This is a genomic window from Streptomyces sp. NPDC048277 (genome assembly GCF_040652235.1).
GTDB lineage: Bacteria > Actinomycetota > Actinomycetes > Streptomycetales > Streptomycetaceae > Streptomyces.
The window spans coordinates 1-112,836 of sequence record NZ_JBEZLQ010000014.1 but is presented as its reverse complement, the minus strand read 5'-3'; the positions used below and the strand labels follow the sequence as shown (position 1 = coordinate 112,836).

Here is a 112,836-nt window from a genome sequence, read left to right as displayed (position 1 = left end):
GGTCTTCTCGCTGCTGCGCCAGTTGTGCTTGTAGCCCTCGGGGGTCGTACCGCCCGGACCGGCGGTCTCGATACCGACCTGGAGTGCCCCGTCGCGCTTGTCGGTCGGCGGCTTGTACCCCATGAACAGGTGCCCGCGCGACTCGTCCGGGAGGATGGTCCCGCCGTCGTAGCCCTGGTTTCCCGCGCCGCCCAGGGCCGCCGCCAGGCCGTACATGTGGCTGTGCGGGTCCGCGAGGTTCTGGAGACTGGCCTTCCAGGTGCCCTTCTCCTCGAACGTGCCCGCCTTTCCGGGCTTGTTGTCGGTGATGTCCATGTGGTGGGTGGCGTACGGACGCCGGTACACCGGGGACTTGGGCTTGGAGTTGGGCTCGTAGAACTTCGGGTTCTCCGTGGTGATGTTCAGCCACCGGGGCAGCTCGTAGCCGTGCTGGCCGTCGGCGAGCTGCGGGATGCGGATGTTGACGCGGCCGCCGTAGGCCAGGGCGTGGGCGATGTCGTCCTTGAAGTCCTCGTGGAGGTTTTTCTCCGCGTTGAAGGTCTTCAGCCCCTTCTGCATGATCAGGAAGATCTTGGTCAGGATGTCGGTGCCGCGTTCGACGCGCCGCAGGTGCTCGTCGCGGTTCGGCACGTTCTCGGGGATGTCGGGAGGGAGCAGGGTGGCGACGAAGGTCTGGAAGATCTGCTCGTTCCGCTCCCCCGTGAGCCGGTTCCGCTCGTCCTGCGGGGTGTTCTTCTCGTCGTGCATGGCGTGGTGCCGGCCGAGCTCGTAGTCCGGCTTCGGCCGTGCACCGGTGGCCGTCGCCTTTCCCTTCCCCGTGCTCTCCTGCTGCCACCGCAGGGTGGCGACGAGCAGGCGTTTGCCCATCGGCTGCGCCAGCCAGCTGCTGAAGTCGCCGTCCTCGATGTACTTCTCGGCCTCGGCGTGGGTGCACAGGCCCACGGTCCGCAGCCAGCCGGGATCCTCGCTCTCGGCGTCCTTGATCGCCTGGAGTTCCTCGGCGCTGAGACTCGGACCGCTGCGTTGCCGTGTGGCGAGGGCTTTGCGTACGTCCTTGTTCCGGATCTCGGCGGTGCCGCCGACGAGGAGGCGGGCCAGCCGGTCCGTGGCGGGGAGTGCCGCGGTGACGGTGGCGGCGGTGACCGGCGGCGAGGCCGGCGGCGACGGCGAGGTCGCGGCCCCCGGCTCGCCCGCCCGCTGGACGGGGACGCCCTCGGCCACGGCGCGCTGTACCGACTCGGTCGGGCCCCCGGGCAGGGCGAGGTCGGGCGCGGCGCCCCGCGCGAGCTTCCGGCCGTTCGAGCCGGCGCTCCGCTCGAACGGGTCGTCGGGATGGGAGACCTTCTCGCCCCTGCCGTTGGCGGTGCCGGGCACGGGGCCGAGGAACTGCTGGCGGACGTGGTCCACCTCTTCGTACATCACCTCGTCGCTGACGCGGCTGTCGCCGAGGACGATGTGCGGGCCGGTGGTGTAGGCCTGGGCCTGGAGATCCTCGGCCGAGCGCTGGGCGACGGGGCCGCTGTGCACGCGGACATGGCCGAACTCCATGCCGTACGCCTGCTCCGCCCGCTGCAGGATGCGGGGCTCCAGCGGCACTCCGGGCGAGCCGACGGCGTCGGCGACCGAGGTCCGCCGCTGCACGCTCCGCTCCTCGGGCTCGCCCTCGTGCCGGGCCCGCTGGATCGCCCGGGTCACCGCGGTGTTCCCCGCGGCCCGCTGGAGGGCGAGCAGTGGCGGGACGGGGGCGTGGGGGCGGGACGGGGGGCGGCCGCTCGTGCGGTCGGCGGTGGCTGTCTCGCGGTTCTCTTCCTGAGCACGCATACGGAATTCCTGATCGGTCGACAAGAGCCCTCACCCTCGTACCAGTGGGCGGACCGGTGTCGGGAGGGCCATGGGGGCAGTGCTGCGGGCAGACCTGTGGCGGCGCCGGCCGGCACGGCCTACATCTGCATGAGCCGCTTCAAGGCGGAATCGAAGGTGACCCCGGGCCTGAGGCGGAAGCGCCCGCCGGCGCCACCGCTCTGCCGCCGGCCCTGTGTCATCGACTTGTACTGGGCCGGCATCCGCAGGACCACCTGCGGGGTCAGGTTCTCGGGCTTGCCCCGTGCCACGGCGCCGTTTCCCGCGCTGCGTTGCAGGGCGAGGATCCCGGAGGGGAGGCCGGCGTGGCCAAGGGGCTCGGCGGCCCGGTCCGCGTCGTTCCTCCGCGCGGTGGATCTGCCGTCCGGCCGGGCGCGGCGTCCGGGCGACGAATGCTCGGGCGGCAGCTCATGGGCACGCATGCATGAACCCCTCCGGTGGACGACGGAAGATTCCAGCCTCGTACGGAGGATCGGGCGCGCGGAATGGCCGCCCGGGCGGACTTCGGGTGCCCTAGTCGCCCGACGGATGCACGATCTGCCACTCCTGGTCGTCGCTGTTGGAGCAGTGGTACAGGGTCAGGTTGGTGTCGTTGCCGCCGGTGCTGAAGCCGGCCACGTCCAGGCAGAGGTTGTCGCTGGCGAAGTTGCGGATCCAGTAGGCGCCGCTGGGCTGCTTGTCGATCCACCAGAGCTGGTTGTCGGCCTTCGTGCCGTCGCACTTGTACTCGGTGATCGGTGAGGACAGGGCCGCCGAACCGTAGTTGGGCAGGTCCATGCAGAACTGGTCCTTGACGTTGCGGATCTGGAAGAGGGCCGCGCCGCCGGGGCCGTCCTTCTGGTACCGCACCTCGAGGTTCCACAGCTGGTTGTCGGCGGTGGTCTCGTTGCAGGTGAACTCCCGCACCGGGCCGTTGCTGGTTCCGTCGCCGTAGCCGGGGATGTCCGCGCACTTCTTCGTCGTCGTGTTGCGGAGCAGGATGTTCATGGCCGGTACGACCGGTTTGACGGTCTTCTTCTTCGACGCCTGGGGGGACGGCTGGTCGCCGCCTCCGCTCTGCTGGGTCTCCGACCCGCCGTTGTTGTCGTTCTCCGGCTGCTGCGCGGCCTGTGACGGCGAGGGCGCGGGCGCGGCGACCAGCGGTGCGCTGGCCGTCGGGCTGGGGGCGAGTGAGGCGACGCCTGCTTCCTGGACCTGTTCGGTCGCGGAGCTTTTGACCGGGGGTTTGTAGGAGATCCAGATGAGGGCGAAGGTGATGGCGAGGGCCATGAGGGTGCCGAAGAGGGTGGCGAGCCAGCGGGGCAGGAAGCCGCGTTGGATGTAGGTGCCGTTGACGGGTTCGGGGTTGACGCCGGAGCGTTGGACGGTGAGGGCGTAGGGGCGTTGTTCCTTGGGCCCGAACCAGATGATTTTGCGGGGTTTGAGGGTGGCGTCGATGAAGGCGGCGCGGCCGGGTTCGATCTGGACGTTGCTGGGGTGGATGTCGTAGGAGAGCTGGTCGCCGTTGTCGTTGCCGCTGACGGAGGCGGTGAGTTTGGTGTTGCCGAGGTTGTCGATCGCCAGTTTGGGGCGGCCCCGGAAACGGCCCTTGACCGTCGGCGGGACCAGCTCGGCCCTGACCTCCGTGAAGGGCGTGATGGTGAGGTTGCCCTCGGGGACCGTGACCGCCTCGGGGTGCTCCGTCGGCGTGATGCGCACGGCGTAGGGGTTGGGGCCCGCGGTCGCGTCCGGGGTGCGGGGCGGAGCGAACGTCAGCTCCACCGTTCCCGTCGTCCCCGGATAGAGACGCAGGCTCTGCGGCTCTACCGTCGTCCAGGGGGCGATGGGGCCCACCGGTTCGAAGCGGTACTCGTCGACGATGTCACCGGTGTTGCGCAGCCTCAGGCGTACGCGCGTCGAAGCGCCCGGGTCCACGGTCGCGGAGGCGGGCTCCAGCGAGGTCCAGAGGGTCATGGGGTCACCGTCAGCTTGAAGGCCTCCAGCCACAGCGTGTTGTCGAGGGTCCCGACGAAATCGAGTGCGTTGTTGTCACTGCGGGAACCCTGGCACCACTGGTCGCCCCAGTCGTGGTCACGGACCTTGGAGTAGTTGCAGCCATGGCCGCTGCCGACGTTGAAGGCGAAGCCCTCGATATAGGGGTCGGACGCCTTCGTGCTGCCGACGTAGATGTCCTTGCCGTCGGCGGTGATCGCCGTCCAGTCCGGGTTCCACTTGCCCTGGCCGTCGGTGGACTGGGAGTCGTAGGCGAACCAGTTGGCGGCGGAGCCCTGGACGCCGTACACCGCGAGGTTGACGGCCTTGATCGGGACGTTCTTGCCGACGGTGCCGGACATCGTGCCGTCGCAGACGGGCTTCTGCCAGCCGCTGCCCTGGACGTAGGAGCGGTAGCAGATGTGCCGGCCGCTCGGGTCGTCGGCGGCGAGGCGGTTCACCGCGGTCGCGGCCGTGTCCTGCTTGGGCTTGGCGGTCACGGTGGCCGTGGCGCCGCCGCCTCCGCCTCCGCCGCCTCCGCCGCCGTTGCCACTGTTCCCGGTGTCGGCGGCGGGCGCGCTGGAGGGCGTCTCGCTGGGAGCCGGCGGCGGGGTCGGGGTCACGGTCGGGCTGGGGGCGAGTGAGGCGACGCCTGCTTCCTGGACCTGTTCGGTCGCGGAGCTTTTGACGGGGGGTTTGTAGGAGATCCAGATGAGGGCGAAGGTGATGGCGAGGGCCATGAGGGTGCCGAAGAGGGTGGCGAGCCAGCGGGGCAGGAAGCCGCGTTGGATGTAGGTGCCGTTGACGGGTTCGGGGTTGACGCCGGAGCGTTGGACGGTGAGGGCGTAGGGGCGTTGTTCCTTGGGCCCGAACCAGATGATTTTGCGGGGTTTGAGGGTGGCGTCGATGAAGGCGGCGCGGCCTGGTTCGATCTGGACGTTGCTGGGGTGGATGTCGTACGAGAGCTGGTCGCCGTTGTCGTTGCCGCTGACGGAGGCGGTGAGTTTGGTGTTGCCGAGGTTGTCGATCGCCAGTTTGGGGCGGCCCCGGAAACGGCCCTTGACCGTCGGCGGGACGAGTTCCGCGCGCAGTTCGGTGAAGGGCGTGATGGTCAGGTTGCCCTCGGGGACCGTGACCGCCTCGGGGTGCTCCGTCGGCGTGATGCGCACGGCGTAGGGGTTCGGTCCGGCCGTGGCATCGGGAGTGCGGGGTGGGGCGAACGTCAGCTCCACCGTGCCTGTGGTGCCCGGGTAGAGGCGCAGCGTCTGGGGTTCGACCGTCGTCCAGGGGGCGATGGGGCCCACGGGTTCGAAGCGGTACTCGTCGACGACGTCGCCGGTGTTGCGCAGCCTCAGGCGTACGCGCGTCGAAGCGCCCGGATCGACGGTCGCGGAGGCGGGTTCCAGGGAAGTCCACAGGCTCACGCAACGACGCTAGTCGGGGCGCGGGGCCGGCGCAGTGGACCGTCGGGCAGCACCAAGTGCCCCAAGGAGCAACCCGGTTGACCGTCAGGCCGGTGCGGGCCCGGTCACGCGGACCGGGCCCGGCCGCTCAGTCGATGGTGAACCGGGGACGGTCGTCGTCCTGTCGCTCGGGGAGCGCCGCGCCGGTCCCCATCTCCACGAGCCCCTCGTAGAAGCCCCGGCCGGCGGCTCCGTCGTCGTCGGACTCCTCGGCGCTGGTGAAACCGGCGGTGCGTACGGCGTCGATGTCCTCGCCCTTGCGCGGCCGGCCCTTCTTGGTGTTCCGGCGCTTGATCCGGTCCTGGAGCTGGTTCGGGTTCTCCAGAACGGGGAGCCCGAGGCCCGGCGCGCTCTGCCCGGTGGCGGCGGTGTACGCGCCGCGCGCGAAGGTGGTGCAGTTGTACGTGGCCAGGTTGTAGTCGTGGTTCTGGTTGTCCTTGATGTACTGCTTCAGCCGCCCGTACTGCTCGGCGTCGAGATCCGCCGTGAACTTGCTGCTCGCGTACTCGGGCGAGTCCTGCGCCATGTTGACGTACCCCGGCACCGTCTTGAGCGGCGCGCTGCGGTCGAAGGCCCCCTCCTGCGGATAGAAGCCGAACGTACTGACCGTCTTCTCGGCCCCGCCCACCTGCTTGTAGACGGCGATCCAGGCATGCCCGAACTCGCGGCCCAGCAGGTAGCCGGGCTGATGGCTGCGGGCCGCCTTGCTGACCTGGATCTGCAGCTGGTACCTCGTTCCCGCGGGCGCGGCCTCCGGCGCGGCCGCCGCCGTAGCCGAGGCCTCCGCCGTGCCCGAGGCCTCCGCCGTCACGGGAGGCGCGTCCGCGCGCTGCACGGAGCCGGCACCGGCACCCGCCGCGGCGCCGCCCGCCGTCCCGTACATCCCCAGGTCGGGCAGTCCGCCCTGGGCCATCCGGCGGCCGTTCTCGGCCGAGCTGCGCTCGAACCGGTCACCCTTGTCGGACACGCTGACGCCGCTGCCGTCGGCCGATCCCGCCACCGGCCCCATGGCCTGCTGGTGGACATGGTCGATCTCGTGGAACATCGTCTCGTCGTCCAGGGAACTCCGGCTCACGACGATGTCCGAGCCGGTGGTGTAGGCGAGCGCGCCGTACTCCTTCGCCGACTGCTGCGCCACCGGGCCGGAGTGGACGCGCACATGGCCGAAGCCCATGCCGTACGCCTGCTCCGCCTTGTGCTGGATGCGCGGCGCCAGCGGTTCGCCCGGCGAGCCGATCGCGTCGAACACCGAGGACCTGCGCTGGACGGCGGGCACATCGGCGGCACGGCGCTGCACCGCCTGGTCCGCGTGGTCCGGCTGCTCCTGGTGTCCGCAGTCGGGCCCGTGCTGATGGCGGGCGGCCTGGATCGCCCGGGTCGTCGCGGCGTTCCCGGCGGTGCGTTGCAGGGCGGCCAGGGACGGCGGACGGCCGGCGGAGGGCGCCGCCGGGCGCACGGCGGCGCGGGCGGCACCCCGGTCGGCGGGCCCGCGGTCGTCCTGGTGTGCGTGCATGTGAGTGTGCCCCGTTCGGTAACCGGTCTCCCGTCCTACCCGGCCGTACCGGCGGCGGGGAAGGATCATCGGGGCAGTCCTGCGGGCAGCGGGAGGTGGCGCGTGCACACCGACTGCCCTTGCGGGCACCAAAGTTGCCCCCGAACAGGAACGGATGGACGTTTCGGGGACGAGCCTCGCGCGTGAGGGTGGGAGACGTTCCTGTCTCGTACCCCGAGGAGAGCAGAGCATGCCGTCCTACCTGTCGCCCGGCGTCTACGTCGAGGAGGTGGCCAGCGGCTCGCGCCCCATCGAGGGGGTGGGTACGTCGGTGGCGGCCTTCGTGGGCCTGGCCCCGACCGGTCCGCTGAACGAGCCGACTCTGGTGACCAACTGGACGCAGTACGTGGCGGCCTTCGGTGAGTTCACCGACGGGTACTACCTCGCGCACTCCGTCTACGGCTTCTTCAACAACGGTGGCACGGCGGCGTACGTCGTCCGTGTCGGCGGCTCGCACGAGGGCGCGGCTGCTGCCGGCGCTCCGGCGGCCGTGGGGAGCTCGGCCGCCCCGGCCGCGCTGCCGCCCGGCGAGGCCAAGCAGCTCGGCACCTTCACCGTCAGCGCGATGGCCTCCGGCGACCTGAGCGTCGAGGTCGCCGACCCGGAGGGCGAGGGCCCCGCCGAACGCTTCAAGCTGGTCGTCAAGGACGGCGGCAAGCCCGTCGAGACCTTCGACGTGACCGCGAAGAAGGGTGGCCGCAACTACGTCGTCACCCAGGTCAAGGAGCGCTCCAAGCTCATCACCGTGACCGAGGCCGCGCCCGCCGCGCAGCTGGCCCGTCCGGAGAACCAGACGGTGGCCCTCGTGGCCCCCGCCCCTGCCCCGGCGTCCGCGCCCCCCGTCGCGGACGCCGGCTCGCACCCCGGCCCCGCCCAGTACCTCGGCGACTCGGCCGACCGCACCGGCTTCGGCGGCCTGGAGGCCGTCGACGAGGTGTCCATGGTGGCCGTGCCCGACCTGATGGCCGCCTACCAGCGCGGCGCGATCGACCTGGAGGCCGTCAAGGCCGTCCAGCTCGGCCTGATCGCGCACTGCGAACTGATGGGCGACCGGGTCGCGGTCATCGACCCGCCGCCGGGCCTCAACGCCCGCCAGATCCGGGTCTGGCGCCAGGAGACGGCCGGCTACGACTCCAAGTACGCGGCCCTGTACTACCCCTGGATCAAGACCTTCGACCCGGCCTCCGGCACCTCCCGGCTGATCCCGCCGTCCGGCCACGTGGCCGGCGTCTGGGCCCGCAACGACGCCGAGCGCGGTGTCCACAAGGCCCCCGCGAACGAGGTCATCCGCGGCGCGGTCGACCTGGAGCTGCAGATCACGCGAGGCGAGCAGGACCTGCTCAACCCCATCGGCGTGAACTGCATCCGCGCCTTCCCCGGCCGCGGCATCCGCATCTGGGGCGCCCGCACCCTCTCCTCCGACCCGGCCTGGCGCTACCTGAACATCCGCCGGTACTTCAACTACCTGGAGGAGTCGATCCTGATCGGCACCCAGTGGGTGGTCTTCGAGCCCAACGACCACAACCTCTGGGCCCGCATCCGGCGCAACATCTCCGCGTTCCTGGTCAACGAGTGGCGCAGCGGCGCGCTGTTCGGGCAGCGGCCCGAGGAGGCGTACTACGTCAAGTGCGACGAGGAGACCAACCCGCCGGAGTCGGTCGACGTCGGCCGCGTGATCTGCGAGATCGGCATCGCGCCGGTCAAGCCCGCCGAGTTCGTGATCTTCCGGCTGGCGCAGTTCTCCAGCGGCAGCGGCGAACTCCAGGAGTAGCGGACCCCCGGGTCCCAACCCCCTTGTTTACCAGGCACTTTGAGAAGAACGGGCAGTAACAGAGATGAGTCTCCAGCCGGGTGACGCCCTCACATCGCATAATTTCGGTCTGCAGATCGACGGCGTGATGGTCGAGTACCTCGCCGAGGTCAGCGGCCTGTCGATGGAACAGGACGTCATCACCTACCAGCAGAACACGCCGGACGGGAAGAACCACGTCCGCAACCTGCCGGGCGTGAAGAAGAACGGCACCTGCACGGTCATACGCGGTATGACCCAGTCGTCCTCGTTCACCCAGTGGATCAACGAGTCGATCAACGGCCAGATGGCCACGGCCCGCAAGAACGCCACCATCATCATGATGGACTTCCAGAACACCCCGGTGAAGCGCTACAACCTGCGCAACGCCTGGTGCAGCAAGATCGACACCAGCACGGTCAAGGCGGGCGAGGCGTCGGCGCTGACCGAGTCGGTGACCATCACGTTCGAAGAACTGGTCATCGAGTAATGAGGCGTTCGGCCGGCAGAGCCGGGAGCGTGGGGGCGCCGACCGCAGCTGAGGTGGCGGCGCCCCCGGTCTCCCCGCAACCGGAGGCGCCCCGCGAGGTGCTGCGCACGGAGTTCCCGTTCCAGCTGCCCCGGGGGTACGTCGACGAGCAGGGCACGGTCCACCGGGACGGCGTGATGCGCCTGTCGACGGCCCGTGACGAACTGATCCCGCTCCGGGACGTCCGGGTGCAGGAGAACCCGGCGTTCCTGTCGGTGGTGCTGCTGGGCCGGGTCATCACCCGGCTCGGCACGCTCCCCCTCATGCACGACGGGATCGTGGAGAACATGTTCGCCTCCGACCTGGCGTTCCTGCAGGACTTCTACCGCCAGATCAACGCGGAGGGCCACACCCGGGCCGCGGTCAACTGCCCGCACTGCTCGGAACCCTTCGAGGTGGAACTCGGCGGGAGCCGCCTGGGGGAATCGTGACGTACGCGACCGACCGGCTGCACGAGGAGATCGCGTACGTCGCCTACCACTTCCACTGGGGCCTGGAGGACATCCTGGATCTGGAGCACGCGGACCGCCGCCGCTTCACGACCGAGATCGCCTCCCTGGTGACCCGGGCGTCGGAGGGCTGATCGGTGGGTTTGCGGGATCGGATACGAGGACGTCGGGCCGAGGCCTCCGCGGCGGCTCCGGCCGAGGTTTCCGCGGTGCCTCCGGCCGAGGTTGCCGCCGAGGCGCCGCGTCCCGTGGTGGCGGCGGCCTGGCCTGGGCTGCCGCCGATCCAGCGTGCGCTGGGGACGGGCGGACCGGTCGCGGACCCGGGGTTCGGCGGACGGCTGCCGACCTGGCAGAACCCGTCGTTCATGGGCATGCGCTCGCACGCGGTCCTGGACGGCGAGTCCAGCGCGGGTCTGGCCGGTCGCGGACTCGTAGGGATGACCGGGGCGGGGGCTGCGCCGGGGCTCGAACGCCCGGCGGGGTCACTGCCGTTGGCGGCGCCGACGGGGTCGACAGGGGCGACGGCGGGTGGCCGGGGCCCGACGGTTCCGGTGGTGCCGCTGCGGGCGGTCGGGAGCGGATCGGCGGGGTCGGCGGGTTCCGTCGGTCCTACGGGTTCGGCAGGGCCTACGAGTTCGGTGGCGCCGGCGGTGCAGCGGGTGCCGTTGGCGGGGCGGGGTGGTGCCGCGCGCGGCGGTGGTCCGCGCAGTGGTGCTTCGCGCGGTGGTGCCTTGCACGGTGGTGCCTCACGTGGTGGTACGGCCGCGGGGACGCCGGGGGTGGTGCGGAGCGGGGCCGGCCTGCCGTTGCCGCAGACCCCGTCGGCCACCGGGCCGGTGCCCTCCGCGGAGGGGGAGGGACGGCGGGCCGCGCCCGCTGTCCAGAGATCGGCCGCGTCGGCGAGTGCTGCTCCGGGGGCGACTTCGGGAGCGGGTGCAGGTGCGGCTTCGGGCGCGGGCGTGTCCTCCGCGCTCCCTTCGGTACCGGCGGCGGTGCCGGTGGCGGTGCCGGTGGCCTGGGCTCCGCAGCCGACGCCGACAGCTCCCGCTCCGGTCACCGGGCCGCGGGTCGCACCGGCACCTCCGGTCCGGCCTCGCCGCAGCGCGCTGACGCATGCGCCGGCGAGTACGTCGGCGACGGCCGTACAACGGCGGACGCTGCCGTCGGCGCCGAGTGCGCCGGCAGCCGAGGGTGCGGTGACGGCGTCGGGCGAGGGCGACCGAGCGGGGGGTGGGACGACGGGGGACCGGGGCGTACAGCGGGCCGTCGGGGGTGCCGAGCCGATGCCGGTGGGCGGGAGCCGACCGGGTCCGGGCGCTGATGCCCCTACGGCCTCCGGTACTGCTTCGCACGCGCCCCGGGACGCCGCCGCCGTACAGGGGCCGGCACCTGCCGTCGTCGTACAGCGCCGCTCCATGTCCGGTGCCGGACTGCCGACGGCCCGGCCGAGTGGGTCGGTTCCGGCTCCGGGGCCCTCCGCACCCGCATCCCCTACGACCACTGCCCGTACGGCGCCCACGTCTTCCACGCCTCCCACGACCCCCTCGGTATCCGCAATGCCCCCGGCTCCCACGGGGCCCGCTGCTCCCGAATCGGCCGCACCGCCCGCCGTGCCCCCGGCCACCGGCGGGCCTTCCGGCATGTCCGGCGGCGGGACGCAGGCCGCCCCTGTGCAGCGGCGCTCGGTGAGCGGTGACCCGGGCCCCGGCCGTGCGCCGGGTTCTCCGGCCGCACCCGGCAGCGCGGGGACGCCCCCGACGCAGTCGCCCTCCAGCGCCGAAGCGGTCCCCGTGCAGCGCAGCACGGCCACCGGCTCGCCCGCCGCCCCGCACACATCGGCGCCGAAAACCGGTCGTACGGCGGCGAGTCCGGCTCCGTCGCCCCTGACCGGCTCGGCCGCCGGCCTCGACTCCGCAGCCGCCGCACCTGCTTCGCCCAGCACCGGAACCACGCCCCCTGCCCAGCGCGCCCCGGTCGCGAGCGGTGGGCGTGAGGCGGCTGTGCAGCGACGGGTGACGGAGAGCGCGGCCGCCCCCGATGTCGTACCGGAAGCGCCCCTTCCGGCAGAGCAAGGCGCTGCACCGGCCGTACCGAAGCCGCCGAGTGTGCCCGACCAGGCCACCGCGACCGGCACTTCGAGGGCGGCTCTGCCCTCGCCTGCTCCCGTGCAGCGACGGGCGGCGAAGAGTGCGGCCGCTCCCGACGCCGTGCGGGAGACGCCCGGTCGGGCGCCGGAAGCCATGCCGGACGCGCTGCCGCTGCCACCGCGTGAGCCCAACCCCGCCGCATCGAGCGGCACTTCGACACCCACACCCGCACCGGCTTCCGCTCCCTCTGCCTCTCCCTCACCCTCTCCCGTCCGGCATACCGCGACCACGCCCGGCGCCCTTCGATCGGGCCTCGGTGCCCCCGTCGCGCGTCCGGCGGGGGGTGGCCACACGGCGCCCGTGCAGCGGCGGGGAGCCGGGTCGGATCAGACGCCGCCGCGTCCGGGTGAGCACGGGCAGCCTGCCCCGGCCGGCCCTTCCGCGACGGCCTCCCCTGCTCCCTCTCCCGCTCCCGTACAGCGTGCCGCCACGCCCCGCGCTACTCCCCGACTCGGTCTCGGCGCCCCTCTGGCGGGTCCGGCGGCGAGCGGAGTTCCCGGGACGCCCGCGGCGGGAAGCGGCCGCGAGGCGTCCGTACCGTCCGTAGCGTCCGTTCAGCGGCGGCAGGCGACGAGCGGTCCGGGAGAGCGGCCGACCGCCGTCCCCCACCCGGCGCCCGAGGCGTCCGGTCGCGGACCCGGGACGGCCATGACCGGCCTGCCGACCACGACGTCCGCCCCCGAGCCCGCCGCCCGACCCGTACCGGCCGGTCCCGAGTCCGCTGCCCGGCCCGCACCGGTCGGCCCCTCGGCCACGCCGCCGTCTCTTCCTCTTCCCCCGGCCCCTCCCTCTCCGCCCGGGCCGCCCGCTGCCACCGGCCCAGGCCACCAGGCCCCCGTGCAGCGCCGCGCCCAGTCGCCCCTCCCGGCGACCGCGACCGCCCCGTCGGCTGCTCTTCCCTCTTTTGTTCCCCCCTTCGTGCAGCGAGCCGCAACTCCCCACACTCCTCTGCCGGTTCAGCCGCGTACCGCGACCGCGGCCAAGGCCAAGGCCACGACCGCGACCCCCACCCCCCGCCCCGTCCCCCTCCGCCCCGCCACCGCCTCCACCCCCACCGCGGTCACCTCCCTCTCCTCCACCCCCGTCTCCTCCGCCACCCCCCTTCCCGTGGCCCCCCTCAACCCGCCCACGGTCCAGCGCAACGCCCTCACCACCTCGCTCCCCCTGGACCTCCCCACGGCCTCCTCCTTCTTCAAGAAGGCCCCGGTCACCGATACGACCACCGCCACCCGCCCCGAGGCCCCCCTCACCAAGGCCCACACGCCGCCGCCACCGACGCCATCGCCTCTCCCGCCCTCCGGCGACCCGCCGCCCCCCGCGTACACCGCCGCCGCCTCCACCGATGACGACGACCCGCCCGGGTACTCGGCGATCGAGGACGGCGGCTTCGATCCCGGCGCTCTCACCGAGTACCAGGTCGACGCGCTCGTCCACCGGATCATCGACCGCATCACCCGGCACGTCCGCACCGAACTCCGCCGCGACCGCGAACGCGTGGGCAAGCTCCGCGACTTCCGTTCCTGAACCCCGCCCGCCCACCACCCCCCTCCACAGAAAGGCCCCCGATGGCTCGCCAGGACCCGGGAACCACGATCTGGTTCAGCCTCTCCATCGACGGCGAGAGCCTCGGTTACTTCAACGGGTGCGAGGGGCTGTCGTCGCAGGTGGAGATCGAGCGCCGGCAGGAGGGCGGCAACAACGGCTTCGTGTGGCAACTGCCCACCCGCGTCACCTTCTCCACCATCCGGCTGACCCGTCCGCTCACCCCGGACACCTCCAAGGTCGCGAAGTGGATCTCCTCCGTGCAGACCGGTATCAAGCGGCCCACCGCCCAGATCACCGCCCTGCGCGCCGACGGCTCGGAGGTCGCCCGCTGGGGTCTCCTCGACGTCCTCCCCGTGAGCTGGCAGGGCCCCTCCCTGGACCCGGCCAGCCCCGCCGTGGCCAACGAGGTCCTGGAGATCACCCACCACGGATTCACGGACTGAGCGAGAGCCGAGACGGGACGAGAGACGAGACGAGAGAGCGGAACTAGACATGGCCAGCAGCAGCCGGGGCGCCGGCAAGAGCCTCGTGCGCGCCACCCTGGAGATCCACCAGCCCCCGCCGAGCGGCAGCCGTACCCCCGGCGCTCTCATCAAGTCCTTCCACTTCGACTTCAACCCGGCGCAGCTCTCCATCGGCCGCCGCGCCGACTGGAAGGCCTCCTACGCGCCCATCGAACGCGACGGCCCGCTCCCGGAGTTCCTCGGCGCGCACCCCCGGCAGATGGGTGTGGAGATCTTCCTGGACTCCTCCGACGACCCGGGCGACAACTCGGTGCTCAAGAAGGTCGAGTCGCTGCTGACCTGCTGCGAGGTCACCAGCCAGAGCATCGCGAACAAGCGGCCGTCGCCGCCCTGGGTGGTCTTCGAGTGGGGCTCGTTCTCGACGGCCCGGTTCACGGCGTACGTCGCCTCGGTCGACGCGTCCTACACGCTGTTCGGGACGAGCGGGATGCCCATCCGGGCCACCTGCCGTCTGCAACTCCAGGAGATCCCGACCAAGACCCCCGGGCAGAACCCCACCTCCGGCGCCCTCACCGCACAGCGCGTGCACCGGGTGGTCGCCGGGGACTCGCTGCAGGCGCTGGCCTGGCGGGAGTACGGCGACGCGTCCGCCTGGCGGGCGATCGCCGACGCGAACGGGATCGACGACCCGAACCGGCTGCCCACCGGGACGGAACTCGTGCTGCCTGCCGCCGAGGAGGTGCGGCACTGATGGTGAAGTACGCCTACTCGAACATCATCAAGGTGACCATCGACGGGACGGACCTGAAGTCCGACCCCGAGTGGGGGTCCGCGCTGGTGGACGCCCACATCGACCAGGGCGTCGGCGTGCCCGCCGCCTTCCAGCTGACCTTCCGCGACAAGGACCGCAAGCTCTTCGGCGACCTGGGCGTCAAGTTCGGCAGCGACGTGGTGCTCACCCCGATGACCGACGGCCAGGACACCGGGGGCCCGCTGCTGACCGGCGAGGTCACCGCGATGGAGGCCGAGTACGACGGCACCGGCAGCTACGCCGTGATCCGCGGCTACGACAAGGGCTTCCGGCTGATGCGCCAGCGCCGCGTGGTCGCCTACCGCAACCAGACCGCGGCCGACATCGCCCGCAAGCTGGCCGGGCAGGACGGGGTGCCGATCGGCCGGATCGACGCGACGAAGACCGTCTACGAGTTCATCAGCCAGAGCAACGTCACCGACTGGGACTTCCTGGCCAGGCTCGCCGACGAGAACGAGATGGTCATGTCCATCGACGCGAAGGGCAAGTTCCAGTTCGTGGAGCCGAAGGACGCCTCCGGGGCGCCCTCGCCCAGCACGGACGGCGACAAGAGCCCCTTCGTCCTGGAGGCCGGGCACGACATCCTGCGGCTGCGTTCCGCCGTCACCGCCGCCGACCAGGTCGCCAACGTCGAGTCCCGCGGCTGGGACGTGACGACGAAGAAGACGCTCACCGCGACCTCGAAGGCGAGCGACAACAAGGGGTACAGCATCGGCTCCTCCCCCAGCGACGCCTACGCCAAGTTTCCGACGGCCAAGCTGGTGGAGACCCGTACCCCCTACGACAAGCAGTCCGAGGTCAAGTTCGCGGCCGCCGCCCTCTCCGACGACGTGACGTCCGGGTTCGCGGAGGTCGAGGTCGTGGTCCGCGGCAATCCGCAGCTGCGGCCCGGCGTGCCGGTCGCGCTCAAGGACGTGGGCACGCCCTTCGCGGGCAAGTACACGGTCACCTCGGTACGGCACGTCTTCGGCGACTCCAAGCACTACGAGACCTGGGTGACGGTCAGCGGCCGCCAGTGGCGGTCCCTCTACGGCGTCGCCTCCGGGGGCGGCGGTACGGACGCCGGCTCCGACCGGCAGCTCAGCGTGGCCCCGGCCCTCGTCACCGATGTGAAGGACCCGCTCCAGCAGGGCCGGGTGAAGATCAAGTTCCCGTGGCTGGACGACAACTACGTCAGCGACTGGACCCGGACCGTGCAGTACGGCGGGGTCCGGGGCGGCGGGACGTTCCCGATGGACGTCGGCGACGAGGTGCTGGTCGCCTTCGACCGGGGCGCCCTGGACCACGCCTACGTCATCGGCGGCCTCTACAACGGCAAGGACAAACCGACCCGGGTCCGCGACGTACCGCTCCACAACGCGCGCGGTCGCGCCACCCGGCACACCTTCTCCGACCGGCACGGCAACCGCATGGACCTGCTCGACCAGCAGGCCCGCAAGGAAGGCGTCCGGCTGGCCAGCGGCGACGACAAACTGACCGTCTTCCTCGACCGGTCCAAGACCGAGATCACCGTGACCAGCAGGGGCGATGTCTCCATCAAGGGGAACAAGTCGGTGTCGATCGACGCCGGCACCGATCTGTCCCTGAATTCGAAGGGCCCGCTCAGCATCAAGAGCGTCGGACCGCTGACCATCCAGAGCCAGGAGTTCGTCGACATCTCGGCCACGGCCGGCGTGGTCTCCGTGCGGGCCCTGGACGTGCTGAACCTGATGGCGACCGGCATCGTCAACCTCAACGCCGAGGGCGCGGTGCAGATCGGGGCCATCGCCGACGTGAGCATCAAGGGCGCCACGGTGCCGATCCTGGGCGTCCTGACCAACAACGGCATGCCCGTGATGGTGATCCCGGCATGAGCGGGCGCCACGACTTCCCCGAGGGGCGGGTGCGGGACTGATGGCAGAGCAATTCGTCGGCTCCGGATGGTCGTTCCCGTTGCGCATCGGGCCCACCGGCGGTATCGCCCTGGTCAGCGGCGAGAAGGAGGTCGAGGAGGCCATCCGCCTCGTGCTGTCCACGGCCCCCGGTGAGCGGCCCATGCGCCCGGAGTTCGGCTGCGCCATCCACGACCTCGTCTTCGCGCCGGTCAACGAGCAGACCGCCGGCCGTATCCAGCACGAGGTGTACGCCAGCCTCGACCGCTGGGAGCCGCGGATCGAGGTCGAGGACGTCGAGGTCAGCACCGGCGCCGATCCGAGCGTGCTGATGATCGACGTCCGCTACTCGGTCCGCGGCACCAACAACCCGCGCAGCCTGGTCTTCCCGTTCTACGTCATCCCCTCCCACGACGAGCCGGACCTGCCCCCCGCCGCCCCGGACTCCTCGGAAAGCGACCGCTGATCCCCGATGGCCCTGCCCTCCCCGAACCTCGACGACCGACGCTTCCAGCAGTTCGTCGACGACGCCAAGCGTTACATCCAGCAGCGCGCCCCGGAGTGGACCGACCACAACGTCTCCGACCCCGGCATCACCCTGGTGGAGACGGTCGCGCACATGGCCGACCAGATCGTGTACCGCCTCAACCGGGTGCCGGAGAAGAACCACCTGGCCTTCCTGGACCTGGTCGGCATCACGCTCTTCCCGCCGTCGGCGGCCCGCACGGACGTGTCGTTCTGGCTGTCGGCGGCCCAGGAGGAACCGGTGCTCGTGCCGGTCGGCACGGAGGTGGCGACCCGCCGCACCGAGACGCAGGAGGCGGTGGTGTTCGCGACCGAGCGCGAACTGACCATCGTGCCGAGCGAGTTGCGGCACCTGCTGCGGCAGCAGCAGGGCGCGGCCGTCGTCGACCTCACCAACGAACTCGCCGAGGGAAAGGACCTGTTGTGCTTCACCGAGGCCCCGAACCCCGGTGACTGCATGCTGCTCGGCCTGTCCGCGGCCGTCCCGCACTGCGCGGTCGCCCTCGACCTGGACAGCCGGGTCGACGGCGTCGGCGTGGACCCGCGGCAGCCGCCGCTGGTGTGGGAGGCGTGGACGGAGGACGGCTGGCAGGAGTGCGAGGTCGACCGGGACGGCACCGGCGGTCTCAACCGCCCCGGCGAGGTCGTGCTGCACGTGCCCGGCGGCCATGTGCTGTCCCGCAACGGCGGCCTGGAGGCGAGCTGGCTGCGCTGCCGGGTCACCGAACCCCTCGCCGACCAGCCCTTCTACACCACGTCCCCCACGGTCCGGTTCGCCGAGGCCTGCACGATCGGCGGCACGACCGGCGTCGTCCACGCGGAGACCGTCGAGGACGAGGCGCTCGGCGAGTCCACCGGCCTGCCCGGCCAGCGTCTGCGGCTCACCCACACCCCGGTCGTCGGCGACACCCCGCCGCTCCTCCTCCAGACCGCCGAGCACGACGGCGAGGGCTGGCTGGACTGGCAGGTCGTCCCGCACTTCGCCGCGTCCGGCCCGGACGACCGCCACATCATCCTCGACGCGACCACCGGCGAGATCGCCTTCGGCCCCGCGGTCCGCGAACCGGACGGCTCGCTGCGCCAGTACGGCACGGCGGCCCCGAAGGGCGCGGTCATCCGGGCCCGCCGCTACCGCACGGGCGGCGGCCGGGACGGCAACGTGGCGCGCGGCGCCGTACAGATCCTGCGCTCCTCCATCCCGTACATCTCGGAGGTCGTCAACCGCGAGGCCGCGCGCGGGGGAGTGGACGGCGAGACGGTCGCCGAGGCCAAGGTCCGCGCCCCCATCACCCTGCGCGCCCAGGAGCGGGCGGTGACCCTGCGCGACTACGAGGAGCTGGCCCGCCGCGCGGCCCCGGAGACGGCCCGGATCACCTGCCTGGAGGGCGAGGAGAGCGAGCACGGGGCGTACGCGGTACGGGTGCTGGTGGTGCCGCAGGCGGTGGCCGACCCCGGCGGCCGGCTCCGCTTCGAGCAACTCGTGCCCGGGGACGCCCTGTTGGACCGCATCACCCGTTACCTGGACGAACGCCGCCTGATCGGCACGAGGCTGGCCGTGGGGCCGCCCTTCTACCAGGGCGTCACCGTGGTCGCCACGCTGCACGCCTTCCGCGGGGTGGACGTCGACCGGGTCCGCCGCCAGGCCCACGACGCCCTCTACCGCCACCTCGACCCGCTGACCGGCGGGGCGGACGGCAAGGGCTGGCCGTTCGGGCGCCCGGTGCAGTCCGGCGAGGTCTTCGCGGTGCTGCAGCGCGTGCCCGGCGTGGAACTCGTCGACGAGGTCGTCCTGCACCCCGCCGACCCCCTCACCGGCAAGCGCGGCGACCCGACGGACCGCATCGACCTGGACGCCCCCTCGCTCGTCTTCTCCTACGACCACCGGGTCCGGGTGATCGGCGAATGATCCGCAACCGCCCGGCAGGAGGCGTCCGTTGAGAGGCTCGATCGACGGCCTGGGCTCCTCCGTCCCCATCGGCCCGATGCTCCCGGCGGTCTTCGCCGACGACGACCTGGCACTGCGTTTCGTCGCGGGCCTGGACGACGTGATCGCCCCCATCCCGAACGTCCTCGACTGCCTGCCCACCTACTTCGACCCGGCCCTGGCCCCCCTGGACTTCGCGGAGTGGCTGGGCACCTGGGTCGGCGCGGAGACGGACGGCACGGAACCGGAACCCCTGCTCCGCGCCGCCGTGGCCGCGGCCGCGTACCTGCACCGCATCCGGGGCACGCGCAGGGGCCTCTCCGAGGCCGTCCGGCTGGCCTTCGGCGCGGCCCCGGAGATCACGGAGAGCGGCGGCGCGACCTGGAGCGCGCGTCCGCTGGGCGCCTTCCCCGGCACCCCGCGCCCCCACCTCCACGTCCACCTCACGCTCCCGTCGCCCACCCCCGCCGACGAGGTCCGCCTGGAACGCCTCGTGGCCGCCGCCCGCCCCGCTCACATGCCTTACACGGTCCAGGTGACCGCGTCCGCCGAAAGGAACCCCCAGCGATGACGACCAACCGGAACTGCACGGAGTGCGGCACGGTCGCAGAACCGGGCCAGTCCTTCTGCGACGCGTGCGGGGCGGTACTGAGCTGGACGGGCATCAGAGAACAGCCCGGCCAGGCCCCGACACCCCCCGAACCGGCGGCCCCCGCGAACTCCGGTGCCCCGTCCCCCGGCTGGGACGCCTTCGCCCCCAGAGACGCCGCCGGCACCGCCCTCCCCCACGCCCAACGCGCAAACCTCCTGGGAACGGCCACGACAGCGCCCCCCCAGCCCCACGGCGACTTGCCGGGAACGGCACCGACAACGCCCCGCCAGGGACGCGGGGACTTGCCGGGAACGGCACCGACAACGCCCCTTCAGGCCCACGGCGACTTGGCAGGAACGGCCACGACAGCGCCCCGTCAGGGGCGCGGGGAACTGCGCGACCAGCCCCCACAGCCCGGCACTGCGACGACGGCGGAAACCACCCCCATCCCCACGCCCACCCCACAGGGCGCCGCTCCGCAGGACGACGCCCACGACCGCGCCCGCCGCCTCCTCATCCCCGTAACGGAACCCACCCCCACCCCGGCGCCCCCCACCGTCGCCCCCGTCCTCCCCGGCCGCCCCACCCCCCAACGCCCCCAGACCGTTCAAGCCCCCGGCGAAGACCTCGGCGCCCACGGCGGCACCCCCTGCCCCTGGTGCGCCACCCCCAACCGCCCCGACCGCCACTTCTGCACCCGCTGCGCCATGCCCATGGCCGGCGACGGCAACACCGGCCCGTCGGCCCCCCGCCCCTGGTGGCGCCGCATCCTCGACTTCCGCAACAGGGAGACCCCCTGGGCAGGCGACCGCCCCCGCCTGCGCCGCGCCTTCGACCGCGTGCTCACCTGGATCGTCGCCGCCGTCGTCCTCACGCTCGTCACGGTCCTGGCGATCAACACGCCGAAGGCGATCAGCGCCACCCGCGACCACTTCGCCAAGCGCTCCCAGGTCTTCCCGGACCGCGTCAGCGCGTCCCGCTCCTACGCGGGCCACAAGCCGGACCTGGCCTTCGACAAGCTGAACAACACCTGGTGGGGCCCGGGCGTGGTCCAGGGCGGCGAGGGCAACTGGGTCGAGGCCCGCTTCGACGAACCGACCCGCCTCCTGAACGTGATCATCTCGTCCGGCGAGTCGACCCACAACGAGCAGCTCAAGGCGTCGGCCCTGCCGCACCGTCTGAAGGCGACCATCAAGACGTCCGACAACAAGACCGAGACCCGCGAACTGGTCCTCGACCAGACGCTCGGCACCCAGACCCGGGACTTCCGCGCGGCGAACGTCATCTCCGTCCGCTTCACGATCGAGTCGTCGTACCAGGCCTCGGCGAAGACCCAGGTGGCCATCGCCGAGATCGAGTTCTTCAGCCCGTCGAGCGCGGGCTCCTCCTGATCGAGCCGGGATCGAGCCCTGATCGGGTCCTGATGAGGAGCGGCCGGGCTAGCCCCTCATCAGGGCTCGGTAGACGGCCGCGGACCTGGGGTTGTCCCGGCAGGTCCACACCCCGTGCGGGCAGTAGTCGGTGAGGGTCTGGTACAGCGGGCGGTTGGCCGCGAACCACTCCAGCATGCCCCGCAGATACGCCGGATCGTCCCCGTTCTCGAACAGCCCCCACTCCGGGTACGAGACGGGTTTGCCGTGGGCCCGGGCGAAGTCGACCTGGGCCCGCAGCCCGTACTCCTCGGTGACCTGCTCCTCGAAGGACAGCCCGCGCGGGGAGTCGTAGGCGTCCATCCCGATGACGTCCACGAACCGGTCCCCGGGATAGCAGGCGGTCCACGGGATCGCGTCCCGCCCCCGGTTGGGCGCGAAGTCGAACCGGAACCGGGCGCCGGGCACCGACCGCATCGCCGTGACGATCCGCACCCAGTACTCCTTCCAGGAGACCGGGTCCGGCTCGCAGCGGTGGGTGTACGTCACCCCGTTCATCTCCCAGCCGAGGACGACGACGGTGTCCGGCGCGCCGACCGCCACCAGCCGCCGGGCCAGCGCCCGGAAGTGGCCGTCGTACGACCCGCCCGCCCCGAGCCGCAGCTGGCGCCGCACCTCGGCGTCGGACACATGGTCCTCCGTCCGTTCCAGCATCGGCACGTTGAGGACGAGGAGCCGGTCCGGCTCGGCCCGCCGCCACCGCGCCCACAACCGTACGAAGTCCGGGGCGCCCTCGATGTTCCGCCACACGTCCCCGGGCAGGTAGGTGTGCCCGACCCGGGGTTCGTCGTGCCCGAGCCAGGCGCCGAGGGCACTCACCCGCCGTACCCCTGCGCCGTCGTAGCCGACGTACGCCCCGAAGGGCCCGGGGGCGGCGGGCCGCGGGGTCTCAGGACGGGAGACCGGCAGCAGCAGGAGGACGGCCATCGTGATGAGGAGGACGAACCTCGGGCGAGCCATGGGGTGCAGTCTGGTCGTTCCGGGGCACTGTCGGGGGCTGTGCGGGGATCTTCGAACTTTGTGCGATCCCCGCCGGATCGCCGGGGATCGGTACCCCGTGCGCCCGCAGCCACGGCAGCGGCGGGATCGCGGAACCCATGGACGGGGTGGTGCGGACCTCGAAGTGGAGGTGGGGGCCGGTCGCGTTGCCGGTCGCACCGGCGGCGCCGACGCGCTGGCCCGCCGAGACGTCCTGCCCGGGGCGGACCTCGATGAGGGAGAGGTGGGCGTACTGGGTGTAGTACCCGTCCGGATGCTGTACGACGACCTGGTTGCCGAAGCCGTCCCCGCAGGTCGCGGTCACGACCCGGCCGGGTCCGACGGCGTACACGGGGGTGCCGGAGTCGACCGCGAAGTCCTGGCCGGTGTGCCGGTGTTTCCAGTGGGAGCCCTGGGCGGCGTAGCCGGCGGAGAGCCGGTAGCCGACGGTCGGCGCGGTCCAGCCGGAGGCACCGATCTCGACGCCGGCCTCGGTGCGGCTCGCGGTGCCGCTCGTGGTGCCGGACCCGGTGCCGGTCCCGGTGCCGGTCCCGGTCCCGGCGCCGGCCGGGGTGCCGCTCTCGGTTCCCGCCGCCGTTCCCCCCGCGGTTCCCCCTGTGGTGCCGGCCGCCGTTCCCCCCGCGGTGCCGGCCGTGGTGCCGGTCTCGGGCGGCGGCGGGGTGCTGGGCGTGCCGAAGGCACAGGACTCGGGGCTGGTGGCGGCCTTCGCGGGCGTGGTGAGGAACGCGCCGGTGAGCAGGAGGACGAGGGCGGCGGTGAAGAGTCGTAGATCATCCGTTCGCATCTTCGGATCCTCGGACGAACGGCCGCTCCCGGGGCGGTCCCACGCGCCCGGAGCCGCGACTTTCGCCCGTTCGGGTCCGCCGGGCACGGCGATCTGAACGGACGCCCACGACCCGCCCGTACCACCGGGCACGTCAGCGTTCGTCCGCAGATCGGAGTCCCCCGTGAACGCATCCGCAGCCATCGGCGTGACCGGCCTGGGCGTGATGGGCCGCAACCTGGCCCGGAACTTCGCCCGGCACGGTTACCCGGTCGCCGTCCACAACCGCACCCCCGCCCGCACCCGCGCGCTGGTCGAGGAGTACGGGGACGAGGGCAGCTTCGTCGGCGCCGAGACGGCCGCCGAGTTCGTCGCCGCCCTGGAACGCCCCCGCCGGATCATGATCATGGTGCAGGCGGGCGCCGCCACCGACGCCGTCATCGACGAGTTCGTGCCGCTCCTCGAACCCGGTGACATCGTCATCGACGGCGGCAACGCCCACTTCGCCGACACCCGCCGCCGCGAGGCCGCGCTGCGCGAGAAGGGCCTGCACTTCGTCGGCGTGGGCGTCTCCGGCGGCGAGGAGGGCGCGCTCAACGGGCCGTCCATCATGCCAGGCGGCTCCGCCGAGTCGTACGCCGTGCTCGGGCCGATGTTCGAGGACATCAGCGCGAAGGTGGGCGGCGAGCCGTGCGCCACGCACGTCGGCGCGGACGGCGCCGGGCACTTCGTGAAGATGGTCCACAACGGCATCGAGTACGCCGACATGCAGCTCATCGCCGAGGCGTACGACCTGCTGCGCCAGGTCGGCGGGTACGCGCCGGCCGAGATCGCGGACATCTTCCGGGAGTGGAACGGCGGCCGGCTCGGCTCCTACCTCATCGAGATCACCGCCGACGTCCTCGCCCACGTCGACGCCGCCACCGGCGCCCCCTTCGTCGACGTCGTCGCCGACGCGGCCGGGCAGAAGGGCACCGGGCGCTGGACCGTGCAGACCGCGCTGGACCTGGCCTCGCCGGTCACCGCGATCGCCCAGGCGACGTTCGCCCGTGCCGCCTCCGGCCGCGGCGCACTGCGTGCCGCGTACGCCGGGCTGCCCGGCGGCACCACACCGCCGCTCAGCGCGACCGAGGCCGACCGCTTCGCGTCCCGCGTCGAACACGCCCTCTACGCCTCGAAGGTCATCGCCTACGACCAGGGCTGGACGATGATCCAGGACGCGGCGGCCGAGTACGGCTGGAAGATCGACCTCGGCGCGGTGGCCCGGATCTGGCGGGGCGGCTGCATCATCCGCGCGTCCTTCCTCGACCGGATCCGCGCGGCCTACCGGGCCGACCCGGACCTCGTCAGCCTGCTGGCCCAGGAGGAGTTCGCGAAGGAGATCACCGACGCGCAGGTGCCGTGGCGCGAGACCGTCGCGTCGGCGGCCCGCCGGGGCATCCCGGTCCCGGCGTTCTCGGCGGCCCTGTCCCACTACGACACCCTCCGCGCCGACCGGCTCCCGGCGGCCCTCCTCCAGGGCCAGCGCGACTACTTCGGCGCGCACACCTACCGGCGGACGGACCGGGAGGGCACCTTCCACACCCACTGGGCGACAGAGGGCCGCCCGGAAACCGAGGGCTGAGCGGTTTTTGGGGGCGCGGGGAACTGCGCGACAAGCCACGACGGCGCCGCGGACGGCTGAGCACCGTTTGCCCCGCGGCGGTCCGTTGTGGCCGGTCGCGCAGTTCCTCCCCCAGCCTTCGGCCGGGGGTACCCCCAGCGCCCCTTACGGGGCTCTCACGGCCTCCGCCGGAGGCACCCGCAGCGCCCTTCTCGTCGGCAGCTCAACAGTCACGTACGCCGTCACCACCACCGTCGCCGCGGCAGCGGGCAGCAGCCACCCCGGCCCCGCCGGCCACGGCCGGTCCAGGAAACCCTGGCCCAGCAGCACCAGCGGCAGCGCGGACAGCGCGGCCCCCGACACCAGCGCGGCGACCGCGATCACCCCGGCCTCCCGCCGCATCATCGCGAGGATCTGCCGCGGTGTCGTGCCGACCAGGCGCAACGCGGCGATCTCCGTGCGGCGCTGGGCCGTCGCCGCGACCAGCCGGTTGGCGATGCTGAGCAGCAGATAGCCGAGCAGGACGACGATGACGGCGAGGTTCACCCAGACCTCCGGCGGTGTGTCCGCGCCCGTGTCGGGGGCCGTGTCCGAGAGGGCGAGGCCGGGACGCGCGGCGGCCAGGGCCGTGAGCCCGCGCTCGGCCGTGGCCGTGCCGTCGGTGCGGACGAGGACGCTCTGGTCGAGGCCGGACGTGGTGTGCCCGGCGGCCAGGTCGCGGGAGAGGACGACCGGGCCGAAGCCGAGCCCGCGGTCGTAGACGGCCACCACCGTCGCCTCGACGGGCGCGCCGTCGCCGAGGAACAGCTTGATGCGGGCGCCCAGTCGGGCATCACGCGGCCCCGCCACCTCGCTGCTGACGGCGACCGTGGCGCCGGTCAGGCCGGACACGCTGCCCTGTGTCACCCCGAGGTCGAGGACGTCCTTCGCGGCCGGGGTGAGGATCAGCGCGGAGGCGGACTCGGTCTCGGTGTCGTCGAACATGCGGTACGGCCAGACCACCGTGGTCGTACCGACCGGTGCCGCCGCCCGTACCCCCGGCAGCCGCCGTACCGCGGACAGCGTGTCCGTCGGCAGCCCGCCCAGCGCGGGCGCGCTCAGCCGGTACCCGGCCGTCGTCCCGGTCCGCGTGTCGTCCGCGGTCGCGGCCAGCACCGTGGTCTGCGCGAGCGTGTACGTCAGCACGAACACGACGGCCATGGCGAGCGGGCTGATCACTCCGGTGACGCGCTGGGCGTACGCCCGTACGTTGGACAGCGCCAGCCAGGTCGGCGCGGACACCCCGGGGCGCAGCCGTCGTACGGCCGCCTCGCCCGCCGCACGGACCAGCGCGGGGCCCGCCAGCGCCAGGCCGATCGCGGCGACGATGCCCGCGATGGAGGTGGCGGAGGCGCCGATCAGGGTGCGTTGCAGCAGCGGGGGGACGGACAGGACGAGGGAGACGGCCATCAGGAGCAGGCCCGCGACCGTACGGGGCCTGGACGGGGTGCGGGGTTCGCTGCGGGACTCGGCGACCGCTTCGGTGGCCGGCATCCTAGAGGTGCGCCAGGCCGCGCAGCGGGCCGCGAACCGGACGGTCGCGACGAGGAGCAGGATCGCGGCCAGGGCGGGCAACGGGCTGAAGGTGAGCGGGAGTTGGGGCGGCAGCACGTCCCGGTGGACGAGGAGCGCGCGGAAGCGGTCGGCGAGGAGGTAGCCGAGGGCGATGCCGGGCACCAGGGCCGCGGCCGTCACCGCCGTCGACTGGGCGGCCGCCAGCCGGCGGATCTGCCGCGGTGTCGCCCCGACCGCGCGCATCAGCGCCAGGTCCCGGCGCTGGCCCGCGATCGCCACGCCCAGCGCGCCCGCCGTGACGAACCCGGTGATCAGCAGGACGATCCCGGCGAGCGAACCGGAGAGCAGCACGAGGAGCGAGCGCGCCGAGCCGACGCCCGGGGCCACGGCCACGCCCCGCCCGGCTCCGGTGAGCACCTTCAGCCCGGTGCCGGCGACCGCCTCCCGGACCTCGGAGGCGACCCGCTCCTCGGCTCCGGGGGCGGTGCGCAGGCCTATGAGGTCGACGGTGCGGACGTTCTCGTGGAGTTGTGCCGCCGTCCGGTCCGAGAAGTAGATCCCCGCGCCGGTGGCGTGCACCAGGGCGGTCACCCGGTAGGCCGTGGCCGTACCGCCGTTCGCGGTGACGTGGACCCGGTCGCCGACCGCCAGGCCGGTCGAGGCGTCCACCGCCAGCTCGGTCGCGTCCGACGGGGCCCGGCCCTCGATGCGCGGGTCGGCGAGCAGCTTCGTCGAGGACCAGCCGTGGCCGGCCGCCGCCGGGTCCTGGTCGGCGACCGGGACGAGGCGGCCCTGCGGGTCCGTCAGCGCGGCCGGGAAGCCCAGGTCGCCGACCGCCGCCGTGACGCCGGGCAGCCTCGCCAGGCGGGCGGTGAGGCCGGCCGGGACGGTGGCCCGCTCGGGCAGGGCGATCGGCAGGTCGCCGGGCGGGTGGTACTCCTGGTCGGCGGCGACCACGACGGCCGCGCCGCCGAGCCGGCCGGGCGGCAGCTGGGAGCGCAGGCCGGACTCCGCCAGCACACCCGTGGCGGTGATCAGGGCCGCGCCGCCGAGGACCGCGCAGGCCACGGCGAGCAGCGAGGCGATCCGGTGGGCGGCCATCCGAAGGGCGAAGTGCAGCATGATGTTCAGTGCTCTCCCAACGCGGCCAGACGGGCCGCCAGTTGGGAGGCCATGGGGTGGTCCATGGCCTCGACCACCCGGCCGTCGGCCATCACCAGCGCGGTGTGGGCGCGGGCCGCGGCGGCCGGGTCGTGGGTGACCATGACGACGGTCTGGCCCAGGTCGTCGACGAGGGCCCGGAGCAGGTCGAGGACCTGGTGGGCGCTGCGCAGGTCGAGCGCGCCGGTCGGTTCGTCGGCGAAGACGACCGTGGGGCGGGTGGCCAACGCCCTGACCAGCGCGGCCCGTTGCTGCTGGCCGCCGGAGAGTTCGGCGGGGCGGTGGTGGAGGCGGTCGGCCAGTCCCACCCGTTCGACCAGGGTGCCGATCCAGTCCCGGTCGGGGCGGCGGCCGGCCAGCCGCAGCGGCAGCGTGATGTTGTCCTCGACGGAGAGGGAGGGGATCAGGTTGTAGGCCTGGAAGACGAAACCGACGCGCTCCCTGCGGAGTTCGGTGCGCGCGGTCTCGTTCAGCCCGGCGATCTCCCGGCCGTCGATGCGGACGCTGCCCGAGGTCGGCGAGTCCAGTCCGGCCGCGCAGTGCATCAGCGTGCTCTTGCCGGAGCCGGAGGGGCCCATCACGGCGAGGAAGGTGCCGTGTTCCACGGTCAGCGACACGTCGTCCAGGGCCCGTACCCCGCCCGCGTACGTCTTGCCGACCCCCGCGAGCGCGATCGCCGGCGCCCGCCGGCCGGTGTCGACGCCGGTGCCGACGGCGGTCGCGTTCACCGGCGGCCTCGCAGCCGGCGCACGACCAGGGTGCCCGCGCTGAGCAGGGTCACCACTCCGCAGGCCACGTTCGCCCACGGGGTGACACCGCCGTACGACGTCGCCATGTTGGCGGCCGCGCTGAGCACCAGCAGGGACCAGAGCAGGGTGCGGGTGAGGTCCGCGCCGCCGCCCGGTTCCACCGCGGGCGGCGGCGGGCTGGAGAGTCGGTAGGGGTCGGTGCCGGCCACGGCTGCCTCCTGATGCGTCCTGCTACGGCTGTCACGGTTTCCTGGATCAGGAGACCGACGCTACGGACCGTGACCCCCCTCGGCCGATCCCGCGCACCGCCCGGTTCCGGGTACAGCTGGCTATACCTTCCGGGGCTGGAGGCGCCGTACAACTGCGGTACGCCCTAAGGTCGTTGCCGACGGAGGAAGGAGCGGCGATGGCGGTCACGGATGTGCGGGCCGAGGGTGTCAGGGCCCTTGCCGAACGGACGCTGCGGGCGGCGGGCGCCGCGCTGGCCGAGCTCGTCGGCGGGCTCGGTACGGCCGCCCCGGCGTTCGGCCTGCTGCTCCTGCTCGCGGTGACGGCGCTGACCGCACCGCTCGGCGTGGGCCTGCTCCTGGCCCCGTTCACCCTGCGCGCGCTGCACGCCCTGGCCGGCCGGGAGCGGGCACGGCTCGGGCGGCGCGGCCCCGAGGTGGTCCCCCCGGAGCCGCCGCCCACCCGGCTGCGGCTCGCCCTCGTCGACCCCACCACCCGGCGCGAACTGCGCTGGCTGCTGCGGCACGCCGCCCTCGGCCTGCCGCTGGGGCTGCTCGGCGTCTGTCTGACGCTGTCCGCCGTACGGGACACGCTCTTTCCGCTGTACTGGCGGTTCTTGCCCGAGGCCGCGACCGCCACCTCCTTCGGCTACGGCGTCGCGCACTCCTGGGCCGACGCCTTCGCCGTCTGCGCGTTCGGCATCGGGTCGATCGCCGTCATCCTGGGGCTGACCCCCGGCATGGCCCGGCTCCAGGCGGAACCCGGACGGCGGCTGCTGGCCGCCGGACCCGGCCAGGACCTCTCCCTCCGGGTCGCCGAACTGACCGCCACCCGCGCCGCCGCCCTGGACGCCCACGCCACCGAACTGCGACGCATCGAGCGGGCGTTGCACGACGGCACCCAGAACCGGCTGGTCTCGGTCACCGTGCTGCTCGGCGCCGCCCGCCGCCAGGTCGCCCGCGACCCGTCCCGCGCCGACGAGATCCTGGAGCGCGCCCAGTCCGCCGCCGAACAGGCGCTGGCGGAACTGCGCACGGTCTCGCGCAGCATCCTGCCGCCGGTGCTGGACGACCGCGGTCTCGCGGGCGCGCTGTCCGGCCTCGCGGCCGACTGCCCGGTGCCGTGCCGGATCGACGTGGACGCGCCCGAACGCTGTGCCGCCTCCGTCGAGGCGACCGCCTACTTCGTCGTCGCCGAGGCGCTGACCAACGTCGCCAAGCACAGCGGCGCCGGACAGGTCACGGTCACCGTCCGGGCCCGCGGCGGCCGGCTGCGCCTGACCGTCACCGACGACGGGCGGGGCGGTGCTGGGGGCACCTCCCAGGCTTTCGGCACTGGGGGAGCGGACGGGGGTTCCGGGCTGACCGGTATCCGCCGCCGGGTCGCGGCGCACGACGGCACTCTCCGCCTGACCAGTCCGGCAGGCGGTCCGACAACCCTGGAAGTGGAACTGCCCTGTGGAACATGAGCCGGCGTTGCGCATCGTGATGGCCGAGGACGACCCGCTGCTCCGCGAGGGCCTGGCCCTCCTGCTGCGCGCCGAGGGCCTCGACGTGGCCGCCACCGCCGGAACGGCCGACGACGCCCTGGACGCCATCGACGCGCACCGCCCGGACATCGCCATCCTCGACGTCCGGATGCCGCCCACCCACACCGACGAAGGCATCCGCGCGGCCGTCGAGGCCCGGCGCCGCCACCCCGGCCTCGCCGTCCTCGTCCTGTCCGCCTATGTCGAGCAGAGCTTCGCCACCCAGCTGCTCACCGGCGGGGTCGGCGGTCTCGGCTATCTGCTCAAGGAACGGGTGGGCCGGGTCGAGGAGTTCCTCGACGCCCTGCACCGGGTGGCGGCCGGGGGCACCGCGATCGACCCCGAGGTCGTCGCCCAGCTCTTCACCCGCTCCCGCCAGGACACCCGACTGGAACGGCTGAGCCCGCGCGAACGCGACGTCCTCGCCCTGATGGCCGAGGGACTCGGCAACTCGGCGATCGCGGAACGCCTCGTCGTCACCGACGGCGCCGTGCACAAGCACATCCGCAGCATCTTCGCCAAGCTCGACCTGTCCCCGGCCGACCGGGTGGACCGCCGGGTGGCGGCGGTCCTGCACTACCTGGAGGACGCGCGCGTACGCGCCCGTTAGGCCCTAGACCCGGACCCCGAACATGAACGGGCCGCCGATGGTGCTCATCGACTCGTAACGGACGACCGTGCCGGTGCGCGGGGCGTGCAGGATCTGCCCGTTGCCCGCGTACAGGCCCACGTGGTGCAGGTCGTTGAAGAAGAAGACCAGGTCGCCGACCTGGAGGTCCGAGGTCGAGTAGATCTTGGTGCCGATCGTCGCCTGGGACTCGGAGGTGCGCGGGATGGAGACACCGGCCTGCGCGTAGGCCCAGGAGGTCAGGCCCGAGCAGTCGAAGGTGGACGGGCCGGTGTCGCCGAAGACGTACGGGCTGCCGAGCCTGGTCTTGGCGGCGGCGAACGCGGCGGCGGCCCTGCCGGTGGCGGAGGTGGCGTTGCCGAGGTCCACGCGGGCGCTGGAGGAGCGGCTGGCGCGGTCCTGCTCGGCGGCGAGGGCGGCCTTCTCGGCGGCGGTGAGGCTGTTGAGCAGCTTCTGCGCCTGGGCGAGCTTGCCCTGGACCTCGGTCTTGTTTTTGGCCAGTTCGGTACGGGTCGCGGCCAGGTCCTTGAGCTTGCCGGTCGCCTCCGCCCGCTCCTGCGCCAGTTCGCGCTGCTTGGCCTGGATCTTCTGCAGCGCCTCGACCTGCTGGCTGCTCAACTGGTCCAGCGTGGCCGCCTTGTCCAGGTAGCTGTCCGGGTCGGAGGAGAGGAACAGCTGCAGGGACGGGTCGAGGCCCCCGCTGCGGTACTGGGCGGTGGCCATGCTGCCTATGCCGTCGCGCAGTTCGTTCAGCTCGTCCTGTCCGCGGGCGACCGAGTCCTGGAGCGCGGAGATCTGCTTCTGGAGCTTCTCCTGCTTCTCCTTGGCCCCGTTGAGCTTCTCGGTGGCCTGCTCGGCCTCCTCGTAGAGCTTGTCGACCTGGGACTTGACCTCGTCCTTCTTCGGCTTGGCGGCGGGCGCGGCGTTCGCCGCCTGGGAGGAGAGGACGACTGCGGCAGCGGCAGCGGTGGTGAGCACGGTGACGCGAGCGCGGCTCGGCTGCTTGGGACGACGGTGGGACGCCACGGAGGCGGCCTCCTTCCGAACGAAAGAGTCGAGCAATGGGTCAACTGGAGCAACTAGAGGTACGAGTAACAGACATTAATGACTCTCTGATGATCAGTTCAAATCTCCGCATGGAAAAAATCCGGCCACCTGTTGTCGGTCAGGTAACTATAAAGAACCTTGACAGTTAAATGGTCTAGTCCAACTATGGGCGTCCATGAGACGCACTCGTGCCCTGCACGCCCTGACAGCAACCGCCCTGTCCGCCGCGCTCGTCGGATTTGCGACCGGCGCCGCACACGCCTCGGCCGCGCACCGCGCGAGGCCCCTGCCCGCGCACGTCTCCGCCCCCTACGTCGAGGCCTGGACCGGCCAGAGCCCCGCCGCGCTCGCCGCCGAGTCCGGCAACAAGTACCTCACCCTGGCCTTCCTCCAGACGCCCACGGCGGGCTCCTGCACCGCCGACTGGAACGGCGACACCACCCAGCCCGTCTCCCCCGCGGCCTTCGGCGCCGACATCGCCGCCCTGCAGGCCCGCGGCGGCGACGCCATCCCCTCCTTCGGCGGCTACAGCGCCGACACCACCGGCACCGAACTCGCCGACAGCTGCACCGACGTGGACGCCATCGCCGGCGTGTACGAGAAGCTCGTCACGACGTACGGCATCTCCCGCATCGACCTCGACGTCGAGGCGGACTCCCTCGCCAACACGGCCGGCATCGACCGCCGCAACAAGGCGATCGCCAAGGCCGAGCGCTGGGCCGAACGCACCGGCCGGCCGCTCCAGTTCTCCTACACCCTGCCGACGACGACCAAGGGCCTGGAGGCCGACGGCCTCGCCGTCCTCCAGAACGCCGTCGCCGACCACGCGCGCGTGGACGTCGTCAACCTCATGACCTTCGACTACTACGACGGCGCCACCCACGACATGGCCACCGACACGAAGACCGCGGCGACCGGCCTGTACGGCCAACTCCACGCCCTCTACCCGCACAAGAGCCCGAAGCGGCTCTGGGGCATGGTCGGCGTCACCGAGATGCCCGGCATCGACGACTACGGCCCCGCGGAGACCTTCACCACCCAGAACGCCACCGCCGTCGAGCGCTGGGCCACCGCCCAGGGCATCGACACCCTCTCCTTCTGGGCCCTCCAGCGCGACAACGGCACCTGCGTCGGCACCGGCGGCTCCGACTCCTGCTCCGGAATCGCCCAGGACACCTGGTACTTCAGCCACACCTTCGCCCGCTTCACCGGCCCCCGCCGGTAGCGTCCCGCGCCGACGTTTCGGCCCGGGCGTCCACAGGGTGTGGACGCCCGGGCCGGGTCGTGTGCGGGGCTACGGATTGACGACGGTTCCGCCGAAGGTGACGTTCAGCTTGCCGCTCGACGCGAAGGACCAGCCGAGGGAACCGGAGTAGGAGGAGCACCGGGAGCCGTTGGTGCCCGTCCAGAACTGGTTGGAGCTGTCGGCGTCCCCGACGGTCTTGTCGTTGGAGCCGTCGACGGCGAACCGGCACGAGGTGTCGGTCCTGAACACCGAAGTCCCCTTGTCGAAGGAGAAGTTGCGCTCGGTGTTGTCGATGCTCACGTTGTTCGAGATGGTCATCGTGCCCGGGTTGCTGTTGTAGGTGAACCCGTGGTGCCCGTTGTCGTAGGCGATGTCGTGCTGGACGACGTGGTTGACGGCGATGTCGTCGCCGCCGAGCTTGTAGCCGTTGCGGTCGCCGTTCGCGTTCTGGGTGCCGTCGGTCAGGGTGCCGTTGCCGTAGGAGAGCGAGTACTCGATGGTGACCGGACCGATGGCACCGGTGTCCGTCTTCGTGTAGAGGTCCCAGCCGTCGTCGATGTTGTTGTGCGAGACGTCGTACCGGAAGACGTTCCCGGTGCCGGTGGTCAGCTTGGACGCGAAACCGTCGGCGTTCTCGCCGCCGCTGTCCTCGTTGTCGTGCGACTCGGAGCTGACGATCAGGTTGTTCGACGGCCACGCGCTGCTCGACGTGCTGGAGGAGATCCGCCCGAGCTGCAGCCCGGTGTCCCGGTTGTACGCGGTCACGACGCGCTCGACGACGTTGTTGCTGCCGCCGACGTAGATGCCGTTGTCGCCCGCGTGCTCGACCGTGAGGCCGTACAGATGCCAGTAGTTGGCGAAGAGCTGGATGCCCCGGTTCGACGAACTCTCGCTCTGCGCCGAGAAGTCGAGCACCGGTGTCTCGCCCGGGTAGGCGGACAGCGTGGTGAGTGCGCCGGAGGAGCCGTTGGAGCCGGCCGGGACGGTCACCGTGGACGAGTAGGCGTACGTCCCGCCGCGCAGGTAGATCGTGCCGCCGGCGGCGATCCGGCTGATCGCCGAGGTGAGGGTGGTCGGCGCCGACTGGGTGCCGGCCGCGCTGTCGGTGCCGCTCGGCGACACGTACAGCACGGTGGACGCGGCCTGCGCGGGGGCGCCGGAGAATGCGACGAGCGTGCCGGCGAGCAGGCCGACGGATGCGATGACTGGTCTCACGTGCATCGTTCGTCTCCGTTCGGGTTCAGAGGTATGACCGCGCGGGAGTGCAGTGAGCAGGTGCCAGAAAGCGCTTTCTCTGCGAAGCTAGGGAGGGTGTCGTGGTCGCGTCAAGGGTCATGTATGTAAAGGCTGTTCGCAGATGTGATCCGATGGTGGCGGGATTGCGCCATGTGGACTATTTCGATGGCGATCGGAATAGGGGTCGCCGGACCCCGGTTGCCGTTGTCATGGATGAGACCACTGATGTCATGGATGAGATCACTGACAAGATCGACCTCGGTGCCGTCGGTGTGTGGCGCCACGACAGGACCGAGCCCGGGCTGGCGGTCGCGCTGGAGAGCCTCGGCTACGGCACTCTCTGGCTGGGCAACGTGACCGACCCGGAGCTGACCGAGGCCGAGCGGCTGCTCGACGCGACCGAGAGGCTCGTCCTCGCCACCGGCATCGTGAACATCTGGTCCAACCCCGCGGAGGAGATCGTCCGCTCGTACCGGCGCATCGCCGAACGCCACCCGGACCGCTTCCTGCTGGGCATCGGCGCCGGTCACCGCGAGATCACCCAGGAGTTCGTACGGCCGTACCGGGCGCTCAACGACTACCTGGACGTCCTCGACGCCGGCGGCGTACCGGTGGCCCGCCGGGCCCTGGCCGCGCTCGGTCCCCGTGTCCTGCGCCTGGCCGCCGACCGCTCGGCGGCCGCACACCGTTCCTAATCAGTGAGCAGGAGTGAGCCTTGGACCCATTCCTGGTCACTGCGGACATCCCGAACGGTTTTGGATGTCCTGGTCGCCCGCGTACTCGCCGCGTCCGGCGGCACGGATCGGGTCCGTGGTCCGGGGATGCGGGGGCGGGGTTCCTCACACCCAGGGGCACGCCGGTCGGCCTGGACGGTCCGATGCCCGTGCACATCGCTCTGGTGTGCACGGGGCGGTGTCGTCCGTCGCCGGATCGGGTGCCCTTGGGCGCGTCGTCCGATCGCGATGCTCGCCGCATCGTGCCGGGTGGTTTTGCGGGTGCGCCTGGCCGTCGGTTTTTGCCAGTGCTGGGCTCCCCACTTGCTGGTGTAGGCCGGGTCCACGGCGATGATCGTGATACCGGTGGCGTCGGCCATGGAGGTCAGCCGGGCGCGGAGCTTGCCGGTCGGCATGCCGGAGATGAGCTGGCGGAATCGTCGCTTGTGCCCGTGCTTCTCTCTGGTTTTCTCGGCCTGGAAGTCGAGGTCTTCGACCGCGACGGCCTTGACGCCGCATGTCTTGGCCCAGTTCAGAAGCTGCGTGAGGGCGTGCCGTACCTGGGCGTCGCGGTGCTGGGCGTTGCCGGACAGGTCGTAGGAGAACCGGCGCGGCCGGCCGATCGGGTTGCCGTGAGTGTCGAGGCGCCAGGCGGCGAGGTGGTCGGCGTTGGTGTCCACGCCGACCACACCGTCGGCGAGGGCGGCTTCGAGTGGGATGGTCTTGGTGGGAGGGATCTGCCAGGAGGCGTCCACGTACCAGCGTCCGCGCCCCGTGTCGTGGTGGAGGCGGTAGGCCACGGCCCGGTTGGCCTCCACACGGTCGGCCCACTCCTGCCCCCGGTGAGGGAACCGCACCTTCGCAGCGAGTATGTACCGGCCGTGCCTGGCGTTCGCCAGGTCGGCGAGCGGGGCCGGGAGCTTGATCGACACTTCGCCCTCGGGCGTGATGCGGATCGTCTCGTTGCCGAACCTTTTCCCCGACTCGCCGTCCGCCTGGAGGAACCAGCGCCCTGCTTCCCACCGCTCACGCCACTCGGCCTCGGTGAGCTGCGCCTTGTCGAGGTTGTGACGGGTGCCCAGCAGACGTTTACCGCCACGCACGACATGCACCCGGCTCTCTTCCTTGTCGGCCCGAACCTGATCGAGTCGGTCCTCCAGCACATGCAGGCGGCGTGTTTTGTGGAACCACTCGTGCGCGGAGCGGTAGCCGCCCGGAGCCCGTTTGGAGCCCTTCTGCCCGACTGGCAGCGACAGCCGGTGCCGGATCGTCGTGATACCGGCTTCGAGGGACTTGGCGTGCACGGCCTGGCCGCGCCGGGCGAGCGCCCACTGGTCATGCGTGGCCTTCGTGATCGACCCGGCCCACCTGGACGACGACTCGGCCGTCAGGTCCCGCTTACGGGCCGCCCATGACTCTAAGGAGTGCTCCAGGCCGTCAGCGCAACGCGCTTTGAGGTCCTTCGAGGCGAGCGAGCCCAGGTGCGCACCGACCAGGCGCAGAACCTTCTCATCCTCGGGCGTGAGGTCCTTGAGCCGGGCACGTACCGCCACACCGGACGGGCCGAGAGCGACGAAGGGCGCGGCGATCGGGCGGAGGTCAGCCATGTTCAGCGGCTTCCAGCGCCTTGCGGGCGCGGTTCTTCGCCGACCTGCGCCCGTACAGGCGGGCGCAGAACGAGGTCAGCACCTCCACCATGTCCCGCACCAGGTCGTCTTCGCCCTCGCCGTCGTCCAGCACCAGCAGTCGACGGCCCGTCGCGGACAGGGCGGCCTCGACAAGCTCGACGTTCATCCGGCCGAGCCGGTCCTTGTGCTCCACCACCACGGTGGTCACGTTCGGGTCGGCCAGCAGACGCCGGGCCTTGGAACGGCAGCCGTTCATCCCGGAAGCGATCTCCGCTTCAACACGAACGATTCGGTGACCGGCCTTCGCTGCCCATGCCGACAGCCGTGCGACCTGGCGTTCCAGATCGGTCTTCTGATCGTGCGAGGACACGCGGGCATACAGGCCCAGACCGCCGACGGCCTCGGGCGTGGTGTTCGCGTCAATGTTCACCAGGATCGTGCGTGCCCCGACCCGCCGAGCCGGTACCGGCAACGTCCCCTCATGGAACCAGCGATACGCGGTCTGCGGATGCACGCCCTGCGTCTTCGCCCATTCCGTCAGATTCACACTCTGACAACGAGACTCACTCATCCATGGTTACGCTCACCTAACCGACTTCGACGACCAGCAGATGGAGACCCCTACCTCGTCACCCCGGAACACACCCGCAGGGCGCGCGAGATCCTCGGTACGGGAACCATCCTGGCCCCGGAACAGAAGGTGGTCCTGGAGACGGACCGCTCCCGGGCCCGCGCGACGGGCGACGCCACGCTGGGCCGCTATCTGGGCCTGAGCAACTACGTCGGCAACCTCCGGCGGCTGGGCTTCGACGACGCCGACTTCGCGGACGGCGGCAGCGACCGGCTCTTCGACGCGCTGATCCTGCACGGCGGGACGCCGAAGGTGGCCGAGGGACTGAGGGCTCATCTGGAGGCGGGCGCCGACCATGTGGCGCTGCAGCTGCTGGACGGCCCCGGGGACACCCCGGACCCGCTCCCGGGGTACCGGGCGCTGGCGGAGGAGCTGGGGATCGGGGGCTAGGGGGGTCTGGGACGGGGGACGGAGGCCGGGGCCTGGGGCGGGGCCAGGGGGCCCGTGGTGCCGGGTTGTCGGGTGGCTCTGGATGCCGGGGGTCCCCGGGGTGTTGGGTTGCCCGGGGTATCGGGGCGTCGGGTTGCTCATGGTGCCGTGGTGCTGGGCTGTCGGGTGGCCCGGGGGCCGGGGATCCCCGGGGTGCCCGGTGTTGCCGTGGTGCTGGGCTGTCGCGTTGCCGGGTTGCCGAGGTGCCTCGATTGGTGGGTTGCCGGGGTGTCGGGCTGCCTGGATTGGTGGGTTGCCGGGGTGTCGGGCTGCCTGGATTGGTGGGTTGCCGGGGTGTCGGGCTGCCCGGATCGGCGGGTTGCCGGGGTGTCGGGCTGCCCGGATCGGCGGGTTGCCGGGTTGCCGGGCTGTCGGTGCGGTGGTTCGTGGGGCCGGGTCAGAGGGCGGCGGGCAGGCCGTTGAGGAGGTCGTCGAGTGGTGCGGGCACGTGGTCCGGTTCCAGTGCCTCGACCAGGACCCGGCCGTAATGGATCTTCCGTCCCGACGTCGTGCCGAAGAAGCGGCGGAGCTGCTGCTGCGCGGTGCGGCCCTGCTGGGCGGGCTGGTTCAGGAAGGTGAGCAGGGGGCGTCCGTCGCCCTCGGCCCGGACCACCTCCGCGACCCGGGCCGGGCCGAGCGCGCGGATGAGCTCGTCCTCCAGGTCGGCGGCGCAGACGAAGAACCCGTGCTGTGCCGCACCGGCCCGCTCCAGACCGCGGGCGTAGTAGGGCCGCTCCCGCTCGTCGCACAGTCCCGTGAGCCGCAGCCCCAGTCCGGGCGGCCCGAGCAGCCGGGCGAACCGCCCGACGTTCATCGCCCCGCCCATCGACAGGACGCACACCCCGTCGCCCGCCAGATCCCGCCCCCGCCGCGCCGCGAGCGCATCGACGGCGGCGACATCACTGGGCCCCTCGACGAGCACGGCCACCCGCACCCCGAGCCGCTGGGCCAGCTCACGCGCGGTATCCCCGGGCCCGCCGCCCGCCCACCCGGTGACCGCGTCCCGGAACGCCCCCATGTCCGCCATGGGACGAGTCTCCGCCGCTCTCCGGCGCCGATGCCAGGGAATATCCGGTGTCTCCGGCCGACGACGTCAGTCCGCGTGCCGTACGAAGACCGGCTTGAGGTGCTTCTCCGGGAGGGCCTCCGGCAACTGTTCCCAGTCCAGGACGTGGGAGACGACCCGCGCCGGGTCGACCTTGCCGGAGCGGGCCAGGGCGAGGGCGTCGGGGATGTGGTCGCGGACGTTGTCGCGGGCGATGCGCAACGTCACGCCGGTGAGGTACATGTCGAGGAGGGGGAGTTCGCCGGGGCGGAAGTGGTTGCCGGCCGACTCGCAGATGCCTTCCGGGGCGAGGGACCTGACGGCGAGGGCCAGTTGGTCGACCCGGCCCGTCGCCTCGACCGCGATGTCGAAGCCGTGGTGGACGGGCGACTCCAGGGTCTCCGCCGTGGCGGCGCCGAAACCCCGGGCGATCTCGCGGTGTTCGGGGTCGGGGTCGACGTAGAGGACGGTGGCGGCGCCCAGCGCGCGGGCGATGTCGACGACGTAGAGGCCGATGCTGCCGCGGGCCACCACCAGGACCCGGGCTCCCGGCCGGCTCCTCAGATGTGGGGCCACCAAGCGCCAGGACAGCGACCAGTTGTCGCTCGCCGAGGCCATCGCCACCGGGTCGAGGTCGGCGGGCAGCGGTACGAGCATGGCGTCCGCGTACGGCACCCGGACCAGGTCGGAGAAGAGGCCGCCCCAGGTGCCGCCGATCGGGGCGCCGTACATCGCCATGTGCGGTACGGCCGTGCAGTGGGCGGTGAGGCCGGAGCGGCAGTGGTCGCAGGTACCGCAGTTGACGGACCAGGGGACGACGACCAGGTCGCCCGGGGAGACGGTGGCGACGGAGTCGCCGGTCTCGACGACCCGCGCGACGCACTCGTGGCCGAGGGCGAACGGCGGGTCGATGAAGCCGTGGCCCGCGAGGATCGCGGTGTCCACGTCGCACGACGTCGCCGCGACCGGGGCGACGATCGCCTCCCCGTCACCGCGCAGCTTCGGGTCCGGTGCCTCGCGCCATTCCACGGTGTCGCGGGCGACGTAGGTCAGTTCACGCATCGGCCCGGTCGCCCTTTGCCAGCGCCACGAGGTCGGCGTACCGGACGACCGAGCCCCCCGCGCCCCAGGTGCCGTCCGGCTGCTCGTGGACCAGTACCCACACCCGCAGCGCGTCGGCCGCGGTGAGCCCGGCCGCTTCGAGGACGGTCCGGGTGGCGTCCTCGACCAGTCCGGCCCTGCGGCGCTCGGAGAGCGCGCCCTCGGGGACCGTGACGTCCACGAGGAAACGGGGCGCGTCGTCCTCGGCGGTGGTCTGGGCGCCCTCGGGCAGTTCGACGAGGTGGCTCCAGGCCTGGGCGCGGAAGAACGGCGTGTCGGGAGCGCCCTCCCAGCGCAGGAGTACGGCGGCCAGGTCGCGTTGGACGGTGCTGCGGCCCGCCTCGGTCAGGGAGCCGGTGGGGGCGGTGAGCCGGATCAGGGGCATGGGTGCCTCCTTGGGTGGACGGGGTTATGACAGTCGTTATAAGCGGAGGTCACGCTAGACTATGACGATCGTTATAACCAGAGGGGCGGAAGAGGGATGGAAGGGGACGGGGCCTTGGCCGAGTCCAGCGGCACGCCGTCGCGCGAGCGCGTCGTGGCCGGTGCGGCCGATCTGATCAGCCGGCGCGGCCTGAACGCCATGAGCATCCGTGAGCTGGCGAAACACGCCAGGGCGCCGCTCGGTTCGACGTACCACTACTTCCCCGACGGCAAGCAGCAGTTGGCGACGGAGGCGGTGCGGTACGCCGGCACGTCCGTGGAACGGCTGCTGCGCAAGGAGTTGGACGCCGGGCCGGTCGCCGGGCTGCGGGCCTTTCTGGGGCTGTGGCGGGGGATCGTCGTGGCGAGCGGCTTCCGGGCCGGCTGTCCCGTCCTCGCCGTCTCGGTCGAGGAGCCGCCGCCGGGCGACGAACTCCCTCCGTCGCTCCTCGCCGCGGCCGAGGCGTTCGAGAGCTGGGAGCGCCTGCTCGCCGAGTCCCTGCGGAGCCATGGGGCCGCCGGCCGGGCCCCCGAACTGGCGACCCTCGTCGTCGCCTCGGCCGAGGGCGCGATCGCGATGTGCCGCGCCCGCCGGGATACGGAGCCGCTGGACCGGGTGGCCCGGCAACTCGAAACACTGATCGGCGCCGCGCTGACGGGCCCGGCGTGATGGGCCCGGCGTGACGGGTCCAAGGTGACGGGTCCGGCCTGGCGGGTCCGGTCCGCGGAGGCGTGTCGCGGGGCGTGTCGCGGAGGCGTGCCGCCGGGCATGGATAGACTCCGCCCGCACCACACGGACCCGGCGGCCGTACCGCTATCATCCGGATGTGGAACGTTCCCAAAATGAATCGCCGGACTTGTCGCCGGACCTGTCACCGGATCTTCCGCCGGCCCTACGGCCGCCGGCCCTGTCGTCGACCATCGTCGTATGGGACCTCGGCGGTGTCCTGGCCCCCTCCGGCCGTGCCCTGACCGCGCTGGCCGACGCGCTCGACGTGTCGGATTCCGTGCTCGCGGAGCCGTACTGGGCCCATCGGGACGCGTACGACCTCGGCGGTTCGGCCGCCGACTACTGGGGGCGGATCGGTGCGGCGCTGGGGCGTCGGTTGGACGGGGAGTGGGTCGAGCGGCTGGACCGGATCGACTCGGACGGATGGGCGGCGATCGCGGACGAGTCGGCCGCGCTGCTCGGCCGGCTCGCCGCGCGCGGAACGCCCCTGGGGGTCCTCTCCAACGCCCCCGCCTCACTGGCGGCGGCCGTCCGGCGGGCCGAGTGGAGCAGGCGTTTCGAGACGCTCGTCTTCTCCTCCGACCTCGGAGTGATGAAGCCCGACCCGCAGGTCTACCGGGGTGCCGGGGAACGGCTCGGGCGGGCGCCGTCGGACGTGGTGTTCTTCGACGACCGCGCGGAGAACGTCGAGGCCGCCCGGGCCCACGGCTGGCGCGCCCATGTGTGGACCGGCGCGGCGGCGGCCACCGCGGTGCTCGCCGCGGAGGGTGTGCTGATCGATGGCTGACCGGCCGAGAAACCCGACGATCATAGACGTGGCCCGGCAGGCCGGGGTGTCCAAGTCCGTCGTCTCCCGTGTCGTCTCCGGGCGCGGGAGCGTCGGGGAGGAGACCCGGCAGCGGGTCATCAGGGCGGCCCAGGAACTCGGTTACGTCGTCAACGCGTCCGCACGGGCGATGGTGGCGCACCGGACGTACACCGTGGGCGCGTTCGTGCGGGACGCGGCCACTCCCTTCTACGGCCACCTCCTCACGGCCATGCAGGAACGCGCCGCCTTCCACGGCTACCGGGTGGTCACCGCCACCGGGTCCGGCCGGTTCGAGGTGAGCGACGAGTACCGCGCCCTGGAGACCCTCGCGATGCTGCGCGTCGAGGCGCTGCTCGTGTGCAGCGGGCTGCTGCCCAGCGAGCGGATCGTCCCCTTCGCGGCGCGGCTGCCGACCGTGGTGGCGGGGCGTCCGGAGACCCATCCGAGCATCACCAGCGTCTACTGCGACGAGGACGAGGGCGGCACGGCGCTGGCCGACCACGTCCTGGAGCTGGGGCACCGCGAGGTCGCGGTCGTGACGGTGCCGACGAGCAAGTCCGTGACGCTGGGGCCGCGTACGGCGGCCATGGTCCGGCGGCTGCGGGAGGGCGGGGCACGCGTGCTGGAGGTCGGGGAGCGGCCCCGGGAGTCGGCCGGCGCGATGGCGGCCGAGGTGCTGCGGCGGCCCGGGATCACCGCGGTGATGGCCCCGAGCGACCGGCACGCGGTCGCCCTCATGGAGCAGTTCCGGCTGCGCGGCGTGGATGTGCCGGGGGACCTCTCCGTGACCGGTTACGACGGTATCGGCGAGCTGGCGACGTCCCTGATCGGCCTGACGACCTGGCGCCAGCCGATCGACCTGATCGGCAGCCGGGCCGTGGACGCGCTGGTGCAACTCCTGGACGGCGAACAGCCACCGGACCACCACGAGTCGCTCCCGGGTTCCCTGGTGACGGGCCGCACGACGGCACGGCCGACGCCCGCGTGACCGTCTGATCCGGCCACCATCTGACGGTCGGACCATCTGACCGGATTTTGCCGACTGTTCACCCAACCGGTGCTGTCCTCGTCCGGCCCTGAATGGGAACGTTCCACACATGCTTGGGAACGTTCCACTTCGCGCCGGCCGCCGACTCCGCGGCCGGCTGGCAGGGCCGCTCATGGTCCTGCCGTGCGTCGTACTGCTGCTCGTCTTCGCGTACTGGCCGGTCGTCCGGGGCGTCGTCCTGAGCCTGTACGACAGCGACCTCCTCGGCGACCCGACCGTCTTCGTCGGCGCCGCCCACTACGTCGACCTCGTCACCGACCCCGACCTGCGGCGGGCCCTGCTCGCCACCGGCGCCATCGCCGGGCTCAGCGTCCTGCTCTCGGTCGGCGGCGCGCTTGCCGCCGTGCTCCCGCTGCGCCGGGCGGCGGCCAGGCCGCGGGCCGTGGTGTCGGTGCTCCTCTCGCTGCCCTTCGCCTACTCCGCGGCGGCCTCCGCGGCCGTGTTCGCGGGCCTGTTCGCCCCGGCCGTCGGCACGCTCAACGAGGTGCTGGCCCACCTCGGGATCACCGGCCCGGAGTGGCTGCGCTCGCCGGGCTGGGCCGTCCTCGCGATCTCGATCGCCACCGCCTGGTACGAGTTCGGTTTCGCCTTCCTCGTCCTGCTGGCCGCGCTGACCCAGCTCGACCAGTCGGTCATCGAGGCGGCGGCGCTGGACGGTGCGGCGGGGCTGCGGCTGGCCCGGTCGGTGATCGTCCCGATGCTCCGCCCGAGTCTGGTCTTCCTCCTCGTCACCCAGACCATCAGCGGACTGCAGGTGTTCACCCAGGTCCAGGTGCTGACCCGGGGCGGACCGGCCGGGGCGACGTCGACCCTGGTGTACGAGCTGTACCGGCGCGCCTTCGGCGAGGCGCTGCCCCAGGTCGGCTCGGCCGCCACGCTCGCGGTGGTGCTGTTGCTGCTCGTCCTCGCCGTCACCGCCGTCCAGTTCCGGGTGCTGAGGAGTTGGGCCGCGTGAAACTCTCCTCCGTACTGCGGTGGTCGTGGCTCGCCGCGGTGGTGGTGATCGTCGCCTTCCCGGTGTACGTCACCGTCGTCACGGCGCTGCTGCCGCCGTCGGACGTCGCGGCGGGCCGCCTCATACCGGTGCCGGGCCGGCTGACCCTGGACAACCTCCGTACGGCACTGGACTCGGCCCCGCTCGCCCGCCAGTACGGCGTGAGCGTGGCCGTCACGGTGCTCCAGTCGGCCGCGCAACTGGTCACGGCCGCGTTGGCCGCGTACGCGCTGGTGTTTCCCCGGTGGCGGGGGCGGGGGCTGGCCTTCGGCCTGGTCCTGGCGACGCTCGCGTTCCCCGGGGAGAGTCTGGTCATCCCCAACTTCGAGACGGCGACGGCACTGGGGCTGCGGGACACGCTGCTCGGGATCGTCGTGCCGTATCTCGCCGCCGGATACGCCGTGTTCCTGCTCCGGCAGGCGTTCCTCGCGCTGCCGAGGGAGGTGTGGGAGGCGGCCCGGCTGGACGGGTGCGGGGAGGTGCGGGCGCTGGTGCACGTCGTACTGCCCATGGCCCGGCCGCAGTTGATCACCGCGGCGATGTGGTGCGCGCTGTCCGCGTGGAACGGGTACTTCTGGCCGCTGCTCATCACGGACTCGCCGACCCGGCGGACCGTGCAGGTGGGGCTGGCCCAACTGGTCGTCGACCAGGCGACGTCGCCGGCGGTGATCTACGCGGGGACGTTGCTCGTGCTGCTGCCGACGCTGGTGCTGGTGCTGTTCGGACAGCGGTTCCTGGTGCGGGGGCTGGCGGCGAGGGTCACGACCTGAGCGCCGTCGGAACGGCCTGCGCGTGACCGGCCGCACATCGAAACATCGATAGATCGAAACACAGTCCCGACACAGTCCCGCGCCCCTGCCGGGGCGCTGTGAACACCTTTCGTATCAAGACAAGGAAGTTCGTCATGCCCGTACGTCCCAGACGACCGCACATCGCAGCCGCCTGTCTCACCACCGCCCTCGCGCTCGCCCTCACCGCCTGCGGAAGCTCCGACGGCGGCGGTACGGCCTCCGGCGCCGCCCCCGGACCCTCCGCCCTCGCCGCCGCCAAGGGAGCCGTGACCGTCACTCTCTGGCACGGGCTCGGCGGTCCGGCGGGTGAGGCCTTCCAGAAGGAGATCGACGCCTTCAACAAGGCCAACAGCGGGAAGATCGTCGTCAAGGCGTCCTTCCAGGGCAGCTACGCCGACGCCGTCGCCAAGTACACCTCCGCCGTCCGCAACGGCGGCACCCCGTCGGTCATGGTCACCAACGACATCACCACCGGCTATCTGCGCGACGCCGGGCAGACCGTCTCCGCCCAGGCCATGGCCGCCGCCAATCCGAAGGACCTCGACCTCGACAAGCTCCGCCCGGCCGCCCGCAGTTACTACACGGCCGACGGCAAGCTGCTCGCCGTACCGCTGAACACGTCGATGCCGCTGCTGTACGTCAACGACAAGCTGCTGGCGAAGGCCGGCGTGGACCGGTCGACGCTCGGCACGCTGGGCGAGGTCGCCGCGGCCGCCCGCAGGATCCACTCCGCGGTCCCCTCCGTCAAGGGCATCGACCAGCCCTTCGACGACTGGTGGTTCGAGCAGCTCACGGCCGCGGCCGGGGAGCCGTACTGCACGCCGGACAACGGCCGGAAGGGCGACGGCGCCACGGCCGCGTCGCTGACCGGTGCGGCCCAGCGGACCGCGATCGGGACCATGGCCAAGCTGTACACCGACGGTGTCGCCCTCGACACCGGGACCGACGGGAACGCGGCGCTGTCCGCCTTCGCCGCCGGCAAGACCGCGATGATGTTCAACTCCAGCGGTGCCATCGGCGGTCTGGCCGAAGCGGGGATGAAGGGCTACACCGCGCTGCCGTACCCGCTCTCCGCGTCCTCCGCGGGGGCCGCGATCGGCGGGGCCGCGATGTGGGTGGACCAGGCCGGGCACAGCGCGGCCGAGCAGGTGGCGAGCTGGAAGCTGATCAGCTATCTGGCCTCCGCGCCGGCCCAGGAACGGTTCGCCGAGGCCTCCGGATACGCGCCGATCAACACGGACGTCGACGACTCGGCGACCTGGAAGGCGTTCCTCGCGAAGAACAAGCCGTACGCCGTGCTCGCGAAGCAGTTCGCCGACACCCCGGCGACGACGGCCACCTCCGGCTGCCTCAGCGGGGCCATGCCGGGTGTGCGGGACGTGGTCGTGCCCCAGATGCAGCAGGCGTTCAGCGGGAAGGTGCCGCTGGACAGCGCGCTGAAGGCCGCCGAGAAGGCGGCGACGAAGAAGATCCAGGACTACCGGAAGCAGGCAGGACAGTGACTGAGACGCGCCACGAGCCCGGACTGACCGACATCGACATCGAGGTCAGGGCCGCAGCCCGCTTCGACCGGGCCGCCGGTGACCCGTACCGCTACGGCGTCTACCTCCGCCCCGACCCCGCGACCTGCGCCGCGGTCACCGCCGTGACGGGGCAGTTGCGGGCGCAGTACGGGTTCGTGTCGGCGGGCGCCTTCCCGCCGCACGCGACCCTGGTGGGCAGCCGGCACATCCCGGTCCCGGAGGCGGAGATCACCGCCGCGGTGACCCGGGCCCTGGACGGCGCCACCGCCTTCACCGTCCACAACGCGGGGGTACGGCGGCAGGGCGTCGGCCTGGTCTACGACGTCGCCCACCTCGCGGACGGCACCACCCCGAACACGGCGTTCACGGAACTGGCCGCACGGGTCGACGAGGCCGTCGTCCCCCTCCAGGCCCCGGCCCCGAACCCGGCGGACCACAGCTTCGACGCGAGCGCCTTCCGGCCGCACCTGTCCCTGCTGTCCCACGACATGTATGTACGACCGGACCTGCTGGAGGAGGCCGACGAGTACGTCCGGGGACTGCCGGTGCCCTTCCCGGACAGCTTCCCGGGCGACACCGTCACCCTCTACCGCACCGCCAGCGAGGACTGGACGGGCCGCTGGTGGACGACCCTGACCTGGGAACACGTCCACACCTGGCGCCTGCCGCGCTGACGACGCGGTAGCCGACGGCGCCGGGGCCGACCGCGCCGTGGCCGACGGCCGCCCGGGTCGGCAAGCCGCCCGGGCCGGCGGACCGGGTCGGGAACGTCCCGGCGGCGGTCGCGTAGACCCGGGCGCCGGTGCGGGCGCCCTCGCCGCCCGACGCGAGAAAGGTCTCCGCGGCCGCGAGGTCCGCGATACGCGGGGAACGCTTCGTGGTCCGCGGCGAGTCCAGGCGGGTGCGGGTGCGGGTGCGGGTGCGGGTGCGGGTGCGGGTGCGGGTGCGGGTGGCGGCCACCGCTGCCGCCGAGGATCACACCGCGCCTGTGCGGCCGGGTGCAGCCCTCGACCGGCATCCCGGTCCCCGGTCCGCCCGGACCCGTCGGCGCTGTCGAGGGCGTCGCCGCGGACTTCTCAACCGCCTCCCGGGCCCGCCGGGTTACGCGCGGCTCAGCCCCGTGACCAGGATGCCGACCAGTCGGCGGGCGTCGTAGCGGGGGTCGTTCTCCGCGCCGATGCAGAGGTTGCCGACGCCCCGCATCAGCTCGTAGGCCGTGAGGCCGTCGCGGATCTCGCCGGACTCCGTCGCCGCGTCGACGAGGCGGGTGCACACGGGGACGAGCCGGTCGAGGAAATAGGTGTGCAGGGTGTCGAAGCCGGCCTGGTCGGAGTGCAGGGCCCCGGCGAGGCCGTGCTTGGTGGTCAGGAAGTCCACGAAGAGGCCGATCCACTGACGCAGGGCGTCGTACGGGGTCGGGGCGGTGGCCAGCAGGTCGGGGCCTGCCTCGGCGCAGGCCTCCACCTGGTGCCGGTAGACGGCGATGATCAGATCGGCGCGGGTCGGGAAGTGCCGGTAGATCGTCGCCGTGCCGACGCCCGCCCGGGCCGCGATGTCGCGCACCGGGGCCTCCACGCCGGACGCGACGAACGCCGCCGCGGCCGCCTCCAGCAGGGTCACCTCGTTGCGCCGCGCGTCCGCCCGCCGGGGCCGGGCCGCCGGCTCCGTGTCCTTCGGCCGGGGCGTTGCCGCCTGCTCTTCGTCCTTCATCGTCCGTCCCTCATCCCGCGCCCTTTGCCGCCCCTCGGTGTCCTTCGGTGTCCTTCGTGCCCTTTGCCGTGTGCTTCCTCGGGCGTCACCCTATCGGGGCGTTGCGAAACGGGACAGTGTTCCGTATCGTCGAAGACATGAAACGGGACTGCGTCCCGGTTGTCTGTATGTGTACGTGAGGAGACTCGGTCATGCAGTACCGCACCTTGGGCCGTACCGGTGTGCAGGTCAGCACGCTCGCGCTCGGCGCGATGAACTTCGGCGCGATCGGCCGCACCACCCAGGCGGAGGCGACCGAGATGGTCGACGTCGCCCTCGACGCCGGGATCAATCTGATCGACACCGCCGACATGTACGGCGAGGGCGAGTCGGAGGAGATGGTCGGCAAGGCCATCGCCGGCCGTCGGGACGACCTCGTGCTGGCCACGAAGGCCGGTATGCCGATGGGCGAGGAGCGCAATCACCGGGGCGGTTCACGGCGATGGCTGGTCACCGAGCTGGAGAACAGCCTGCGGCGGCTCGGCGTCGACCATGTCGACCTCTACCAGATACACCGCTGGGACCCGGCCACGAGTGACGAGGAGACGCTGTCCGCGCTGACCGATCTGCAGCGCGCCGGAAAGATCCGCTACTTCGGCTCCTCGACCTTCCCGGCGTACCGGATCGTGCAGGGCCAGTGGGCCGCCCGCGAGCACCACACGAGCCGCTACGTCACCGAACAGCCCAGCTACTCCCTCCTCCAGCGCGGGATCGAGGCCCATGTGCTGCCGGTGACTGAGGAGTACGGGATGGGCGTGCTGGTGTGGAGCCCGCTGGCCTCGGGCTGGCTGTCGGGTGCCGTGCGCAGGGGCCGGGACATCACCACCAGCCGCGCCGCATTTCTTCCCGACCGCTTCGACCTCACCCTGCCCGCCAACCAGGCCCGGCTCGACGCCGTGGAGCGACTCGCCGCCGTCGCCGAGGAGGCCGGGCTGACCCTGATCCAGCTCGCGCTCGGCTTCGTCACCGCGCACCCCGCCGTCACCAGCGCCCTCATCGGCCCCCGCACCCCGGACCACCTGCGCTCCCAGCTCGCCGCCGCCGACATCGTGCTCTCCGCCGACGTCCTCGACGCGATCGACACGATCGTCGCCCCCGGCACCGACCTGGCCGCCCACGAGAAGTACGACACCCCGCCCGCCCTGCTCGATCCGGCCCTGCGCCGCCGCTGACCGACAGCAGAGAGGCCATCCCATGGCACCCACGTCCACATCACCACTCCGCTTCGGGATCATGACCGCCCCCATGCAGGTCTCGTACGACGACGTCCTGCGGGTCTGGGAGGAGGCGGACGCGATCCCCGAGATCGAGCACGCGTGGCTGTTCGACCACCTCATGCCGATCGGCGGCGACCCCGACGGGCCCGTCCACGAAGGCTGGACGCTGCTGTCCGCCCTGGCCGCCCGGACCCGACGCCTGCGCCTGGGCCTCCTGGTGACCAGCAACCGCTTCCGGCCGCCCGCGATACTGGCCAAGATCGCGACGACCGTCGACATCGTCTCCGGCGGCCGGCTCGACTTCGGCATCGGCGTCGGCTCACGCCCGCACCCGCCCGAGGCGCACCGCGAGTACCCGGCCCACGGCCTGCCCTTCACCGCACCCGCGCAGGCGGTGGAGAGCCTCGCCGAGTCCTGTGTGCTGATCCGCCGGCTGTGGACGGCCACCGAACCCTTCGACTTCCACGGCGCCCATCACCACCTGACCGGCGCGTTCGCCAACCCCAAACCCGTCCAGCGCCCCCACCCCCCGATCCTGATCGGCGGCCGTTCCTCGGCGACCCTGCGGGTGGTCGCCGAACACGCCGACCTCTGGAACATCCCGGGCGGCGACATGGAGGACTGCATCAGCCGCAGCGCCCTCCTCGACCGCTACTGCGCGGAGATCGGCCGCGACCCCGCCGAGATCACCCGCTCCATCCACCTCCCCGTCTCCTACGACCACCCGGAGACGACCCGGACCGCGATCACCAGGGCACTCGACGCGGGCTTCCGGCACATCGTCCTGGGCCTGCCGTCGCCGTATCCGGAGAAGGCCGCGCGGTGGGTGGCCGACGAGGTCATAGCCAAGGCGGCTTACACAGGTGCGAGTGCCGTCCCCTCCGGAAGATGAGGCGAACAGGGTCCTGGGCATCCGGGACGGGTGCGCCCCGGATGCCTGGGACGGGGCGCTAAAGGGTCAGCCGACGCGCAGGGTCAGGGCGGCGGTGTGGAGCGTGCCGCCGGTCTGGAACTGGAGGAACAGACGCCAGTTGCCCGAGGTGGACAGTTCGGCGTGGAAGGACAGGTCGGGTCCGCCGTGGTCTCCGTCGACCTTGGTGGTGGGGTGCAGATGGGCGAAGGCGGAGTCGCCCTCGTGGAAGGCGGTGAGGTGGGCGTAGGTGTCCAGATAGGGCTGCAGGTCGGTGACGGGCTTGCCGTCCTTGGTGATGCGGACGGTCAGCGGGTGCGCCATGCCGGCCATGGGCTTGCCCTTCACCGTGACGGTGTATCCGTCGGCCGCGGTGCTGTTCGCCGCGGCGGGCAGCGTCGTCCGGGTGGCCTTGCCGGGGACGGTGACAGTCCGGCTGAGCACGAAGTCCTTGCCCTTGCCGGTCCCGCTGTCCGGGGTGAACGACGTGAACATGCGCCAGGAGCCGGCCGTCAGGGCGGACAGATCGGCGGTCCAGGTGCCGTCGGAGGCCATGGTGGGGTGGAGGTGCTGGAAGCCGGTGAGGTCGGAGCGGACGGCGTAGAAGTGCATCCGCTTGGTCTGGTCGAGCGCGAAGCCGGTCACCGGCTTGCCGCCGGGGCCGTCGACGGTGAAGCGGTAGGCGATGGGCCGGCCCGCCTTCAGGGTGCTGTCGGGGCTGGTGAGGCGGTAGCCGTCCACGGCGTCGGCCAGGCCGTTGCCGCCGGCCTCCGTGCCGTTCATGCCGGGCATGCCGGCCATCGCGTCGCCCGTCGGGGAGGCCGACGACGACATCGAGCCGTGGTGCATGCCGGGCATGGCGGAGCCGCCGGAGTCCTTCGAGGAGCCGCAGGCGGCGAGGGTCAGGGAGAGGACGGCCGCGGTGCCGGCCGCCATGAGGGCGCGGCTGCGGACGGTGGGACGGACAGGGAGGAACATGCTGATGAGGTCTTTCCGGGTGGCGCACCACACCGGTGGCGCGCGGATGAGCAGGACACGGTGACCGGCGCACAGCCCGAACGGGCGTGTTCCGGCGCGGTTCCTGTCACGTCCGCGCGACGCACACCTGGAGGAGAAGGGTCCGCCCGCCCGGTGGGCCGCGGCGCCCGGTCCCGCCGGGGTTCCAGGCGCGCCACAGGGCCCAGGCCGTCAGAGCGGCGAAGACGACCAGGGCGATGAGCGGGGCGGCGGGCAGCGGGATCTTGGTCTGGGCGGGGGTGGCGAGGCAGAGGCTGCCGTGGCCGGCCATGCCGTCCATGGCCTGGATCTCCACCGTGCCCGCACGCATCTGCGGTGCCTCGGCCGTCGCGGTCATCGAGGAGCCGTGCTCCGCGTGGCGCACGGCGGGGGCGGAGCCCACCTCGCCGTGGCAGCCGCCGGCGACCGTGGCCGGTGAGCCGTGCATGAGGAACAGGCCGAGCAGTACCGCGCACGCCGCGAGCAGCCGGGCGATGCCCGGTCCCCGCATGCGCTCGACGCCCGCCATGACCTGTCCTCCGTTCGGCTGCCCGGGATCGTGATCCGTCAGGCTATGACCATACCGGGTAGGGGTACCGGGCGCCCGGGGAACCCGGGAGTGATCGCGGCGCCGCCCGGGTGTGCGGGGAGACGGTCGTCGGCTAGTGGGCGCCCACGGCGGTCAGCAGGTGGTGGAGGTCGTGGGTGGCCTCGGCGGTGGCGAGGGTCGCGGCGGCCAGGACGGCGGCGGTGAGGGTCGTGAGGGCGGGGTGGCGGCGCAGCGGCGGGGCGAGCAGGGCGGCGACCCGGCGCGGTACGGGGCCGGCCTTGGCCAGCGGGCCGCGGCGGCTGCGGCGGCCGAGGATGCCGAGCGCCGCGCCCGCCCGTGCCACGGCCGGGGTGCCGTGGGCGGCGAGGGCGACCTTGCCGACGGTGCGGGCGACGCGGCGGCGGTCGCCGGTCGAGGTGGCCGCGTTCTCGTCGGCCCAGCGTTCGATGGTGTAGGTGACGCCCTTCGCGAGGGGGCGCAGGAGCGGGTTGGCGGCGGCGCCGAGCTGGGCCAGGGCGACGAACGCGTAGTGGTGGGCGGTCAGATGGGCGCGTTCGTGGGCGAGCAGGATGCCGTGCTCGGTCTCGTCGAGGGTGTGCAGCATGCCGGTGGAGACGACGATCAGGCCGGGCAGGCCGGGCAGCGCGTAGGCGTCGGGGGCGTCGTCCTCGGTGACGACCAGGCCGTCGCGCGTGGGCATGCAGGCCGCGTCGACCGCCGCGGCGGCCAGGGTGCGGGCGCGGCGCCACAGCATCCGGGCGGCCGCGAGCACCGCGCCGCCGAGCAGCAGTCCCGAGAGGAGGGAGACGGACAGCTCGGTCGGGTCGACGCGCTGGGCGGAGGTCGCCGACCAGTGGCCGAGGGCGGCGAGCTGCGGGACGCCGATCAGGCCGGTGGCGGCCAGCAGGCCGAGGGAGATCGTGGTGGCCGTGCCCAGCACCAGGGACGAGGCGGTGAGCAGCCAGGTCGCCAGGCGGGGTTCGCAGCGCTCGGACACCGGCCGGGCGCCGAGCGGGGCCAGCACCGAGAGCAGGAACGGCACATAGACGGCGATACGCATCCGGGTGGTCCTCGCTCTCGCTCTACTGCTGGGGGCCGAGCAGCTGGCGCAGCAGTTCGGCGTCCGTGTCGGAGAGCTCGTCGGCGAAGCGGGCGAGCACGGCCTCGCGGTCGGACCGGTCCTCGAGGACGGTGCGCATCCGGCGGGCGGCGAAACCGGCGTCGTCGGTGACGGGGGCGTAGGCGTAGGCGCGGCCCCGCGGGGTGCGGTTGAGCAGCCCCTTGGTGTGCATCCGGGTGAGGATCGTCACCACGCTGTTGTACGTCAGCCCGTCGGCGAGGCGTTCCGTCACATCGCCCGGGGTCAGCGCCCGGTCGGCGTGCTGGAGAATGCCGAGGATCTCGGCCTCGCGGACGCCGTTCGCCCGTTTCGGGCCACGCCCCTGTCCGTCGTCTGCCATGGGGTTTGTCGTATCTCCCTACCAACGTCTACAGTCGCGTAGACCTTTTACGTGCGTGTAAAAGGTACCCCGTTCCCCGAGTCTGCCATTGGACCGCCCATGAGTGCTATCAGCGTCGGCCAGGCCGCCGTCCTCGGAGTCGTCGAGGGGGTGACCGAGTTCCTGCCGGTGTCCTCCACCGGGCATCTGAAGATCACCGAGGGGCTGATGAGCATCCCGGTGGACGACCCGTCCGTGGTCGGCTTCACCGCGGTCATCCAGGTCGGTGCCATCGCCGCCGTGCTCGTCTACTTCTTCAAGGACATCAAGCGGATCGTCTCCGCCTGGGGCCGCGGCCTGCGCCACCGCGAGGAGCGGCAGCACCACGACTACAAGTTCGCCTGGTGGGTCATCTACGCCACCATCCCGATCGTCGTGGTCGGCCTCGCCGCCAAGAAGCTGGTCGAGGGGCCGCTGGGGTCGTTGTGGGTGGTGGCCGGTTCCCTGATAGCCGGCTCCGGTGTCATGTGGGTCGCCGACCAGATGGGCCGGCACAAGCGCGGCGAGGACGACACCACCTTCAAGGACGCGATGCTGGTGGGCAGTTCGCAGATCCTGGCGCTGCTCTTCCCGGGCTTCTCCCGCTCCGGGGCCACCATGTCCACCGCGCTGATCCTCGACCTGGACCGGGTGGCGGCCACCCGTCTCTCCTTCTTCCTCGGCATCCCGGCCCTGACCGGCGCCGGTCTGTACGAGCTGAAGGATGCGGTGGGTGCCGGGGTCGGCGCGGTACCGCTGGCCGTGGGCACGGCCGTCTCCTTCGTGGTCGCCTACGCCTCCATCGCCTGGCTCCTGAAGTTCGTCGCCAAGCACTCCTTCAACGCCTTCGTGATCTACCGGATCGTCATCGGCGTGGGGCTGCTCGGGCTGCTGGCCTCGGGCACGCTGAACGCATAGCCGTACCCCCGACCCGGAGGACGCCCGTGACCACGCCCCCGTCGGCGCCGGCCCGGCAGATGTGGCCGCTGTACGCGGCGGGCTTCACCACTGCCTTCGGCGCACACGGCATCGCCGCCAACCTCGGCGGCCATGGCGCGGGCGCGGTCACGTCACTGCTGGTGCTGGGCGGGCTGCTCGCCCTGTACGACGGCGCCGAGGTGATCCTCAAGCCGGTGTTCGGCAGCCTCGCGGACCGGATCGGCGCCCGCCCGGTGCTGCTCGGCGGTCTTGTCGCCTTCGCCGCCGCCTCCGCGCTGTATGCCGTCGCCGACCGCCCCGGCTGGCTGTGGGCCGCCCGTCTGGGCCAGGGCGCGGCCGCCTCGGCCTTCTCCCCGTCCGCCTCCGCCCTTGTCGCCAGGATCAACCCGGCGGCCAGGCGCGGCCGCGCCTTCGGCAGTTACGGCTTCTACAAGTCCGTCGGCTACACGCTCGGCCCGCTGCTCGGCGGGGTCCTGGTGTGGGGCGGCGGACTGCGGCTGCTGTTCGCGGTCCTCGCGGTGCTCGGCGTCGCGGTAGCGGTGTGGGGCGCGGCCGCCGTGCCCGTCGTACCGCCGCTGCCCAGGGCCCGGCAGACGGTCCTCGACCTGGCCCGGCGCCTGGCCGATCCGGTGTTCCTGGCGCCGACGGCCGCGCTGGCCGCCGCCACCGCGGCGCTGTCGGTCGGGGTCGGCTTCCTGCCGGTGTCCGGCCGTACGGCGGGACTGGGCACGGTCGCCACCGGGGCCGCGGTGTCGTTGCTCGCCGCGAGCGCCGCGCTGGTCCAGCCGCGTGCCGGACGCGCCCTGGACGAGGGGCGCCTGACGGCGCGCACCGGTCTCACCGCCGGACTGCTGCTCACCGCGGCCGGGCTGGCCTGCGCCATGCTGCCGGGCCTGGCCGGCATCCTCACCGCCGCCGTCCTGACCGGCGCCGGCACCGGTCTGATCACCCCGCTGGGGTTCGCCGCCCTGGCCTCCGCGACCCCGCCGGAACGCCTCGGCCAGACCATGGGCGCCGCCGAGCTCGGCCGTGAACTCGGCGACGCGGGCGGCCCGTTGCTGGTCGCGGGCATCGCGACCGCCACCACCCTCACCCATGGCTACGCGGCCCTCGCCGTAATCGTCGCGGCAGGTCCGCTCCTCGGCCTGCTGCGCCGCCGCACGGCACGGGCGTAGACACGGCTCAGGAGAACAGCAGCTTCCAGGTCAGCGGGCCGGGGGTGCCGTCGGCGTCGCCGCGCAGCTCCTTGCGGGACTTCTGGAAGTCGCGCACGTTCAGCCGGTCGGCGTCGCCCCAGGTCTTGCTCGGGCCGACCTTGTAGTGGTCGCCGAAGCCGCGCTTGACCAGCTGCTTGCCGAGCTGGAGGACGTAGGCGTTGGAGGCCCCGGCCACGAAGTACTTGCGGCCCGGGAAGGCGGGGACCTTCGGCTTGGTGGTGGTCGTCGGCTTGGTGGTGGTCTTCGTCTCCGTGCCGTCGTCGTCCACGTCCAGGTCGGCCTTGGCGTACTTCAGGATCCTGGCGAAGTCGATCGCGCCGGGGTCGCCGTGGACGTTCTCGGGCACGTGCATGTGCCCGCAGATCCCCTTGAACTTCGTCCACTGCGCGGCCGTCATCCGCTGGCCGCCGCCGGTGCCGTACGAGGTGGGGTAGGCGGGCCAGGACGCCGGGCCGGACAGCGGTACGCCGTGCTCCTCGTGCATCCAGGCCAGGAACCGGGCGACGCCCTGCAGGGCCCAGTCCGGGGCGTCCGGCCAGTAGACGTGGTCGTGGCCGGCGGCCTTCCACTTGGCGTGGGTCGCCGGGTCGCAGGTGCCGCCCAGCTCGACCTGACACACGTTCATCGTGTTGGTCTCGACGCCGCCCTTGAGGTTGACCAGCGCCCGGGAGGAGGTCTCTATGTCGAAGTGCTGGTACCACTTCAGCTTCTTGGCGGCGAGGTCGGGCATCGCCGTCAGGTTGGGCGCGGTGGCGCCGCCGTCGTAGCCGGGGAGCGTGTAGCCCTCCGTGGTGTGCAGGACGACGACGTTGACCTCCATCGGGTCGCCGCCGAAGTCGTCCTGGTACCAGTTGGCGCGGCTGGCGCCGGGGTAGCGCTGGGGTCCCGTCTTGGTGCTCATCCCAACTCCTGAGGTGAGTGTCATGGAAAGGGGGGTGGCTTGTCATGGAGCGGTCAGGGCCGGCGGGCCCGCCGCGTGGCGATGCCGGTCCAGGCGGGCCGGATCGCTGTCGGTACGGCTCGCGAGCGCCCGGGCGAGCGCGGCGTGCCGAAGCTGTCGGGCGGACGGGGTCTGGGTGCTCAGCACCACGTCGCGCGGGAGTTCGGGCAGCCGGTAGCGGCCGGTGCCGGGCGCGCCGGGGTCGGCGTCCCAGACCAGGATCCGGGCGGTCACGGCGGCGTCGATCAGACGCAGCAGCTCGTCGGGGGCGAGGCCCTGGACGTCGGCGAGCAGACCGAGGTCCAGCGGGTCTCCGTCGGCGGCGGCGTAGGCGAGCATCGTGCGGGCCGGTTCGGGCAGTTCGAGCAGCCGGGCGTGGACGATGTTGCGTACGGCGGCGGGCACCTCGGCCTCCGGCCCGAGACGCCGGTCCGGCGGCAGCCGGAGCAGCTCGGCCAGGGCGAACGGGTGTCCCTCGGCCCGCCGGTGCAGGGCCTGGACGGCTCCGGGCGGGGCCTGCTCGCCGCTCACCGCGAGCAGTTCGGCCACGTCACCGACGGTCAGCGGCCGCAGGGGCAGCCAGGACGCGCCGCGCAGGGCGAGTTCGGCGAGCAGCAGGCTGGAGACGGGGGCGTCGGGGTTGCGCATGGTGCACACGAAGAGGACCGGGGCCTCCCGGAGCACCTGGGCGAGCCGGCGCATCAGTTTGTGGAAGCTCTGCGACGCCCGGTCGAGGTCGTCGGCGATCACCAGCGTGGGGCCCAGGGTGAGTTGCCGTACGACCGCCGCCAGGGGGCCCTTCTGCGCGTCCTGGTCCTCGGCGGAGTCCTTGCCGTCCTGCCGCAGCGCGTCCAGGAGCTGCTTGGCGGCGCAGGTCTCGCTGACGCCCCGGTTGCCGCTGAGGGCCTGGCCGGCCAGGGTGCGGGCGACGGTGAACCCGGCCGCGGCGGCCTTGGCGGAGACCTCCTCCACCAGCCGGGTCTTCCCGGACCCCTGCTCCCCGTTGACCACGGCCCACTGGGGGCGGTCGGCGGTCGAGGCCGACAGCAGCGCGGCCAGTTGCGCCATCTCCTCGCCGCGGCCCACGAAGGGAGCGGTCGCGGAGGAGGGGCGGGGGTGCACACAGGCGGTGCTGAGGCCGCGCGCCGGGGTCAGGGAGGGGGCGCCCGCGGTGCCGAGGACCACGACGTCGTGCCGCAGGATCGCGGTGTGCAGGTCCCGGAGCTGGGGGCTGGGGTCCAGACCGAGTTCGGTGGCGAGCATGTCGCGGAACCGCTCGTACTGCTTCAGCGCCTCGACGGGCCGCCCGGCCGTGTACAGCGCGCGCATCAGCAGCGCCCAGGAGGTCTCCCGCAGCGGGGCCTTGAGCACGAGGTTCTGGGCGACGTCGATCGCCTGTTCCGTCTCGCCCTGCTGGACGAGGACCGTGGCCCGCAGCTCCCTGGCGTCGTGCAGCGCGCCGTCGAGCCGGGTGCGCTCGCGGATCGCGAAGGCGTGCTCACCGGCCTCGGCCAGCGCCTCACCGCGCCACAGCGCGAGCGCCGCGTCGATCTCCCGCCGGGCGAGGACCAGTTGGCGGGTCTTCAGGGCCTCGCGCGCCCTGCTCACGCCCTGCTCGAACAGGGCGGTGTCCCGTGCCTCGCGGGGCGCTTTCAGCGCGTACCCGGCGGGGCCGCTCACCAGCATGGTGGACCTGCCCTGCCGTACCGGGTCGAGGACCGCGCGCAGCCGGCTGATGTGGGCGCGCACGGAGGAGGCGGCGCCGGTCGGCCGGTCCGTGGGCCACAGGTCGCGCAGCAGCGTCTCCTGCGAGACGGGCCGGCCGTCCTCGACGAGCAGCCGGACGAGCAGCAAGCGGCGCTGCCGGGGCCCCAGTTCGAGGGCGACGTTCTCGCTCAGCACCTCGACGGGGCCGAGCACGCCGAACCGCATCTCCTGTCCGGGCCGGGGGTTCATCGGGTGGGCCCTCCTGGGCGGTGCTGGTGACGAGGGGCCACGCCCGACACGGTGTCGGGGCATGTGCGGTCAAGCGGGGGCATGCAGGGTATGCGATGCCTTCATGTGACGGTTCGGCAAAGCAGTCAACCAATGGTTCGTTGTCCGGACGTTGCTGGGGTGTTGTTCCGGCCGATGTTCGTGGTGGTGTTCGTGGTGTTCGTGGTGTTTGTTCGTGGTGCGGGCCCCGACAACAAGAGGACAATGCGCGGGCAACAAGCGTGAGTAGGCTCCAACTGCCATGATCCAGAAGGAAATCAAAGGTACTCATGCGTAAATTGACGTCGGCCGTCGTCGGCGCCGTGCTGGCATTCGCCGGTATCACGACGGTGACCAGCACCCCCGCCCAGGCGGCAACGGGTCAGGAGTACGTGGCTCTGGGCGATTCCTACGCCTCGGGCGTCGGCGCCGACTACTACGACAGCGCCAGCGGCGACTGCAAGCGCAGCACGCTCAACTACCCGGCCCTGTGGGCCGCGGCGCATTCCGACTACACGCTGAAGGACGTCTCCTGCAGCGGCGCGACCATCGCGGACGTGCGCGACAAGCAGCTGTCCGCGCTGAGCACCGACACCGATCTCGTCACGCTCACCGTGGGCGGCAACGACGCCCAGTTCTCCACCGTGGTCCAGGACTGCCTCACCCAGAGCGACAGCTACTGCCAGACGGCCACGCTGTGGATGTCGTACTACGCCAGGAACCAGCTGGTCACGCAGCTGGCCGAGCTGTACAAGGACATCAAGACCAAGGCGCCCGACGCCCAGGTCGTCGTCCTCGGCTATCCGCAGACGCTCTCCATGACCGGGACCTGCCCGGTGATCGACCTCGACTCCGCCAAGCGCACCGCGATGAACGGGCTGGCCGACGCGCTGGCCGAGGGCGCCGCGGCCGCCGCGGCGAAGGAGCCGGTCGAGTTCGTCGACATGCGCGACACGTTCAAGGGGCACGGGGCGTGCGGCTCCGACCCGTGGATCAACAACCTGAACGCCGGCACCGCGGTCTTCCACCCCACCCTGATGGGCTACCTGGCGGGCTACGACGCGCGGCTCAACGAGGTCACGGGCTGAGACCCGGGCAGGATCGGCGCGCCGCCCACCGCGAGGGCCGCGCCGCCCACCGCGTAGGCACCGGATGTCCGGAGTGCCTGCGCGGTGGCATGACCCGGGACGCCCTCAGGCCCGGTTGAGCCGGGCGGCGATCGGGGCCCGCGTGCCGATGGTATTGCGGGTATCCGGAAACCGGGTCCGTGTTATCCACGGCAATTCCGTTCTCTCGACGATCCGGGTGTCTCTCTTTCTGTTCTGCGTCCGATGTGTCGCCCGCCGCCGGCGGCGTACTCGGACCGATCTGAGTATCCGCACTCTGTCCGGCCCCGACCCGGGCCGGAACCCTGGGCCCATGGGACTTCGGAGACCCGTTCTGCGGGTGATCGGGCCGGCGCTGGTGTCGGCCGGGGTGTCGGTGGTGGCCTGGGCCGCCTGGCTGGGGTGGGACCAGGGGTACGACGTGCGGGCCGACGGATCGGTCAGCGGGCCGTACGAGGCCTGGCAGGTCGTCGGGCTGGTGGTGACCGTGCTGGCCGCGGTGTGCTGCACGGTGGCCCGGGGGTACAGCGCGGCCGCCGTGGCCGGTACGACCGTGGGGCTGGCCGTCGCCGCCTGCGCCGACTGGGCGGACGACGCCAGCGGACTGTTCATGGTCGGGGTGGCCCTGGTGACGGTGGCGGGCTTCGTCGGGTCCGCGGTCGTCACCGCCGTCGTCGACACCCTGCGCCCGGACCGGCCGCTCGTCCGCTGAGTCGGGCGGGCAGTGGCTGGACCGGCCGCTGGTCCATGGAGTCAGGCGGGCAGCGGCTGTTCCGCCCAGATCGTCTTGCCCGTCGGCGTCTGGCGGCTGCCCCAGCGTTCCGAGATCTGGGCCACCAGGAGCAGGCCCCGGCCGCCCTCGTCGTAGACACGGGCCCGGCGCAGGTGCGGAGCCGTGCTGCTGCCGTCGGAGACCTCGCAGATCAGGGCCGTGTCGCGGATCAGGCGGAGGGCTATCGGGCCGTCGCCGTAGCGGACCGCGTTCGTGACCAGTTCGCTGACGATCAGTTCCGTGGCGAAGGCCGAGTCCGTCAGGCCCCAGGCCTCCAGCTGTTCGCCCGCCATCTTGCGGGCCCCGGCGACGGCGGCCGGGTGCTGGGGGAGCTGCCAGGTGCGGACCTTCGTGGTGTCGAGGGCGGAGGTGCGGGCGAGCAGGAGGACGATGTCGTCCGCCGGCCGGCCGGTCAGGACCGTGCGCAGCACCTGGTCGCACATCTCCTCCAGCGGGGCGGGCGGGCCCGCGAGGGCGTGCCGGAGCAGGCCGAGGCCCACCTCGATGTCGTGGTCGGCGGCCTCCACCAGGCCGTCGGTGTAGAGGGCGAGCAGGCTGCCCTCCGGGAGTTCCACCTCGGCGGCCTCGAAGGGCAGGCCGCCCAGGCCCAGGGGCGGGCCGGCCGGGAGATCGAGGAAGCGGACGGTGCCGTCGGGGGTGACCAGGGCCGGGGGCGGGTGGCCGGCGCGGGCGACGGTGCAGCGACGGGTCACCGGGTCGTACACCGCGTAGAGGCAGGTCGCGCCGATCTCGCCGGACGGCGACTGCGGGCCGCCGCGTACCTCCGGACCCTCCTCGCGGTCGAGCCTGATGACCAGGTCGTCCAGCTGGGTGAGCAGCTCGTCGGGGGCCAGGTCGACGTCCGCCAGCGTCCGGACCGCCGTACGCAGCCGGCCCATCGTGGCCGAGGCGCGGATGCCGTGACCGACCACGTCCCCGACGACCAGGGCGACCCGGGCGCCGGACAGCGGGATCACGTCGAACCAGTCGCCGCCGACGTCCCCGCCGGAACCGGTCGGGAGATAGCGGTAGGCCACCTCGGTCGCCGCGAGGCCGGGCGGCCGGCCGGGCAGGAGACTGCGCTGGAGGGCCAGGGCGGTGCGGCGCTCATGGGTGTAGCGGCGGGCGTTGTCCACGCTCACCGCGGCCCTGGCGACGATCTCCTCGGCGAGCCGCTGGTCGTCCTCGCTGAAGGACTCGGGTGTGCGGTGCCGGAGGAAGTGCGCCAGGCCGAGGGTGACCCCGCGGGCCCGCAGCGGCACCATCAGCACCGAGTGGATCATGTGCCGGGCGACGGTCTCGGCGCGGGCCTGGGTGGAGGTGATCCACTCGTGCATGCCGGGGTCGCCCGGGGTGTGCCGGCCGGCCCGGCCGGCCACCAGGGCGTGCTGGGGCGGTGTGCCGACCGGGTAGACGACCGGGTCGCCGGGGGCGGCCGCCGCCTCCGGGCAGCCCGCCAGGACCGACCGTTGCGCCGTACGGCGTACGGTGACCGGCTGGTCCGGCGGGATCGGCCGCGGCTCGTCGCCCAGCGCGACGGACTCCAGGAGGTCGACGGTGACGTAGTCCGCGAACCCGCCGACGGCCACCTCGGCCAGCTCCTCGGCGGTCCTGACCACGTCCAGGGTGCTGCCGATGCGCATGCTGGCGTCGTTGAGGACGGCCAGGTGGCGGCGGGCCCAGTACTGCTCCGTGGTGTCGAAGACGACCGCGGACAGGCCCTGCACCGTGCCGGTCTCGTCCTTCAGCGGGGAGAAGTACATCGACCAGGAGTGCTCCCGGGTCTCGCCGGGCGCCTTGCCGTGCTGCTCGTGGAAGATCCTCTCCCCGGTGCGCAGGACCTGCCGCTGGAGGCGGTCGTACTCGTCGAAGGGCGGGCCGGCCTCGATCTCCGGAAGGGTCAGCCCGCGCATCTCCTCCACGGGCAGGCCCATGATCCGGGTCATGACCTCGTTGGCGGCCACGAACCGGCCCTCGCGGTCGTAGATCGCCACCGGCATGGGCAGCTGCGCGAGGGTGAGGTCCCACAGGGTCGCCGCGCCGGGCTGGTCGCGCCCGGACAGCAGCGCCCGCGCGGCCCCGGTCACCAGCCAGAGCGACCTGTTCCCGGCGTCGGCCAGCGGGATTCCCTGGAGCTGTACGACGACCCGGTCGCCGTTGCGGTGCCGCAGCGCCACCTCGCTGGACCAGCGGTGCCCGCCGGCGAGATGGCGCCGCGCGGAGGCGGGCAGGTCGGTGGCGAGCAGGGTCCGGGCAGGACGGCCGACGACCTCGGCGGGCTCGTACCCGAGCAGCTGCCGGGCACCGGCGCTCCACACGAGGATCGCCCCGGCGGTGTCGACGACGACCGCCAGGTCCTCCGGTACGCGTCCCTGCATGGTGCCTCCGGGTGTCCGGGTACCCGCACCCGCTTCCCAGGATCGCGCCGTGTCCCGTCCCGCTCAACCGGCGGCCGGGGAACAGCACACGAGGCGCACCGCGGAGCGCACCGTTCAGGACTTCGTCGAGGGGGTCTGCTTCATGCCGTCCACGACGGTGCGTTCGAGGACCGCGTTGGTGAACAGGACGGTGCCGGGCTTGATCAGACCGCCGTCCTCGCTGTCCTTGCCGACCTGGACCGTGCGCACGCCGAGGAACACATGGCTCTTCTTGTCGAAGATCCACTCGTCGCGCTCCCCGCTGGTCTCGTCGAGCCGGGCCACCGCGACACCGTGCCGGCCCACCGCGTCGGTCGCGTCGTCGACCACGACGACACCGGGGATCTTCGCCGCGGCCTTGAACAGCGCCGGGTACAACCCCGCCGGCGGGTAGCTCTCGACGAGCAGGTCGCCGATGGTGGTGAACGCCTCCTGGTCGGGGGAGTTCCCCTGGCCCTTCGTCTCCGTGTAGATCTTGGCCAGCAGCTTGCCGGGGTCGGTGGTGAGCTTGGTGAGGTAGTCGTACGACGGGCCGTTCAGGGACGGCTTCCGGGTGTTGCCCTTCTCGTCGGGGAGGGACAGGGTCTCGCCCGCGGGGTTGTCGTCGGAGGCCGGGTCGATCAGCCAGCCCTTGGTGCCGTCCGGGGACATCCAGATCTGCCGGGTGTGCAGCGGGTGACCGGCCAGGGAGGTCCCGGAGTCGGTGTTGCTGACGTAGGAGTCGGCCGACTCGGACTTGATGTAGATGTACTGGCCGGGCTCGACGTCCGGGCGGGAGGACGAGGACTTCGCGGCCGCCAGGGAGATCTGGTCGAGCAGCTGGGGCACGCCCCTGCTGCTCGCCGCGCCGACGGCGGTGGTGAGGGCCGGGCCGCTGTCCCGCACGCCGTCGCCGCCGCCGGACAGGGCCACTCCGGCGACGACCGCGGTCGCCAGCGCGGCCGCGGTCAGGGGCAGCGTGATCGCCGGACGGGGAAAGCGGCGGCGGCGCTCCCTTCCGGGGGCGGGGGCCTTCGTCGTCTGCTCCGTCTGCTCCGCCTGCTGCATGTCGTGGATCTGGGCCATCAGTCGCTCCTTGTGGAACTGGTGGCGGCCCGGCGGCAGGTCCCGCGCCGTGGCGGACAGCAGCCCGGCGCGGCCGTCCCCCTCGGCCGGGTGGTTCCGGGAGGTGTTCACGGTCATCGATGTCCTTCCTGTGCGGGCCGGATCACGTGGGTGTGATCACCTCTTGTCTGTCGGGCGGGGCGGTCGCCTTCCCGATATCCGCGAACTTTTCCGGACGGCGGGCCGGCGGGCGGTGCGCCGGCAGGGGGCGCGCCGGTCATCAGGGCGTCGGTGAGGTCGCGCAGCTTTCTGCGGGCGCGGGAGAGCCGGGAGGCCACCGTGCCGACGGGGATGCCGAGGGCCTGCGCCGCGGCCTCGTAGTCCAGGCCCTCGCCGAGGCAGAGCGTGACGACCTCGCGCTCCGGTCCGCGCAGCCTCGCGAGGGCGGTGAGGGCCGTGGCGAGGCGGTGCCGGCCGTCGATGCGGTCGGCCACCTCGTCCGCGTGGTCGGGCACCGCGAGTTCGGCCGCCGCGGCGGCGTTGGCGGCGGCGCGGTAACGGCGGTTGCTCCGGTACTGGTTGCGGGCGGTGTTCGTGGCGATGCCCAGCAGCCACGGCCGCAGCGAACCGCCCTCGGGGTCGACCCGTTCGCGCAGCCGCCATGCCTCCAGGAAGGTGGCCGCCATCACGTCCTCGGCGACCGACCAGTCGGCGGTGAGCCGGAAGGCATGGTTGTAGACGGCGCTGGCATAGCTGTCGAACAGTTCGGCGAACGCGCTCGGCTCCCCGGCCCGTACCCGGGTACGCATATGTGTGCTCACGTCAATGAGCTGTCCGGCACACCACACCGACTTCCAGTGACCCACACCACACCCAACTCCCCTGCCCCTCGCCCACCGAGCATCCCGCCCCCGAGTCTGCGCCACGCCTCACCGGGCGCCCCTGAAGCTCGTCCCCCGAGCCCGCCGCCCCGAGCCCGTCCCTTCGGCTCGTCTCTCTGGGCTGCTGTGTTGAGCCTGCCGCCTTGGCGCGGGGTCGTGAGTCCGCCGTGCTGAGGCCGTACCTCTGGCCCGTCCCCCTGGGCTGCCGCCCCGAGCCCGCTGTCCTGAGTCCGCCGTGCTGAGTCCGTGCCTCCGGCTTGTCTCCCTGGCCGCCGCGTTGAGCTTGCCGCCTTGGCCCGCGGTCCTGAGTCCGCTGTCCTGAACCCGTCCCTGCCCGCGCCCTGGGCCCGCCCTCCTGGGCGGCTGCCCTGAGTACGCCGTCCTGAGCCCGTACCTCTGCCCGTCCCCGTAACCGCGCCCGCTGCCGCGCCCCCCGCCTCCCTAGGCCCGCCCTCGTGAAGCCGCCGTTCGTTGGGTCAGGGCGTCTGAGGTCACCGCGATCAGGAGTACTCCGCCTGTGATCATGAACTGGACCGCGGGCTGGACGCCCAGCAGGGCCATGCCCGAGGCGATCGACTGGATGATCAGTACTCCCAGCAGGGCCGACCAGGTCGAGCCGCGGCCGCCGAAGAGGCTCGTGCCGCCGATGACGGCCGCGGCGATCGCGTTGATCAGCAGCATGCCGGAGCCCGGCACCTGGGTCGCCGAGGTGAGCCGGGAGGCGACGAACAGGCCGCCGACCGCGGCCAGCGCACCCGACACCAGGAACACCGAGATCCGCATCCACGCCACCGGCACCCCGGCCCGCAGCGCGGACTCCGCGCCGCCGCCCAGGGAGAGGACCTGACGGCCGTAGGTGGTGCGGCGCAGCAGCAGGTCGGAGGTGACGAGGACCGCGAGGAAGATCAGGAGCGCGAGGGGGAGGCCCTCGAAGCGGCCCAGGGCATAGGCGGCGGTGAACGCGACGACGGCGAGCAGAGCCGTACGGACCCAGATCTCGGCCGACGGGCGGTGCGGCAGCCCGGTGGCGGCGCGGCGGGCGCGGTTGTGGAAGGAGACGGCGAGGTACCCGGCCGTACCGAGCGCCGCCACGCCGTAACCGGCGACGGGCGCGCCGAAGTGGCGGCTGGTCAGCGCGGCGACCAGGCCGTCCCCGCTGAAGCTGATGGAGGTCTCCGGGCCCAGCAGGTAGAGCATCAGCCCGTTCCAGGCCAGCAGCCCCGCGAGGGTGATGACGAACCCCGGCACCCCGGTCCTGGTGAACACGAACCCCTGGAAGGCCCCCGCGGCGGCGCCCCCCGCCACCGCGGCGATCACGGCGAGCCACTCCGGCAGTCCGTGGTTCACGTTCAGCGTCGCGAACAGGGCGCCCGACAGACCGGCCAGCGAGCCCACCGACAGATCGAGCTCCCCGATCAGCAGCACGAAGACGACCCCGACGGCGACCGTCCCGGTGCCGACGATGTCCACGCTGAGCACGGACAGGTTGCGCGGCGAGAGGAAGTTGGCGTTCAGGCTCTGGAAGACCGCCCAGATCACCGCGAGGGCGAGCAGGACCGGGGCGGGGCCGAGGCCGCCCTCGCGCAGCCTGCGGCGGGCTGTGCCGCCGTACTCCCTGAGCCGTTCGAGGTACCGCCCCCTCACGGCCATGTCTCCTCCGAGCCGGCCGGGGGATGGCGCCGGGCGTGGTCGGCCGCGCCGGTGATGGAGGCGATGATCTCCTCCTGGGAGGTGGTGCCGACCTTGAACACCCCGTTGTTGCGGCCGAGGCGCAGCACGGCCACCCGGTCGGCGACGGCCTTGATGTCGCCCATGTTGTGGCTGATCAGGAGCACCCCGGTGCCCCGGTCGCGGATCTCCTCGATCAGGTCGAGGAGCTGGTTGGTCTGTTCGAGGCCCAGCGAGGCGGTGGGTTCGTCGAGCAGCAGCAGCCGGGGCGCGCTGAGGAAGGAGCGGGTGATCGCGACGACCTGCCGCTGGCCGCCGGTGAGCGTGGCGAGCGGTGCCCGTACGTCGGGGATGTGGATGGGCAGGGTGCGCAGCAGCTCACGGGCGCGGCGCTCCATCTCGACCTCGTCCAGGATGCCGAACCGGTGGATCTCCTGGCCGAGGAAGAGATTGCCGACGACGTCGAGGTTCCCGCACATCGACAGGTCCTGGTAGACGGTCGCGATGCCGAGGGCCCGGGCGTCGTGGGGGCGTTTGATCTGGACGGGGCGGCCCTCCCACTCGATGACGCCCTCGTCGGGGGTGACGACGCCCGAGATCACCTTGACCAGCGTGGACTTGCCGGCGGCGTTCGCGCCGACCAGGGCGACCACCTCCCCGGCCCGGATCTCCAGGTCGACGTCCACCAGCGCCTGGACGGCGGCGAAACGCCTGGAGACACCGTGCAGCGCCAGCAGGGGCTGAACCACGGGGCCACCTCCTTCCCCCGCCGGTGAGGCGTCAGGTGAGTCCGGCCTTGGCGCAGGCGGACCGGAGCTTGGGGGTGCATATCTGGTCGATGGTGTATATACCGTCCTTTACCAGAGTGTCCTTGATCGTGCCGACCGTCACCGGGTACGACGGCAGCAGAACCGAGGGAATCTTCCTGGTCGTCACGCTGTCGACGGTGGCGGTGGCGACGGACCCGACCGGCTCGCCGCGCCCCAGGGCCACGGCCATCCGCACCGCCGCGCCGGCCTCGGCCGCGTAGGACTTGTAGACGGTCATGTACTGCTCGCCCCCGACGATCCGCCGCACGGCCGCGAGGTCCGCGTCCTGGCCGGTCACCGGGGGCACCGGCCGGACCGCGCTGGCGTAGAACGCGGAGATCACGGCACCGGCGAGGCTGTCGTTGGCGGCCAGGACCCCGTCGATACGGTCCGGGCCCAGGGCCGCGATGGCGCCGGTCATGTCGGTGTAGGCGTTCTCCGGCCGCCAGTCGGCGGTGTCGTACGACTTGCCGATCCGCACCCTGCCGTTCAGCACGGAGAGCGCGCCGCGCTTGAACCAGCCGGCGTTCGGGTCGGACACGGCGCCGTTCATCATGACGATCTGGCCGCCGTGCGCCTTCGCTCCCATGGCCGTCAGCAGGGCCTCGCCCTGGAGCCTGCCGACCGTCGCGCCGTCGAAGGTGACGTACCCGGAGACCGGGCCCTGCGCGAGCCGGTCGTAGGCGACGACCGGAATGCCGGCCCGGTGGGCGGCCTCGACGGACGAGCGCAGCGCCTTGGGGTCGATGGCGGCGACGATCAGGACGTCCACACCCCGGGTGATCAGGGCGTCGAGCTGCTGCTGCTGGACGTTCGCCTCGGGGGTGGCGGCGACGATCGGTGCCGGGCAGTGCGGGCACAGCTGCCGCAGCTTCTGCTCGATGAGCGGCCGGTCGAACTGCCCGAACCGCGAGGCCCCGCCGCCGGGCAGCAGCACGCCGACGCTGAGGCGGTCGCTGCCGCCCCCACCGCCCCCGCCGCAGGCCGCGCTCAACGCCAGCCCGGCACCGACCGCGGCCGCGACGGCCGCGCGGGACAGGGACCTGCACGTCGGAAGGCCGACACCGAGACCCATCTTCGGTTCCTTGTGGCGTTTTGCTGTTTCCTGCCCTTTGTGAGCAGTCCGGTCTCAGCGTAGCCACCGAGCCGTCACCCGGTCTCCTCGCGCAGCGCCCGGTCGATCGCGGCCAGCGCGCCGGTCAGCCGCGCGTAGTCGTCTCCCGCCAGCGGCCTGACGAAGTACTCCTCCACCACCCGGGCGTGGACGGCCGCCGCGCCCAGGAACGCGGTACGCCCCTCGGCGGTCGGCTCCACCAGGGCCAGCCGCCGGTCCCCGGGCGACGGGACGCGGCGGACCAGCCCGGCCTCCTCCATACGGTCGACCAGCCGGGTGGTGCCGCTGCTGGTGAGCGTGAGGCCGTCGGCCAGCTGGCGCTGGGAGACCTCCTCGCCGGACCGGCGGCAGAGCAGTATCAGCACCTCCAGCATGGTGTGGCTGATCCCGCACTCCCGGCGCAGGGCGCTGTCGATCCGCCGCTCCAGCCGGGTGGCGGACGAGATCAGCAGCCCGAAGTCCCGGACGAGCGGGCTGCCGGCGGCGCGGGCGGCGCGGACGGCTTCGTCGTCGTTCATCCATCCGACTTTACTGCTACGTCACTTACTGCCGTCGCACTTGCTGCTGCATCACTTACTGCTGGCTCAATCACTGACTCGTCAATTGCTGACCAGTCAAAGAAGTCGTACGGTGGGAGCACCGTGAGCACCGGGAGCGGCGAGAGGAAGATCAGTGGATCTGCAGCACTGGCTCGGCCGAGCCACCGACGCGATACAGGAGTGGGCCGACACCTTCGGCCCCTACCGGCCGCACCCGTCCCTCCAGGTGGCCGACGACCGCTTCGCACCGGTCTTCGAGGAGTTCACGGACCGGCTGAAGGACAACTACCCCTTCTTCCACCCGCACTACGCGGGCCAGATGCTCAAGCCCCCGCACCCCGCCGCGGTGGTCGGCCACCTCACCGCGATGCTGGTCAACCCCAACAACCACGCCCTGGACGGCGGCCCCGCCACGGCCGCGATGGAACGCGAGGCGGTCGCCCGGCTCGCCGCGATGTTCGGCTACGACCAGCACCTCGGCCACCTCACCACCAGCGGCACGATCGCCAACCTGGAAGCCCTCTTCGTCGCCCGCGAGCTGCACCCCGGCCGGGGCGTCGCGCACAGCGCCGACGCCCACTACACCCACGGCCGGATGTGCCACGTCCTGAACATGACCAGCCATCCCGTCCGCACCGACGCCGAGGGCCGGATGGACCTGGACGCGCTGACGGAGGTGCTGGAGGGCGGTGACGTGGGCACCGTCGTGGTCACCACCGGCACCACCGGCCTGGGCGCCGTCGACCCCGTCCACGAGATCCTGCCGCTCGCCGAGCGGTACGGCGTCCGTGTCCACGTCGACGCGGCCTACGGCGGCTTCTTCACGCTCCTCGCCGGTGCCGACGGCCCCGAGGGACTGCCGCCCGAGCCCTGGCGGGCCCTCGCGCGGGCCGACTCGATCGTCGTCGACCCGCACAAGCACGGACTCCAGCCGTACGGCTGCGGAGCCGTCCTCTTCCGCGACCCCGAGGTGGGCCGCTTCTACCTGCACGACTCGCCGTACACCTACTTCACCTCCACCGAGCTCCACCTCGGCGAGATCAGCCTGGAGTGCTCCCGCGCCGGCGCAGCCGCGGCGGCCCTGTGGCTCACCTTCCGGCTCCTCCCGCCCACCCCCGACGGCCTCGGCAGGGTGCTGGCGGCCGGGCGGCGGGCGGCGCTGCGCTGGGCGGACCTGATCGAGGCGTCCGCGTACCTGGAGCTCTACCAGCGCCCCCAGCTCGACATCGTCACCTACTTCCCGGCCACCGAGCCCGCGGCCCTCTCCGCGATCGACGCGGCCTCCGCACGCGTCCTGGCGGACGGCATGACCGCACCCGACCCGGTCTTCCTCAGCACCCTCAAGGCCGGCCGCGAGGCCTTCGCCGCCCGTCACCCCAAGATCACGGCGGACGCGGACGGCGCCCGGATCCTGCGCAGCGTCCTCATGAAGCCGGAGTCGGAGGACCATGTCGAGCACCTGCACGGCAGGGTGGAGCAACTGGTCAGGAGGACGCCCGGCCCGTGACCGTGCGCTCGGCCGGTCACACCGCGGGCACTCCTCGCCCCCTCACCAGGCCTACGCTGGCGCCGGACGAACGGACACCGACGCACACCGAGGCATACCGAGGGGCACCATGGCGCGCATCACCGACCGGACCGTGCTGATCGTCGGCGCCTCGTCAGGCATCGGCGCCGAGGTGGCCCGTCAACTCGCCCTCGGCGCCAACAGGTTCGTCATCACCGCCCGGCGTGCCGCCGAACTCGCCGCCGTGGCCGAGGAGATACGGGCCGCGGGCAGCGCCTGCCTGGACCTGCCCGCGGACGCCCTGGACGCGCGGGCCGCCGCCGACGTGGTGGCCGCCTGCGTCGCGGAGTACGGCTCCGTCGACGTCGCACTCCTCAACGCCGGTCAGGGGCCGGACATGTCGATGGACCGGGTGGGCGTCGAGGACGTCTCGCGGATCATGGCACTGAACTACGACGTGGTGGTCAACTACCTGATCCCGCTGATCCAGCAGCTGCGCGGGCAGTCCGGCGGCGGCCTGATCGCCCACACCAACTCGCTCGCGGGGCTGATGGGCATCCCCCGGCAGGGGCCGTACTCGGCGGCGAAGGCGGCCGCGCGCACGCTCGTCGACACCGCGCGCGTCGAACTGGCCCCGCACGGCGTCCGGTTCACCTCGATCCACCCGGGCTTCGTCGCCACCGAGCGGGTCGGCGGGGACGGCCTGCCCAAGCCCTTCCAGGTCAGCCAGGAGCGGGCGGCCCGGTACGTGGTACGCGCACTGGAGAGGGAACCGGCGCAGGCGTACTTCCCGTGGCCCGCGGCGGCGCTGGTGCGCACACTGCGGGCCCTGCCGGCGCCGGTCTCCGCCGCCGTACTGCGCAGACTTGCCGCCGTCGGCTGACCCGCGGTCAGTCCGCCACGTGCTCGGCGAACCCGAGTTCGCGCAGGGCGGTGCGCAGCCGGGCCGCCGCGTCGTCGAGTGCGGCCTCGTCCTTCTCGACCTCGGCCCTGGAGAAGTCGAAGTCGGCCATGCCCCAGGCGGGGGCAACATGGATGTGCATATGGGGCACCTCGAAACCGGCGATCACGAGCCCGGCCCGGGGCGCGTCCCAGGCGTGCTGCACCCCGCGGCCGATCGCCTGTGCCACGGTGACGCAGCGGGCCAGCACGTCGCCGTCCGCGTCGGTCCACCGGTCCACCTCCCGCCGGGGCACCACCAGCGTGTGGCCGGGGGTCAGCGGGGCGATGCTGAGGAACGCGGCGACCTCGGGGTCCTGCCAGACGAACCGGGCGGGCAGTTCTCCGGCGAGGATCCGGGAAAAGAGCGTGGGCATGAGAGCGAGTATCCCCTTCGGCGCGTGCTGCCGTCCTAGGGGGCGGCGGACATCGCGGCGGTTCGCGGCGCGGGCACCCCGAGGGACGGTGCGACGGGAGCGTGGGAATCCGGTGCGCAAGAGAAGTGCGCCGAAGCAAAGGGGCGCACGGGAAAAGGCGGGTGCCGGCGGGGTTCGGTGAACTCGTCCCCCGCGTGGTGGGGATGCTCTACCGTGAAGCCCCTCAAAGCGGTGTGAGCCCGGCGGTTGCGGATCGAGGGGGAGCCACGGGTGCAGGCAGGTGACGACCGGCCGCCGTATTCCGGCGACGACGAATCGGATCCGGGTGGCGACGAACCGGAGCCGGGTGTCGAGGAATCCGACCCGGACGTCGCATACGGCGATCACGTCGACTTTCGGCGGAGTGTCTTTCAGGGGCAGGTCATCGGGAAGATGATCGTGAACCACGGTCGTCGCCCCGACCGGCCCGCCCCGTGCACGCTGCCGATGGCCCAGGGCGGTTTCACCGGGCGGGCGGACGAGCTGGCCGAACTGGCGGCACGGCTGGGGCCGCCCGTCGGCCCGGCCCCGGACGCGCCGGGCGTCTGCGTCGTCACCGGACTCGGCGGCATGGGCAAGACCGCGCTCGCCCTGAAGGCCGCGCACCGGGCCCGTAACGAGGGCTGGTTCACCGGAGGAGCCCTCTTCCTCGACCTCGCGGGCTACGACGACAACCCCGTCACCCCCACCCAGGCGGTGACGTCGTTGCTACACGCCCTCGCCACCGGCGACCTCGACCTCCGCTCCGACCTGATCGGCCACTACGGGGAGGACCGCCACCAACTCGACGCCTACCGCAGTCACCTCGCGGCGCTCGCCGACGCCGGCCGGCGGGTCCTGCTGGTGCTCGACAACGTCTCGGACTCGGCCCAGGTCTCACCGCTGCTGCCCGCCAGCGGTCTGCACTGCGTGCTCATCACCTCGCGTGAATGCCACGAGTCGCTGACGGCCCGCGAGTTACCCCTGGGGCCCCTCAGCCCCGACGACTCCGTACGGCTGATCGCCCCGGCGATACGGCGGCGCCCCGTCGGCGCGGACGAGTGGACGCCGGAGGAGGCCGCGTCCGTGCGCGAGCTGACGCTGCTGTGCGACCGTATGCCGCTCGCCCTGCGCATCGCCACCTCGCTCCTGCACCGGCGCCATGTCCGCAACCCGCTCGCCTCGCTGGTCGAGGAGCTGAGAGCGGCCGTCGACCGCACCCGCGTCCTGACCAGCAGGGGTGTCGACGAGTACGGCCGGCCCCTCGCACTGGCCCCGGTGTTCGACATGTGCTTCCGCCGGCTGCCCCCGGACCGGTCCCGGGCGCTGTGCCGGCTGGCCCAGGTGCCCTTCCAGGACTTCAGCACCGAGACGGCGGTGGTGGCCACCGGACGGGCCCGGCCGTTCGCGCTGGATCTCCTCGACGACCTCGTGGGCGCCCATCTGGTCACCGGCGAGGGACGCGGCGACGAACTCCCCGAGCGCTGGCGCATCCATGACCTGGTCCGCGGCTACGCGGGCGCGCTGGCCGCCGACGACCCCGCACTGGTGGAGGAGGGCCGCCGGGCACGCCGGGAGATACGGCACCACTACCTGACGAAGGCCGAGGCGGCCGACCGTCATCTGCGCACGCCCTCCGACGGCCCGCTGCCCGAGCTGTTCAAGGGGCGGGCGGAGGCGTTCTCCTGGTTCCACGCCGAACGCGTCAACCTCGTCGCCGTCACCCAGTGGCCCGACGAACACGAGGACGAACACGAGGACGAACATCAGGACGACGACAGGCACGAGGACGGGCGCGACGACGGGCACGGGGACGGGCTTGACGACGGGCACGCCCCGGACTGCACCGTGGCGCTCGCCCTCCACCTGGCCCAATTCCTGCACCAGCGGCGGTACTTCGAGGACTGGGTCACCGTCGGCCGCGCCGCCAGGGAACGGGCGCGCCGGTCGCCGGACCGGCACGCGGAGGCGACCGTCTGCAACCACCTCGGCAACGCGCTGCTGCGTGCCGACCGGTCCGAGGAGGCCATCGAACCCCTCCTCCACGCGGCGGACCTCTTCCGTGAGCTCGACGACCCGGCCGGCGAGGGCATCGCGTGGAACAACCTCGGTCTGGCCCAGCGCAGGTCCGGTCTCCTCCACGAGTCCGCCGCCACCCACGAGCGGGCCCGCGACCGCTTCCGCGACATCGGTGACCGCTCCCACGAGGGCCGGGCCTCGCACAACCTCGGCCTGGTGCTGGACACCCTGGGCCGGTACGGCGAGGCGGCGGCCGTGTTCCAGCAGGCCTGCGCCCTCCACCGCGAGACCCACAACCACTTCCTGTACAGCGACTCCCTCAACAGCCTCGGCTGCGTCCTGCACACGATGGGCCGCACCGATCTGGCCGTCGCCGCCCTGCAGGAGTCGATCAGCGTCCGCCAGGACTCCGACAACTGGTACGCCACCAGCATGGCCTGGAACAACCTCGCCCGGTTCCTGGACAGCGCCGGCCGCATCGCCGAGGCCGCCCACGCCCGGACCCGCGCCGCCGAGGCCGCCACCCGCGCCGGCACCACCGACACGACGTACGGCCACCACCACTGAGAGCCCTGAGAGCCCTGAGGGCCCTGCTCACCCGCGGTTCTCCGCCGTCCGCAGCAGGAGTACGGCGACATCGTCGGTGTGGCCGCCGGCCGGCCAGGCGTGCTGGACGAGACTGTCGATGAGGCGTTCCAGGTCGTGCGCGTCGGCCCGCGCGAGGTGGGCGGCGAGGTCGGCGGTGGCGTGCTCGACGTCGGTGCCGGGGCGTTCGACGAGGCCGTCGGTGTAGAAGGTGAGGACGGCGCCCGCCGGGACGGTGCCGCGGGTGACGGGGTAGCGGGCGCGGGCGTCGACGCCCAGGGGCGGTCCGGGGTGGAGGTCGAGGGCGTGGGCCCGGCCGGGCGCCGTGCGCAGCAGGGGCGGGACGTGGCCGGCGCCGGCCAGGGTCAGTTCGTGGCGGGCCAGGTCGAGGTGGGCGTAGAGGCAGGTCACGAGGAGGTCGGAGGACAGGTCGGCGAGCAGCCGGTTGGTGCGGGCGACGACCTGGTCCGGGGCGGCGCCGCCGGCGGCGTGCGCGTGGATGGCGGTGCGGACCTGCCCCATGAGAGCGGCCGCGGCCATGCTGTGTCCCTCCACGTCGCCGATGACGGCCGCCGCGTTGGTGTCGTCCAGGCGCAGCAGGTCGTAGAAGTCGCCGCCGACGTCGATGCCGTGCCCGGCGGGCAGATAGCGGGCGGCGACGTCGAGGCCGGGCAGGGTGGGGAGGGTGCGGGGCAGGAGCGCCTGCTGGAGCTGGTGGACGAGGTGGTGCTGGGTGTCGTAGAGCCGGGCGCGGTCGAGGGCCTGGGCCAGCAGACCGGCCAGCGGGGTGAGGACGGCGCGGTCGTCGGCGGTGAAGGCGTGGGGGTGGTCGTAGGAGAGGATGCAGCAGCCCACCGGGCGGCCCGAGACGACCAGGGGCAGGAAGGCCCACGCCTGCTTCCCGCTGATCCGGGGTGCCCGCGGGTAGCTGCGGGCCAGCTCGGCCGGGCTGCCGAAGAAGGCGGGGATGCCGCTGGCGAGGACCAGGCCGGCGGGGGTGAGATCGGTGTCGAGGGGGAGCGCGTCGAGGCGCTCGACGACGTCGTCGGGGTAGCCGTGATGGCCGGCGATCCGCAGACGGCCCGCCTCGGCGATGCTGAGCACGAGCCCCTGGGCGCCGAACGCGGGCAGGATCTGGTCCGCGACCAGCGCGACGAGATCCTGTGTCGTCACCGTCTCCGTGAGCGCGGCCGCGAGGTGGATCAGCTGGTAGAGGCGGCCGGGCTTGGCCGGGGCCGGTTCCGCGCGCACGGGCGCTGCCGCCGCCGTCTCCTCCCCCGCGGTGATGCGGACGGTGATGCCGCCGGCGTCCGGGTGGAGGTGGAAGGTCAGCCACCGGTCCGGCGGCCGCTTCGCGCTGAAGGACACCGGCGTCCGGCTGACGACCGCCATGCGGTACCGCTCCTCGTACCTGAGGTCGTCCAGCCACGGCAGGGACCGCCAGGGCCGCGTGCCCAGCAGCCGGTCCGCGTCCCGGCCGAGCAGCCGTGCGGCCGTGGTGGACACGAACGTGATGCGGCCCTCCAGGTCGAGGGCCAGGGCGCCGTCCGGGACCCGGTCGAGGTAGTCGAGGGCGGCCAGCGCGGTCTGGGCGGGATGGCGCGGGGACTCCACCGACACGATGTGCGGCTGCTCGGGGAGGGCGGGCGGCACCGGTGAGTCGTCCAGGATCCGGGCCAGCCGGCGGGCGCCGGCGGTGATGTGGTGACGTTCGCGGGCCGTGGCCCGCGGCGGGTGGTCGGCCGGCCACATCAGTACGACCCCGCCCCAGCGGCGGCGCACCCCGCGCACCGGTACCGCGGCGAGCGCGAAGGGGTACGGCAGGACGGCCGCCGCCCGCGGATAGCGGCGCGCCATCTCGTCCTGGCAGCCGACCCACACCAGGCGGTCCTCACGGATCGCGTCGGCCACCGGGACGGGGGCGGTCAGCGCCAGCCGCTGCCACGGCACGGTGAAGTCGACGGGCAGTCCGCACACCGCGACCAGGCGCAGCAGCGCGGCCGGCTCCTCGACGAGATACACCCCGCCGATCGCCGCCCCCGTCCGGCGCACCATGTCGGCCAGCGCCGCGCCGAGGGCGTCGTCGACCGCGAGGCCACCCCTGGTGGACCGGGCACGGAGCCGCATGACATCGCCCTCCGGTCGGTTGCCGTGGGAGGCGCACCTCCTCCATGACCGCGCCGCCCGTCGTCCCCGCGGCCCGGCGCGCCGCCCCTTCCTGACACTATGCGCGTACCCCGCGCGGCGACGACGGCACGGACGGCCCGACGAGGGCGGCGGGCGTGCGGTGGGTGGTGGGTACCGTCCGTGGCGGCGAGTGCGGCGAGTGCGGCGAGTGCGGCGAGTGCGGCGAGTGCGCGGCGACGGCGACGGCGATGACGGTGTCGGTGGCGGCGATCATGCGACCGCGGCGGCGATTGCGTGACCGCGCGACGACGGCGATCACGTGACGACAGCGACGTCCGCGACGACCACCCAACCCCGGCGGCGGCTCCGGCTCCCCGACGACGGCCCCGGCAACCACGCCGCCTCTCTCCCCCTCCGCAGACGGCATCGCCTGCGACCCGTGCAAGAGCCCGGCCGTCGTCGCGCGGGCTAGGATCCGGGCCATGGTGCTGACCACGAGCGGGGTGGACCGGTTCGAGGCGTCCAGGCCCCGCCTGGAGGCCATCGCCTACCGGCTCCTCGGTTCCGCGAGCGAGGCCGAGGACGTCGTACAGGAGACGTATCTGCGCTGGCAGGCCGCCGACGTGGACCGTATCGAGGTCCCCGAGGCCTGGCTGACGAAGGTGCTCACCAACCTGTGCCTCAACCAGCTCACCTCGGCCCGCGCCCGCCGCGAGACCTACGTCGGCCAGTGGCTCCCCGAGCCGCTGCTCGCCGGCGACCCGATGCTCGGCCCCGCCGACACCGCCGAACGGCGCGAGTCGGTGTCGTACGCCGTCCTGACCCTGCTGGAGCGCCTCACGCCCGGCGAGCGCGCGGTGTACGTGCTGCGCGAGGCCTTCGACTACCCGCACCGGGAGATCGCCGGGATCCTCGACCTCACCGAGGCCGCCAGCCAGCAGATCTTCCACCGGGCCAAGAAGCACGTCGCCGAGGGCAAGGCCCGTAGCGAGGTCGACGAGGCCGCGGCCCGGCGGATCGTCGAGGAGTTCCTCGCGGCCGCCACCAGCGGCCGGACCGAGCCGCTCGTCCGGCTGCTCACCCAGGACGCCGTCGCGATCGGCGACGGCGGCGGGAAGGTCCCGGCCCGGGCCAAGGCGTTCGAGGGCGCCCTCGCGGTCGCGACGTTCATGCGGGGCCTGTTCAAACCGGGCCCGGCCCAGCGCGCCCTGGCCGGCGGCACGGTCGAGCTCTATTCGACGTCCGCCAACGGCGGCCCCGCCGTGGTGGCGGTCGTCGACGGCCGGGTCTTCGGCGTCATGTGCCTGGAGATCACCGCCGAGGGCATCGCCGCGTTCCGCAACCAGGTCAACCCCGACAAGCTCGAACGCGCGACCCGGCAGTGGGCGGCGGCGCCCGACCACGGCGACCCCCTGCTCCGCCTCTTCTGACTCTGTCCGTCCATCTCTGTTCGTCCATGTGAGCCGCTTCACATCACGTTCCTGTCAGGAAACGGCGGGCCGCCCGGTTCAAGGGGCGACCCGCTGAAGAGCTGGAAGAGCTGGATGACAGGAGCACGGACATGCAGCACCGCATCGTCGTCCTCGGAGCCGGATACGCCGGAGCCGTCGCCGCCGGCCGCCTCGCCCGGCGGCTGCACCGCGAGGACGTCGCCCTCACCCTCGTCAACGCCGAACCCGACTTCGTCGAGCGCGTCCGGATGCATCAGCTCGCGGTCGGCCAGGAGCTCAGGCCCAGGCCGTTCGCCGAGATGTTCGAGGGCACCGGAGTCGCCCTGAAGCTCGCGACGGTCACCGCCGTGGACGTGGCCGGGAAGACGGTCACCGCCGTCGACGCCGACGGCACCACGGAGGCGATCGAGTACGACACCCTCGTGTACGCCCTCGGCAGCGACTGGAACGACCAGGGCGTCCCCGGCGCCGCCGAGCACGCCCACCAGATCGCGAGCCGCCCCGGAGCGCTCCGGCTGCGTGAGCGCCTCGCCGGTCTGGCGGCCGGACAGCCCGTGGTCGTGGTCGGGGGCGGCCTCACCGGCCTGGAGGCCGCGACCGAGATCGCCGAGGCCCGCCCGGACCTCCGGGTCGCCCTCGCGGCCCGCGGCGGTCTCGGCGACTGGCTCTCGCCGAAGGGCCGCCGGCATCTGCGGAAGGTGGTCGACGGGCTCGGCATCACCGTTCACGAGCACGCCGCCGTCACCGCCGTGACCGCCGACCACGTCACCACCGCGGAGGGCGCCTCGATCCCCGCCGCGGTCACCCTGTGGACCACGGGCTTCGCAGTCCACCCCATCCCCCTCGCCACGGCCCTGGAGATCACCGACGCCGGCCGGATCGTGGTCGACCGGACCATGCGCTCGGTCTCGCACCCCGACGTGTACGCCATCGGCGACGCGGCCCTGGCGACGGGCCCCGGCGACAAGCCGCTCCGTATGTCCTGCGCCTCGGGCGTGCCCATGGCATGGCAGGCCGCCGACGCCATCGCGGCCCGTCTCACCGGCGGGAAGATCCCGAACACCCCGCTCCGCTACTTCAACCAGTGCATCTCGCTGGGCCGCAGGGAAGGCCTGATCCAGTACGTCACGGCCGACGACCGCGCCGTACGGGCGACGCTGACCGGCCGGATCGCCGCCGTCTACAAGGAACTGGTCTGCAAGGGCGCGGCCTGGGGCGTCGCCAACCCACTGCTCGCCATCCCGACCCGCCCCCGCCGCGTCACACCCCAGCCGACCCAGACCCCCGCGACAGCAAACACCCCGGCCTGACCGGGACCGGACCACGACCGCCCCAGCCAGGTATCCGACCCGCGCTGTACCCCCAGCCGGGGTGACGCTTCCCGCCGACCCTGCGCTGGGGGAGTAAGCCGGTCGCTCCCCGGGCCCCGCCGTGCCGTTCGTGTCTCCCCCCGTGAACGGCGCGGCGCGCGGCCCCGGAGGGGCGGCCGGCGCTTCCGTCGCGTCGGTGCGACGGACGAGGTCAGCGGCGCCGAACCGCCCTGGTCGCACCCGGCAGCGTGATGGATCGGCGGCCCCGTGCGCTCCTTCTGACATGAACGAGTACCTCCGTCTGCGCGCGGTGCCGGCCCCGGCGCTGCGCAACAGCCCGAGCTGGCTGGAACGGCTTTTCGAGAGCGGCTCGGAGACCACCGTCCGGCACCGCCGTTACCTCGACCAGGAGCGCATCTACGCCGCAGCCTCCCCGCACGGCCCGGGAAACCACCCGGAGAACCAGGTGGTGCTCGGCGGCCGCCCCGTGTTCCGCGCCGACCGCCACAAGCCGCCCCTGCTGGTGCTGACCGCAGCCCAGGCCCGCCAGGTGGCCGGGTTCCTGACGGCGGCCGACTTCGACGCGCTGTGGGACCTCACCCGCGACACCCTGATGCCCCGCTACGGCGGCACGCCCGCGGAACCCGAGACGTGGGGCGCGTTCGCCGCGGCCCACCAGGAGCTGAGAACGTTCTACGCGCAGACGGCCGAGTCCGGCGACGCCGTGGTGAAGTGCCTGCCGGAGATGTGAGCGGCCCCGCACCCCGCTACCTGCGAAGACGCCAAGCGCCGCCACGAAGTCGAACGCACGTCAACCGGCTGAAGCCCTTCCGGACCGTCGCAACCCGCTGGGCATCGAACGGGCGTACGTCTTCCACGGCACCGTCACCACTGCCGCCGTCTGCCGCTGAACACCAATCCGCCGAGAGCGTCCCGGCGAACTGCCAAATGGAAGGCTGTCGTTGCAGGTCAGGACCACCGTCGTCCCAGAGTTTCGGCACATCCCAGAGTCGCGTTGCCTCCGGGATTCGGCTCCACAGAGCATTGCCGCCGGTCGGCAAGTTGCGTGGCCACCAGTGCCACCCAAGCCAAGGAGCTCAGGAACATGAAGATGCGTCGAAGCGCCGCGTCGTTGGCCGTCGCCGCGGCAGCAGTGGCCGGCATCGTCCTCACACCGGGCGTCGCCAACGCCTCCAGCGGTGGTGGTTGCGTGAGGCAAGGGTCGATCGAAGCCTGTGTCAGCGCCAGCGGCAAGTACGTGGAACCGGACTTCTACGTCCTCGCCTCCATCGCCGGGTGCTCGTACCTCGGGATACGGGTAGATGACGACACGGCCGGTACGTCGACGAGCCAGTACTTCTCGGGATGCACCACCGGTCACCACGGCCCCTACCCCCTAGTGGGCACCAACGGGCACCAGTACAGCGTCCTCGCCTTCGCCCAGGGCACCGGCGGCACCGACTTCGCCGTGAGCAAGGAGCTGACGTTCTCGGACTGACCGCACTCCGATGGGACGAAGCGCCGCCAGGCGGCTCGGCACGTGAAGCGACACGGCCGCCCCTTGCGGGTCGAGGGGCGGCCCTGGCAGACGCGGAGCTCGGCGTGACGGAGCGACGACGACGCCCCGCCGGCTGACGGGGCGCTCAGGGAAGCCGCTACATCGTGATGTTCCGAAGACCGGCGATGACCGGGCCGATGCGTACGAGGCCGGCCGCTTTGTCGGCCGGTCCCTCCTGTCGGCCTCGCGCGAGTGGACCATCGTGCCGGCCCGATCGTGGTGTGCAACCACGTCGGGAAGCGGGCAGTCGGCGAGTCGGCTCGATGACGTCTGGCTCAGCCCGAATATCCCGCACACCCACGTGCTCTGCCGGCACCGGTGAAGTCGCCCACGAGGTGCGATGCCATGCGCGACAGAAGAACAGGTATGTCGAGTGGCTGCGCGTGGACCCGGGCACGGACCACTCAGCACCGTTGCCCCTCCCGGAACACGGCTCCCAGTGTCGCTCCACCACGGAGAAGGGAGCAGTAGCTGTCTCCCGGCCCTATGCGCCCTTGGGTTCAGCCTGTTGTACGACCTCGAAAGACCAGAGGGTGGAACCTGACGCGGCGGGCTTCGGCTTCTCACCGCGGTCCTCATCACCGCCCTGGTGCGCCGCCTTCATAGGCCCCTCCATCCACGCCTGGAAGGACTCCTCGTCCCGCCACCGCGTGTACACGAGGTACTGCTCGGTCCCCTCGACCGGCCGCAGCAGCTCGAACCACTCGAACCCGTCCGAGTTCTCCACGGCGTGGGCCCGGGAGGCGAACCGCTTCTCCAGGACCTCCCGCTGCTCGGCGGGCACGGTCAGCACGTTGATCTTCACTACGCTCATGCGTCCATCCTGCCGCAGGGGGGATCAGGAGGGCGTGAACGACCAGGACTTGTCCGGTCGGTCTCTACGGTTGCGGAGCCGTCTCTGGAGCACAGCTCAGCCGGAAAGTAGCGTGTATCTGTGGCGGGGAAGACATACAGCGCGGCCGATATCCAGGTCATCGAGTTCGATCAGCATGTGCGTGCAAGACCGAGCATGTACTTCGGGGTCGGCCGGGGCAGCCCGGAGTTGGCCACCCAGGTGCTGTGCACCGTGCTGGGACACGCCCTTCATCCGGCGACCCGTGTCGCAGCAGCACACACCCCGCAGGTCGAAGCGGAAGTTCACGGTGGTCTGACATTCTCGGTTGCAGATGATCAGGCCGACGCCTTGGACGAGCAGGGCAGGCCGCACCTCGGTTACTACGACTCGCTGCTTGGCCCCAACCGGTGGGCCATTGCCGCAGCGGCAGCTCTGAGTTCGCGCACCGTGATCGAGGTATGGCGTGACGGACACGGCTTCCGGCAAGAGCTTGTCGGGTTGCGGCCGGTCGAGGAACCCCAGGAGATCGAGTCGTCGGCCAGTGCGGGAACGCGGGTGGCTTTCGAACTGGACCAGACCTATACGTGCGCCGGGACGGCACTCGCCACCGACCTTGGTTCACTGGACCTGCACGGTCCGCACTGCCGTGATCCCCGCGGACCGGGCCGCGTTGTCGTCCGCGACCTGCGCGACCTGCGCGACCTGCGCGACCTGCGCGACCCGGGCAATCCGGCCGAGGTCTGCTACCGATGAGAATTTCGCCTGTCAGGTGCGAGGCCGAATGGCCCCTGTGCGGAGATCTGCTGACACCTCTCGTCAAACGGGGCCCCGGCTGGACCCCTGATCTGGACCATGTGCGCGCAGTGTCCGGCATCCGACAGTCAAGGAAGCGTGCGGACGACTCCGCGTCGGTCCCCGAAGCGCAGCGGACCAAGTGCGAGGCGCCGATCACGGCCAAAGGCTGGGACAACGCGGGCCACTTCGCCGACGTCGGTAAATCCGGCTGGGACCCCAAGGCCGTCCGCCCGGAGTTCGAGGAGTGGTCGTGTTCTCGCTGTCCCGCCTCACTCGACAGGGCGCCCTTGAGGCCGTGCTGATCAATGAGGAGTTGGCCGAACACGGCGTGCCGCTCGTGAGCATCGAGGCGACAAGCTCGCCGCGGCAAAGGCGCGTAAGGCCAAGGGAGAGAGCGTCACAGCCGTTGCCAAGGCGCTCCACGTGTCCCGCGCGACGCTGTACCGGGCGCTTGCCGAGGCGGAGTGACCCGGTCACCCGGCCCGATTGAGAGACGGCTCAGCAGCCTTGGACCTGGTGCTCCACGCGGTGACGGATGTACTCGTCTGGATGCGATCGGGCGATCATCACTGCGGCCTCCACGAGGTCATGCAGCTCAGGCGGGTACACCGACTTCCGCAGCGGCAGTCCGGGGAGAATGCAGCGCCGAACGTCGAGGTGTTCGTTACTCACGAACTCTCGGAGCGCAGCCTCGTACCACTCACCCACCATGACAGACCTGTCGTTGGCCTCTGGCCGGCTTTCGATGCCTGAGGCCTCTGCCCTGACTTCGGAGAGTCGAAGCGGCAGCGCCGACCAGTACCAAGCCCGCGCAGCGCCTGCCCGCTCCTGATTGGTTCCCGTCCTCAGATAGTCCAGCAGCGTGGAGCGGACGCGTCGGTATCCGAAGGCATTCAGGGCCGGCTCAACGAACTGGCGGTTGAAGCTTGGGTCCGGGTCGTAGACCGCCGCCTTCGTGAGCACGCCGAAGGACGCCTCGGACAGCACCAACTTCTCGCGGCATGCCTCGCGCAAAGCGCCGCGCACCTGGTGTTGCCACTGCTGCTCACCACCAGCATCCGACTCGGGGGCGACATCGAGCCTTAGAGCCCGGACCAGGTCCGCCAGGCACTGCTGGAACAGTTCCCTCCCGCCCTCCGTGCGACCTGGCAGTGCCATGAACCCTTGCACGGCGCTCCCCGGGCCTCTCGCAGCCGTCTCGTCTCCGTCAGCAGTCAATTGCCCCTCCGCTGTCCCAGGCCCACACGGAATGCTTCCCCAGCCCGTGCTCGGATGGCGGGCGGGGCAGCTGAGCCAGTCTGCCGCTAGTGGGCCATCAGGGCGCGCCGAGTCCCGGTAAGAGACAGCCGCCTCGCAGAATTTATCGAACTCACGTACAACCCTTACCTCTTGACGCGGGTCTCCAGATCGCCGGACATCATCGACTCCGGACGTCCGCCGGGTGCGGACGGCCCCCGCATGCCGCAGGAGACAACCCGCATGCACACGTTCCCGCGACTCGCCCTCGCGACGGCCACCGCGGCCGCGCTGACGGGCGGTCTGCTCACGTTCTCGGCCGCCTCCGCGTCGGCCGCGGACTCCCTCAAGGTCGCGCACGCCGACTTCAACGGCGACGGCATCGGCGACATCGCCACCTCGGCCGCCACCGCCTACGTGAGCGGCCACAAGGGCGCCGGCCAGGTCGTCGCCCTCTACGGCTCCGCCTCCGGCGTCACCTCCGCCAAGCGCACCACCCTCAGCCAGAACAGCGCCGGCGTCCCCGGCACCGCCGAGGCCGGCGACGAGTTCGGCGAGGATCTGGCGTACGCCGACTTCAACGCCGACGGTTACGACGACCTCGCCGTCGGCTCGCCGGGCGAGAAGGTCGGGACCGACACCAACGGCGGTACGGTCACCCTCCTGTGGGGCTCCAAGAACGGTCTCACCGGCAAGGGCGTCGACATCAAGGACCCCTCGCCGAGCGGCCACGACTACTGGGGCCTGAACCTCGCCGCCGGTGACTTCGACGGCGACGGCAAGGCCGACCTGGCCGTCGGCAGCTCCGCCGCCACCCTGTGGGTGTTCAAGGGCGGCTTCTCCAGCACCGGCACCCCCGGCGGCCGTTACACCGTCAAGCCGCCGATCCAGCCGGGCAGCGACTCCTACCCGTACGGCCCGATGAACCTCACCGCCGGTGACGTCAACGGCGACGGCCGTACCGACCTGGTCGTCGACGGGTACGAGACGCAGACCAGCGACCACTGGAACACCAACTACTGGCTGCCCGGCACCGCCAAGGGCCTGACCGCCACCGGCGCCAAGGCGCTCAAGAGCGGCATCATCACCGGCATCGGCGACATCAACGGCGACGGCTTCGGCGACATCGTCAGCGGCGCCTCCTGGGACCACAGCAGCGGCTCCACCGTGTTCCCGGACTCCGCCACCGGCGGCCGCGTGGCCATCACCTACGGCAGCGTCTCCGGCCCGGCCAAGGCCACGATGTTCAACCAGAACTCCTCGAACGTCCCCGGCACCTCGGAGAAGGGCGACGGCTTCGGCTGGGAGATCGACCTCGGTGACGTCAACGGCGACGGCTACGCCGACCTGGCCGTCTCCACGCCCAGCGAGGACATCGGCGCCAACGCCAACACCGGCCAGGTCACCGTCCTCTACGGCGCGAAGACCGGGATCAACCTCGCCTCCGGCGCCCAGTCCTTCGCCCAGAGCACGGCCGGTGTCCCCGGCGACGACGAGAAGAACGACCTCTTCGGCGCCGACGTCAAGCTCGACGACGTCAACGGCGACGGCAAGGCCGACCTGGTCGTCGGCTCGTACGAGAACGGCGGAGACGGCGCGGTGACCTACCTGCCGTCCAACGGCTCGAAGATCACCACGACCGGCTCGCGGGCCATCGCCGCGAGCACGGTGGGCGTGTCGACGACCGGCGTCCCGCAGTTCGGCGCCGTCTTCGGCGACTGACCCGCAGCTCGGAAGAGCCTCTCCGCCCGGCGCACGGGCGGGCCCGTCGACCGTACGACCACGGGCCCGCCCGCCTGCTCCGCCTCCGCACACCTCCGGCACCCAAGCCGTCGATCTCAGGAGCTCCCGACCCGTGAAGGTCCCCGTGAAGGTCTCCGTGAACGTCCCCGTGAACGTCCTCGTGAACGGACATCACCGCCGCCGCCTCGCCCTCGCGACCGTCACCGCCGTGGCGCTGACCGGCGGTCTGCTGACCCTCTCGGCCCCCGTCGCGTCCGCCGCCACGGCCCGCGCCTACAAGGCCGACTTCAACCACGACGGCTACGGCGACGTCGCCTTCGCCGCCCCCTACGCCAAGGTCGGCGGCAAGAACATGGCCGGGTACGTCGCCGTGGTCTACGGCAGCGCCTCCGGACTCAACCCCGCCAAGCGCACGATCGTCAGCCAGAACACCGCCGGTGTCCCCGGCACCGCCGAGACCGAGGACTTCTTCGGCGACGCGCTCGCCGTGGCCGACTTCAACAAGGACGGCTACACCGACCTCGCCGTCGGCGCGCCCGGCGAGGACACCGGCACGGACACCGATGGCGGTTCGGTCACCATCCTGTGGGGTTCGGCGAGCGGCCTGAAGAACGGTACGACGGTCAAGGACCCCTCCGCGGCCAAGCACGAGGCCTGGGGCTCGGTACTGGCCGCCGGCGACTTCAACGGCGACGGCAAGGCGGACCTGGCGTCCGGCACGGCCGGGTCGTACGCCTACATCGTCAAGGGCGGCTTCACCAGGTCCGGCACCACCGGCGGCACCCAGAAGGTCCCCACGCCGGACAAGGCGGAGTTCGGCATCGACGCGCTCGCCGCGGGCGACACCAACGGCGACAAGAAGGCCGACCTCGTCCTCACCTACCGCACCGCGCTCGCCTCGGACCCGTCGGGCAGCTGGTCCAAGGGCGTCGCCTACCTCGGTGCGTCCACGGGCGTGGTCACGACCAAGCCGCGCCCGCTGAACGGCGGCACCTCCCTCGCCCTGGGCGACATCGACGGCGACGGCTACGACGAGATCGCCATCGGCAACGTCTTCTCGAAGGACGACGACCACACCGGCACCCTCGGCGGCCAGGTCACCGTCATCCGCGGCAGCAAGGGCGGCCCGGTCAACGGCGACGTCCCCATGGCCGAACTCACCCAGTCCGCGACGGGCGTCCCCGGCACCGACAAGGCCGACGACGGCTTCGGCGGCGCCGTCTCCATCGGGGACACCAACGGCGACGGCTACGGCGACCTTGCCATCGGCGTCGTCTTCAAGGACATCGGCGCGGCCGAGGACACCGGTCTCGTCGTGCTCATGAACGGCTCGGCCGACGGCGTCTCCCGTACCGGGGCCCGCACGATCTCCCAGAACACCACCGGTGTCCCCGGCACCAACGAGTCCATGGACTACTTCGGCTCCGACCTCGTGCTCTCGGACGTCAACAAGGACGGCAAGGCGGACCTGACCGTCGCGGCCGGCTTCGAGGACGAGGGTGTCGGCGCGGTCACCGCCCTGCGCGGCAGCGCCTCCGGCATCACCGCCACGGGTGCCAAGTCGTTCGGCCCGGGCACCTTCGGGCTGTCCCGCACGTACGGCGCGTTCGGCACGGGCCTCACCGGCTGACGCACCCGCACCAACAGGACGCATTCCTTGACGCCGCGTCACCTCACCGACGTCGCGTCACCTCACCACCTCACGGGGGAAAACCATGCCCAAGCGCACCACCCTGCTCCTCGCCACGGCCCTCACCACCGGCCTGCTCACCGCCCTCCCCGTCACCACCGCCTCCGCCGCGCCCTCGGGCCTGTCCGGCGACTTCAACGGCGACGGCTACCGCGACCTCGCGATCGCCGCGCCCATCGCCAAGGTCTCCGGCAAGTCCGGCGCCGGCTACGTGGCGGTCGTCTACGGCACCAAGAACGGCCTGGACACCACCAAGCGCCAGATCATCAGCCAGGCCACCACCGGCGTCCCCGGCAACCCGGCCTCCGGCGACTACTTCGGCGACCGGCTCACCTCCGGCGACCTGGACGGCGACGGCTACACCGACCTGGTCGTGGGCGTGCACAGCGAGCGGATCGGCTCCACCGACTCCTACGGCAACGTCACCGTGCTCTGGGGCGGCGCGAGCGGCCTCAAGGGCGCCAGCAACCTCACCTCGCCGCTGCCGAGGTACCGCAACGAACTCGGCTGGGCACTGGCGGCCGGCGACTTCGACGGCGACGGCCACACCGACCTGGCCGTCGGCAACAACTCGACGCCCTCCCTGAACATCTTCCGCGGCCCCTTCACCCGCAAGGGCAAGGCGGCGGCCCTGGTCGGCATCGACACGGTCGACCAGACCACGATCTACTCCGACAAGCTGATCGCGGGCGACGTCAACGCTGACGGGAAGACCGACCTGCTGGTCATGGGCCAGGAGGAGACCGCCTCCGGCGACTACCGCACCCGCAGCGTCCTCTACACCGGGACCAGCGCCACCGGCGGCACGCTCAAGGTCGGCAAGAAGCTCGCGGGCGGCTACGACGCGGTCATCGCCGACGTCAACAAGGACGGCTACGGCGACATCGTCACCGGCAACTTCATGGAGAAGTCGGCCGACGAGCCCAACGGCGGCCTCGGCGGCGCGGTCACCGTGACGTACGGCGCGGCCGGCGGCCTCAGCAGCCGTACGCCGGTCCGGATCACCCAGGACACGGCGGGCGTGCCGGACAAGGGCGAGAAGAACGACGGCTTCGGCTGGAGCCTGTCCGCCGGGGACGTGAACGGCGACGGGTACGCGGACATCGCCGTCGGCGCCTACGCCGAGTCGCTCGGCGCGAAGAAGCAGGCGGGCACGGTCACCGTGCTGCGCGGCTCGGCGTCCGGCCTGACCGGCGGCGGCGCCAAGCTCTTCTCCCAGGACACCACGGGCGTGCCCGGCACCGCCCAGTCCCGGGACTTCTTCGGCTCCTCGGTCCGCCTCACCGACGCCAACCGCGACGGCCGCGCCGAACTGGTCGCGGGCGCCTACGGCGAGGGCAACGGCGCCGGCGCCGTCTGGCTCTTCAAGTCCACCACCGCCGGCGTCACGGCAGGCGGCTCCAAGACCTTCACCGGCACCACCCTGGGCGGCCCCTCGGGCACCGCCTACTTCGGCGACGTACTGGAGGGCTGACCATGCGCGTCCGCACGGCGGCGGCCCTCGCCGCACTCCTCACCGCGGGCCTCGTCCCGCTCGCCGCCCCCGCCTCGGCCGCCCCCGCCCGCTACGCGGACGACTTCAACGGCGACGGCTACCGCGACCTCGCCACCGCCGCCCCGGGCGCCCCGGTCGGCGGCAGGGCGAGGGCCGGCGCGGTGCTCGTCACCTACGGCTCCAGGTCCGGGATCAAGGCGTCGAACCGTACGGTCGTCACCCAGAACTCGGCGGGCGTCCCCGGCACCGCGGAGAAGGACGACGCCTTCGGCTCGGCGCTCGCCTCCGGCGACCTGAACCGGGACGGGTACGCCGACCTGGTCGTCGGCTCCGAGGGTGAGGACGGCGGGGCCGGGTCGGTGACGATCCTCTGGGGGAGCAGGAAGGGCCTGTCCGGGGGTCGTATCGTCGCCGACCCGGCCCGTACCTCCCACCACCGCTTCGGCCTGTCCCTGGCGGTCGGCGACTTCACCGCGGACGGCCGGGCCGACCTGGCCGTCGGCAGCACCGGCGCCGACGTGCAGATCTTCCGGGGCGGCTTCACCAGGACCGCCGGGGCCGCGTCCCGGACCTGGGTGGTGCCCGCGCTGGAGACCGGCGAGATCTACGGCTCCCGGTCCCTGGCCGCCGGCGACGTCAACGGTGACGGCGTCGACGACCTGGTGGTCAGCGGCACGATCCGCTCGGGGAGCGGCGACTGGATCGACGGCAACCTGGTGTACCTGGGCGCCGGGTCCCGCCCGAAGCTCCAGCGGACCCTGGAGAGCGGCGGCTACGAGCGGGCGGTCCTCGGCGACCTCAACGGGGACGGCTACGACGACGTCGTCACCTCCTGCTCCCCGGTCGGCGGCTCCACGGTCGGCCCCGGCGTCGTCAAGGCCTACCTGGGCGGCGCGCACGGCGTGAGCCCCACGCCGCAGGCGGCGATCACCCAGGACAGCCCGGGCGTCCCCGGCACCACCCGCGCCTCCGGGAACAGCTCGTTCGGCGACTCCCTGTCCGTGGGTGACGTCAACGGCGACGGGTACGCCGACGTCGCGGTCGGCGCCGAGTACGAGGGGGTCGGCGCGGCCTGGCAGACCGGCACCGTCACGCTGCTGCGCGGCTCCGCGGCCGGTCTGACGGGCGCGGGTTCGACCCGCTGGACCCAGAACACCCCCGGGGTACCGGACGCGAACGAGGACAACGACTTCTGGGGCAGCGCCGTCCACCTGGCCGACCTCAACGGCGACCGCAAGGCCGATCTGGCGGTCGGCGCCCGGTACGAGAACGGCGGGCGGGGCGCCGTGACGGCCCTGCGCGGCTCCTCCTCGGGCCTGACGACGACGGGCGCGGTGAGCTTCACTGCGGCGCAGGCGGGCCTGCCGGGCACCTGGTCGCAGCTGGGCTTCCTGTTCGCGCAGTGAGCTGCACCACCGCTGTACCGGCCGCATCCACCGGCCCTGAGACGACCCCTAGGGGATGTCACAGGTCTGCGGCAATGGCGGGCTCGGGTGCCCGAGCCCGCCACACGGATCCCCGGGACCAGGTACGTTCGATGACGTGGCTGGATTCAGGAACGGACGCGGCGGCCGGGACGACCGTGCCCCGCAAGCGCGACCGCAACAACCCGCGTACGGGCAGCAGGCACCGCCGCAGAGCTTCGGCGGCCAGCCGGCGGGACCGTCGTACGGGTACCCGTCGGCCCCGCAGCCGTACCCGCAGAACGGCGGCGGGTCCGGATGGCCGCAGGCACGCGGAGGACACCAGGGCCGGAGACAGCCCGGCGGCGACGGCCCGGAGTACTTCGGCGACGACAACGGCTACGGCGGCGGATACGGCTCCGGCTCCGGCAGCCCCGACCCGTACGCGGCGAACCAGCCGGGCCACACCCAGGCCTTCTCGGTCGACGAGGCCGGCGTCTACACGCAGGGTGCGACCTATCACGCCGGTTCGGCGGCGCCGTCCGGCCCGATCGGGCCGCGCCTGCACTGGAAGGACCTGCTGAAGGGGATCGTCCTCGCCCCGAACCAGACCTTCCTCCAGATGCGGGACTACACGATGTGGGGCCCCGCCCTCATCGTCACCTTCCTCTACGGCCTGCTCGCGGTCTTCGGCTTCGACGGCGCTCGCGCGGACGCGATCAACGCCACCCTCACCAACGCGGTCCCGATCGTCCTGGTGACCGCGATCGCGATGGTCCTCGCCGCCTTCGTCCTGGGCGTGGTGACCCACACCCTGGCCCGCCAGCTGGGCGGCGACGGAGCGTGGCAGCCGACGGTGGGCCTCTCCATGCTGATCATGTCGATCACGGACGCCCCCCGTCTCCTCGTCGCCATGTTCTTCGGCGGCGACGCCGGCTTCGTCCAGCTCCTCGGCTGGGCCACCTGGGTCGCGGCGGGCGCCCTCCTCACCCTCATGGTCGCCAAGTCCCACGACCTGCCGTGGCCGAAGGCCCTGGGCGCCTCGGCGATCCAGCTGATCGCCCTGCTGTCGATCGTGAAGCTGGGGACGTTCTAGAAGCCGAAGCCCCGAAAGACGTGAGAAAGGCCCCCGGCACGCAGCCGGGGGCCTTTTCGCCGCTGTACGAGCCACAACGCACCGCTACTACGGGCCGCTACGGCCACTCAGGCGTCGAGCACCTGCCCGGCCCGCTTCACGACCGGAGGCAGCACGGACCACGGGAAGTTGATCCAGTCGTCGGTCCGCTTCCACACGTACTCGCACTTCACGAGGGACTGGGACTTCTCGTAGATCACGGCGGAGCGGACCTCGGCGACGGTGTCGAGGCAGAAGTCGCGGACGAGCTTCAGCGTTTTGCCGGTGTCGGCGACGTCGTCCGTGATGAGGACCTTCTTGTCGCTGAAGTCGATGGCGTTGGGGACGGGCGCGAGCATGACGGGCATGTCGAGGGTCGTTCCCACGCCCGTGTAGAACTCGACGTTGACCAGATGAAGGTTCTTGCAGTCGAGGGCGTAGGCGAGCCCGCCGGCGACGAAGACCCCGCCGCGGGCGATGCTCAGCACTATGTCGGGCTCGAACCCGTCGTCGGCGATGGTCTGCGCGAGCTCGCGCACGGCCACGCCGAACTGCTCGTAGGTCAGGTTCTCCCGGACGTCACCGCCGCCGCTCATGCCCTGCCCCTCACACCTGCGTCCGATGGAAATTGAGGTAGGAGCGGGAGGCGGTGGGACCGCGCTGCCCCTGGTAACGGGAGCCGTAGCGCTCGCTGCCGTAGGAGTGCTCGGCGGGGGAGGAGAGCCGGAACATGCACAGCTGCCCGATCTTCATGCCCGGCCACAGCTTGATGGGAAGGGTCGCGAGATTGGACAGCTCCAGCGTCACGTGCCCGCTGAACCCGGGGTCGATGAACCCGGCGGTGGAGTGCGTGACCAGCCCGAGCCGCCCGAGCGAGGACTTCCCCTCCAGCCGTGAGGCGAGATCGTCGGGGAGTGAGATGACCTCGTACGTCGAGGCGAGCACGAACTCGCCGGGGTGGAGGATGAAGGGCTCGTCGCCTTCGGGCTCCACGAGCCGGGTCAGGTCCGGCTGCTCGACGGAGGGGTCGATGTGCGGGTACCGGTGGTTCTCGAACACCCGGAAGAACCGGTCCAGCCGTACGTCGATGCTCGACGGCTGCACCATGGTTTCGTCGTAGGGATCGATCCGTACCCGCCCGGCATCGATCTCGGCCCGGATGTCCTTGTCTGAGAGAAGCACGTCCCGAGGATACGCAAGGCGCGCGGACCCGCGAAAACCACCACGAGTCCACGCGCCTCTGTTACTGCCGCTACTGCTTCTCGAGTGCGACCGGCACGACGCTGCGCAGCCGGGCACACTTCGGACACCGGACGAGCCGGCCGGGGCCGAGCCGCTCGGCCTGCTGCATCGGGAACGAAGCGGTGCTGAACACGTGCCCTTCGGCACAGCGGACGACGGTGCGTTCCATCAAGTCCCTTGAGTCCCTTCCCCAGGAGCCGCGTCGGGCTTACTGCCGTGACGACGGAAAGCCACATTACGGGATCAAAGGGACGGCTCTCCAGGCGGCACTCCGGCCCACCCGGCCCCTCTCCCACATCCCCACCGTACGCCCCAACTCCGGCCGCCCGCAGCCGGATCCCACCCCCCGCCGCCCCCGGAAACACACACGAACCCCAGGCCCTGAGCGCCGGAGGTTCGCGATGGGGTACAGTGAGCGAGCGTTCGGACACCGACTTCGATCGGCGTCTTACGCGGGTGTAGTTTAATGGTAGAACATCAGCTTCCCAAGCTGAGAGCGCGAGTTCGATTCTCGTCACCCGCTCCAGATTGAAACCCCAGGTCAACCGCCTGGGGTTTGCTTGTTGTCTAGTCCACTTCGGGGGCTGCGTGCCCTAAGTCGACGTTGAACGACCGTATCTAGGGTGCTCGGGTGTCACTCTGGATGCCCCGCGATGGCGCAGGGTTCGCGATGCTCCTGGACGTCACGCTCACCGCCGTGGCGTTCGCGAAGCACTGGCACCGCACCCGTCGGCACGCCCAGCAGGAGGCAGCGGCAGAACAGGCCCTTCTTTATCTCCGGAGCGCGTATGCGCTGGTCGCCGAGCCGGTCCTGACGGGCCTCGCACGGCGCTCGCCCGGGCTGCAGACCAAGCGTCGCTTCGCACACCACCTCCGGGAGGCGATACCGGAATACGCCGAGCGCATCCTCGACGACCCCGCCTGGGACGCACTCGCCACCGTGCTCGCCGAGGCGGAGGCTGCGGGGCACAACGCGGCCACGGTCATCGACCAGGCGCTCGGCGAGCGCGCCCTCGATGACGCACACAGCCCTGCACGCGCACTGACGTGGCGCGTCCGCCGACTCGGCGAGCGCCACGCGCCCGGTCCACGAGCTGAAGCAGCCAAGGCGCGCACCGGCACGCAACGCCTCGCTCGCCCCGCCCTTCCCGTCCGACCTTCGCCGCAGCCGGCACGGCGGCGCTGATCAAGCGGGAGCGGACAGCTTCGGAGCGAGCAGATCCAGCGACTCCTCCCAGCGGAAGCGGTCCGCCCCGCCCCCGGCCTTCGGACGGTGCGGCTCGTACGAACCGATCAGCACGCCCATCTCACGCAGTCCGTCCAGGCTGCGGCCGTACGCGGGGTGGGCGGCCTGAGCCGAGTTCACGTACGGCAGGACGGCTGCGGGGATACCCATGCCGTACGCCTCACACAGGATGCCCAGGGCGAGGGTGTCGGAGATGCCGTTGGCCCATTTGTTGATCGTGTTGAAGGTCGCCGGCGCGACAGCGATGGCGTCCGCCGGCGGGAGGGGGCGGGCCTCGCCGGGTGTGCGCCAGGCCGAGCGGATGGGGTAGCCGGTCTGGGTCTGGATCGCCTCGGTGTCGAGGAGGCCGAGTCCCTGGGGGGTGGCGACGACGCCGACGTCCCAGTGCCGTTCCTGAGCTGCGGTGATCAGTTTGCCGACGTCTCCGGCGACGCCGCACGCGCACACGACGACGTAGAGGAAGGGCTTCTTCTCCGGGGCGGTCGACTCACTCACGCGGGGACTCCCAGTTGGCGGCTGAAGTGATGCAGTTCGGGAAGAGTACGGCGGTGGTCGCGGGCGGCCATGTCGGCGACGAGGTCACGGACGGCGGGTCGGCGTACGTCCTGAGCCGCGCAGGTTTCCGCGATGCGCAGGGCCTGGTAGCCGTCGGCGAGGCGGCTCTGTTGGCTGTAGGCGCGGGCGGTCTCCACCCACAGGGCGGCTCGGCGTTCGGGGACAGGGATGTGCCGGCGCATGAGGGGGCGGGCTGCCTGGAGCGCAAGGCCGGAGTCGCCGAAGGCCACCAGGGCGCTGAGCTCGTGGAGAGCGACGTTGGTCGGGCTGAAATTGGCCCAGGCGTCGGGCCGGTCGAGGGAGACGAACCGGGCCACCTCTTTCGCTTCGGCGAGGAACTCCTCGGTGGCCGCGCGGTCGCCTCCGCCGCTGGCCGCGGTCACGCCGCGCAGCAGCAACAGCCCCACAGCCGCGAGGTATTTGGGGGAGCGTTGGTCGTAGGAACCGGTGACCTGGTCGGCCGTGTGGCGGACGAGGGTGACGGCCTGTGCGGCGTGCTTCTCGCGCGCCAGGACGTGGGCCTGCACGCGGACGCTGGAAGCGAGGACCACCGGGTCGCCGGAGCGTTCGGCCTCGGCCATCGCGCGGCCTACCGCGAGCCAGGCGTTGCCCTGGTCGTGCTGCTTGAGCAGCAGGCTTGTCGAGGTCTGGTACGCCGTGGCCAGCAGTGCGGACAGCGTGTCGCGGTCTCCCGCACTGCCGGAAGCCAGCCGTAGATCGGTGATCAGACCAGGGAGCGTGCGCTCCAGTTCCGTGTAGTCGCAGGTGTAGAAGAGCCTGCGGGCCCCGCCGACCCGCTCCCGCAGCACCGCCGTGTCCAAAGCGGACCCGGTGCTCACGGGAGACAGGCCCGGCAGAAGTGCCTTTACGAGATCGTCGTGGGCGGCGGCGGAGGCGGCCTGGGTCGCGAGCGCGGCGATGCTCGCGGCGAGGAAGGTACGGCGGTGCATGTCGTCAGCTTCGGGATCGGTGGCAGAGGCAACAGGATGCGCAGGGGTGAGGCCCAACTGCGCTGGCGGGATCCTGAGTTCCTGTGCGACGGCGCGCAGGACCCGGATGTCCTCCGTGCCGCGTCCGGCCTCCAGGCGGCTCACCTTGGACTGGTGGTAGCCGAGCGCGGCGGCGACGTCGTTCTGCGAGCGCCGCTGTAACACCCGTGCCTGACGGATCGCTTCGCCGATCCGTCTCGCTTCGTTGTGTGCTTCGGCCATCTGCCACGGCCCCTTCCGCCGTCGCCGATCCTGCCTGCTCAACCGAGCGTAGATCAGTCGTACTTCGCTGTTATGCAGCTCCTGCATAACCGATGCGGCGTCGGCACCAGGGCTAACCACCCACCGCCACGGGCTGGTTGCGTGAAGTGGCCGCACCAACCTCGGGAGGCCGCTCATGGCAGCGCACCAGCTCACTCTGTCTGTACCCGCCACTCCAGCCGCGGTCACGACAGCCCGGCACCGGGCCGTGGACGCGATACAGGGCTGGGAGCCGGAGCTGAGCGACGAGGTGGTGCACACAGCCGAGTTGGTGATCAGCGAGCTGGTCACGAACGCCGTCCGTTACGCCGGCACCAGCCGCGTTTCCGTCGAGGTCGGGCTCGTCGAGGCCGTACTCCGTATCGAGGTGCGCGACGCCAGCCCTGTGCTGCCCGAGCCCGGTCTGCCTGACGGGCACAGCGAGAACGGCCGCGGCCTGTTTCTCGTCGCCGCGCTCGCCGACCGGTACGCCGCCGAACCGACACCCACGGGCAAACGGTGCTGGGCCGAGATCGCCTTGGCCGTCCGCCCGGCCACGGAGACACACCTCTCCCTTCCCCTGCAAAGGAGTCAATCGTGACAACCACCGCTACCCGGTCCGCCGAGGTGGTCGCCGTACGACCCGGCGCCCCGCTCACCGGCACCGTCACGGTGGACGGCTCGAAGAACGCCGCCCTGCCCCTGCTGGCCGCCGCCGGCGCTCTCGGCCGCCCGGTGCGGCTGGGCAACATCCCGGCGAATACGGACGTGCAGATCATGCTGGAGCTGTTGCAGCAGTCGGGCTGGCACGTCGCCCAGCCCGTCGGCGAGCCGACGACCGCATTGCTCCTGCCGACCGAGATCCGGCACACGCATCCCGAACTGGCCCGGGCCGCCCACATCCGCGCCTCCTACTACCTGGTCCCCGCCCTGCTCGCCCGGCACGGCACGGCTCGACTGCCTTGGCCGGGACGCTGCCGGATCGGCGCCCGTGGGATGGACCTGCACTTCAAGGTGTACGAGGCGTTCGGCGACCGGAGTGCGCAGGACGACTCCGGTTATCGCATCGAGGCAGCCTCACCCCGCACCGGCCCTGTGTCCTTGGTACTGCCGTTCCGTTCCCGTGGGGCGACGATGGCCGCCGTGCTGCGCGCCGTGACCACCGGCCGCCCGTTACGGCTGGGCGAGCCCAACCTCTCGCCGGAAGTCCTCTCCGTCCTCGACGCCCTTCGCTCCGCCGGCTGGGAGGCCCGGGCCACCGAGCACCTCCTCACCTTCTTGCCTCCCGCCGCGGCCCAGGAGGAGACCGCCGTCTGGCAGGTTCCCGGCGACAAGGTCGAGGCAGGCACGCTGGCCTGCGCGATCGCCGCGACCGGGGGTGCGGCTCGCATCGACGGCGTACACGGCGCGGACGTGGCCCCGCTCGTAACTGCCCTTCGCCACCTGGGGATCCCCACCGACGCGGAGGCCAACGCCCTCGTCGTCCACGCTCCGGACGCGCGGCTGGCGATCCGTCCGCTGCGAGCCATCGCCACCCTCAGCCCCGGCGGACTGGCCGCCGACTTCGAACCGCTCCTGATGTCACTCGCCCTCAGCCGACCCGGTACCCACCTGTTCTCCGACGCCATCAACCCCGGTCGGCACGGGAATTTGGTGCCCCAACTGGCTCGCCTGGGGGCTCAGATCGACGAGATCTCCCCCACCGAGTGCCGCCTGACCGGCCCCCAGCGACTCATCGGGGCGGGAGTGGAGGCCACCGACATCCGCACCGGCTCCGCCCTCATGGTCGCCGGCCTCACCGCCCGAGGCGTCACCACCGTCGGCGGCCTGGACCAGCTCCGCCGCGGCCACGCCGATCTGCCCGCCAAGCTCCGGGCACTGGGTGCCGACATCTGCGAGGTCACCCCATGACAGCGACCCGCAGCCTGCGACAGATCATTGCCACCACCGACGTCCACTCCGCCCTCGACAACGCCGCCCCCTTCCTCAACCACCTCCAGGCCCTCCGCCCGACCCCACTCGTCGTGGACTGCGGCGACTTCTTCGAAGGCAGCGGCTACTACCGCCTCGCCCACGGCACCATCGAGCGCGAGATCCTGCTCAGGCTGTACGACGTGCTGGCCCCCGGCAACCACGGCTGGCCGCACCACTTCGAACCCGAACTCCACCGGCTCACCGTCTGCGCCAACACCGTCCACGCCGACACAGGTGACGCGCTCTTCCGCCGCCTGAGGATCATCGACGTCGGCGACCGACGCGTCGGCATCACCGCCGTGATCGGACAGCAGGCTTTCCACTCCATCCCCGCCGCCCAGCGGGCCGGCCATCGCGTCACCGATCCCGTCCAGGCGCTGCGCGAGGTCATGCTCGTCCATCATCACGAAGTGGACGGCTGGATCCTCCTCAGCCACTCCGGCTTCGACGAGGACCTCGAACTGGCGGCCGTCTGCCCCTTCCTCGACGTGATCTTCTCCGGCACACTGCCACAGCGAGCAGTACGGGCCGGACCGAGTCGGCGACACCCTCATCGTCAAGGGCCGAGAACTCGCCGACGGGTACGCGATCGCCACGCCCATCGGGCAGGGCTGGGGCGCCGGCACCACCCGTTTCCCGGACCAGGACCCGGCCGCTCTTCCCGTCGCACTGTCGGATGTGACGACACGGATCCGATACATCGGGGCTGAGCTGTCCGGTGTGCTCGGACCCGTTGCCAAGGCGTATCGCCACGCGGTACCGGATCGACAGAGCCTGACCGCCGACCTCGCCGCACGCCTCCGAAAAGGTCTCGGTGCCGACGCGGTCATCCTCAACGAGACAGCGCTGCGCCCCGTTCCGCTGAGCGACGCCCTCACCCTGGGCGACCTGCTCGCCATCGGGCCGTTCGACAACCAGCTTGTCCACGCGCACATCCCGGAGAACTTCCGGCAGGACCTCCGCGACCTCCTGGCCCACCTCACCGAGCAGGCCGGCCCTGTCGTCACAGCACCGGATCCTCTGCCAGCCGGCATCACCACCGTCCTGACCACCGACTACCTCGCCAGCAACTACTTCGCCGGCCGCACCCACGCCGCGGGACTGCTCCTCAGCCAGGCCCTCAAGCACGTCCTCACCGCGTCTGCCCAAGGAGGCACGCGATGATCCTCACCGGCCCCGAGATCACAGCCGCCGCCCAGGACGGCCGTCTGCGGATCTATGGCCAAAAGGCACTGAGTTTAGCTCTCCTGTAGGGAAGAGCGATCTGGAGCCGTCCAAATGTCACCCCAGCGTGGCGCGGGTTAGTGCCTGACCAACCTCGTCGGTTAATGCCGCATCTTCCTGACGAGCGGCGTCCGTCAGGGTCCGGTAGACCTCGGCGAGTTCGGCGATGCCATGTTCGTCACCCAGGTCGAGGAGCAGTTGACCGATATGGAAGCGGATTTCGAGCAGCAGGCGGTCGTCAGGTGACCGGGACCGCAACTCTTCCGCGAGGGCCGAGAGCGCCTTGAGGGCCTCCTCCAGGTAACCGAGGTGCCTCTGGCACCGTGCGAGACCGAAGCGGCACCGTACCGCGTCTTCGGAGTGCTCCGGACCGAGATCTGCCAGGTCTTGTACGAGGCGGGCGTACGTCGGCATGGCTTGTGCAATGAGCCCCTGTTGAAAGAGCGCTTGCGCGCGTGTGATCCGCACGGCAGTGGACAGCGACTCGAGCGGCGCACCGTCTGGGGCAGAGAGTGGAGGGAGCGAGCGGGAGGAGGCGGGCGGGCACGTGGCGAGGGGCTCGTGCGGCGACTCGAGTCGTCTCCGGAATTCGCTGGCGGTGGCCGGACGGTCGCTCGCCCGCTTCGCCAGTCCGGCCATGATGACGGCCTCTAGCATCGGTGAGACACCGGGACGCAGCAGACTGACCGGCTCCGGCATCTTGTACCGATGATGATGCATGACTCGGGCGACATCCACGTCGGGGAAGGGCGGTATGCCGGTGAGTAGTTCGTAGAGCACGCAGGCAAGGGAATACAGGTCGCTGCGCGGATGGACCTCGCGTCCCTCACACTGCTCGGGCGACATGTAGGCGACGGTGCCCAGGACCCTGTTGTTCAGGGTCAGCCGTGTCTGATCCGTCCTGAACACCTTGGCCACGCCGAAATCCAGGACCACGACTCGGTGACGGTCGGTCAGCATGATGTTGGCAGGCTTGAGGTCCCGGTGGATGACGGGGATCGCATGGGTGTGTTCGAGGACGTCGCAGATCTGGACGGCGAGGGACACGACCTCGTCCTCGGACAAGCGGTGTCCTTCCCCGATGACCTGGGTAAGGTCCCTCCCGAGGACATGCTCCATCACCAGGTAGGCGTCGCTTGCGACGGAATCCACGCGTGCGTCGAGGAACGCCGGGATGCCGGGGTGCTCCCAGCGCGCCAGCAGATCGGCCTCGAGCGTGAAGCGCCGGATCAGTTCCTCGGGGTGATGAGGGTCGAGGAGCTCCCGATGGATGCCTTTGACGGCCACTGCTCGCCGTGATCGGCGGTCGTACGCCCGCCAGACTTCCCCCATGGCGCCACGGCCGAGTCGTCGGCGCAGCTCGTAGCGCTCGTCGAGGACCTGCCCTTCACTCCACACCAGGACCGTCGCCCGCCGCTTCCATGTCCGCCAGCAGCTCGCCGGCGAGATCGGCCAGTGTGCCTTCACCAGGCAGGTACCACCGTCTCGTACCTTGCACTGCCGCGGGCTGCTCGGCCCACTCGGCCATCTCCCAGATCCGCAGCACCAGTCCGGACGGCGAGTAACATTGGCCGTCCAGCGCCCAGATCAGGGGTTTGCGCGCGTCGTTGACCCAGGTGGCCAGGTACCGCTCAGGGCCCCCGCTGAGCCACTCGCTCACGGCGTCCCGCTCCGTGACGGTGCCCGGACGGTAGATCAGCTGGGCACCGTCGTCGATGAGCCGGTGCTGGACGAGGAGGGGCACTGCGTTGGGACGTCGCCCACGGTTCGGACGCGGCGGGGCGACGAGTCTTCTCCCAGCTCCGTGTCGCAGAGTCTGCAAGACGTCCGAGACGAGGTGTCGGCAGCTCTGCTCGTCGCGCAAGATCCGGGTGAGGAAGGCGTGCTGGCCATAGCGAGCGTCCAGGTGGTCGGTCAGAGCGACAATGACATCGGCGGTGCGCTTCACGGCGCCCTGGCCCCGCGCTTCCCAGTCATCCCCAGGCTCATCGATTCCGTCGCCGCCGATCAGCTGGAAGACCGCGTGGGCAACCAGCAGCTCGGCTCGGTCGGCGACCACGCGCTCGCGCCCTTCCAGGCCATCGGCCAGGACCGCCAGCTCGTCACGGACCTGGCGCAACAGGTTGACGGACCGCCAGATCTGCAACGCGCCTGGCCGATTGTCGAACAGCCGGGAGTAGAAGCCGCCCGAGCCGCGGCGCCACAGGACATCGCCGTCCGCCTGGTACCGGGCGAGCAGAGCAACATCGGGGTAGGCACAGGTGAGGGCGAGCGCCGCCTCCGCGATGGTGCACCCTGCTGCTGGTGACGGCTCCGGGCCGCCGCGTTTGAGGACGTACGACTTGCCCAGCGACAGGGCGAGGTCCTGACGGATGAGCTCCTGCTGGGGGTCCAGCGCGGCGAAGTCCCGTGCTTCCACGTGGTTCTGCGTGTTGGTCGCTCGTGTGATCCGCTGTGCCAGGTCGTTCGGGGCTCCGTCCAGGCAGATGAGGCGGACCGCGACGAGCGCGTCGGCGACTGCCTGCGGTTCCCGCTCGTATGCCTGACGGGCAGCGGCTACCGTCTGCGCACCGTTCACGACCCTTGCGTTGCCCAATTCCAGTCGAACCGGTTGGCCTTGAGCGCGTCGGGCGACATACGTGGTCCGGACAGAGTCACACAACACCGTGATGCCGTTGTTGAGATACCAGAACTCCAGCGGGGCGTTTAGCAGGCTGTCGACCATGGTCGCGTTGACGTCGGTCGCACCCAGCGGGAAGCGCACGTTCTGATCGAAGAGCCGCATGCCGAACTGCTCGTACCACCCGGCCAGTTCCTCGGCGCTCACCGTGCCGAGATACGTCTGGTAGGGGGTCGAGTTCATGTGCCAGCCGTCCGACAACGTGACGGTGATCGTCGCGGGCTCGGGCAGGGACTCCCTCCGTACGATGGCGTGAAAGTCGGGCACGCCCAGGATCCGGAAGTCCAGCAGCTCCCCGAATCGATTGAACTCCCGCACGCTTTCGTGCAACAAGCCGTCTGCCTCAAGCGAGATGCCTTCGTCGCCCAGGGCGGCGAAAACCAGGTGGACCCGAAGGGCTGCCTCGCTGAGCACTGCATCGATCCTGGGAACCAGTTGTTGGAACCTCGCGTTGAACTGGTCGTACCGGAAGTCGAGGAGTCGCTGGACACCGTGGAGAAACTGCTGGACGGCGACGCTGTCCAGCCGGGCGGTGCCCTGCTCGCTCCACTTCGCCTGAACCAGCCAGATCTCCGTCGTCGCGGGTGATACGAACACGGCGTCGACACCCTGGTCGTCCACTCCGTCGATGACCGCTGCAGCCGCCTCCACCGCCGTACAGTCCGCGACCAGCTGCACCGCCTTCGCGGCCAGGGTCCGGGAAAGAAAGGCCCTCTCGCGCTGTGCCGGAGATCCGGTTGTGACGTCGGTCATGTCGAGCAGGCCGACGAACTCCCGTAGCAAGGCGGCACGGATCTGCTGGACCTCCAGGGGAGTACCGCGAAGGGCCTCAGTCCCGTGTTCCATGGCGTGCTCCTTCTGGAACGCTTCGGCTCCGCGCGGCGCGCTCCTCGGCTCCGCGCGGCCGGCACACTAGCTGACGTACTCCACGAACAAGGGGCTCGCGACCAGGCAGCTTCCCTCGGTGGCCGTCGCGGGTAACAGGGCACTCACCCGGGCATAGCCGATCATGAGCGCGGAGGTGCTGACCTCGGCGCTCTCGGTATCGAGAGCTGTCAGGAGCTCGCGAATGCCGGCCCGGGACAGGGATGTGGCCGGTCCGAGCGGAGTGTCGTCGTCCCGTGCGTCGGGGCCGAGCGGACCCTGGGCTTGGGCCAGTGCAGCGAGGACGTGCCCGGCCTGCGTGACGAAGAGTGTACCGGCACTGTGGCCTCCGCCTTCTAGGTCCGTCAGCGCGGGTCCGTCGATCTGGACGGGCGGACGGCCGCTCAGGTGACGTGCGGACCCGTGGAGCAGCAGGCGACGGGTGACGCCAGCTTCGGAAGGACTGGGGGCCGGGTCCACGAACAGCACGAGGTCCTGGTACCTCCCGCGGAGCGTGATCCAGCTCAGCGGGGCCTCGAACTGCACCCATTGGCCGGGAGCAAGCTCGGGCTCCAGGTGTGAGGGCGCGTGCCGCTCCAGGTCCTTCTCCACCCGTTTGAGGTGGCGCAGCAGGCCCCGGTCGAGGTCCGTCGCGGGGCTCTCCACGTTGAGCCCGGCCATCGATACGCCGACGTGCAGTTTGATGGTGGGAAGAGCCCGCCTGGGCTCCGGCAGGAACCCGCTCAGCTTGCCCTCGGACAAATAGACGACCTCGCGCACTGGCGCTGCCCCCCGGCTGTTCCGCTTCTCGGTCTATCAGTCACGCAACTACGCGCTCATCTTGCCATCTCGCACCGACAGCGGCCTCATCGATCGCCCGTGTCCCCGGGACGTAAGCAAGCCAGTTGAGACGACCTCTAAAGCGGTAGTCACCAGCGCGGCGGCAGGACAATCCCGACGGCCGCCCGTGCCAGACGCGTGCCAGATCGTGCGGGGAACAACGGGGAATGGCGGAGACCAGGCCGCCGGTCAGTCAGACCCCGCGCCTGCTCCGCCGCAGGTCAGCCCAGCAACCAGCCACAGAGGACCCGAGCTTCCCACGCTGAGAGCGCGAGTTCGATTCTCGTCACCCGCTCCAGCAGAAACCCCCAGGTCGTGGACCTGGGGATTCTGTATTTCATGACGCAAATCTATGGGGCGTGCACGACGACAGTGCCATAGACGCGATGCGAAGTCGGTCAAGGGCCGGTGGTGACCCTTTCGTATCGGGTGGCCACGCGGTGCGACGTTGGCGGCGAAAGCTCCTAGCGACTGTCCGAGCCCTTTCGGCTTCTCGGCTGTCTCTAACGATCGCTTGCGTTGCCAGCGAGCCGTGCTCCCTCTTCGATGTCGTCGTAGCGGACACGGACGTCCTGGATGCCCAGGCGGCGCATCAAGTCGTGGACTGCCACGACGTAGATGCGTCCTCTCCTGTGCAGCGGACAAGGGAAGTCACCCTGCCTTGCCCGTTTGTATGCCGTACTCAGACTCAGGTTCAGCGCCGTTGCTGCCACTTTCATCCCGACTTCTTCAGGAAGACCGAAGACAATGGAGAAGGGTACGGACTCGTCCCTATGCCGCTTCATACATCCTCTCCAATCTCGAACAGGCTCCGCTGATGCTGCCCGGTGCCGCACCAGTCGCGGCTCCGCTTCTTGGTCAGGCCGGCCCTCTGTAGCCGGCGCGTCTCCCGAACGTGCCGCAGCAGTCCGAGGCGCTGGGCCAATGCTCCGAGCCGCTCTCCGTTTGCCCGTTGGGCGAGTTGCATCGACATCGGCCCGACTCGTACCACCTGGCCGTCGATGAAGAGCGGGGCAGCCATATGAGGGACTGTCGTGGAGAGCCTGTTCTCGATCTCTGCCTCCGGTACTTCGTTCGGCGCCCGTCGGCCCGTTTTCCGGCCGGCCGCGTAAGCCGCGTCGACCAGATGGTCTTCGATCCGGTCGGGGCTCGCCGCTCGCACCGTCGCCATGCCGTGGATCACCCCGGCCAGCACTTCGGAACAGACGTCATCGGACTCGGCGCCAGTTCGGCCTATGACAGTCCGCACCACCACCTTCAAACGGGGGGTGAGGAGCCACAGGGCAATGAGGGTCCATGGTCCTTCCAGGCCTTGTTCGGCCTCGTGGTGCAGGTGCTTTGCGATGGCCTGCCACCGCTCGGCCCACTCGGCACTTCCGCGTTCCTCGTACCGCGTTGCGGCCCACAGGACGCTGGGCGGCAGGCAGGACTCGGCCGATGCTTCGGCGCAACTGCCGGTGTGGAGGCAGAGGCGCTCGGCCGAACAGCATGTCTCCACCCAGTGCGCCAAGCAGGCGAAGACACTGTCATACGGCAGGAGGGACATCACTGTTCCCCTTCCTCGGCAGCGGACCGCGGCGAGCAGACGAGTCTGGGGGTACGGGAGCAGATCCGTTGGGAGACGATGACCGCGTCGACCACCAGGCCCCTTGCGGGCCATCGGTGTTCGGCTGCTGAGCCGTTTCCTGGGCAGGGAGTTCGGGAGGCCGCAGAGTCCAGGGCTCTTCGGGTTCGTGTCGACGCCCGTCGGCCGCCGACCCACTCACGGCGTCATCGTTGCCGCGGGCATCATCGTCCTCATCAACGAGGGTGTGCCGCAGGTACTCGGCGGCCTGCGGTCGTCCGGACGCCTCCATCATGCGGGCCAGACGGTGGACGAACGCCACCCGTTCCTCGGATTCGCGGGCGATGCCCATGGTCTCCAGCAGAGCGGAGACGAGCTCATGCCGGACCTTCGGCTGCCCGTCCGGCGGCCGGGCATTCTGATCCTGGCGAGCTTCGTCCGGATCGGCATCCTGGGGGTGGTCGATACCGTTCGGCCATTCGACGCCGGCAGGCGTGGCCCGGCTGCCGATGAGGTGACGGTAGGAGTCCGGGATCTCCTCGTCGTTCGCGGCGGCCGAAAGGCAGGACAGGGGACCGATCAGATCCGTCGCGCGCTCGATCTCCTCCTCGTGGCGGGCCAGCCACCAAACGACAGCGCTGCCCGGCGACCGCAGCACGTCTCCACCGAAGTACTCCCGACGGCTGCGCTCGTACTCTCGCTGCTGCTCCCAGGAGCCGACGTTCCTCCTATGCTCCTCAAGCTCTTCCAGATGCTCCCGGTCTCCTTGGCGCAGCCGGAGGCGTACATCGGTGGCGTAGGCCGTCACGGTGCCCGATTCGTCCTGGACGGGCTGTCCGAGCAGCCCGTCCAGCCAATGACACAGGAAGTCGGCACGACTGGGGTGCTCGACCGCCGTGTACTGCTCGACGCGCCGAAGGACGGAAGCCACGGCCAGGGCCCCCGGGTTGCCGTGCGACGTCGTGAGCGGGTCCATGCCGGTCCGCCACCGGACCGTGGCAGAGAAGAGGAACGGGTACTCGTCCAAGCCGCTGGTGACCGGTACGTTGAGGACCGGTATTTCCAGGTACGGCGGCTCGATGGGGAACTCCGTGGTGTCCGGGGCCTCCTCCTCTCCGGAGGCGATTCCCCGCCGACCGTCCCGGGTGTACATGTCGAGTAGCAGCGAGCCGGCCACGACCGCCGTGAGCGGGAACCACATCCAGTTGGGCCAGCCGAGCAGTGCTGCGAAGGCGAGCATGCCGGCGATGAAGCTCACGGGCAGGAGACGTGGCATGCGGCGGAACCTCATATCCCTTCTCCTCTCTCTTGTGCACCGTCGGCGAAGTGCGCAGCGCCCACGCCAAGCAGTACGTCGATCTCGCGGCAGAACAGTTCGCCGATGCGTTGCCGTGCCTCGGGCGGTGCGGGCTCCATGCCGGAGTCGTCCGACGGTGTGGACACAGTCCATTCGCAAACGGCCACATAGAGACGGTTCAGCGCGCCGTAGTCGCCCGCGGCGGCGACGATCAGCGAGCCGGCGACGCGGTGGTCCAGGGGCTCGCACACCAGGGTGTCCAACCAGCGGTGCAGCAGTGGTGTCCACTCCCTCGCCGATCTCGCCATCAGCAGCGCCCGCCACCCCAGCGCGAACTCCTTGTACGGGGGCACAATGCGCAGCGGTGCCGGGTCGAGCAGGCCGAGCAACAGCTCGTCGGCACCCTCCGCCAGGGGAATGCCGGCGATTCGGTCGGCCAGCCGACTGAAAACACGCCGGTTGGTGTACGCGAGGTCCAGAAGCGCCGTGCGGGCCGCCACGCGCTCCTTCCCCGTCTGGCGGAGAGCGAGGTACCGGAGTCGGACGGCAGCCTGCTCCGGATGCGTCGCCGCGATCACCTGCCGGCACACGTCCGTCAGGACCGACGCCAGGCCTGGCGAGATCCGGCCTTTCGCCCAGTCGTAGACGCGGGACCGGAAGTACGAGCCGAACCGCTCGTGGCTGAGGCCGAGTTCGAGCGCTGTCGCCGCCTCGGCCCGGAAGCGCCCGACTTGTTGCCGCGTCCACGTCTCGACGAGGGTGCACACGTGGTCCGGGCATCCAGTGGCCATTGCCTGCTCCGCGAATCTCGCGATCAGATCCATACGGCACTTGGCCTCGAGTTCTGGCATTTCGTTGCACCGCACCACCCAGTCCCTGAAGGCAGGCCTCAAGTCCGGGAAGTCGTTCCAGAAGTGCCTTCTCACGGCACTGTCGTAGGCGAGCCGCCGAAACACGATCCGTCCGTCGTCACTGCGCTCAATGCCGAGTTGCGTGAGCTGCTCACCGAGGCTGGCCCGAGCGAGTCCTCCCGGGCCCTCCTTCTCGTGCCCCAGTACGTCGAGCAGCAACTGCGCGCCTCTCAGGGCCGCCCCCGCCGGGGCATCGCTGACCATGGCTGCGGCCAGCAGCAGCGCGCGCTCGTGTGCTCCACCGTGTTCCCGGAGTTGACGCGCGACTTCCTCGGCCCAGTTGGTCGCTGCGGCCACGGCTTCGGCACACCACATCCGAAAACTCGTGCCGTACCGCTTGGAATCGCGTGCCTCAGCGACCAGTTCGGCCAGTCGCGCGAGTTCCCGCATGGGGGCGCTGACGAACAGCTGGCCCAGTTCCTCGGTGTCCAGGTCAGCGGCGTCGAAGAGCACCTCACGGGCGCGCAGGTGTCGGCTGAAGACGGCACGGCCACGAGGACGTCCCAGCGTCACGACGAGCGACGACAGATCGTCGTGGAGCATCCAGCCCAGACCGGCCGGGAGAACGACCACCATGCGGGCGTCCCCCTCCTCGACAACGGACCGGTACTGGATCAGGGCGTGCTCGGCCGCGGGATAGTCGCCATCGGTGACGTTCGACAGGTCCAGCAGATAGCGGTCGTCGGCCGAGACCTCGAAGGAGCCCTCCTCCCGGGTCGGTGGGAGTTCCTCGACAGGCCTGACGGCGGCTGGTACCTCCTCCAGCAGCATGGTCGCGGCAGCCCGCCTGCCGAGGCCGGGAGGGCCGTCCAGCAGAACCACCGAACCACGGTGTTCGAGTCGTTCGGCGGCCCGCCCGTAGTGCCGGGGCGGCACGAAGCAGCCGATGAGCCGACGGCGCTGCTCGCGGACGAGCGTCAGACGGGCCGTGCCCGCTCTCAAAAGGTGCTCGTTGTCACCCAGCATCCAGGTGACGAAGTTGAACTGGCTGCCGCTGCCGGTGTGAACTCCCGCCCGTGGGGCGGAGACTGTCGTACGATGCCCGGTCACCGCTCGCCGTCCGAGGGGCGTGCGCCTCCCCGCTCCTGGTTCATGGTGCCGTGGTTGTCCCCGACGTAGCCGATCTGTATTCCGTCGCCGGAAATCTGCGGCGCTAGATGCTGCGCGCCTGCTTGGTACAGGTGGCCGCTGCCCGTGTGGACGGGCCCCTGCGGTTCACTGACGAACGTGCCCGTGAAGTCGCCCTTCACGTTCCCGATGCCGCCCCGCTGGAGGTGGTTGATCACCTTCTGCGGCGCGTCCTCGCGGGAGGACCGCTCGTGTTGTCCTTCGGGCGCTGCCGCGGCCAATTCGGGAACGATGCGACCGAGGTCCTCGGCCAAGCGCGACAGATCGGACTCTACGTTGCGATGGTTGAGCCTGCGGTACTGGCAGTCGGCCAATTCCTCCAAGTCTGAAGGTAGTTCCTCACGTTTGAGCCTCGCAGCCTTGCCTACCAGTACCGGGATGACGACGGCGTCCGTGTCGAACGCCTCAAGGATCTCCCGGCGAATCCAGTCCTCCGGATCCGCGAGCGCGGGGCCCCCGTCGGCGGACCTGGCCGCCAGCCAGCGGGGGCCGATGACGGCGAGCAGCACGCTGCAGCGCCGAACGGCGGTGAGGAGCTCCTGCGGGAAATTGCTTCCCGGGCTGATCGACTTGCTTGCACGGAAAACCTTCTCGTCGCCGAACCTTCGGGACAGCTCTCTTTCCACGAGCGTGGCGGTGAACTCCTCATCGCCACTGCGATAGTTCACGAAGATCACAGGCACAGCACAGTCTCCTCTGGGGATGGGCGGCACGAGCCGCCGAAGGATGACGTGGGTGTGCCGCCCCGGGGCAGCACGTGGTCACATGTGAACGGGCACGGCGGAGCAGACAGCCGTGCGTGACGCTTTGGCGGAGAGTGCCGTCAGTGGTCGGCCATGGCATGCGCCAGGCCTGGACGCAGCTCACGGACTGCGGGGTGAGTACGGAATCGGCGCAGTTCACGGTCGAGTTTGCGTACGTCGGTCCGGATCGTCGCCGACGGTGCGAGGTCGGTGAAGACCAGCAGCTCCCGCGCCACTTCGCAGGCGTGCTCGATCTCGCCCGAGGCGGAGTGCGCCAAGGCGCGGCGTAGGCCGTAGCGGACGCGGGTGCGCACCGCGTGCGGGGGAATGCGCAAGCACTCGTGGTCCAGGATCGCTGCGGCCTCCCGGTGCCGTCCCAGGTCGTGCAGGCACCAGCCGGTCACCATCGAGACGAGGTCGGGGAGGTGGGTGGGGCCTAGTACGGGACCGTTGCTCCTGGCATCGTCGTGTGCCAGGAGTGTGCGCGCACGGTCCAGTTCGCTGAGGCAGGCGTACTCGTCGCCGGCCAGCGCGTGCCCCTGAGCGGCGCGCTGGGTCGCCAGCCCGCGGATTCGGGGCGGTACACCGTCGCGCTGCGCCTGCTCGACCAACTCGACGGTTTCTCGGGCGTCGGTGTTATAGAGGGCGACGAGGGCTCGCCGGACCATGGCGTAGTCCGCCAGATCCGTGTCACCGCCGGCCTGGGCCAGTTCCACCGCCTGCGCCGTCCAGTCCAGGGCCTCGGCGACACGCCCTGCCTCCTGTGCCATCCACCCGGCGTACTCGGCGAAGCGGGCGGCGATCACCAGAAGTTCGGACCGGATGCTGCCTGAGGATTGGCCGGCCATGTGAGCGATCGTGGTGGCCTGTCTGCTCAGCGGCGGCAGAAGCGCGGCTGGTGCGGCTGTCTGGCCCAACATCCGCATCTGCTGCAGCTGATCGTGGAACAGGGCGGTTGGCGGCAGTGCCGCGTCGCCCGCCCAGGGTTCACCGCCCCGGCTTCCCAAGGTGGCGGCCACCAGGGAACCGACGCCCGTGGTGAGTACTTCCCTACGCCCCTGGGCCAGGCCTGTATCGATGGGTCTCGGCGCATCCAGCATGCGTGCGAGCTGCCCACCCGTCCCGAAGAAGACGTCGCAACGACGTGCCAGGGCCTGAGTCGGTTTCTTGTCCCCCCGCTCCACCTTGCAAAGGTGTCCTTTGCTACAGCTCACCTCTCTGGAAACCTTCTCCAGCGTTAGGTTCGCGGCTTCTCGCAGTCGCCGCAGCTCCGCGCCGAAGCCTAAAGGAATCTCCATCCGCACCTCCTTGGGTAAGTCATACATGCCTGTTGCGTGCCCTCATGGCTGAAGAGCCGAGAAGAAGTGTGGCACGCGGCACTGGCTCCGAGTAGGGCTGATCAAAAGTTTCCTGTTTCCTCTTCTTTCCTTCAGCGCATAAAGTCCACTTAGCAAACCGACGGTCTATCGATCTTCGGTAGCGGTCCGGGTGTGCGATCCGACTCGCAAGGAGTCACCAGATGCGCCCATCGTGCGCGCGCACGCGCGGGGCGGGGCGGGGCGGGGCGGCGTCGGCCACTCTGATGACCAAGGAAGAACTGGCTCTCATGTCCGGGGTGAACGAGCGCACACGTCAGCTCGCGGAGCTGAGCGAGTTTCTGGGCGTACCGGATGCGATGGGCGAGACCCCCAATCCTCCTCGACGAGGAGCTGTAGGCCAGACGGCAACATCTCTGGGGCGATTTCCGGATCGAGCGCCGCATCCCGGCTCTCCCCGAACCACAAGATTTGGACCACCTCCTCGCCCATACGCCGGAACATGCCGCGGAATGCCTGTGAGCCACTGCTGGGGCAGTGCTCCGAACGGCTTCAGCGGGACAGCGCATCTCGGAGATGAAGGAGGGCGACGGCTCTTGGACCTCCGCCGAAATGGACGGGTGTGACCGCCTCTCGGAACAGCTGAGGAGCGTGGTTCCCGTCTCGCCGGCTTCGCGCAGGCGATCACCGTCAGCCTGCCCGAAGTATGTGCCGCGCACAGTGGCCGAGGCGACAATCGCCCAGCTGGGATATAATCGATGGCGTCAATGATATCTATGGAGGTGCATTCATGAGCCGAACCGTGATCGACCTGGACGATCAACTGGTCGCCGACGTGGCCAAGGCCCTCGGTACCAGCACCAAGAAGGACACGGTGAACACCGCGCTTCGCGAGGTGCTGGAGAACCGACGGAGGGCCCTGGCGCTCACCCGCCTACGTGCGTCGGCGGAAGAGGGCGCCTTCGACCTCGGCCTCTTCGAGGACAAGGGGAACTACCGCCGGTGAACGCCGCTCAATACCTGATCGACACCAGTGCGCTCGCCCGACTGCTCCGCGGCGAAGCCGAGCAGTACGGATGGGACCAGGCAGCAGCCGCCGGGCTCATCGCCACTTGCCCCATCACCGAGCTGGAGTTCTTCTACAGTGCGCGTTCCCCTGCCGATCGTGCACAAGGCATCGAAGACATGCGTCTGCTCTTCGGCTGGGTGCCGGTCGACGACCGCGCCTACGACCGAGCCTGGCGGGTTCAGGAGCTTCTCACCCAGCGCGGACAGCACCGCAGTGCCGGGGTCGTCGATTTGGTGGTGGCCGCCACGGCCGAGTTGCAGGGTCTCACCCTGCTGCACCGCGACCGGGACTTCGAGTGCATCGCCGCCGTCACTGGCCAGGCACTCCAGTGGTACGGCCCTGAAGCCGGCAAGTGAGGCAGGTGCAGGCGGGACGCCTCGCCGGATGGCTCTGCACTTGCGAAGCGCTCCCTGCACTGGAGATGCGAGACGGCCGAGCCAGAGGGGAGCCCGTTCATTCTGGTGCTCGATCCGCCGCGCTTCAAAGCCGTGCCCACAGCGTGCCCGTAAGAGCGGACAACCAAGGTAACCAGGGGCACGGTCTGGCCGGAACAGCTCCCTCGAAACAGCACATCCCTGCAGGTCAGATCCTTAGGCGCTAGCCGAGCGCCGTCGCTTCCCAAGCTGAGAGCGCGAGTTCGATTCTCGTCACCCGCTCCAGTAGAAACCCCCAGGTCACTGACCCGGGGGTTCTTTGTTGTCTAGACCGGCCAGAGGGTTGGGCACCACAAGCGCACCACTAGCGTTCCGCCTGCGGCGTGACCTCTAGGGCCGCCACTCCTCTCGATAGCCGGGATGCTCGGCGTAGGACTGGGCGAGGACCCGCAGCGCGTATGCGAGCCCGGGTATGCGCAAGTCCGTGGGATCCATCGTCTTGAAGTCCCGTGCCAGCATGTCGATCAGGTCGAGCATCGGCAGATGGCTGTCGAGAAGGGCCTCACCGCCAAAAGTGTGAGCCACGTAGGCATAGGCGTGGTTGTCCTCCTCGTTGCGTGCACGGAGGAACCTCAGCAGGTCGTCCATGAGCTCATCCTCCCGTGCCATCTGCTTCGTCACCGACCTGCTTGGCTTCCCCTCCGTTGTGGTGTTTCGCACGCTCGGCGCGGACCAGGTCGTCGAGGCGGGCAGCGACCTCGCGTTGCCTTTCCTCATCGGAGTGCTGATAGATCAGTGCGGCCTTCTCGGAGGACTGGCCTGCGCGAACCATCGTGTCCTTGAGAGTGGCTCCCGATCGGGTCGAGAGGGTGTGCCCGGTGTGACGAAGGTCGTAGAAGCGGAAGCCGTCCGGAAGCCCGACGACCTCGCGGGCACGGCGCCACTTCCGACCGAAGGACGTGCGCCGGAAAGCCGCTCCCTTCTCGCCAACGAAGAGAAGACCGTCGGGCCCCTTCTCGGCGTACCAGTCGAGGTGCCGCCTCAGATCCTTGTGGAGGAAGGCCGGGAAGACGACCGTACGGACACCCGCATCGGTCTTGGTCTCGCCGGGAGCCCGCTTGCCGTTGGTCCGCTCGGGCTCCGCGACACGGACGCGGATCAGCAGGTTGTCGAGGTCGACGTCTCGGCGGCGGAGGCCGGCGAGTTCCTCGGGTCGCATCGGACCGTACGCACCGAGGTAGACCATGAGGCGCCAGCGAATCCCGATCGCGTCGGCGAGGGCGTCGACCTGGGCGACGGTGGCGATACGACGTTCGGCGGCTGACTCCTTGCCCGCGCCCTTGATCCGGCATGGGTTGCGGCTGATCAGTTCGTCGTCGACGGCTGTTTCCATGATGGCTTTGACGAGCCGGTATGCCTTGGCGACGGTTGTCTTTGCACCGGTCGCCCGCAGCCGCTCAGTGCGCCACTCACGGACGCGAGGAGCGGTGATCTCCCCTCTAGGTCGAGGGCGGCGAAGGCCGGGAAGATGTGGACCCTCAGGAGGTCTTCGTACAAGTCCACGGTACGGACGGACAGTTCGCGTTCTTCAACCCACTTCTCGGCGTACGTACCGAAGTTGACCGCTCCCGCGTCGGGGGAGCGCCAGTCGCCACGGGTGAGATCCGCCTCTACCTGAGAGGTCGTTCTCTTTCCGAACCTCATGTGTGGATTCCGCTGGTCAGGCATGGGTTGCAGCTGCCGCGGAAGTCTCGACTCGTTGCCGGTCGGGATGGTGTGGGGGTGGCGGATGCCGTCGATGCGGGCGGTCCTGGAAGCGCGGCGGAAGGCCGCGGTGGTGCGGGTGGAGGAGCTCGAAGCCGAACTGGTTCGGGTGCGGACGGACTTGGCGGACGCGGAAGAGGTGCTCAGGCGTCGGGTGATCGGTCTGGAGCAGTATCTGGAGGCGTTGGCCGAGGAGGAAGCGCCCGTGGTGGTGACTGTCGGAGTGTCGCGGAGGAAGCCGGTCGGGCCGCGACGTGCGGTGCCGCGCCGGGAGAACGCGGTCGGTGTCGGGGACCTATCGGTGGACTACCAGGCGTTGATGGCCGCCGTCCTGGAGGCGGGAGGCGGGAGGCGGGAGGCGGGAGGCGGGAGGCGGGAGGCGATGGGCTGGGTGCCCGGCGGGCGGCGGTGGTGCTGGGCTGGGACAGCGCGTCCGTCTCCCGCGTCGAGGGCGCGAGGGCCCGGCTGAAACGGCTGGTGGAACGGGGCTGGCTGGTCGAGGAGAAGCCGGGTAGGTTCATGCTGTCTGCGCTGGAGCAGGACGCTGCTGATGGTGGGCGGCCAGTCGGCGGCTCATGAGTGTGGTCATCGACCACCGGATGACGGCTTCGCTGGTGTCGGTGCGCCGTTCGTAGTCACGGACCATGCGCCGGCTGCACAGGAGCCAGGCGGTTGGGTCGGCCGCGTGGCGAGGTGTCTGCCGTGGCAGCTCCTTTTCCTCGCGGCCTCCCGCCGAACCGGACTTGACGCTTTCGCTATCATCCGG

General features: G+C 71.4%; 97 protein-coding genes, 1 tRNA gene and 6 pseudogenes (1 of these 104 only partly in view). 52 read left to right on the top strand and 52 right to left on the bottom strand.

Going from position 1 to position 112,836, the window contains the following annotated elements; all coding sequences use genetic code 11:
- The 5 genes from AB0D85_RS28720 to AB0D85_RS28700 form a co-directional block, all read right to left on the bottom strand.
- Positions 1–1,821, bottom strand: partial view of a DUF4157 domain-containing protein gene (locus AB0D85_RS28720; protein WP_362326174.1) — the 5' portion only. It extends 228 nt beyond the left edge of the window; the window shows 1,821 of its 2,049 coding nt (coding positions 1–1,821); the start codon lies at positions 1,819–1,821; its stop codon lies beyond the left edge, outside the window.
- Positions 1,822–1,940: 119 nt separating this feature from the next.
- Positions 1,941–2,282 (bottom strand): hypothetical protein, encoded by a 342-nt coding sequence (locus tag AB0D85_RS28715; protein ID WP_362326171.1) that lies wholly within the window; start codon positions 2,280–2,282, stop codon positions 1,941–1,943.
- Between the two features lie 91 nt (positions 2,283–2,373).
- On the bottom strand, positions 2,374–3,813 hold the full coding sequence (locus AB0D85_RS28710; RefSeq protein ID WP_362326168.1) for an RICIN domain-containing protein: 1,440 nt from the start codon (positions 3,811–3,813) through the stop codon (positions 2,374–2,376).
- The gene (locus AB0D85_RS28705) at positions 3,810–5,255 is read right to left on the bottom strand and encodes a hydrolase (RefSeq protein WP_362326165.1); all 1,446 of its coding nucleotides are present in this window, start codon (positions 5,253–5,255) and stop codon (positions 3,810–3,812) included. The genes AB0D85_RS28710 and AB0D85_RS28705 overlap by 4 nt, the downstream gene beginning before the upstream one ends.
- A 127-nt stretch (positions 5,256–5,382) precedes the next feature.
- Positions 5,383–6,807 carry a DUF4157 domain-containing protein gene (locus AB0D85_RS28700; protein ID WP_362326162.1) on the bottom strand — a complete coding sequence of 475 codons (1,425 nt, stop codon included), beginning with the start codon at positions 6,805–6,807 and terminating at the stop codon, positions 5,383–5,385.
- A 229-nt stretch (positions 6,808–7,036) separates the two neighbouring features.
- On the opposite strand from AB0D85_RS28700, the gene AB0D85_RS28695 reads away from it, so the two are divergent.
- The 12 genes from AB0D85_RS28695 (at position 7,037) to AB0D85_RS28640 (ending at position 20,883) form a co-directional block, all read left to right on the top strand.
- On the top strand, positions 7,037–8,617 hold the full coding sequence (locus AB0D85_RS28695; protein WP_362326159.1) for a phage tail sheath family protein: 1,581 nt from the start codon (positions 7,037–7,039) through the stop codon (positions 8,615–8,617).
- A 64-nt stretch (positions 8,618–8,681) separates the two neighbouring features.
- A complete protein-coding gene (locus AB0D85_RS28690; RefSeq protein ID WP_355721173.1) occupies positions 8,682–9,125 on the top strand; it encodes a phage tail protein in 444 nt (147 codons plus the stop codon).
- Positions 9,125–9,595, top strand: coding sequence for a hypothetical protein (locus AB0D85_RS28685; protein ID WP_362326156.1), 471 nt, complete (start codon positions 9,125–9,127; stop codon positions 9,593–9,595). The genes AB0D85_RS28690 and AB0D85_RS28685 overlap by 1 nt, the downstream gene beginning before the upstream one ends.
- Complete coding sequence (locus AB0D85_RS28680) at positions 9,592–9,747, top strand: DUF6760 family protein (RefSeq protein WP_362326153.1); 156 nt, start codon at positions 9,592–9,594, stop codon at positions 9,745–9,747. Before AB0D85_RS28685 ends, AB0D85_RS28680 begins: the two co-directional genes overlap by 4 nt.
- Before the next feature lie 2,931 nt (positions 9,748–12,678).
- On the top strand, positions 12,679–13,284 hold the full coding sequence (locus AB0D85_RS28675) for a hypothetical protein (protein ID WP_362326149.1): 606 nt from the start codon (positions 12,679–12,681) through the stop codon (positions 13,282–13,284).
- A gap of 41 nt (positions 13,285–13,325) precedes the next feature.
- A complete protein-coding gene (locus tag AB0D85_RS28670; RefSeq protein ID WP_362326146.1) occupies positions 13,326–13,748 on the top strand; it encodes a phage tail protein in 423 nt (140 codons plus the stop codon).
- A gap of 49 nt (positions 13,749–13,797) precedes the next feature.
- Positions 13,798–14,520 carry a LysM peptidoglycan-binding domain-containing protein gene (locus AB0D85_RS28665; protein WP_362326143.1) on the top strand — a complete coding sequence of 241 codons (723 nt, stop codon included), beginning with the start codon at positions 13,798–13,800 and terminating at the stop codon, positions 14,518–14,520.
- Positions 14,520–16,433 (top strand): VgrG-related protein, encoded by a 1,914-nt coding sequence (locus tag AB0D85_RS28660; protein ID WP_362326140.1) that lies wholly within the window; start codon positions 14,520–14,522, stop codon positions 16,431–16,433. The genes AB0D85_RS28665 and AB0D85_RS28660 overlap by 1 nt, the downstream gene beginning before the upstream one ends.
- 40 nt (positions 16,434–16,473) lie before the next feature.
- A complete protein-coding gene (locus AB0D85_RS28655) occupies positions 16,474–16,917 on the top strand; it encodes a GPW/gp25 family protein (protein ID WP_362326137.1) in 444 nt (147 codons plus the stop codon).
- Between the two features lie 6 nt (positions 16,918–16,923).
- The gene (locus AB0D85_RS28650; protein ID WP_362326134.1) at positions 16,924–18,882 is read left to right on the top strand and encodes a putative baseplate assembly protein; all 1,959 of its coding nucleotides are present in this window, start codon (positions 16,924–16,926) and stop codon (positions 18,880–18,882) included.
- Between the two features lie 28 nt (positions 18,883–18,910).
- Positions 18,911–19,471, top strand: a complete 561-nt coding sequence (locus tag AB0D85_RS28645; protein ID WP_362326131.1) for a phage tail protein — start codon at positions 18,911–18,913, stop codon at positions 19,469–19,471.
- Positions 19,468–20,883 (top strand): zinc ribbon domain-containing protein, encoded by a 1,416-nt coding sequence (locus AB0D85_RS28640; RefSeq protein ID WP_362326128.1) that lies wholly within the window; start codon positions 19,468–19,470, stop codon positions 20,881–20,883. The genes AB0D85_RS28645 and AB0D85_RS28640 overlap by 4 nt, the downstream gene beginning before the upstream one ends.
- Before the next feature lie 48 nt (positions 20,884–20,931).
- On the opposite strand, the gene AB0D85_RS28635 is transcribed toward AB0D85_RS28640, so the two are convergent.
- Positions 20,932–21,882, bottom strand: a complete 951-nt coding sequence (locus AB0D85_RS28635; RefSeq protein ID WP_362326125.1) for a glycosyl hydrolase — start codon at positions 21,880–21,882, stop codon at positions 20,932–20,934.
- Positions 21,812–22,705 (bottom strand): M23 family metallopeptidase, encoded by an 894-nt coding sequence (locus tag AB0D85_RS28630; RefSeq protein WP_362326122.1) that lies wholly within the window; start codon positions 22,703–22,705, stop codon positions 21,812–21,814. The genes AB0D85_RS28635 and AB0D85_RS28630 overlap by 71 nt, the downstream gene beginning before the upstream one ends.
- Before the next feature lie 163 nt (positions 22,706–22,868).
- On the opposite strand from AB0D85_RS28630, the gene gndA reads away from it, so the two are divergent.
- Positions 22,869–24,308: an NADP-dependent phosphogluconate dehydrogenase gene (gene gndA / locus AB0D85_RS28625; RefSeq protein ID WP_362326119.1), complete on the top strand. Its 1,440-nt coding sequence runs from the start codon at positions 22,869–22,871 to the stop codon at positions 24,306–24,308.
- Between the two features lie 144 nt (positions 24,309–24,452).
- Here the strand turns inward: gndA and AB0D85_RS28620 are convergent, their stop codons facing one another.
- Genes AB0D85_RS28620 through AB0D85_RS28610 form a run of 3 tightly spaced genes read right to left on the bottom strand, consistent with a single transcriptional unit; the run spans position 24,453 to position 27,960 of the window.
- On the bottom strand, positions 24,453–26,963 hold the full coding sequence (locus AB0D85_RS28620) for an ABC transporter permease (protein ID WP_362326116.1): 2,511 nt from the start codon (positions 26,961–26,963) through the stop codon (positions 24,453–24,455).
- 5 nt (positions 26,964–26,968) lie between these two features.
- Positions 26,969–27,730 (bottom strand): ABC transporter ATP-binding protein, encoded by a 762-nt coding sequence (locus AB0D85_RS28615; protein WP_362326113.1) that lies wholly within the window; start codon positions 27,728–27,730, stop codon positions 26,969–26,971.
- Complete coding sequence (locus AB0D85_RS28610; RefSeq protein ID WP_362326110.1) at positions 27,727–27,960, bottom strand: hypothetical protein; 234 nt, start codon at positions 27,958–27,960, stop codon at positions 27,727–27,729. The genes AB0D85_RS28615 and AB0D85_RS28610 overlap by 4 nt, the downstream gene beginning before the upstream one ends.
- Positions 27,961–28,157: 197 nt before the next feature.
- Here AB0D85_RS28610 and AB0D85_RS28605 point away from each other — a divergent pair, with 197 nt between their 5' ends.
- Together AB0D85_RS28605 and AB0D85_RS28600 are read left to right on the top strand one after the other, a co-directional pair.
- Positions 28,158–29,447: a sensor domain-containing protein gene (locus AB0D85_RS28605; protein WP_362326107.1), complete on the top strand. Its 1,290-nt coding sequence runs from the start codon at positions 28,158–28,160 to the stop codon at positions 29,445–29,447.
- A gap of 7 nt (positions 29,448–29,454) precedes the next feature.
- A complete protein-coding gene (locus AB0D85_RS28600; protein ID WP_362326696.1) occupies positions 29,455–30,117 on the top strand; it encodes a response regulator transcription factor in 663 nt (220 codons plus the stop codon).
- A gap of 3 nt (positions 30,118–30,120) precedes the next feature.
- Here AB0D85_RS28600 and AB0D85_RS28595 read toward each other — a convergent pair whose 3' ends face one another.
- On the bottom strand, positions 30,121–31,161 hold the full coding sequence (locus AB0D85_RS28595; protein ID WP_362326103.1) for an NlpC/P60 family protein: 1,041 nt from the start codon (positions 31,159–31,161) through the stop codon (positions 30,121–30,123).
- Between the two features lie 196 nt (positions 31,162–31,357).
- On the opposite strand from AB0D85_RS28595, the gene AB0D85_RS28590 reads away from it, so the two are divergent.
- On the top strand, positions 31,358–32,407 hold the full coding sequence (locus AB0D85_RS28590) for a chitinase (RefSeq protein ID WP_362326100.1): 1,050 nt from the start codon (positions 31,358–31,360) through the stop codon (positions 32,405–32,407).
- Between the two features lie 69 nt (positions 32,408–32,476).
- Here AB0D85_RS28590 and AB0D85_RS28585 read toward each other — a convergent pair.
- Positions 32,477–33,559 (bottom strand): annotated as a pseudogene (locus AB0D85_RS28585) (right-handed parallel beta-helix repeat-containing protein); the annotation flags it as partial.
- Positions 33,560–33,894: 335 nt separating this feature from the next.
- Here AB0D85_RS28585 and AB0D85_RS28580 point away from each other — a divergent pair.
- Complete coding sequence (locus AB0D85_RS28580) at positions 33,895–34,359, top strand: LLM class flavin-dependent oxidoreductase (RefSeq protein ID WP_362326097.1); 465 nt, start codon at positions 33,895–33,897, stop codon at positions 34,357–34,359.
- Here the strand turns inward: AB0D85_RS28580 and AB0D85_RS28575 are convergent.
- Positions 34,356–35,984: an IS200/IS605 family accessory protein TnpB-related protein gene (locus AB0D85_RS28575; RefSeq protein ID WP_362326094.1), complete on the bottom strand. Its 1,629-nt coding sequence runs from the start codon at positions 35,982–35,984 to the stop codon at positions 34,356–34,358. The genes AB0D85_RS28580 and AB0D85_RS28575 overlap by 4 nt on opposite strands.
- A complete protein-coding gene (locus tag AB0D85_RS28570; RefSeq protein WP_362326091.1) occupies positions 35,977–36,552 on the bottom strand; it encodes an IS607 family transposase in 576 nt (191 codons plus the stop codon). The genes AB0D85_RS28575 and AB0D85_RS28570 overlap by 8 nt, the downstream gene beginning before the upstream one ends.
- 153 nt (positions 36,553–36,705) lie before the next feature.
- On the opposite strand from AB0D85_RS28570, the gene AB0D85_RS28565 reads away from it, so the two are divergent.
- Complete coding sequence (locus tag AB0D85_RS28565) at positions 36,706–37,026, top strand: hypothetical protein (protein ID WP_362326088.1); 321 nt, start codon at positions 36,706–36,708, stop codon at positions 37,024–37,026.
- A gap of 436 nt (positions 37,027–37,462) precedes the next feature.
- On the opposite strand, the gene AB0D85_RS28560 is transcribed toward AB0D85_RS28565, so the two are convergent.
- The 3 genes from AB0D85_RS28560 to AB0D85_RS28550 form a co-directional block, all read right to left on the bottom strand.
- Complete coding sequence (locus AB0D85_RS28560; RefSeq protein ID WP_362326085.1) at positions 37,463–38,092, bottom strand: TOPRIM nucleotidyl transferase/hydrolase domain-containing protein; 630 nt, start codon at positions 38,090–38,092, stop codon at positions 37,463–37,465.
- Between the two features lie 66 nt (positions 38,093–38,158).
- Positions 38,159–39,172 (bottom strand): alcohol dehydrogenase catalytic domain-containing protein, encoded by a 1,014-nt coding sequence (locus AB0D85_RS28555; RefSeq protein ID WP_362326081.1) that lies wholly within the window; start codon positions 39,170–39,172, stop codon positions 38,159–38,161.
- A complete protein-coding gene (locus AB0D85_RS28550; RefSeq protein WP_362326078.1) occupies positions 39,165–39,596 on the bottom strand; it encodes a tautomerase family protein in 432 nt (143 codons plus the stop codon). Before AB0D85_RS28550 ends, AB0D85_RS28555 begins: the two co-directional genes overlap by 8 nt.
- Before the next feature lie 114 nt (positions 39,597–39,710).
- Here AB0D85_RS28550 and AB0D85_RS28545 point away from each other — a divergent pair, with 114 nt between their 5' ends.
- The 7 genes from AB0D85_RS28545 to AB0D85_RS28515 all read left to right on the top strand — a co-directional run bounded on the left by AB0D85_RS28545 (position 39,711) and on the right by AB0D85_RS28515 (position 46,202).
- Complete coding sequence (locus AB0D85_RS28545) at positions 39,711–40,304, top strand: TetR/AcrR family transcriptional regulator (RefSeq protein ID WP_362326075.1); 594 nt, start codon at positions 39,711–39,713, stop codon at positions 40,302–40,304.
- A 157-nt stretch (positions 40,305–40,461) separates the two neighbouring features.
- Complete coding sequence (locus tag AB0D85_RS28540) at positions 40,462–41,151, top strand: HAD family phosphatase (RefSeq protein WP_362326072.1); 690 nt, start codon at positions 40,462–40,464, stop codon at positions 41,149–41,151.
- Between the two features lie 28 nt (positions 41,152–41,179).
- A complete protein-coding gene (locus AB0D85_RS28535; protein WP_362326069.1) occupies positions 41,180–42,160 on the top strand; it encodes a LacI family DNA-binding transcriptional regulator in 981 nt (326 codons plus the stop codon).
- Positions 42,161–42,332: 172 nt separating this feature from the next.
- Positions 42,333–43,175, top strand: a complete 843-nt coding sequence (locus AB0D85_RS28530) for a sugar ABC transporter permease (protein WP_362326066.1) — start codon at positions 42,333–42,335, stop codon at positions 43,173–43,175.
- Positions 43,172–43,984 carry a carbohydrate ABC transporter permease gene (locus AB0D85_RS28525; protein WP_362326063.1) on the top strand — a complete coding sequence of 271 codons (813 nt, stop codon included), beginning with the start codon at positions 43,172–43,174 and terminating at the stop codon, positions 43,982–43,984. The genes AB0D85_RS28530 and AB0D85_RS28525 overlap by 4 nt, the downstream gene beginning before the upstream one ends.
- Positions 43,985–44,118: 134 nt before the next feature.
- Positions 44,119–45,507: an extracellular solute-binding protein gene (locus AB0D85_RS28520; RefSeq protein ID WP_362326060.1), complete on the top strand. Its 1,389-nt coding sequence runs from the start codon at positions 44,119–44,121 to the stop codon at positions 45,505–45,507.
- Positions 45,504–46,202, top strand: coding sequence for a 2'-5' RNA ligase family protein (locus tag AB0D85_RS28515; RefSeq protein WP_362326057.1), 699 nt, complete (start codon positions 45,504–45,506; stop codon positions 46,200–46,202). Before AB0D85_RS28520 ends, AB0D85_RS28515 begins: the two co-directional genes overlap by 4 nt.
- A gap of 427 nt (positions 46,203–46,629) precedes the next feature.
- Here AB0D85_RS28515 and AB0D85_RS28510 read toward each other — a convergent pair whose 3' ends face one another.
- Positions 46,630–47,238, bottom strand: coding sequence for a TetR/AcrR family transcriptional regulator (locus tag AB0D85_RS28510; RefSeq protein WP_362326054.1), 609 nt, complete (start codon positions 47,236–47,238; stop codon positions 46,630–46,632).
- Positions 47,239–47,429: 191 nt separating this feature from the next.
- Here AB0D85_RS28510 and AB0D85_RS28505 point away from each other — a divergent pair, with 191 nt between their 5' ends.
- Entirely contained in the window at positions 47,430–48,449 is a 1,020-nt protein-coding gene (locus AB0D85_RS28505; RefSeq protein WP_362326051.1) for an aldo/keto reductase, read from the top strand.
- A gap of 22 nt (positions 48,450–48,471) precedes the next feature.
- On the top strand, positions 48,472–49,386 hold the full coding sequence (locus AB0D85_RS28500) for an LLM class flavin-dependent oxidoreductase (protein WP_362326048.1): 915 nt from the start codon (positions 48,472–48,474) through the stop codon (positions 49,384–49,386).
- A gap of 66 nt (positions 49,387–49,452) precedes the next feature.
- Here AB0D85_RS28500 and AB0D85_RS28495 read toward each other — a convergent pair whose 3' ends face one another.
- From AB0D85_RS28495 to AB0D85_RS28480, 4 genes are all read right to left on the bottom strand, one after another.
- On the bottom strand, positions 49,453–50,382 hold the full coding sequence (locus tag AB0D85_RS28495; protein WP_362326045.1) for a hypothetical protein: 930 nt from the start codon (positions 50,380–50,382) through the stop codon (positions 49,453–49,455).
- A gap of 106 nt (positions 50,383–50,488) precedes the next feature.
- Positions 50,489–50,929: a hypothetical protein gene (locus tag AB0D85_RS28490; RefSeq protein ID WP_362326042.1), complete on the bottom strand. Its 441-nt coding sequence runs from the start codon at positions 50,927–50,929 to the stop codon at positions 50,489–50,491.
- A gap of 133 nt (positions 50,930–51,062) precedes the next feature.
- Positions 51,063–52,010, bottom strand: coding sequence for a M56 family metallopeptidase (locus tag AB0D85_RS28485; RefSeq protein ID WP_362326039.1), 948 nt, complete (start codon positions 52,008–52,010; stop codon positions 51,063–51,065).
- Positions 52,011–52,032: 22 nt separating this feature from the next.
- Positions 52,033–52,410 (bottom strand): BlaI/MecI/CopY family transcriptional regulator, encoded by a 378-nt coding sequence (locus AB0D85_RS28480; RefSeq protein WP_362326036.1) that lies wholly within the window; start codon positions 52,408–52,410, stop codon positions 52,033–52,035.
- A 99-nt stretch (positions 52,411–52,509) separates the two neighbouring features.
- Here AB0D85_RS28480 and AB0D85_RS28475 point away from each other — a divergent pair, with 99 nt between their 5' ends.
- Together AB0D85_RS28475 and AB0D85_RS28470 are read left to right on the top strand one after the other, a co-directional pair.
- On the top strand, positions 52,510–53,346 hold the full coding sequence (locus AB0D85_RS28475; protein WP_362326033.1) for an undecaprenyl-diphosphate phosphatase: 837 nt from the start codon (positions 52,510–52,512) through the stop codon (positions 53,344–53,346).
- A gap of 59 nt (positions 53,347–53,405) precedes the next feature.
- Entirely contained in the window at positions 53,406–54,542 is a 1,137-nt protein-coding gene (locus tag AB0D85_RS28470) for an MFS transporter (RefSeq protein WP_362326693.1), read from the top strand.
- Between the two features lie 7 nt (positions 54,543–54,549).
- Here the strand turns inward: AB0D85_RS28470 and AB0D85_RS28465 are convergent, their stop codons facing one another.
- Both AB0D85_RS28465 and AB0D85_RS28460 read right to left on the bottom strand, forming a co-directional pair.
- A complete protein-coding gene (locus AB0D85_RS28465; protein ID WP_362326030.1) occupies positions 54,550–55,485 on the bottom strand; it encodes a peptidoglycan-binding protein in 936 nt (311 codons plus the stop codon).
- Between the two features lie 42 nt (positions 55,486–55,527).
- Positions 55,528–57,480 (bottom strand): BTAD domain-containing putative transcriptional regulator, encoded by a 1,953-nt coding sequence (locus tag AB0D85_RS28460; protein ID WP_362326027.1) that lies wholly within the window; start codon positions 57,478–57,480, stop codon positions 55,528–55,530.
- Between the two features lie 308 nt (positions 57,481–57,788).
- Between AB0D85_RS28460 and AB0D85_RS28455 the strand changes: the two genes are divergently transcribed.
- Positions 57,789–58,586: an SGNH/GDSL hydrolase family protein gene (locus tag AB0D85_RS28455; RefSeq protein ID WP_362326024.1), complete on the top strand. Its 798-nt coding sequence runs from the start codon at positions 57,789–57,791 to the stop codon at positions 58,584–58,586.
- A 331-nt stretch (positions 58,587–58,917) separates the two neighbouring features.
- Complete coding sequence (locus AB0D85_RS28450; RefSeq protein ID WP_362326021.1) at positions 58,918–59,316, top strand: hypothetical protein; 399 nt, start codon at positions 58,918–58,920, stop codon at positions 59,314–59,316.
- Between the two features lie 41 nt (positions 59,317–59,357).
- Here AB0D85_RS28450 and AB0D85_RS28445 read toward each other — a convergent pair whose 3' ends face one another.
- The 7 genes from AB0D85_RS28445 to AB0D85_RS28415 form a co-directional block, all read right to left on the bottom strand.
- Positions 59,358–61,754, bottom strand: a complete 2,397-nt coding sequence (locus tag AB0D85_RS28445) for a SpoIIE family protein phosphatase (RefSeq protein WP_362326018.1) — start codon at positions 61,752–61,754, stop codon at positions 59,358–59,360.
- A 114-nt stretch (positions 61,755–61,868) separates the two neighbouring features.
- On the bottom strand, positions 61,869–62,975 hold the full coding sequence (locus AB0D85_RS28440; RefSeq protein ID WP_362326015.1) for a CU044_5270 family protein: 1,107 nt from the start codon (positions 62,973–62,975) through the stop codon (positions 61,869–61,871).
- Entirely contained in the window at positions 62,972–63,646 is a 675-nt protein-coding gene (locus AB0D85_RS28435) for a sigma-70 family RNA polymerase sigma factor (protein WP_362326690.1), read from the bottom strand. The genes AB0D85_RS28440 and AB0D85_RS28435 overlap by 4 nt, the downstream gene beginning before the upstream one ends.
- A 513-nt stretch (positions 63,647–64,159) precedes the next feature.
- Positions 64,160–65,368, bottom strand: a complete 1,209-nt coding sequence (locus AB0D85_RS28430) for a sugar ABC transporter permease (RefSeq protein WP_362326012.1) — start codon at positions 65,366–65,368, stop codon at positions 64,160–64,162.
- Complete coding sequence (locus AB0D85_RS28425; protein WP_362326009.1) at positions 65,359–66,135, bottom strand: ATP-binding cassette domain-containing protein; 777 nt, start codon at positions 66,133–66,135, stop codon at positions 65,359–65,361. The genes AB0D85_RS28430 and AB0D85_RS28425 overlap by 10 nt, the downstream gene beginning before the upstream one ends.
- A 31-nt stretch (positions 66,136–66,166) precedes the next feature.
- On the bottom strand, positions 66,167–67,270 hold the full coding sequence (locus AB0D85_RS28420; RefSeq protein WP_362326006.1) for a substrate-binding domain-containing protein: 1,104 nt from the start codon (positions 67,268–67,270) through the stop codon (positions 66,167–66,169).
- Positions 67,271–67,344: 74 nt separating this feature from the next.
- Complete coding sequence (locus AB0D85_RS28415; protein WP_362326003.1) at positions 67,345–67,827, bottom strand: MarR family transcriptional regulator; 483 nt, start codon at positions 67,825–67,827, stop codon at positions 67,345–67,347.
- A gap of 154 nt (positions 67,828–67,981) precedes the next feature.
- Here AB0D85_RS28415 and AB0D85_RS28410 point away from each other — a divergent pair, with 154 nt between their 5' ends.
- Both AB0D85_RS28410 and AB0D85_RS28405 read left to right on the top strand, forming a co-directional pair.
- Complete coding sequence (locus AB0D85_RS28410; RefSeq protein WP_362326000.1) at positions 67,982–69,355, top strand: aminotransferase class I/II-fold pyridoxal phosphate-dependent enzyme; 1,374 nt, start codon at positions 67,982–67,984, stop codon at positions 69,353–69,355.
- 109 nt (positions 69,356–69,464) lie between these two features.
- Entirely contained in the window at positions 69,465–70,238 is a 774-nt protein-coding gene (locus AB0D85_RS28405) for an SDR family NAD(P)-dependent oxidoreductase (RefSeq protein ID WP_362325997.1), read from the top strand.
- A gap of 7 nt (positions 70,239–70,245) precedes the next feature.
- On the opposite strand, the gene AB0D85_RS28400 is transcribed toward AB0D85_RS28405, so the two are convergent.
- Positions 70,246–70,671 (bottom strand): HIT family protein, encoded by a 426-nt coding sequence (locus AB0D85_RS28400; protein WP_362325994.1) that lies wholly within the window; start codon positions 70,669–70,671, stop codon positions 70,246–70,248.
- 438 nt (positions 70,672–71,109) lie between these two features.
- Here AB0D85_RS28400 and AB0D85_RS28395 point away from each other — a divergent pair, with 438 nt between their 5' ends.
- Complete coding sequence (locus AB0D85_RS28395) at positions 71,110–73,275, top strand: tetratricopeptide repeat protein (RefSeq protein WP_362325991.1); 2,166 nt, start codon at positions 71,110–71,112, stop codon at positions 73,273–73,275.
- Positions 73,276–73,302: 27 nt separating this feature from the next.
- Here the strand turns inward: AB0D85_RS28395 and AB0D85_RS28390 are convergent, their stop codons facing one another.
- Both AB0D85_RS28390 and AB0D85_RS28385 read right to left on the bottom strand, forming a co-directional pair.
- Positions 73,303–75,420, bottom strand: a complete 2,118-nt coding sequence (locus AB0D85_RS28390) for a SpoIIE family protein phosphatase (RefSeq protein WP_362325988.1) — start codon at positions 75,418–75,420, stop codon at positions 73,303–73,305.
- 97 nt (positions 75,421–75,517) lie between these two features.
- A complete protein-coding gene (locus AB0D85_RS28385; protein ID WP_362325985.1) occupies positions 75,518–75,694 on the bottom strand; it encodes a hypothetical protein in 177 nt (58 codons plus the stop codon).
- A gap of 208 nt (positions 75,695–75,902) precedes the next feature.
- On the opposite strand from AB0D85_RS28385, the gene AB0D85_RS28380 reads away from it, so the two are divergent.
- The 4 genes from AB0D85_RS28380 to AB0D85_RS28365 all read left to right on the top strand — a co-directional run bounded on the left by AB0D85_RS28380 (position 75,903) and on the right by AB0D85_RS28365 (position 79,679).
- Positions 75,903–76,850 (top strand): RNA polymerase sigma-70 factor, encoded by a 948-nt coding sequence (locus AB0D85_RS28380; RefSeq protein ID WP_362325982.1) that lies wholly within the window; start codon positions 75,903–75,905, stop codon positions 76,848–76,850.
- 131 nt (positions 76,851–76,981) lie between these two features.
- Positions 76,982–78,181, top strand: coding sequence for an FAD-dependent oxidoreductase (locus tag AB0D85_RS28375; RefSeq protein WP_362325979.1), 1,200 nt, complete (start codon positions 76,982–76,984; stop codon positions 78,179–78,181).
- Between the two features lie 283 nt (positions 78,182–78,464).
- Positions 78,465–78,932, top strand: a complete 468-nt coding sequence (locus AB0D85_RS28370) for a DUF1877 family protein (RefSeq protein WP_362325976.1) — start codon at positions 78,465–78,467, stop codon at positions 78,930–78,932.
- Between the two features lie 354 nt (positions 78,933–79,286).
- On the top strand, positions 79,287–79,679 hold the full coding sequence (locus AB0D85_RS28365; protein ID WP_362325973.1) for a hypothetical protein: 393 nt from the start codon (positions 79,287–79,289) through the stop codon (positions 79,677–79,679).
- Between the two features lie 544 nt (positions 79,680–80,223).
- On the opposite strand, the gene AB0D85_RS28360 is transcribed toward AB0D85_RS28365, so the two are convergent.
- Complete coding sequence (locus tag AB0D85_RS28360; RefSeq protein WP_362325970.1) at positions 80,224–80,553, bottom strand: antibiotic biosynthesis monooxygenase; 330 nt, start codon at positions 80,551–80,553, stop codon at positions 80,224–80,226.
- A 120-nt stretch (positions 80,554–80,673) separates the two neighbouring features.
- Between AB0D85_RS28360 and AB0D85_RS28355 the strand changes: the two genes are divergently transcribed.
- Positions 80,674–81,327, top strand: a complete 654-nt coding sequence (locus AB0D85_RS28355; protein WP_362325967.1) for a hypothetical protein — start codon at positions 80,674–80,676, stop codon at positions 81,325–81,327.
- A gap of 396 nt (positions 81,328–81,723) precedes the next feature.
- Positions 81,724–81,837 (top strand): annotated as a pseudogene (locus AB0D85_RS28350) (helix-turn-helix domain-containing protein); the annotation flags it as partial.
- Positions 81,838–81,867: 30 nt separating this feature from the next.
- Here the strand turns inward: AB0D85_RS28350 and AB0D85_RS28345 are convergent.
- On the bottom strand, positions 81,868–82,527 hold the full coding sequence (locus tag AB0D85_RS28345; RefSeq protein ID WP_362325964.1) for a hypothetical protein: 660 nt from the start codon (positions 82,525–82,527) through the stop codon (positions 81,868–81,870).
- 321 nt (positions 82,528–82,848) lie between these two features.
- Here AB0D85_RS28345 and AB0D85_RS28340 point away from each other — a divergent pair, with 321 nt between their 5' ends.
- The 5 genes from AB0D85_RS28340 to AB0D85_RS28320 all read left to right on the top strand — a co-directional run bounded on the left by AB0D85_RS28340 (position 82,849) and on the right by AB0D85_RS28320 (position 90,032).
- Positions 82,849–84,327, top strand: coding sequence for an FG-GAP and VCBS repeat-containing protein (locus AB0D85_RS28340; protein WP_362325961.1), 1,479 nt, complete (start codon positions 82,849–82,851; stop codon positions 84,325–84,327).
- 133 nt (positions 84,328–84,460) lie between these two features.
- Complete coding sequence (locus tag AB0D85_RS28335) at positions 84,461–85,978, top strand: FG-GAP-like repeat-containing protein (protein ID WP_362325958.1); 1,518 nt, start codon at positions 84,461–84,463, stop codon at positions 85,976–85,978.
- Between the two features lie 85 nt (positions 85,979–86,063).
- The gene (locus tag AB0D85_RS28330) at positions 86,064–87,512 is read left to right on the top strand and encodes an FG-GAP-like repeat-containing protein (RefSeq protein ID WP_362325955.1); all 1,449 of its coding nucleotides are present in this window, start codon (positions 86,064–86,066) and stop codon (positions 87,510–87,512) included.
- Between the two features lie 2 nt (positions 87,513–87,514).
- Positions 87,515–88,939: an FG-GAP-like repeat-containing protein gene (locus AB0D85_RS28325; RefSeq protein WP_362325952.1), complete on the top strand. Its 1,425-nt coding sequence runs from the start codon at positions 87,515–87,517 to the stop codon at positions 88,937–88,939.
- Between the two features lie 55 nt (positions 88,940–88,994).
- Positions 88,995–90,032 carry a YIP1 family protein gene (locus AB0D85_RS28320; RefSeq protein ID WP_362325949.1) on the top strand — a complete coding sequence of 346 codons (1,038 nt, stop codon included), beginning with the start codon at positions 88,995–88,997 and terminating at the stop codon, positions 90,030–90,032.
- Positions 90,033–90,139: 107 nt separating this feature from the next.
- Here AB0D85_RS28320 and AB0D85_RS28315 read toward each other — a convergent pair whose 3' ends face one another.
- From AB0D85_RS28315 to AB0D85_RS28305, 3 genes are all read right to left on the bottom strand, one after another.
- A complete protein-coding gene (locus AB0D85_RS28315) occupies positions 90,140–90,646 on the bottom strand; it encodes a phosphoribosyltransferase (protein WP_362325946.1) in 507 nt (168 codons plus the stop codon).
- A gap of 10 nt (positions 90,647–90,656) precedes the next feature.
- The gene (gene dcd / locus AB0D85_RS28310; RefSeq protein WP_351956638.1) at positions 90,657–91,232 is read right to left on the bottom strand and encodes a dCTP deaminase; all 576 of its coding nucleotides are present in this window, start codon (positions 91,230–91,232) and stop codon (positions 90,657–90,659) included.
- Positions 91,233–91,302: 70 nt separating this feature from the next.
- Positions 91,303–91,461, bottom strand: a complete 159-nt coding sequence (locus tag AB0D85_RS28305) for a hypothetical protein (RefSeq protein WP_362325943.1) — start codon at positions 91,459–91,461, stop codon at positions 91,303–91,305.
- A 283-nt stretch (positions 91,462–91,744) separates the two neighbouring features.
- Between AB0D85_RS28305 and AB0D85_RS28300 the strand changes: the two genes are divergently transcribed.
- Both AB0D85_RS28300 and AB0D85_RS28295 read left to right on the top strand, forming a co-directional pair.
- Positions 91,745–91,818 (top strand) — tRNA-Gly (locus AB0D85_RS28300).
- A gap of 123 nt (positions 91,819–91,941) precedes the next feature.
- Positions 91,942–92,478 (top strand): annotated as a pseudogene (locus tag AB0D85_RS28295) (mobilization protein); the annotation flags it as partial.
- Here the strand turns inward: AB0D85_RS28295 and AB0D85_RS28290 are convergent.
- Together AB0D85_RS28290 and AB0D85_RS28285 are read right to left on the bottom strand one after the other, a co-directional pair.
- Complete coding sequence (locus AB0D85_RS28290; protein ID WP_362325940.1) at positions 92,479–93,033, bottom strand: flavoprotein; 555 nt, start codon at positions 93,031–93,033, stop codon at positions 92,479–92,481.
- Positions 93,030–94,304: a helix-turn-helix transcriptional regulator gene (locus tag AB0D85_RS28285; RefSeq protein WP_362325936.1), complete on the bottom strand. Its 1,275-nt coding sequence runs from the start codon at positions 94,302–94,304 to the stop codon at positions 93,030–93,032. The genes AB0D85_RS28290 and AB0D85_RS28285 overlap by 4 nt, the downstream gene beginning before the upstream one ends.
- Positions 94,305–94,479: 175 nt before the next feature.
- Between AB0D85_RS28285 and AB0D85_RS28280 the strand changes: the two genes are divergently transcribed.
- From AB0D85_RS28280 to AB0D85_RS28270, 3 genes and pseudogenes are all read left to right on the top strand, one after another.
- On the top strand, positions 94,480–94,923 hold the full coding sequence (locus tag AB0D85_RS28280) for an ATP-binding protein (RefSeq protein WP_362325933.1): 444 nt from the start codon (positions 94,480–94,482) through the stop codon (positions 94,921–94,923).
- A gap of 26 nt (positions 94,924–94,949) precedes the next feature.
- Positions 94,950–96,233 carry a UDP-N-acetylglucosamine 1-carboxyvinyltransferase gene (locus AB0D85_RS28275; protein ID WP_362326687.1) on the top strand — a complete coding sequence of 428 codons (1,284 nt, stop codon included), beginning with the start codon at positions 94,950–94,952 and terminating at the stop codon, positions 96,231–96,233.
- Positions 96,230–97,460, top strand: a pseudogene (locus AB0D85_RS28270) (bifunctional metallophosphatase/5'-nucleotidase). The gene AB0D85_RS28275 and the pseudogene AB0D85_RS28270 overlap by 4 nt, the downstream one beginning before the upstream one ends.
- 117 nt (positions 97,461–97,577) lie before the next feature.
- Here the strand turns inward: AB0D85_RS28270 and AB0D85_RS28265 are convergent.
- From AB0D85_RS28265 to AB0D85_RS28230, 8 genes are all read right to left on the bottom strand, one after another.
- Entirely contained in the window at positions 97,578–98,987 is a 1,410-nt protein-coding gene (locus tag AB0D85_RS28265) for a serine/threonine-protein kinase (RefSeq protein ID WP_362325930.1), read from the bottom strand.
- Positions 98,908–101,046 (bottom strand): AIPR family protein, encoded by a 2,139-nt coding sequence (locus AB0D85_RS28260; protein ID WP_362325927.1) that lies wholly within the window; start codon positions 101,044–101,046, stop codon positions 98,908–98,910. Before AB0D85_RS28260 ends, AB0D85_RS28265 begins: the two co-directional genes overlap by 80 nt.
- A gap of 66 nt (positions 101,047–101,112) precedes the next feature.
- Complete coding sequence (locus tag AB0D85_RS28255) at positions 101,113–101,844, bottom strand: SAVMC3_10250 family protein (RefSeq protein ID WP_362325924.1); 732 nt, start codon at positions 101,842–101,844, stop codon at positions 101,113–101,115.
- A gap of 841 nt (positions 101,845–102,685) precedes the next feature.
- Complete coding sequence (locus AB0D85_RS28250; RefSeq protein WP_362325921.1) at positions 102,686–103,450, bottom strand: hypothetical protein; 765 nt, start codon at positions 103,448–103,450, stop codon at positions 102,686–102,688.
- Positions 103,431–104,726, bottom strand: a complete 1,296-nt coding sequence (locus AB0D85_RS28245) for a hypothetical protein (protein WP_362325918.1) — start codon at positions 104,724–104,726, stop codon at positions 103,431–103,433. The genes AB0D85_RS28250 and AB0D85_RS28245 overlap by 20 nt, the downstream gene beginning before the upstream one ends.
- Positions 104,727–104,755: 29 nt before the next feature.
- Positions 104,756–106,498 carry a hypothetical protein gene (locus tag AB0D85_RS28240; RefSeq protein ID WP_362325915.1) on the bottom strand — a complete coding sequence of 581 codons (1,743 nt, stop codon included), beginning with the start codon at positions 106,496–106,498 and terminating at the stop codon, positions 104,756–104,758.
- Between the two features lie 224 nt (positions 106,499–106,722).
- Positions 106,723–107,487: a toll/interleukin-1 receptor domain-containing protein gene (locus tag AB0D85_RS28235; RefSeq protein ID WP_362325912.1), complete on the bottom strand. Its 765-nt coding sequence runs from the start codon at positions 107,485–107,487 to the stop codon at positions 106,723–106,725.
- 140 nt (positions 107,488–107,627) lie between these two features.
- The gene (locus AB0D85_RS28230) at positions 107,628–108,845 is read right to left on the bottom strand and encodes a helix-turn-helix transcriptional regulator (protein ID WP_362325909.1); all 1,218 of its coding nucleotides are present in this window, start codon (positions 108,843–108,845) and stop codon (positions 107,628–107,630) included.
- Between the two features lie 808 nt (positions 108,846–109,653).
- On the opposite strand from AB0D85_RS28230, the gene AB0D85_RS28225 reads away from it, so the two are divergent.
- Both AB0D85_RS28225 and AB0D85_RS28220 read left to right on the top strand, forming a co-directional pair.
- Positions 109,654–109,869 (top strand): type II toxin-antitoxin system VapB family antitoxin, encoded by a 216-nt coding sequence (locus tag AB0D85_RS28225; RefSeq protein WP_362325906.1) that lies wholly within the window; start codon positions 109,654–109,656, stop codon positions 109,867–109,869.
- The gene (locus tag AB0D85_RS28220) at positions 109,866–110,288 is read left to right on the top strand and encodes a PIN domain nuclease (protein ID WP_362325903.1); all 423 of its coding nucleotides are present in this window, start codon (positions 109,866–109,868) and stop codon (positions 110,286–110,288) included. The genes AB0D85_RS28225 and AB0D85_RS28220 overlap by 4 nt, the downstream gene beginning before the upstream one ends.
- Positions 110,289–110,696: 408 nt before the next feature.
- On the opposite strand, the gene AB0D85_RS28215 is transcribed toward AB0D85_RS28220, so the two are convergent.
- The 3 genes and pseudogenes from AB0D85_RS28215 to AB0D85_RS28205 form a co-directional block, all read right to left on the bottom strand.
- Positions 110,697–110,954: a DUF6221 family protein gene (locus AB0D85_RS28215; protein WP_362325900.1), complete on the bottom strand. Its 258-nt coding sequence runs from the start codon at positions 110,952–110,954 to the stop codon at positions 110,697–110,699.
- Between the two features lie 4 nt (positions 110,955–110,958).
- A pseudogene (locus AB0D85_RS28210) lies at positions 110,959–111,986 on the bottom strand (site-specific integrase); the annotation flags it as partial.
- A gap of 601 nt (positions 111,987–112,587) precedes the next feature.
- A pseudogene (locus AB0D85_RS28205) lies at positions 112,588–112,836 on the bottom strand (hypothetical protein); the annotation flags it as partial.

What these genes read in the sequence shown, in the direction of transcription:
- AB0D85_RS28590 (WP_362326100.1), top strand. Translation starts at nt 31,358, where the DNA reads ATGAGACGCACTCGTGCCCTGCACGCCCTGACAGCAACCGCCCTGTCC.
- AB0D85_RS28500 (WP_362326048.1), top strand. Translation starts at nt 48,472, where the DNA reads ATGGCACCCACGTCCACATCACCACTCCGCTTCGGGATCATGACCGCC.
- AB0D85_RS28520 (WP_362326060.1), top strand. Translation starts at nt 44,119, where the DNA reads ATGCCCGTACGTCCCAGACGACCGCACATCGCAGCCGCCTGTCTCACC.
- AB0D85_RS28555 (WP_362326081.1), bottom strand. Translation starts at nt 39,172, where the DNA reads ATGCGTGAACTGACCTACGTCGCCCGCGACACCGTGGAATGGCGCGAG.
- AB0D85_RS28285 (WP_362325936.1), bottom strand. Translation starts at nt 94,304, where the DNA reads ATGGCCGAAGCACACAACGAAGCGAGACGGATCGGCGAAGCGATCCGT.
- AB0D85_RS28640 (WP_362326128.1), top strand. Translation starts at nt 19,468, where the DNA reads ATGACGACCAACCGGAACTGCACGGAGTGCGGCACGGTCGCAGAACCG.
- AB0D85_RS28505 (WP_362326051.1), top strand. Translation starts at nt 47,430, where the DNA reads ATGCAGTACCGCACCTTGGGCCGTACCGGTGTGCAGGTCAGCACGCTC.
- AB0D85_RS28430 (WP_362326012.1), bottom strand. Translation starts at nt 65,368, where the DNA reads ATGGCCGTGAGGGGGCGGTACCTCGAACGGCTCAGGGAGTACGGCGGC.
- AB0D85_RS28655 (WP_362326137.1), top strand. Translation starts at nt 16,474, where the DNA reads ATGGCAGAGCAATTCGTCGGCTCCGGATGGTCGTTCCCGTTGCGCATC.
- AB0D85_RS28690 (WP_355721173.1), top strand. Translation starts at nt 8,682, where the DNA reads ATGAGTCTCCAGCCGGGTGACGCCCTCACATCGCATAATTTCGGTCTG.
- AB0D85_RS28530 (WP_362326066.1), top strand. Translation starts at nt 42,333, where the DNA reads ATGGTCCTGCCGTGCGTCGTACTGCTGCTCGTCTTCGCGTACTGGCCG.
- AB0D85_RS28215 (WP_362325900.1), bottom strand. Translation starts at nt 110,954, where the DNA reads ATGGACGACCTGCTGAGGTTCCTCCGTGCACGCAACGAGGAGGACAAC.
- AB0D85_RS28380 (WP_362325982.1), top strand. Translation starts at nt 75,903, where the DNA reads ATGGTGCTGACCACGAGCGGGGTGGACCGGTTCGAGGCGTCCAGGCCC.
- AB0D85_RS28420 (WP_362326006.1), bottom strand. Translation starts at nt 67,270, where the DNA reads ATGGGTCTCGGTGTCGGCCTTCCGACGTGCAGGTCCCTGTCCCGCGCG.
- AB0D85_RS28330 (WP_362325955.1), top strand. Translation starts at nt 86,064, where the DNA reads ATGCCCAAGCGCACCACCCTGCTCCTCGCCACGGCCCTCACCACCGGC.
- AB0D85_RS28365 (WP_362325973.1), top strand. Translation starts at nt 79,287, where the DNA reads ATGAAGATGCGTCGAAGCGCCGCGTCGTTGGCCGTCGCCGCGGCAGCA.
- AB0D85_RS28385 (WP_362325985.1), bottom strand. Translation starts at nt 75,694, where the DNA reads ATGATCGCCGCCACCGACACCGTCATCGCCGTCGCCGTCGCCGCGCAC.
- AB0D85_RS28670 (WP_362326146.1), top strand. Translation starts at nt 13,326, where the DNA reads ATGGCTCGCCAGGACCCGGGAACCACGATCTGGTTCAGCCTCTCCATC.
- AB0D85_RS28230 (WP_362325909.1), bottom strand. Translation starts at nt 108,845, where the DNA reads ATGGAGATTCCTTTAGGCTTCGGCGCGGAGCTGCGGCGACTGCGAGAA.
- AB0D85_RS28710 (WP_362326168.1), bottom strand. Translation starts at nt 3,813, where the DNA reads ATGACCCTCTGGACCTCGCTGGAGCCCGCCTCCGCGACCGTGGACCCG.
- AB0D85_RS28660 (WP_362326140.1), top strand. Translation starts at nt 14,520, where the DNA reads ATGGTGAAGTACGCCTACTCGAACATCATCAAGGTGACCATCGACGGG.
- AB0D85_RS28635 (WP_362326125.1), bottom strand. Translation starts at nt 21,882, where the DNA reads ATGGCTCGCCCGAGGTTCGTCCTCCTCATCACGATGGCCGTCCTCCTG.
- AB0D85_RS28685 (WP_362326156.1), top strand. Translation starts at nt 9,125, where the DNA reads ATGAGGCGTTCGGCCGGCAGAGCCGGGAGCGTGGGGGCGCCGACCGCA.
- AB0D85_RS28695 (WP_362326159.1), top strand. Translation starts at nt 7,037, where the DNA reads ATGCCGTCCTACCTGTCGCCCGGCGTCTACGTCGAGGAGGTGGCCAGC.
- AB0D85_RS28415 (WP_362326003.1), bottom strand. Translation starts at nt 67,827, where the DNA reads ATGAACGACGACGAAGCCGTCCGCGCCGCCCGCGCCGCCGGCAGCCCG.
- AB0D85_RS28560 (WP_362326085.1), bottom strand. Translation starts at nt 38,092, where the DNA reads ATGGCGGACATGGGGGCGTTCCGGGACGCGGTCACCGGGTGGGCGGGC.
- AB0D85_RS28700 (WP_362326162.1), bottom strand. Translation starts at nt 6,807, where the DNA reads ATGCACGCACACCAGGACGACCGCGGGCCCGCCGACCGGGGTGCCGCC.
- AB0D85_RS28340 (WP_362325961.1), top strand. Translation starts at nt 82,849, where the DNA reads ATGCACACGTTCCCGCGACTCGCCCTCGCGACGGCCACCGCGGCCGCG.
- AB0D85_RS28405 (WP_362325997.1), top strand. Translation starts at nt 69,465, where the DNA reads ATGGCGCGCATCACCGACCGGACCGTGCTGATCGTCGGCGCCTCGTCA.
- AB0D85_RS28250 (WP_362325921.1), bottom strand. Translation starts at nt 103,450, where the DNA reads ATGTCCCTCCTGCCGTATGACAGTGTCTTCGCCTGCTTGGCGCACTGG.
- AB0D85_RS28445 (WP_362326018.1), bottom strand. Translation starts at nt 61,754, where the DNA reads ATGCAGGGACGCGTACCGGAGGACCTGGCGGTCGTCGTCGACACCGCC.
- AB0D85_RS28665 (WP_362326143.1), top strand. Translation starts at nt 13,798, where the DNA reads ATGGCCAGCAGCAGCCGGGGCGCCGGCAAGAGCCTCGTGCGCGCCACC.
- AB0D85_RS28305 (WP_362325943.1), bottom strand. Translation starts at nt 91,461, where the DNA reads ATGGAACGCACCGTCGTCCGCTGTGCCGAAGGGCACGTGTTCAGCACC.
- AB0D85_RS28465 (WP_362326030.1), bottom strand. Translation starts at nt 55,485, where the DNA reads ATGAGCACCAAGACGGGACCCCAGCGCTACCCCGGCGCCAGCCGCGCC.
- AB0D85_RS28225 (WP_362325906.1), top strand. Translation starts at nt 109,654, where the DNA reads ATGAGCCGAACCGTGATCGACCTGGACGATCAACTGGTCGCCGACGTG.
- AB0D85_RS28485 (WP_362326039.1), bottom strand. Translation starts at nt 52,010, where the DNA reads ATGCGTATCGCCGTCTATGTGCCGTTCCTGCTCTCGGTGCTGGCCCCG.
- AB0D85_RS28620 (WP_362326116.1), bottom strand. Translation starts at nt 26,963, where the DNA reads ATGCTGCACTTCGCCCTTCGGATGGCCGCCCACCGGATCGCCTCGCTG.
- AB0D85_RS28480 (WP_362326036.1), bottom strand. Translation starts at nt 52,410, where the DNA reads ATGGCAGACGACGGACAGGGGCGTGGCCCGAAACGGGCGAACGGCGTC.
- AB0D85_RS28470 (WP_362326693.1), top strand. Translation starts at nt 53,406, where the DNA reads ATGTGGCCGCTGTACGCGGCGGGCTTCACCACTGCCTTCGGCGCACAC.
- AB0D85_RS28435 (WP_362326690.1), bottom strand. Translation starts at nt 63,646, where the DNA reads ATGCGTACCCGGGTACGGGCCGGGGAGCCGAGCGCGTTCGCCGAACTG.
- AB0D85_RS28375 (WP_362325979.1), top strand. Translation starts at nt 76,982, where the DNA reads ATGCAGCACCGCATCGTCGTCCTCGGAGCCGGATACGCCGGAGCCGTC.
- AB0D85_RS28580 (WP_362326097.1), top strand. Translation starts at nt 33,895, where the DNA reads ATGGATGAGATCACTGACAAGATCGACCTCGGTGCCGTCGGTGTGTGG.
- AB0D85_RS28490 (WP_362326042.1), bottom strand. Translation starts at nt 50,929, where the DNA reads ATGGCGGGCGTCGAGCGCATGCGGGGACCGGGCATCGCCCGGCTGCTC.
- AB0D85_RS28400 (WP_362325994.1), bottom strand. Translation starts at nt 70,671, where the DNA reads ATGCCCACGCTCTTTTCCCGGATCCTCGCCGGAGAACTGCCCGCCCGG.
- AB0D85_RS28605 (WP_362326107.1), top strand. Translation starts at nt 28,158, where the DNA reads ATGGCGGTCACGGATGTGCGGGCCGAGGGTGTCAGGGCCCTTGCCGAA.
- AB0D85_RS28280 (WP_362325933.1), top strand. Translation starts at nt 94,480, where the DNA reads ATGGCAGCGCACCAGCTCACTCTGTCTGTACCCGCCACTCCAGCCGCG.
- AB0D85_RS28650 (WP_362326134.1), top strand. Translation starts at nt 16,924, where the DNA reads ATGGCCCTGCCCTCCCCGAACCTCGACGACCGACGCTTCCAGCAGTTC.
- AB0D85_RS28630 (WP_362326122.1), bottom strand. Translation starts at nt 22,705, where the DNA reads ATGCGAACGGATGATCTACGACTCTTCACCGCCGCCCTCGTCCTCCTG.
- AB0D85_RS28260 (WP_362325927.1), bottom strand. Translation starts at nt 101,046, where the DNA reads ATGGAACACGGGACTGAGGCCCTTCGCGGTACTCCCCTGGAGGTCCAG.
- AB0D85_RS28440 (WP_362326015.1), bottom strand. Translation starts at nt 62,975, where the DNA reads ATGACCGTGAACACCTCCCGGAACCACCCGGCCGAGGGGGACGGCCGC.
- AB0D85_RS28450 (WP_362326021.1), top strand. Translation starts at nt 58,918, where the DNA reads ATGGGACTTCGGAGACCCGTTCTGCGGGTGATCGGGCCGGCGCTGGTG.
- AB0D85_RS28510 (WP_362326054.1), bottom strand. Translation starts at nt 47,238, where the DNA reads ATGAAGGACGAAGAGCAGGCGGCAACGCCCCGGCCGAAGGACACGGAG.
- AB0D85_RS28575 (WP_362326094.1), bottom strand. Translation starts at nt 35,984, where the DNA reads ATGGCTGACCTCCGCCCGATCGCCGCGCCCTTCGTCGCTCTCGGCCCG.
- AB0D85_RS28315 (WP_362325946.1), bottom strand. Translation starts at nt 90,646, where the DNA reads ATGAGCGGCGGCGGTGACGTCCGGGAGAACCTGACCTACGAGCAGTTC.
- AB0D85_RS28475 (WP_362326033.1), top strand. Translation starts at nt 52,510, where the DNA reads ATGAGTGCTATCAGCGTCGGCCAGGCCGCCGTCCTCGGAGTCGTCGAG.
- AB0D85_RS28460 (WP_362326027.1), bottom strand. Translation starts at nt 57,480, where the DNA reads ATGAACCCCCGGCCCGGACAGGAGATGCGGTTCGGCGTGCTCGGCCCC.
- AB0D85_RS28495 (WP_362326045.1), bottom strand. Translation starts at nt 50,382, where the DNA reads ATGTTCCTCCCTGTCCGTCCCACCGTCCGCAGCCGCGCCCTCATGGCG.
- AB0D85_RS28455 (WP_362326024.1), top strand. Translation starts at nt 57,789, where the DNA reads ATGCGTAAATTGACGTCGGCCGTCGTCGGCGCCGTGCTGGCATTCGCC.
- AB0D85_RS28320 (WP_362325949.1), top strand. Translation starts at nt 88,995, where the DNA reads ATGTCACAGGTCTGCGGCAATGGCGGGCTCGGGTGCCCGAGCCCGCCA.
- AB0D85_RS28550 (WP_362326078.1), bottom strand. Translation starts at nt 39,596, where the DNA reads ATGCCCCTGATCCGGCTCACCGCCCCCACCGGCTCCCTGACCGAGGCG.
- AB0D85_RS28390 (WP_362325988.1), bottom strand. Translation starts at nt 75,420, where the DNA reads ATGCGGCTCCGTGCCCGGTCCACCAGGGGTGGCCTCGCGGTCGACGAC.
- AB0D85_RS28325 (WP_362325952.1), top strand. Translation starts at nt 87,515, where the DNA reads ATGCGCGTCCGCACGGCGGCGGCCCTCGCCGCACTCCTCACCGCGGGC.
- AB0D85_RS28345 (WP_362325964.1), bottom strand. Translation starts at nt 82,527, where the DNA reads ATGGCACTGCCAGGTCGCACGGAGGGCGGGAGGGAACTGTTCCAGCAG.
- AB0D85_RS28360 (WP_362325970.1), bottom strand. Translation starts at nt 80,553, where the DNA reads ATGAGCGTAGTGAAGATCAACGTGCTGACCGTGCCCGCCGAGCAGCGG.
- AB0D85_RS28715 (WP_362326171.1), bottom strand. Translation starts at nt 2,282, where the DNA reads ATGCGTGCCCATGAGCTGCCGCCCGAGCATTCGTCGCCCGGACGCCGC.
- AB0D85_RS28370 (WP_362325976.1), top strand. Translation starts at nt 78,465, where the DNA reads ATGAACGAGTACCTCCGTCTGCGCGCGGTGCCGGCCCCGGCGCTGCGC.